The organism is Psychrobacter urativorans, assembly GCF_904846675.1.
Classification (GTDB): Bacteria; Pseudomonadota; Gammaproteobacteria; order Pseudomonadales; family Moraxellaceae; genus Psychrobacter; species Psychrobacter urativorans_B.
Window position 1 is genome coordinate 1 of record NZ_CAJHBT010000011.1, and the last position, 82,725, is coordinate 82,725.

General features: G+C 42.2%; 71 protein-coding genes, 1 tRNA gene and 1 pseudogene. 37 read left to right on the forward strand and 36 right to left on the reverse strand.

Annotated elements, in window-relative coordinates; all coding sequences use genetic code 11:
• Positions 1–231 (forward strand): annotated as a pseudogene (tuf, locus tag JMY06_RS06645) (elongation factor Tu); the annotation flags it as partial.
• Between the two features lie 166 nt (positions 232–397).
• Positions 398–901: a ribosomal protein S18-alanine N-acetyltransferase gene (rimI, locus tag JMY06_RS06650; RefSeq protein WP_201617368.1), complete on the forward strand. Its 504-nt coding sequence runs from the start codon at positions 398–400 to the stop codon at positions 899–901.
• Between the two features lie 97 nt (positions 902–998).
• On the opposite strand, the gene JMY06_RS06655 is transcribed toward rimI, so the two are convergent.
• The 3 genes from JMY06_RS06655 to trxB all read right to left on the reverse strand — a co-directional run bounded on the left by JMY06_RS06655 (position 999) and on the right by trxB (position 3,421).
• Positions 999–1,439 (reverse strand): MerR family transcriptional regulator, encoded by a 441-nt coding sequence (locus JMY06_RS06655; RefSeq protein ID WP_201617371.1) that lies wholly within the window; start codon positions 1,437–1,439, stop codon positions 999–1,001.
• Positions 1,440–1,537: 98 nt separating this feature from the next.
• A complete protein-coding gene (aat, locus tag JMY06_RS06660) occupies positions 1,538–2,386 on the reverse strand; it encodes a leucyl/phenylalanyl-tRNA--protein transferase (RefSeq protein WP_201617373.1) in 849 nt (282 codons plus the stop codon).
• A complete protein-coding gene (gene trxB / locus JMY06_RS06665; RefSeq protein WP_201617375.1) occupies positions 2,387–3,421 on the reverse strand; it encodes a thioredoxin-disulfide reductase in 1,035 nt (344 codons plus the stop codon). It abuts the gene before it with no gap.
• 545 nt (positions 3,422–3,966) lie between these two features.
• On the opposite strand from trxB, the gene JMY06_RS06670 reads away from it, so the two are divergent.
• Positions 3,967–7,317, forward strand: a complete 3,351-nt coding sequence (locus tag JMY06_RS06670) for a DNA translocase FtsK (RefSeq protein ID WP_201617382.1) — start codon at positions 3,967–3,969, stop codon at positions 7,315–7,317.
• A 169-nt stretch (positions 7,318–7,486) separates the two neighbouring features.
• Positions 7,487–8,980 (forward strand): amidase, encoded by a 1,494-nt coding sequence (locus JMY06_RS06675; RefSeq protein ID WP_201617384.1) that lies wholly within the window; start codon positions 7,487–7,489, stop codon positions 8,978–8,980.
• Positions 8,981–9,170: 190 nt separating this feature from the next.
• On the opposite strand, the gene JMY06_RS06680 is transcribed toward JMY06_RS06675, so the two are convergent.
• The 8 genes from JMY06_RS06680 to dapC form a co-directional block, all read right to left on the reverse strand.
• Positions 9,171–10,070, reverse strand: a complete 900-nt coding sequence (locus JMY06_RS06680; protein WP_201617386.1) for a DODA-type extradiol aromatic ring-opening family dioxygenase — start codon at positions 10,068–10,070, stop codon at positions 9,171–9,173.
• 107 nt (positions 10,071–10,177) lie between these two features.
• Entirely contained in the window at positions 10,178–10,666 is a 489-nt protein-coding gene (rlmH, locus tag JMY06_RS06685; protein ID WP_201527478.1) for a 23S rRNA (pseudouridine(1915)-N(3))-methyltransferase RlmH, read from the reverse strand.
• 83 nt (positions 10,667–10,749) lie between these two features.
• Entirely contained in the window at positions 10,750–11,277 is a 528-nt protein-coding gene (locus tag JMY06_RS06690; protein ID WP_201617388.1) for a DUF421 domain-containing protein, read from the reverse strand.
• Between the two features lie 154 nt (positions 11,278–11,431).
• Positions 11,432–11,920 (reverse strand): ABZJ_00895 family protein, encoded by a 489-nt coding sequence (locus JMY06_RS06695; protein WP_201617390.1) that lies wholly within the window; start codon positions 11,918–11,920, stop codon positions 11,432–11,434.
• Positions 11,921–12,023: 103 nt separating this feature from the next.
• Entirely contained in the window at positions 12,024–13,955 is a 1,932-nt protein-coding gene (gene dacB, locus JMY06_RS06700) for a D-alanyl-D-alanine carboxypeptidase/D-alanyl-D-alanine-endopeptidase (protein ID WP_227672221.1), read from the reverse strand.
• 127 nt (positions 13,956–14,082) lie between these two features.
• Entirely contained in the window at positions 14,083–14,688 is a 606-nt protein-coding gene (locus JMY06_RS06705; RefSeq protein ID WP_201617392.1) for a 3'-5' exonuclease, read from the reverse strand.
• Between the two features lie 52 nt (positions 14,689–14,740).
• On the reverse strand, positions 14,741–16,675 hold the full coding sequence (locus JMY06_RS06710; protein ID WP_201617400.1) for a DUF294 nucleotidyltransferase-like domain-containing protein: 1,935 nt from the start codon (positions 16,673–16,675) through the stop codon (positions 14,741–14,743).
• Positions 16,676–16,778: 103 nt separating this feature from the next.
• Entirely contained in the window at positions 16,779–18,008 is a 1,230-nt protein-coding gene (gene dapC / locus JMY06_RS06715; protein WP_201617402.1) for a succinyldiaminopimelate transaminase, read from the reverse strand.
• Between the two features lie 456 nt (positions 18,009–18,464).
• Between dapC and JMY06_RS06720 the strand changes: the two genes are divergently transcribed.
• Positions 18,465–19,091, forward strand: coding sequence for a hypothetical protein (locus JMY06_RS06720; RefSeq protein ID WP_201617404.1), 627 nt, complete (start codon positions 18,465–18,467; stop codon positions 19,089–19,091).
• A 25-nt stretch (positions 19,092–19,116) separates the two neighbouring features.
• On the opposite strand, the gene glnD is transcribed toward JMY06_RS06720, so the two are convergent.
• Both glnD and map read right to left on the reverse strand, forming a co-directional pair.
• Positions 19,117–21,864 carry a [protein-PII] uridylyltransferase gene (gene glnD, locus JMY06_RS06725; RefSeq protein WP_201617406.1) on the reverse strand — a complete coding sequence of 916 codons (2,748 nt, stop codon included), beginning with the start codon at positions 21,862–21,864 and terminating at the stop codon, positions 19,117–19,119.
• Positions 21,865–21,978: 114 nt separating this feature from the next.
• A complete protein-coding gene (map, locus tag JMY06_RS06730; RefSeq protein ID WP_201617408.1) occupies positions 21,979–22,770 on the reverse strand; it encodes a type I methionyl aminopeptidase in 792 nt (263 codons plus the stop codon).
• A 542-nt stretch (positions 22,771–23,312) separates the two neighbouring features.
• On the opposite strand from map, the gene JMY06_RS06735 reads away from it, so the two are divergent.
• The 9 genes from JMY06_RS06735 (at position 23,313) to JMY06_RS06775 (ending at position 30,853) form a co-directional block, all read left to right on the forward strand.
• Positions 23,313–23,801 (forward strand): META domain-containing protein, encoded by a 489-nt coding sequence (locus tag JMY06_RS06735; protein ID WP_201617410.1) that lies wholly within the window; start codon positions 23,313–23,315, stop codon positions 23,799–23,801.
• Between the two features lie 315 nt (positions 23,802–24,116).
• Entirely contained in the window at positions 24,117–25,004 is an 888-nt protein-coding gene (locus JMY06_RS06740) for a Xaa-Pro aminopeptidase (RefSeq protein WP_227672222.1), read from the forward strand.
• 77 nt (positions 25,005–25,081) lie between these two features.
• Positions 25,082–25,243 carry a DUF2256 domain-containing protein gene (locus JMY06_RS06745; protein ID WP_201527458.1) on the forward strand — a complete coding sequence of 54 codons (162 nt, stop codon included), beginning with the start codon at positions 25,082–25,084 and terminating at the stop codon, positions 25,241–25,243.
• A 36-nt stretch (positions 25,244–25,279) separates the two neighbouring features.
• Positions 25,280–25,390, forward strand: a complete 111-nt coding sequence (locus JMY06_RS06750; protein ID WP_201527498.1) for a DUF2256 domain-containing protein — start codon at positions 25,280–25,282, stop codon at positions 25,388–25,390.
• Between the two features lie 110 nt (positions 25,391–25,500).
• Complete coding sequence (locus JMY06_RS06755; protein WP_201527457.1) at positions 25,501–26,163, forward strand: class I SAM-dependent methyltransferase; 663 nt, start codon at positions 25,501–25,503, stop codon at positions 26,161–26,163.
• Between the two features lie 108 nt (positions 26,164–26,271).
• The gene (locus tag JMY06_RS06760; RefSeq protein WP_413786899.1) at positions 26,272–26,406 is read left to right on the forward strand and encodes a DUF2256 domain-containing protein; all 135 of its coding nucleotides are present in this window, start codon (positions 26,272–26,274) and stop codon (positions 26,404–26,406) included.
• A 307-nt stretch (positions 26,407–26,713) separates the two neighbouring features.
• Positions 26,714–28,621, forward strand: coding sequence for an N-6 DNA methylase (locus tag JMY06_RS06765; protein ID WP_413786898.1), 1,908 nt, complete (start codon positions 26,714–26,716; stop codon positions 28,619–28,621).
• A gap of 29 nt (positions 28,622–28,650) precedes the next feature.
• Positions 28,651–30,042 (forward strand): restriction endonuclease subunit S, encoded by a 1,392-nt coding sequence (locus JMY06_RS06770; RefSeq protein WP_201617416.1) that lies wholly within the window; start codon positions 28,651–28,653, stop codon positions 30,040–30,042.
• Positions 30,043–30,058: 16 nt separating this feature from the next.
• Complete coding sequence (locus JMY06_RS06775) at positions 30,059–30,853, forward strand: hypothetical protein (RefSeq protein WP_201617418.1); 795 nt, start codon at positions 30,059–30,061, stop codon at positions 30,851–30,853.
• A 178-nt stretch (positions 30,854–31,031) separates the two neighbouring features.
• Here the strand turns inward: JMY06_RS06775 and metH are convergent, their stop codons facing one another.
• Positions 31,032–34,829, reverse strand: a complete 3,798-nt coding sequence (metH, locus tag JMY06_RS06780; protein ID WP_201617425.1) for a methionine synthase — start codon at positions 34,827–34,829, stop codon at positions 31,032–31,034.
• 545 nt (positions 34,830–35,374) lie between these two features.
• Here metH and JMY06_RS06785 point away from each other — a divergent pair.
• Together JMY06_RS06785 and JMY06_RS06790 are read left to right on the forward strand one after the other, a co-directional pair.
• Positions 35,375–35,929 carry a fasciclin domain-containing protein gene (locus tag JMY06_RS06785; protein ID WP_201617427.1) on the forward strand — a complete coding sequence of 185 codons (555 nt, stop codon included), beginning with the start codon at positions 35,375–35,377 and terminating at the stop codon, positions 35,927–35,929.
• A 267-nt stretch (positions 35,930–36,196) separates the two neighbouring features.
• A complete protein-coding gene (locus JMY06_RS06790; protein WP_201527449.1) occupies positions 36,197–36,838 on the forward strand; it encodes a fasciclin domain-containing protein in 642 nt (213 codons plus the stop codon).
• 442 nt (positions 36,839–37,280) lie between these two features.
• Here the strand turns inward: JMY06_RS06790 and JMY06_RS06795 are convergent, their stop codons facing one another.
• Positions 37,281–38,828, reverse strand: a complete 1,548-nt coding sequence (locus JMY06_RS06795) for an alanine/glycine:cation symporter family protein (protein WP_201617429.1) — start codon at positions 38,826–38,828, stop codon at positions 37,281–37,283.
• Between the two features lie 899 nt (positions 38,829–39,727).
• On the opposite strand from JMY06_RS06795, the gene JMY06_RS06800 reads away from it, so the two are divergent.
• The 3 genes from JMY06_RS06800 (at position 39,728) to JMY06_RS06810 (ending at position 42,403) form a co-directional block, all read left to right on the forward strand.
• A complete protein-coding gene (locus tag JMY06_RS06800) occupies positions 39,728–40,360 on the forward strand; it encodes a LemA family protein (RefSeq protein ID WP_201527447.1) in 633 nt (210 codons plus the stop codon).
• 161 nt (positions 40,361–40,521) lie between these two features.
• A complete protein-coding gene (locus JMY06_RS06805; protein WP_201617437.1) occupies positions 40,522–41,745 on the forward strand; it encodes a TPM domain-containing protein in 1,224 nt (407 codons plus the stop codon).
• 127 nt (positions 41,746–41,872) lie between these two features.
• Complete coding sequence (locus JMY06_RS06810; RefSeq protein ID WP_201617439.1) at positions 41,873–42,403, forward strand: TPM domain-containing protein; 531 nt, start codon at positions 41,873–41,875, stop codon at positions 42,401–42,403.
• Here the strand turns inward: JMY06_RS06810 and JMY06_RS06815 are convergent.
• Positions 42,395–43,210, reverse strand: a complete 816-nt coding sequence (locus tag JMY06_RS06815; RefSeq protein ID WP_201617441.1) for an NAD-dependent deacylase — start codon at positions 43,208–43,210, stop codon at positions 42,395–42,397. The two genes, JMY06_RS06810 and JMY06_RS06815, sit on opposite strands and share 9 nt — an antisense overlap.
• A gap of 35 nt (positions 43,211–43,245) precedes the next feature.
• Here JMY06_RS06815 and JMY06_RS06820 point away from each other — a divergent pair, with 35 nt between their 5' ends.
• On the forward strand, positions 43,246–43,614 hold the full coding sequence (locus tag JMY06_RS06820) for a hypothetical protein (RefSeq protein ID WP_201617443.1): 369 nt from the start codon (positions 43,246–43,248) through the stop codon (positions 43,612–43,614).
• A gap of 424 nt (positions 43,615–44,038) precedes the next feature.
• Here JMY06_RS06820 and JMY06_RS06825 read toward each other — a convergent pair whose 3' ends face one another.
• The 9 genes from JMY06_RS06825 to JMY06_RS06865 all read right to left on the reverse strand — a co-directional run bounded on the left by JMY06_RS06825 (position 44,039) and on the right by JMY06_RS06865 (position 50,540).
• Positions 44,039–44,839: a hypothetical protein gene (locus tag JMY06_RS06825; RefSeq protein WP_201617445.1), complete on the reverse strand. Its 801-nt coding sequence runs from the start codon at positions 44,837–44,839 to the stop codon at positions 44,039–44,041.
• Positions 44,840–44,909: 70 nt separating this feature from the next.
• Complete coding sequence (locus JMY06_RS06830; protein ID WP_201617447.1) at positions 44,910–46,055, reverse strand: zonular occludens toxin domain-containing protein; 1,146 nt, start codon at positions 46,053–46,055, stop codon at positions 44,910–44,912.
• A gap of 62 nt (positions 46,056–46,117) precedes the next feature.
• Positions 46,118–46,414, reverse strand: coding sequence for a DUF2523 family protein (locus tag JMY06_RS06835; protein WP_201617449.1), 297 nt, complete (start codon positions 46,412–46,414; stop codon positions 46,118–46,120).
• Positions 46,415–46,424: 10 nt separating this feature from the next.
• Positions 46,425–48,020 (reverse strand): virulence factor TspB C-terminal domain-related protein, encoded by a 1,596-nt coding sequence (locus JMY06_RS06840; protein ID WP_201617451.1) that lies wholly within the window; start codon positions 48,018–48,020, stop codon positions 46,425–46,427.
• Between the two features lie 140 nt (positions 48,021–48,160).
• Positions 48,161–48,430, reverse strand: a complete 270-nt coding sequence (locus JMY06_RS06845) for a major capsid protein (protein WP_201617453.1) — start codon at positions 48,428–48,430, stop codon at positions 48,161–48,163.
• A gap of 11 nt (positions 48,431–48,441) precedes the next feature.
• Positions 48,442–48,636 carry a hypothetical protein gene (locus JMY06_RS06850; RefSeq protein ID WP_201617454.1) on the reverse strand — a complete coding sequence of 65 codons (195 nt, stop codon included), beginning with the start codon at positions 48,634–48,636 and terminating at the stop codon, positions 48,442–48,444.
• Between the two features lie 101 nt (positions 48,637–48,737).
• Complete coding sequence (locus JMY06_RS06855) at positions 48,738–49,052, reverse strand: hypothetical protein (RefSeq protein WP_201617455.1); 315 nt, start codon at positions 49,050–49,052, stop codon at positions 48,738–48,740.
• A complete protein-coding gene (locus JMY06_RS06860; RefSeq protein WP_201617469.1) occupies positions 49,027–50,289 on the reverse strand; it encodes a replication initiation factor domain-containing protein in 1,263 nt (420 codons plus the stop codon). Before JMY06_RS06860 ends, JMY06_RS06855 begins: the two co-directional genes overlap by 26 nt.
• Positions 50,286–50,540, reverse strand: coding sequence for a hypothetical protein (locus JMY06_RS06865; RefSeq protein WP_201617471.1), 255 nt, complete (start codon positions 50,538–50,540; stop codon positions 50,286–50,288). The genes JMY06_RS06860 and JMY06_RS06865 overlap by 4 nt, the downstream gene beginning before the upstream one ends.
• 510 nt (positions 50,541–51,050) lie before the next feature.
• On the opposite strand from JMY06_RS06865, the gene JMY06_RS06870 reads away from it, so the two are divergent.
• Positions 51,051–51,641 carry a DUF2726 domain-containing protein gene (locus JMY06_RS06870; RefSeq protein WP_201617473.1) on the forward strand — a complete coding sequence of 197 codons (591 nt, stop codon included), beginning with the start codon at positions 51,051–51,053 and terminating at the stop codon, positions 51,639–51,641.
• Positions 51,642–51,963: 322 nt separating this feature from the next.
• Here the strand turns inward: JMY06_RS06870 and JMY06_RS06875 are convergent.
• Positions 51,964–52,040, reverse strand: a tRNA-Arg gene (locus JMY06_RS06875).
• A gap of 433 nt (positions 52,041–52,473) precedes the next feature.
• On the opposite strand from JMY06_RS06875, the gene JMY06_RS06880 reads away from it, so the two are divergent.
• The 4 genes from JMY06_RS06880 (at position 52,474) to queF (ending at position 56,126) form a co-directional block, all read left to right on the forward strand.
• Positions 52,474–53,094, forward strand: a complete 621-nt coding sequence (locus tag JMY06_RS06880; RefSeq protein WP_413786259.1) for a c-type cytochrome — start codon at positions 52,474–52,476, stop codon at positions 53,092–53,094.
• A 268-nt stretch (positions 53,095–53,362) separates the two neighbouring features.
• The gene (locus JMY06_RS06885; RefSeq protein ID WP_201617475.1) at positions 53,363–54,325 is read left to right on the forward strand and encodes an ABC transporter ATP-binding protein; all 963 of its coding nucleotides are present in this window, start codon (positions 53,363–53,365) and stop codon (positions 54,323–54,325) included.
• 32 nt (positions 54,326–54,357) lie between these two features.
• Positions 54,358–55,131, forward strand: a complete 774-nt coding sequence (locus tag JMY06_RS06890; protein ID WP_201617535.1) for an ABC transporter permease — start codon at positions 54,358–54,360, stop codon at positions 55,129–55,131.
• A 98-nt stretch (positions 55,132–55,229) separates the two neighbouring features.
• On the forward strand, positions 55,230–56,126 hold the full coding sequence (queF, locus tag JMY06_RS06895) for an NADPH-dependent 7-cyano-7-deazaguanine reductase QueF (protein ID WP_201617477.1): 897 nt from the start codon (positions 55,230–55,232) through the stop codon (positions 56,124–56,126).
• A 110-nt stretch (positions 56,127–56,236) separates the two neighbouring features.
• Here queF and JMY06_RS06900 read toward each other — a convergent pair whose 3' ends face one another.
• A complete protein-coding gene (locus tag JMY06_RS06900) occupies positions 56,237–57,952 on the reverse strand; it encodes a proline--tRNA ligase (RefSeq protein ID WP_201617479.1) in 1,716 nt (571 codons plus the stop codon).
• Between the two features lie 516 nt (positions 57,953–58,468).
• Between JMY06_RS06900 and JMY06_RS06905 the strand changes: the two genes are divergently transcribed.
• Both JMY06_RS06905 and JMY06_RS06910 read left to right on the forward strand, forming a co-directional pair.
• Positions 58,469–59,188: a DUF4230 domain-containing protein gene (locus JMY06_RS06905; RefSeq protein ID WP_201617481.1), complete on the forward strand. Its 720-nt coding sequence runs from the start codon at positions 58,469–58,471 to the stop codon at positions 59,186–59,188.
• Between the two features lie 105 nt (positions 59,189–59,293).
• Positions 59,294–59,440 (forward strand): hypothetical protein, encoded by a 147-nt coding sequence (locus tag JMY06_RS06910; RefSeq protein ID WP_201617483.1) that lies wholly within the window; start codon positions 59,294–59,296, stop codon positions 59,438–59,440.
• Between the two features lie 74 nt (positions 59,441–59,514).
• On the opposite strand, the gene JMY06_RS06915 is transcribed toward JMY06_RS06910, so the two are convergent.
• The 5 genes from JMY06_RS06915 to JMY06_RS06935 form a co-directional block, all read right to left on the reverse strand.
• A complete protein-coding gene (locus JMY06_RS06915) occupies positions 59,515–60,177 on the reverse strand; it encodes a hypothetical protein (RefSeq protein ID WP_227672223.1) in 663 nt (220 codons plus the stop codon).
• Between the two features lie 86 nt (positions 60,178–60,263).
• Complete coding sequence (gene mnmD / locus JMY06_RS06920) at positions 60,264–62,492, reverse strand: tRNA (5-methylaminomethyl-2-thiouridine)(34)-methyltransferase MnmD (protein ID WP_201617485.1); 2,229 nt, start codon at positions 62,490–62,492, stop codon at positions 60,264–60,266.
• Between the two features lie 61 nt (positions 62,493–62,553).
• A complete protein-coding gene (locus JMY06_RS06925) occupies positions 62,554–63,057 on the reverse strand; it encodes a hypothetical protein (RefSeq protein ID WP_320157854.1) in 504 nt (167 codons plus the stop codon).
• The gene (locus tag JMY06_RS06930; protein ID WP_201617487.1) at positions 63,054–63,392 is read right to left on the reverse strand and encodes a YciI family protein; all 339 of its coding nucleotides are present in this window, start codon (positions 63,390–63,392) and stop codon (positions 63,054–63,056) included. The genes JMY06_RS06925 and JMY06_RS06930 overlap by 4 nt, the downstream gene beginning before the upstream one ends.
• A gap of 65 nt (positions 63,393–63,457) precedes the next feature.
• A complete protein-coding gene (locus JMY06_RS06935) occupies positions 63,458–64,009 on the reverse strand; it encodes an inner membrane-spanning protein YciB (RefSeq protein WP_201617489.1) in 552 nt (183 codons plus the stop codon).
• A gap of 214 nt (positions 64,010–64,223) precedes the next feature.
• Here JMY06_RS06935 and JMY06_RS06940 point away from each other — a divergent pair, with 214 nt between their 5' ends.
• Positions 64,224–65,093 carry a PHP domain-containing protein gene (locus tag JMY06_RS06940; protein ID WP_201617491.1) on the forward strand — a complete coding sequence of 290 codons (870 nt, stop codon included), beginning with the start codon at positions 64,224–64,226 and terminating at the stop codon, positions 65,091–65,093.
• A gap of 90 nt (positions 65,094–65,183) precedes the next feature.
• Here JMY06_RS06940 and truD read toward each other — a convergent pair whose 3' ends face one another.
• Complete coding sequence (gene truD, locus JMY06_RS06945) at positions 65,184–66,452, reverse strand: tRNA pseudouridine(13) synthase TruD (RefSeq protein WP_201617493.1); 1,269 nt, start codon at positions 66,450–66,452, stop codon at positions 65,184–65,186.
• A 273-nt stretch (positions 66,453–66,725) separates the two neighbouring features.
• On the opposite strand from truD, the gene JMY06_RS06950 reads away from it, so the two are divergent.
• Together JMY06_RS06950 and JMY06_RS06955 are read left to right on the forward strand one after the other, a co-directional pair.
• Entirely contained in the window at positions 66,726–68,366 is a 1,641-nt protein-coding gene (locus tag JMY06_RS06950) for an FAD-dependent oxidoreductase (protein ID WP_201617501.1), read from the forward strand.
• 46 nt (positions 68,367–68,412) lie between these two features.
• The gene (locus JMY06_RS06955; RefSeq protein ID WP_201617503.1) at positions 68,413–68,991 is read left to right on the forward strand and encodes a GNAT family N-acetyltransferase; all 579 of its coding nucleotides are present in this window, start codon (positions 68,413–68,415) and stop codon (positions 68,989–68,991) included.
• Between the two features lie 30 nt (positions 68,992–69,021).
• On the opposite strand, the gene JMY06_RS06960 is transcribed toward JMY06_RS06955, so the two are convergent.
• On the reverse strand, positions 69,022–69,228 hold the full coding sequence (locus JMY06_RS06960; RefSeq protein WP_227672224.1) for a hypothetical protein: 207 nt from the start codon (positions 69,226–69,228) through the stop codon (positions 69,022–69,024).
• Between the two features lie 120 nt (positions 69,229–69,348).
• Here JMY06_RS06960 and JMY06_RS06965 point away from each other — a divergent pair, with 120 nt between their 5' ends.
• The gene (locus JMY06_RS06965; protein WP_201617505.1) at positions 69,349–69,630 is read left to right on the forward strand and encodes a DUF503 domain-containing protein; all 282 of its coding nucleotides are present in this window, start codon (positions 69,349–69,351) and stop codon (positions 69,628–69,630) included.
• 148 nt (positions 69,631–69,778) lie between these two features.
• Here JMY06_RS06965 and JMY06_RS06970 read toward each other — a convergent pair whose 3' ends face one another.
• Together JMY06_RS06970 and uvrA are read right to left on the reverse strand one after the other, a co-directional pair.
• Positions 69,779–70,804 carry a hypothetical protein gene (locus tag JMY06_RS06970; protein WP_201617508.1) on the reverse strand — a complete coding sequence of 342 codons (1,026 nt, stop codon included), beginning with the start codon at positions 70,802–70,804 and terminating at the stop codon, positions 69,779–69,781.
• A gap of 209 nt (positions 70,805–71,013) precedes the next feature.
• A complete protein-coding gene (gene uvrA / locus JMY06_RS06975) occupies positions 71,014–73,908 on the reverse strand; it encodes an excinuclease ABC subunit UvrA (protein ID WP_201617516.1) in 2,895 nt (964 codons plus the stop codon).
• An 836-nt stretch (positions 73,909–74,744) separates the two neighbouring features.
• Between uvrA and JMY06_RS06980 the strand changes: the two genes are divergently transcribed.
• From JMY06_RS06980 to JMY06_RS07005, 6 genes are all read left to right on the forward strand, one after another.
• Positions 74,745–76,109, forward strand: a complete 1,365-nt coding sequence (locus JMY06_RS06980) for an MFS transporter (protein ID WP_201617518.1) — start codon at positions 74,745–74,747, stop codon at positions 76,107–76,109.
• Between the two features lie 149 nt (positions 76,110–76,258).
• Positions 76,259–76,897 carry a single-stranded DNA-binding protein gene (ssb, locus tag JMY06_RS06985; RefSeq protein ID WP_201527414.1) on the forward strand — a complete coding sequence of 213 codons (639 nt, stop codon included), beginning with the start codon at positions 76,259–76,261 and terminating at the stop codon, positions 76,895–76,897.
• Positions 76,898–77,046: 149 nt separating this feature from the next.
• Entirely contained in the window at positions 77,047–78,390 is a 1,344-nt protein-coding gene (locus tag JMY06_RS06990; protein WP_201617520.1) for a site-specific integrase, read from the forward strand.
• A 5-nt stretch (positions 78,391–78,395) separates the two neighbouring features.
• Positions 78,396–79,955 carry a site-specific integrase gene (locus JMY06_RS06995; RefSeq protein ID WP_201617522.1) on the forward strand — a complete coding sequence of 520 codons (1,560 nt, stop codon included), beginning with the start codon at positions 78,396–78,398 and terminating at the stop codon, positions 79,953–79,955.
• Position 79,956: 1 nt separating this feature from the next.
• Positions 79,957–82,122, forward strand: coding sequence for a hypothetical protein (locus JMY06_RS07000; protein WP_227672225.1), 2,166 nt, complete (start codon positions 79,957–79,959; stop codon positions 82,120–82,122).
• Positions 82,119–82,541, forward strand: coding sequence for a hypothetical protein (locus JMY06_RS07005; protein ID WP_201617524.1), 423 nt, complete (start codon positions 82,119–82,121; stop codon positions 82,539–82,541). Before JMY06_RS07000 ends, JMY06_RS07005 begins: the two co-directional genes overlap by 4 nt.
• Positions 82,542–82,725: the final 184 nt, after the last annotated feature.

An 82,725-nucleotide genomic window follows, 5' to 3' on the forward strand; every position in this document is an offset into this window, starting at 1 on the left:
CGTCATACACCATTCCTAAACGGCTATCGTCCACAGTTCTACTTCCGTACCACTGACGTCACTGGCGCAATCCAATTGCAAGACGGTACTGAAATGGTTATGCCTGGTGATAACGTTGAGATGGGTGTAGAGCTTATCCACCCAATCGCTATGGACAAAGGTCTTCGCTTCGCAATTCGTGAAGGCGGCCGTACAGTAGGCGCTGGTGTTGTTGCTAGCGTTAGCGTTTAATACTGAATGTAGTATTTAAACCGTTAGTTAAAAAGCTGCTCTCTTTATTGAGGGTGGCTTTTTTTATTGGCTGAAGAAAAGTGTTAGGGTAATTGCATTAAACTTACTATTAATAATTGACACTAAGATGAGCTATATTTAAAGAACAACAATAAAGGACAGCTAAATGTTAATTATAAAACAGCTATCAACTCATGCAACTGGATATAACCAAGCTCTGCAACAAGTCGCTGATATTGAAACTAGCGTTCAGCCGCATGATGTGTGGAATTATCAGGTACTGAGTGAATTACTTGCGCAAGATAGCATTCATCATTTGTCAGTTGTTTATAGTAATAGTGATGTGACAGGCCGCACTAATAATAAGATAGTCGGATATTGTTTATATCAGATAGTGTTTGAGCAAGCAGAAATCCTGCGGATTGGCACCCACCCACATTATCAGCGTCAAGGTACTGCCTCGCAGCTGTTCATAGCGTTAAATAAAGAAATGGAAGCTAACAAAGTTAATAGTTTGCTATTAGAAGTACGGGCAGACAATGTCCCGGCAATAGCACTATATGAGAAGCAAGGATTTGTCATTATTCATCGACGCAAAGGCTACTATCAGCAGCCACAACAACCAGCGATTGATGCTTTAATTATGCAGCGTAGCTATTCAATAGAATAATAAAAAGATTAACAGAATAATAAAAAGTACTCAGTTAGCGCGGTGCTAAAAAAGAATCAAGATTACTGCTGACGTAGTCTTACTGTCAATATAGTTTTTATGGTAGCAGGGGTGATATTTGATTTTTGCAGTCTTTAACAGTGTGCTTATAGCTACTGTCTGTTTTCATACGTTCGAGGGTAGCAACGCGCTCGGTGAGCAGCTCGACCATACGATTAATATTGGCCTGTTGTTTTTTGACTTGTTCTAACTTTTGCTGAGTTATAATGAGCTGTTCATTAAGGTCAAGGTGCCCATCGTAGTAGTCATTGAGGCTGTCTTTTATTTCGGTGAGGGTAAAGCCGATGGCCTGCGCGCTTTTTATCAGCTCAATACGTTCGATACATTCGGGATGGAATTCGGTATATAGGCGTGATCCCGCTTGGCGCTTACGCGATTTGAGTAGCCCTAACTGATCGTAATGGCGTACCGTATCCTTGGTGGTATTGGCCCGTGTTGCCAGCGTTCCAATCAGTAAAAACGATTTATCAGGCACCATAAAATAACTCCGTAAGAATAATGTCTATTTAAAGACCATCTAAAAAGTAATGGCAGAGCTTAATAAAACTAAGTAGCATTACCATATCAATTCTGACTCTATGTTATGAGCTGCCATGGCTGTGAGCTATCTAGCATGGCAACGGCTAATGGCTGATAAGAGTCAGGTTGCCACTTTACTGAACGACCGGTAATTAAGGTATCTAATTGAGCTAAAAAATCACTACGCGGCAAGGTTACTGCACCTAAGCTCATCAAATGCTCATTCGGCAGTTGACAATCTACCAGTGCGATACCGCTTTGATCACATAAGCGCATGAGACCCCAAAATGCCAGTTTTGAGGCATTTGCGGCACGATAAAACATGGACTCACCAAAATAGATGTTACCTATTTTTAGACCATATAAGCCCCCAATCAGCTGACCATCATTATCCCAAACTTCAACACTATGGGCAAAGCCGTAAGCATGCAGCTCGGTATAAGCGTCAATCATTTCCTCATGTATCCAAGTATGCTCACCCTCAGGCAAGCCATCGCTGCGCGGCAGACTACAAGCGTGTATGACCTCGTCAAACGCTTGGTTGAGCGTTAATTGCCAACGCTCACGCTTTGCTTGGCGGCGGAGTGATTTGCTTGGCTGATAATCAGACGGTACCATCACACAGCGCGGCTCAGGGCACCACCATGCAATAGGCTCATCTTCATTAAACCAGGGGAACAATCCTTGCGCATAAGCAGAAATTAGCGTGTAAGGTGCGAGGTCGCCACCTATCGCTACTATGCCAACGCCATCGGGATCAACATCAGTAGGATTGGGGAAGTTATAACGCCCAAGACTTTTTAAGGTCTCAGGCGTGATATGTATGGTGTCAAAAGAATGCGTATCAGTGCCGCTAGTAGCCGTTTGTGCGGCTGCATTGTGAGCGGCTTGAGCAGAATGGCTCATTTACACTTCTTTATCGGCAGTCAAAGTTGAAGCATAGGTATGGTCGCGAGCAGTTGTTTCGCCGATAGCGTCCAGATATTTTTCGGCGTCAAGCGCTGCCATACAACCGGTACCGGCTGAAGTAATTGCTTGACGATAAACATGATCGGCAACGTCACCAGCTGCAAATACACCTTCAATACTGGTTTGAGTAGCCTTGCCATTAAGGCCGCTATTAACGACGATATAACCATCATTCATATCTAATTGACCGTCAAATAGTGCAGTATTGGGTTTGTGACCAATGGCGACGAACATACCAAAGACGTCTAACTGCTTGGTGCTGCCATCGCCAGTAGATTTAATGACCACGCCATTGACGCCCATGTCATCACCGACCACTTCTTCGACGCTGTGATTCCATTCGATTTTAACGTTACCGTTTTTAGCTTTTTCAAACAGTTTATCTTGTAGGATCTTTTCAGAGCGTAAGCTATCGCGGCGATGTACTAAAGTCACTTCGGCAGCGATGTTAGACAAATACAAAGCTTCTTCAACGGCGGTATTACCACCGCCGATGACCGCTACTTTTTGATCTTTATAAAAGAAACCATCACAAGTAGCACAAGCGGATACACCTAGGCCTTTGAACCTTTCTTCTGATTCTAGTCCCAAATACTGGGCAGAGGCACCCGTTGAGATAATCAAGGCGTCGCAAGTATAGCTGCCATTGTTGCCTTCTAATTTAAAAGGACGCTCGCTAAGATCTACAGTGTTGACGTGGTCGTAGACCAATTCAGTACCAAAACGTTCAGCATGGGCTTTCATACGATCCATTAGTGCAGGACCGGTTAAGTCATGAGCGTCGCCCGGCCAGTTATCGACTTCGGTAGTGGTGGTGAGCTGTCCGCCCACTTCTAAACCGGTTACCATAACAGGCTTTAGGTTGGCACGCGCAGCATAAACGGCGGCGGCATAACCCGCAGGGCCTGAGCCTAGAATGATTAGTTTTTCGTGGCGTGGATTATTATCAAGGTTAGTAGATGCAGTGCTCATGGATATTCCTTATTAAGGTCAAAATTTAGTTAACTAAGACATTGTGTTAAAAATAAAATAAAATGAGTAGAAATTAAAGATATTCGAATTATTATAAATGCTGGATGATACTAACATATGGCTAGTGAGTAAAAAGTGCAAGTTTGCTAACATAAACATGGGTATCATTAGAACTAAAGTACGGCAAGCAGCACCTAAATGTACTCAAGTTGTCATATATCATTGGGGAGGCTAGTCCTATTTTCAAACCTATTATCTAATATTAGCGTTATTCTTAAAATTATTAATGGTTGTTTAATCACTGATGAGTGCTTATAGTCCTCTTTTACTGCTATTTTTATTAATAACAGGGTCGCCACTTAAGCTAGGTATTTGTTATTATAGGAGGTTATGCTGTACGCAACAGAGACAGCCGGCTATGTCATAATAGACACTTCGCTACCCAAATTTAAATGAGTAATTTATGTCAGTATGATTAGGCTTAATCATGCGTTGGCAACAACTTTGTATTGATAATTTAGTGTTAATAATGAGGCAGATCTTACGTGATATCAGCACCGCTTATTGAGTATTTAAAAAAAGGGATATTTACCATCCTAGGGCTAATGTTAGCAGTCTATTTGTTTGTGATATTGCTTACTTATACCGGTAATGATCCTAGCTGGTCACACATTAGCAGTGATATGACGACCGTTAATAATACTGGCGGTGCAATGGGTGCGTGGTTATCCGATTTACTTTACAGTTTTTTTGGTTTTGGCGCGTGGTGGCTGCTGATATTTTTGGTATACGAATCTATCTTAATATGGTGGGATAATAAGCCGACGTTCTGGATATTGCGGCTGGTCGCTTATGTGTTTTTGATACTGAGTGCCAGCGCCTTATTTGCGCAAATACTGGCTTTAATTCAGCATGTCACAGATCCAGTAACGACAGGGCTTACGGGCCTTGCTGGCGGTATTGTTGGTACTGAATTACAAGCACGTTTAGCGCACTTGTTAACGCAGTGGGGCAGTGTATTGTTTTTGACCGTATTCGCAATTATTACGGCAACTTTTGCCTTTAATATCCATTGGCTTGCGCTTTATAACAGATTAACTAACTTGGCGTGGCTCGGTTCTGGGTTGCAAGATGAGGGTAATTTAGATAAAGCATCTAGTAATGAGCAACAAAATATCAATAAACGCTCACACGCTAAAGAATCCATCATCAGTAAAATTACGGAAAAGAAACCCGATTATGGGCAATTACCACTCGAGTTACAACCTGCTGGCCATGCTCATAGCAATGAAGCCCCAGATAATAGTGGTCGATTTAGTGGCGTGTTATCAGATTTTTTAGTCAAGTCAGGATTGGGCGCTAGCGTTAAAGCCTCCTTGGCTGCGGAAGCGGCGAACAATACCGTTAATAGTACAATTAAAAATACGGCTAATAACAGTGCTATGAATGACCGCGTGCAGCCTGCACCAGTAACACCAAGCAATAATACGGTTGATACTGCCAATACTAACGCTATTAATACGAGCAATCACAATCTTACCTCTGAACCTACTGTTCATTCTAGCGCTACAACTGCACGTAAAGTTGAGCCGAGCTTTGCATGGAATGATGCAGATACTGTTCATGATTTATTGGCAAATGACTTAACCATTGAACAGAAAGCTGCTTATGATTACGCAAATATTGAGCCTGTACATACAGTGTCACCCACAGTTACGAATACGCAAACAGCTAAAACTACTGCTGCCCATAAAGAGAGTTTCAATAAAGAAAGTGCCAACTCGTCAACAGCAAACGTTGATGAATTAGCGGATGCGTGGTTAGCAGAACATGGCTCAGCTGCAGTATCAACACCAATATCAGAAGCGCCATCAGTATTGGTAGACAATGTGGCACATAACTCGACAGCTCAACCCGTGCAAGAAACGCCAATGGAGCCTATTGAGAGTTCATCTACTGAGAAAGATGAGCCGTTAGATATTTTCGAACAAATGGTGTCTGGAACATCTGTTTTTGAAACGATAAGAGCTCCCAAAGCGCTTACTCCTGAGACGTCTGTTCCTGAAAAATCTGCTTCTGCTACCGTCGCAGAAGTTGCAGCTATAGTAGACCCTGTGGCAGATATGTCTCCAACCAATACGCCGCCTACCAATCCAAAAGTAGCACCAACAGCGGTTGCCGGTACTACTACTGCTACTGATACTACAAATGCAACTATTGAAACGGTAGTAGCGCGTAAACCAACTATGAGTTTTGCCGTGCCAGAGGGCGACACCAGTAATCATATTGCTGATATGATGCCTGAGGACGATACCAGAGCTGACCATGGATTACACGCACCAACTATGCCTGAAATTCACGATGATGCTGCTTTTTCTCAGCGTTCACGCTCGATGCAAACCGCTGAATACCGCGCTCATCTAACGCCCGTTCCCGAAATATCTATTCTCGATAAGCCCGACCCTAATCGCCAGCCCAGCTATACCGTCGCTGAGCTTGAGCAATTATCAGAGCTGTTAGAGATTAAACTGCAAGAGTTCAATGTTAAGGCGCAAGTGGTCAATGCTATTCCGGGACCGGTAGTCACGCGTTTTGAAGTTGAGCTTGCGGCTGGCGTTAAAGCCAGCAAGGTGACCGGCATTTCACGTGATTTGGCGCGCTCCCTATCTATGGCGTCTTTACGGGTGGTCGAAGTCATTCCGGGTAAGCCTTATATAGGCATTGAAGTCCCTAATAAACAGCGAGAAATGGTGCGCTTAATTGAGCTACTAAATACCGAAAAATATAAAGATTCCGAATCTCAAATTAGCATGGCCATGGGTAAAGACATCGGTGGTAAGCCAATCATTACTGACCTTGCGCGCGCGCCGCATATGCTGGTTGCCGGAACTACTGGTTCTGGTAAATCAGTATTGGTCAACGCCATGCTGTTGTCGATGCTACTCAAATATACGCCTAATGAGTTGCGACTTATCTTGATTGATCCCAAGCAGCTGGAGCTTGCCAACTATAATGATATTCCGCATTTACTGACCCCAGTGGTCACGGATATGACTGAAGCAGCCAGCAGCCTGTCATGGTGCGTGGCAGAAATGGAGCGTCGTTATCAGCTGATGAGTTTACTCAAAGTACGGAAGCTCAGTGATTTCAATAAAAAAGTCATTGCTGCTGAAAAGTCCGGCACGCCGATGTTAGATCCACTATGGCGTCCTAATGACAATGTGAGTATCAGCCAAGCACCGAAGCTCAAAACGCTGCCGATGATTGTGATTGTTGCTGACGAATTTGCTGATATGATTATGCAAGTAGGCAAACAAGCCGAAGAGCTTATTACTCGTCTGGCACAAAAATCGCGGGCGGCAGGGATTCACTTAATTCTTGCGACCCAGCGTCCATCGGTCGATGTGATTACGGGTTTGATTAAAGCCAATATTCCAGTGCGCGCCGCCTTGCGGGTTAACTCAAAAGTCGACTCGCGCACGATTTTGGATAGTGGCGGTGCCGAAGATATGCTAGGTAATGGTGATATGCTATTCTTAGGCCCAGGACAGATTGAGCCAGATCGTGTCCACGGCGCTTATGTGAGTGATGAGGAGGTCAACAGCGTTTGTGACGCGTGGCGCGAGCGCGGTGCCCCTGATTATATTGATAATATGGCTGGCAACTTCGAATTATCTAGTCCCGGTGGTAGTACTGGCAGTCCCTCTGGTGAAGATGATGAGCTTTATAATGATGCGGTCGGCTTTATTATGGAGACACGCAAAGTCTCGGCCTCTAGTATCCAGCGTAAATTTAGTATCGGTTATAACCGAGCAGCGCGCATTGTGGATTCGATGGAGGACGCTGGACTGGTCAGCCCCATGGGTAAAAGTGGTAAGCGTGAGCTGTTAATGTAGGCGTTAATAAGTTTGATTAAGTAAAAAAAGACGAGCTACGAAAGTAGCTCGTCTTTTTTATTTGATTGCGCTATAAACCTCATATCAAGAATTATTTGTAAGATGTCTGGCAGTCAGTCTAGTAACTCAATATACTCAATAAAAGCTTAATTTTAAAGGAGGACGAATTATGTTTAAAGAATATACCCAATATGACGCGCTAGGATTGGCAGCGTTAGTAAACTCGGGACAAGTTAGCGCAAAAGAGTTGTTAGACGCTGCCGTTGATACCGCCAATCGACTCAACCCAAAACTTAACACCATTATTCATCGCTTTGATGAGCGTGCCTATCAAGCGGTGCAGGCAGGATTACCAACGGGGGCATTTACTGGTGTGCCGTACCTTTTAAAGGATCTATCATTTTATTTTGAGGGTGAGCCGCTAACGATGGGTAGTCGCAGCGTCAATGTTGTGAATACGTATGATAGTGAAATCGTCAAACGCATGAAAGCGACGGGGGTCAATACTTTTGGTAAGACCAATACTCCTGAGTTTGGATTAATTATTACCACTGAACCCAAAGCGCATGGCGCGGCACACAATCCGTTTAAAAAAGGCTATAGTACGGGTGGCTCATCCGGTGGTAGTGCGGCGGCAGTGGCAAGCGGTATCGTACCGATGGCGGGAGCAGGTGATGGTGGCGGCTCGATACGCTTTCCAGCAGCTTGGTGCGGCGCGTTTGGACTAAAACCAAGTCGTGGTCGCAATCCTTTAGGGCCAGCATTTGGCGAAGGCTGGGATGGCGCGATTGCAGATCATGTCATCACCCGTAGCGTGTGTGATAGTGCAGCCATGCTCGATGCGACTAGCGGCGCGGAAATCGGTGCACCTTATGTCATCGCACCGCCCGATGGAACCTTTTTGCAAGCAGCGATGCGCGCGCCACGGCCACTGACCATTGCGCTACATCAACAGCCGTTGGTCGCTAATACGGTAGTGGATAAAGAAGTCTTAGCCGTCCTTGAACAAACTGCCGCGCAATTAGAGGCGATGGGCCATCGCGTTATTCCCGCTGAGCCTAATATTAATATCGAGAAGTTCTGGCATGACTTTTTAGTTGTTATCTGCGCGCATACCGCCTTTACTATTGATAATGTTGAGCGCAGTTTTGGCTCAAAGCACATAAAAAACCTTGAACCGCAAACCTATAATATGGCGATGATTGGGCGGTCATTGTCTGCGGTAGATTTGGTATATGCCAAACAGGGCTGGCATGACAGCCAATATCAAACGGGCAAGCTGCTTGCGCAATATGATATGATTTTGTGCCCGACAGTACCTACCCCTGCGGTGAAACATGGCGTCTTGCCGCCGAGCCGAACGGAGGAGATGCTGATGCGTAGTGCTGGGGTGCTTAATAAAGGCTTTGATATGGGCAAGTATGCCTTTAGTTCAGGAACTATTGAAAAGCTTAGCGCACCTGTGTTCAGTAAAATGGCCTTTACGCTATTAGGGAATGTCACCGGACTACCCGCGATGTCAGTACCAGTAGGTATGAGTAAAAAAGGCTTGCCAATTGGTATGCAACTGATTGGGCGCATGAATGATGAGGCAACTTTGCTTAGCTTAGCAGGAGAGATGGAGCGCGCTGGATTGTTTACCAAACCAGCTTTTGATAAATAATAGAAGTCACAAGAGTGATTTAATTTTATGATTGTTAAATATAATTATTCTACTTTAAAAAGGATGTGGTGTGGCTAAGAGAAATTTCCGAAGCCTCTGGAGTGGCAACGCCGCACAGCAAGCAAGAAAATTACTCTTAGCCTTACGAGTTTAATTACTGTATCTATTTCCTTTAGTTTTAATTATAAGGCTAATCAAAACGATAAATATCCATCCCTAGGCTATGATGCGCCATACTTTCATGGACGACAGAGACTCGTTGACCGGCCCCCAAGGCAAAAAATAGCGGTAATAAGTGCTCATCGCTCGGATGGATATTTTGATAATCAGGATATTGCTGCCAATCTAAAGCGGCAGGAATATCTGTTTTGAGCTGTTGTAATAGCCACAATTTAAAGTCTTTTGCACTCTCATCAACACTATCTGCCTGCCAGCGCAAAGCTTTTAGGTTATGAGTAATATTTCCTGAGCCAATAATTAATATTTGCTGATCACGTAACTGCGCCAGCTGTGCGCCCAATTGGTAGCAGGCATTACTGTCATAATGCTGCGGCAAGGATACTTGCACAATAGGCACATCCGCTTGCGGATATAAATGCCGCAGTGGCGCCCAAACCCCATGATCACAGACGCGTAGTGGATTGACACTACAAGCAATACCACGTGCACTAAGTTGCTGCGCTAATGATTCAGCAAGCGCAGCGTGACCGTCTACTGGATATTGGATTCGATGTAGCTTGGCATCAAAGCCCGAAAAGTCATGCCAAGTTTTGGGCTTGGGATTACTACTGATTTCAAGCTTAGACGATAACCAATGGGCGGACATGATGATAATGGCGCGTGGCTTGGGTAGGTTATGACCTATTCGTGCCAAGGCGCTGGTGGTTGCAGACTGTTCAATAGCCAGCGTCGGCGCTCCATGTGAGATAAAAATTGCTGGCAAGCGTGCGGCATTGCTCTGTCCAGCAGGCGCGTCTGCCCAAGCCACTGCCGCCGTAATGGGCGTAGTAGGGTCAGTATCATCGCGGTGTTGTCCGTGATGGTTGGGATAATTAGCGGGGCTTTTTTTAACAGGTTTTGGATAGCTCATGTGCCATTCATTAGGGCGCGCCGCCGTTTTTCAATCTGTTGTATCAATCATATTTGACGCTTATCCGTTTTTTGATTGTCTGTCTAAGTATCATTGGTTTACTATTACTAATTACCACGGTGATAAGGATGGTTGTTATTAATACTCATCGCCCGATATAACTGCTCCATTAATACCACGCGTACTAATGGGTGCGGTAAGGTTAGCGCTGACAAGGACCATTTCATATCTGCATTATCGAGTACCTCTTTTGAGACCCCATCCGCACCGCCAATCACTAGCGCAATATCGTCCCCTTGCTGCATCGCATCTGCTAGCTTATCTGCCAAGCCTTCTGTCGATAGCATCTTACCTTTAACATCCAATACCCATAGCTGCTCGTGGCCAGCAGTAGCATGAGCGGCTAATATTGCCTGACCTTCTTGTTCGCGGTACTGCGCTAAATTAGCTTCAGAAGGGTTTTTAGCACGCTTAGCCGCAGCAAGTTCAACGATTTCGGTGCTAAGCATCGGTTGGATACGTTTGTAGTATTCATCAAAACCGCTCTGTACCCAATTAGGCATTTTATTACCAACGGTTAACAGTCGTGCTTTCATTGCTATTGATCCTTTGTCTTTGACGATTTTTAATATTTTTAATCTTTTAGCACTAGATGTATTTGGTTTGTCAGTTCCTCCGCTTAACGCATTAGCGGTAGTAGGGTTTCAGAGACCACATTAGCTTGGGCGTTATCATTTTTGGTAATAATAGTGAGTTTGGCATCGGACTCAAAAATAATCGCCTCAATCTCACTTAAACGGCTGATACCTTCGGAGCGCATTGCACATTCTAGCTCTTGATGCGTCAGACGCTCGGCGTGCATGGCATCCGGTAAATACTCACCTTGATAAAACACAATACGCGGCTCAGATAAGATGACACTATTAAATTGTGGGGAGATAGCAGCGTATTTGGTCACCAAGAACTGTAATAAGTACAGCACCACGATAGACGCACCGCCTTCGATGAAGGGGATGTCTTCGAGCAATATTATACTTGCGCCCAACGAGCCAATCATTACCGTCACAATCCAATCGAAGTTATTGAGCTGCGAGGTAGAGCGCTTGCCGGAAACTTTGGTAGTGACGACGACTAGGATATATACCATCGCTGCCGTTATTACAATCCGTCCAAGCTTGTCTATATTGTCAAAAAATAACATATCCATAGTACTGTTTCCCAATAATAAAGTTGCGCAATTGATAGATACCTTTGAAACTTACTGCCTAAAGTCAGCAGCGTAACGGATTTTGTGAACTAAGGATGCAAAAAGTTTGTAGTATGTTTTGGCTAGGGCTGAACATTGTGAGGCTATGAAGCTTTTATTTAGGGGCAAGCAAGCGGTTAAAGGCCCAAATGCCTATGCGCGAACTGACCAAAGTAAGCACCAATATCATGACCAGCGCACTGAGTAGCGGTAACGGCTGCTGCACTGTCATCTCAATTAATACCTCACGATCGATGGCATCAAAGAGCAATAACCAGAGACCCAAGAAGTAAGTGGCGGTCAGTAACCAGACGACAGCGACACTGCCTATCGTCAAACGGTTCATCTCGCTGCGGTTTAGGACCCGACGTTGACGCTTGATGAATTTATGTACCGCGATATAAGCACCGACCAAAATAGATAACACAGTCACCAACTGTGAGCTTAGTGCCACTTTGGTTTGAATCATCATAAATACGGCGCTGGCAAGAATATAACCGATCGCAAAAAAGCCTACGTACCGCGTTACGGTTGTTTTTAGCAGCGGTTTGGCACCTTTCAATGGCGCATTGTGTTTACTAAGTTTAGGTGTCGTACGTAGCATAATCTTACCTATAAAAGGGTGGGTCATCATTTAGCATATTGATTTATTTTATAAGCTTAAAATGGTTAATACAGTGAAATAAATCGATATTAAAAACGGTATATTATTGCTGCGCGGTCCAGTCCAGCATGGCGTCCAATACCGGTCTTGCAGTATAAGAGTTTAAGCTTTGCTCGGTATTAATCAGTCCGACCACGGTATAGTCTTGACCTGATTGGCCTTTGACATAACCTGCCATCGAGGTGACATTATCCAACGTACCGGTTTTTATCCATGCACGCCCAATAGCAGAGGATTCTGGCAAGCGCTTGCTATGAGCAGAAATTGTGCCACTCACCCCAGCGATACCCAGCGAGTCGACATAAGCGCCAAAGCTTGGGTGGCTATAAGCGTAAGTTAATAACTCGCTTAAGTTCGCTGCGCTAATGGTACAGTCACGGCACAGCCCTGAACCATTGGTCAAATACGGCGGCCGGGTAGTCAGATGCGTCTGCCACCACTGGTTAATACTTTGTAGTGCAGTTGGATAATCAGTCGATTTTGGTGTACCAAATTGATAAAGGCTGGTCGCGCCTTTTGTATTGGAATCTGCTATATTGGTTTTATTATAAGCACTTATTGATAATGCCACTTGCTCCGTCATCACATTGTTAGAGAAGTGGTTAATATCATAAATTTGTTGAGTCAAATTAAGAGACGGATAACTGACAATCGGTAGCGCCGACACAGACAATGCCGCTAAACCGAGCTTAGGGTATGTATTTTTGCCAGTTTTTTTATAAGAGTTATGAGGGTTATAAGGCGTCTCTTGTGCAATGACTTGACCGCTTAGCGTATTGCCCATCTGTTGCCATTTTGCGGCAACTGCACGCGCGGCAAAGTCTTTAGCGTCAGGATAAGCGATATAAAATACATGCTCCCCGCAGCCATCTGGTAGATTAGCATTGAGGACTAATTTATCCGTTTGCCACTGCGGCGAGAGGCTATATCTAGCTTGCGAACAAGGGGCTGCACGAGTATTCACCACACTAGGCAATTGATAATTTGCCAGCTGCGGGGTGTATGTCAGCTGCGCTTGTTCATTATCTAGTGGATAACTTTGAATGCCTATGCTACTAAAGTTGACCAAAAAACCATCTGGACTGGCGTTGTAAGGACGTAGTGGCGCGTTATCAAAAGCAGAAGGATCTTTGCTAACATTTTTAAAGACAGCACTATCGACGATAATATCACCATCAATATGACGGATGCCTGTTTTTTGTACTTGATAAAGCAATTGCTGCAGACGCTGATGAGTCATTTTTGGGTCGCCACTTCCCTGAATAATCAGATCACCATGCAGACGGTGACCAATGATAATGCCCGAATGATAGACCCGCGTGTGCCAAACAAAGTCAGCGCCTAAAGTATCAAGGGCAATAAAACTGGGCACAAGTTTCATGGTGCTGGCAGGTGTGCGCGCTACATTAGGTTGATGGTTAACTAGGGGCTGGTGGATTTTCAGAGGGCCTATCGTGGGTGTTATAGTTAGGGTATCAGTCGCGCCAAAACCATCATTCTTTTGAGCCTTATTTCGGCTATTATTTTCATTATTACTAACAGTGTCAGGCTTTGATACAGGTTTACTGGGTAATACGGTAGGGGTGTTCTCTAGGCTTTGGTAGGTATAAGCATCATCGGTATAATTATGTAGCGCCCGTTCTTGCTGGACGATTTCTTGCTTGCTGACAGTGATAGGAGCGGTTTGGTTGGCTACGCTTTTTTTATTAGCATCATCGCTGTCAATAACTTGTACTATCTGCGGTAGACGACTGGCATTTTTAGTACCGACTGGAGTAATAATAATACTGATATTAGCGGCGCTCAAATCGGCGCGATTAAGAGCAGTTTGAATTTCTTTCGGCAATGCGGCTTGTACACCGATTGGTATTACAATTTGTACTAAAAGTGCAGATGCAATCAGCAGCTTAAGTTTCAAGCGCTTGGGCAGTGGTCTATGAGAGTGACCTAATAGCCGCGCCTTTACAGAAAGCATTACTGTATTACCGCTTAACAAGCGATAGTGATGAGGTTTAAAAATGGGGGGCATGAGTAATATATTGTCAGGTGGCAAAAACCGCCTATAGTAACATGAGTTGCTATTTTCGCGTAGAAACTAAACATCAGCGCACATGCAAAAAAGCCATTGCCGTCATTACTGCGTCATTATAAGCATCATGAGTACCCAGTTCAGGGATATTGTAATGCGCTAAGATGTTGGTTAAATGCTGCGACTGGTTGAGAATACCTTGCGTGCGGTCGCCCATTCGCCGACTGTATAAATGGCGCACATCGATTACTTTATTAGGGAGCGATGTACCCATATAGCGCTTGACCAAAGGATTCAAAAACGCGGTATCAATCTGCGGACAGAACCCAACTATTGGACGATTATTAATAAAGGGCAGCAGTAACGCCAGCATCTCATCATAGCTGATACCGTGCTCAACATCGGCAGTACGCAGCCCATGAATGACAATCGTATCGCGGTCGGGCATCACCGGTGGCCTGCAAACTAAATGTAGACCATTACCAGTATCGATAGTATTGCCATTCACATGGATGGCTGCTACCGACAGTAGATGATGCTTGCGCGGATTCAGTCCGGTCATCTCACAATCGATCGCTACCCACTGTCCAGCCGTTGGCGGCTCAAACATGGATGCCAGCTCAGGACGCTGTAATTGCGTCTTTTGCCATGAGGAGGATAATTGTTTAAGCCAGCTCATGAGTCACTCCATAAGACGTGTTATAAAATATCCTAACCCACTTATGAGTCATCTACGGCACCTCTAACTGATAGTGTTGCCGCAACTGTGCTTTAAAGCTCTTGACCACTGCCAAGCATTCTTTTAAGACGTCACGCTCAAGCGCCGACAAGGTAGTAGGGTCAACTTGATGCGCATATTTGTCGGCTGTGGATAGAGCTACGGCCAAGCGCTGCGCCATAAAAAACTCTAACGCTTCACCTAAAGTATCGGCACGTTCTTGGGTTAAGACTTGTATTTGTACGAGGGCTTTTAGCCGGTCTTTGGTACTGGGAACTTGCAAAATATCATTCTCTAGCGCTAATGCGCGGATGCCGTGGACTAATGGAAAAAGCCCTGCTTTTTTGAGGTCGATATCATCTGAGCTGGGCTTACCTAACAGTGGTACAAACTTTTGCCACCACTGATTTACCTCACCGAACTGTAAGGCCGCCCGTGCAAACTGACGGACAAACATAGGATCCGAGCGCTGATGGGCGGTTTTTAAATGCTCACGGATATGGGTCAATAGTGTCTTATCACCGCAAACGTACTCACCGTCCAATATTGCCGATAGATAAATACTGTGCATGGGATCGGTGTTCCTAAACCATAAGCTAATTTGTGCTTTGAATGGCTTAAGCGGCTGCCGCCACATGGGATTGGTCATCATAATATTGCCATCACATAACGGATAGCCAAGGATTGCCAAATGGTTATTAAAAGTATCTGCAGACTCTGCCAAATCCGGATGCGAAAAGCCATCTCTGATAATAAGGGCATTATCTTGATCCGTACGCATAATTTGCTCGCCGCGACCTTCTGAGCCCATCACAATCACACAAGTGTTTTTCACTACCTCGTCTGGTACGATAAGTTGCCATAACTTGGTAAAAACTTGCGCGTTCAGTGTTTGCACCATGCGGCTAACAATACCAATCTTGACGCCATTTTGCTGTTGTGCGCGGATATAACGACCAATCAGCTCCACCGCTGTATGTAAGCTAGTGAGATCTTTTGCTTGCTCAATTTCGATACTAATCAGTTGCGAGTGATGACCGATATGGGCGAGCATATCGCTTTGCCCCAAGATACCTACGACTTTACCATCCGCATCGATAACGGGCAGCCGATGAATACGGTAGCGGGTCATAGTCAACATCGCATCACCGATTTCGTCATCCGCATCAATAGTATGTAAGTTAAAGCTGGCGTAGTGCTGGCAGGTGGTGGTGGCAGGGTCTTGCTGCTCGCTAACGGCGCGACAAATATCGGAATCGGTCAGAATACCCAGCGCGCGGTCTGAGCTTAGTGCTTCTGATAAATGACCTGTAGGACGCACCAAAACATGCTTAAGACCCGCCTCAGTCATAGTATGCGCCGCATGGTGTAAGCTGCTGTCAGCATCAATGATGTGTACTGGTAATAAGGTAGCATCAGTCACGGGCTGGAGCATAATTTGCTGTACTTCTTGCTGGGCGGTATAGCTCGTTGAACCCGGCCTCAATGCTTGAACTTGCCCGCTGCGCCGCTGTGCCAAAGCCTTTAAACGCTCCGGTAGCTTATCGGATAATAATTGCCGTATTAGATAATTTTGGGCGCTAATTTTATTCATCGCCGCGCCATCAACTTGTAATAATAACGTATCTTCGTCAGCGCGATATTGATAGCTAGACTGCTGGGTATTTGTTGAGTCATCATCTTGCGCTTCGGGCAGACGGCGACTGTCAAACCAATCATTACTATTGAGCTGGTCGGAATCCTTACCGCCTAGATAAAAGGCGACGAACTCACCATTGAGGGTTTGCTCAATTTGCCCTTTTAATACCACAAAAAAATATTGTAAATCATCAGTCGGCAAGGTTTCATTGGTAGCAAGATAGCGTACTTGGGTGTGTTTTTTGAGGCTTTGACGCTCAGCGAGACTTAAGACGTCGAATGGCGGCTGGGTAAAATCAAGATGGGGCATGGCATCATCCTTGATGGCTGTAGCAATATCCTTTTACTATAGCATTATTTAAGGGCTCATAGCATTAACGATGTCAGGGATATTTTTTATGCTTTGATTTCACCTAGCTATTTAGCAATTCACGGATACGGCTGATGGCTTCGCGGCTTTCTTCCACGCTAGCGACGAGAGCGATGCGTACATAGCCTTGTCCGGGATTGCGACCGTTAACTTCCCGTGATAAATAACGACCTGCTAACGCATGGATATTAGCCTGCTCATACAGCGCTTTGACAAAGATTTCATCATCACAGTCGAACTGCTCAGGAACTTTCACCCAAAAGTAAAATCCCGCCTCTGGCATTCGTAAACCTAACAATGTACCTAACTCAGCCATCCATAGCGTAAATTTCTCTTGATATAACGCTCGATTTTGTGCCACATGCTTCTCATCTTGCCACGCCGCAATAGAGGCAAGTTGATGTGGAATGGGCATCGCGCAGCCTTGATAGGTGCGGTATCGTAGGTATGATTGTAGGACAGAGGCGTCCCCCGCGATAAAGCCTGAGCGTAAGCCCGGTAGGTTTGAGCGTTTCGATAACGAATGAAACACCACGCAGTTCTTAAAGCTATCACGGCCAAGGGTAGCGCAGGCTTGTAATAAGCCAATCGGCGGCTCATCAAAATATAATTCGCTATAACACTCGTCGCTGGCAAGGATAAAACCATAGGTATCTGATAGGCGAATAAGAAATTCCCAATCATCCATTGTCATTACCGAACCGGTTGGATTGTTCGGACTACAGATAAATAACAGCTGCGTTTGCGCCCAAACGTCATGGGGCACAGCGCGGTAGTCGCCCTTAAAATCATTATCTAAAGTACAGGGCACAAAGTACGGCGTCGCCTGTGCTAGTATGGCTGCGCCTTCATAGATTTGATAAAACGGATTGGGCATCACCACTGTCGGCTTGTTATTCTGATGGGTCGTAGATAGTTGCTCAGTGGTTTTACCATGATTTACTACGGCTTGTACAAAGCTAAAAATGGCCTCACGGGTACCCATTACTGGCAATACTTCCTTATTGGCATCGACATGATGCAGAAAAAAGCGCCTCTCTAGCCAATGAGCGATGGTTTGGCGCAGCTCAAAAGTGCCATTAGTGGTGGGATAACGACATAATTTGTCCAAATTTTCTTGCAAGACGTCCAGCACAAAGGCGGGTGGCGCATGTTTTGGCTCACCAATGCCAAGCTTAATCTCAGAGTAGGTATGGGCTGGCGTACAATCGGCAAGTAAGGTTGCCATCTTAGCGAAAGGATAAGGGTGGAGCTGAGCTAGGTTGTGATTCATAATTAGGTTAACTATACTAAGTGAAAGTAAGGAGTGGTAACAATAAGTGACATTGCGTAATTATAATAAAACAGAATATAATACAGCAATAACGAAAAATTACATTTAAGCAGTGTAGCATTTCTCTTGTTTTTTGTCCTTTTCTTCTTACGCAGGTATTTATATTGAGGAATGCTCTTAATTTATACATATGGATATGCGGATATACGCTGCCATAAATCGAGTTAACCTTGGCTCAATTTTATCCGAAATAGCGTCAGTGGCTGTTTAACACAAGACGTCTAAAGCTAAATATTTAATACTAAATTCTCTGTGTATATGCGGCCAATATCATATCTGTAGTGTAGATTCGTGCCCACTTATTATTAACTATCAATAATTGCCTTATAACTGATAACCATAAATACAATGACCGTTGTGCATTACAGCGTTTTATTATGAGGATGACTGACTGATATGCCTATTTTCTCCAATGATAGTGAGCAGCGTACGGAATTTTATAAAGAGTTGCAACGTCGCGAGCAGCAATGGTGGCAAGCCCGTCAGCGTCTTATTATGCTCAAAGAGCGGCAGATTTTTTGGTTTGGGGATAACAGTCTCATTATGTGGCTGCTTTGGCAACTGGTCAGTTATGTGGTGGTAGCTATTGTGCTGATGTTAGTTAGCAAACTGATCGGTGTGCAGTGGTACCTATGGCAGTACATGGCGGTGTTTGGGATACAAACGCTGATTTTTATCGTATTGTTTGCTGCTAAAGGCCGGCTGGCCAATCATCTACAAAATAGTATTGTCAAAGCAGATTTGGCACGTGAACAAGCGCTGAACGAAATGGTTATCTTAGCTAATGACAGCATTTTTCCTGATATTCATTCGCATACCCCCATCTCGCTACAGCAAATTCATGAGCGTTATGAGGCGCAGTTACGTCTAGCAAGCTTGCAGTGTCTATTACAAAAAGAGATTGAGGCCGGACGACTGTTGTTAGCACAGCATGAAATAGAGGCGAGAGTTTTACCACCAGAGCTTGCTGACGATGAGCTGCTACCTCACGCCGGTCGTATGATATATAAAAGTGTGATTTAAATTTTTATAGTTTAAGCACAGCTATTTAACTATAACTGCTGTCTGTACGTATACTGAGACTGGTGGTGAGTGCCGCCTTCAGGGTCTCAAGCCTCAAAGTCGATAGCGGTTTATCCTGTTGGTCACTGATATAAAACATATCTTCTGCGCGCTCGCCTAAAGTGGTAATGCGCGCCGCATGAACTTCAATCTTCTGTTGCAAAAATACTTGACCGACTCGCGCTAATAACCCTGGTTGGTCAAGTGTTTGCAGGCTCATGATATGCTGATCTGAGGCTTCATTGAACTCAAAACTAATAATGGTAGGCACTTCAAAATGCCTGAGATGACGCGGAATGCGCTTATGCGTAAGCTTCGGCGTCGTTGGGTTTTTAAAGGCATCAACCAGCCGCTGTTTTAGCTCTTGTTGGCTGTCCTCATCGGCCAATAATGTGCCACTATGATCTAACAATACATAAGAATCTAGGGCAAAGTCGCGAGTTGCTGTGATGATACGCGCATCTAAAACGTCCAAATTCATTTGATCAAATACCGCCATCGTTACCGCAAATAAATTAGTCTGATTTTGAGTGTAAACAAAGACCTGTACTGCATCAAGTGCCAGCTCCCGATGCTCGCGCAGGACAATAAGTGGCGTACTCTCAGCGTTAGAGGCGTGGCCAATCGGCGGATGGTTTAGAATGGCTTCAGTATGCCACAAGACGTCTTCAGCAATCTCTTTTAAGAAGTATTCATCACCTAAATCATCCCACAATTGCAGCACCTCCTCGCGATCCATATGCTGATTGTCAACATTATCCAGCAGGGTCAATGCTTGTTTACGAGTGGCACTGATCATATCGTGGCGATTGGTTGGGGCATCAATATCCGCGCGTAAGATACGCCGCGTTTGCGCATACAACTGTTTCATTAGGGTTGCCCGCCAGCTGTTCCAAAGCTGTGGATTGGTAGCATTCATATCAGCAACGGTTAATACATACAAATGATTAAGATGGGTGACATTGCCTACTAAATTTGCAAAATGAGTCACAACCTCAGGGTCGGAGATGTCTTTTTTCTGCGCAGTCTTCGACATTAAAAGATGGTGGCGGGTCAGCCACCCGACTAACTGCGCATCGGCGCTACTCATACCATGAGTAAGACAAAACTCAATGGCTTCCGTCTCCCCAAGCTGATTATGATTGCCGCCGCGACCTTTGGCAATATCATGGAACATGGCAGCCAACACTAAAATTTCTTTGCGTTCAATACGCTGAAAAATAGCGCTGACTAATGGAAAATCTTCATAATATTGCGCATCAGTAAAGCGGTGCAATATTCGAATCAAAAATAGCGTATGTGCGTCGACAGTATAACGATGAAATAAGTCGAATTGCATAAGACCGGTGACTTGCGCAAAAGCAGGAATATAATTGCCCAATACCCCGTAGCGATTCATCGCACGCAGACGTTGAAACAAATAATTTTGTTCTTTTAAATTGGCCAAAAATAATGCTTGATGCTCAGGGTTATCACGATAAGTTTGATCAATACCGCGAGCCGCAACCTTTAGGGCGCGTAGCGTTCGGGTGCGTACTTTTTTGATGCCATATTGCCCCATTAATAAAAACATCTCTAAAATAGTCTCAGGATGCTGGGCAAAAACCCGATGATGAGCGATGGCAATCTGATCGCCAATTTGATTAAAGTGCGCATTCAGCGGCCGCTTGGTCGGACGCTCATTATCCGGCAGACTCGGCTCTATAATGGTTTCATAGTAATGGTTGGTCAGCATCTCAGACAGCGTCGATATCTGCATGGCGCAGCGATAATAATCACGCATAAAGCGCTCTACCGCCGCATTGGGTATATCATCTGGCTGAGTTTCGTAACCCATGCGTTGGGCTATTTCGCGCTGATAATCGAATAACAGCTTGTTTTCATTGCGTCCGGTTAGTTCATGTAAATAATGGCGTATTTGCCATAAGTAGCTTTCGGCGAAGTTTAGCTCATCGAATTCTTTTTCGGTCAAAAATCCTTGCTGTACCAAGTCATAAAGCTTTCCGACACGAAAATAACGCTTCGTCACCCAACCAATGATATGAATATCGCGCAGACCGCCAGGTGCCGTTTTAATATTAGGTTCAAGATTAAATTCTGTGGCATTGTGTTGAATATAACGTGCCTTGGCCTCAGCAATCTTAGCCTCAAAAAAGTCGCGCTGTGACCAGAGCTTATTGACGATTCCATCAGGAATGTTTTGTAATACTTCATTACCAATTAATAAGCGCGTCTCTAATAAGGTACTGGCAACCGTATGATTTTGGGCCGCTGCCAAGCAATCATCGATACTGCGCACTGCTAACGCCGGCTCCAAACCAATATCCCACAGCATCGCTACTAAGCTATCAATCTTGGCGCTAACTTCTACTGCAATATCATTTGGTGCCAGCAACAAAATATCGACATCTGAATATAGCGATAGTTCCCCGCGACCATAACCACCCGTCGCGAACAGCGCTAAATCCGTTTTGTCCAACTCAAACCAATTGAATAATGCGATAAGCAATTCATCAATTGCACAAGCACGTGCCGCTACCAATTGGCGAATATTGACCCCGCGCTCAAGCGCCCGACTGATATCGTCATTAATCTGTATCAGCCACTGCGGAAGCCCAAATAGTGATTTTTCCGTGGCGGAGGTGGCATCCAAATCCGTAGTGTTCGAACCCTGTCTTGCAGGTAAAGTCGGCAGCGGTGTAAGATAAATGGAGGCGACATCGCATGTGAACATGTGTGTTATCCGATTAAGAGTTTAAAATATGGGTAGTAAGAAACATGGCTACTAAAAAACACGAGTCATAAAACAAAGGCAATAAAAAGACCGCCTAAGCGATCTTTCATAATTTTACTGGGTTAAGAAGCTTAAGTCTTCTTCAGGACGAGTGGTAAATACCTCACAGCCATTGTCAGTCACGACCATCGTATGTTCCCACTGCGCCGACAGCTTACGGTCTTTAGTAATTGCCGTCCATTCATCCGGTAGAATTTTGGTCTGCCATTTGCCCTCATTAATCATCGGTTCAATAGTAAATGTCATTCCGGTCTTCAGCTCAAAGCCTGTACCTTTTTTGCCATAATGCATGACTTGGGGCTCATGATGGAACTCATTACTGATGCCATGACCACAGAACTCACGCACAATGCTAAAGCGCTCAGGCTCGACCACTTCTTGAATAGCTGCGCCGATATCGCCCAAGCGTACGCCATCTTTTACCACTTTCATGCCCGCATATAGGGCATCTTGCGCCACTTTACAGATACGCTTCGCCATGATGGAGCCATTACCGACGATCCACATTTTGGAGGTATCGCCGTAGTAGCCATCTTTAATTACCGTCACGTCAATATTGATAATATCACCATCTTTTAGGATTTTATTCTCAGTGGGGATACCGTGGCAGACTACGTGATTGACTGAGGTGCAGATGGATTTAGGAAAGCCGTTATAATTCAGTGGCGCGGGGATAGCGTCTTGCACATTGACGATATAATCATGGGCGATTTGGTTTAACGCTTCGGTGCTAATGCCTACTTTGACATGCTCATCTAACATGACCAGTAAATCGCTGGCAAGTTTACCGGCGACACGCATTTTTGCTATAGCTTCAGGGGACTGGATGAGGGCTTGTTTAATCATTATTATCTTACTTATAGTTATGAAATTAATGTGACTAAATTATATCATAAATGAGCCAGTGTCGGTTTTAAGGCATTTTGCTTGTTTGTAAAACTATCTTGCTAAAATAACATTCATTTTTAAATCACAATTGGCAGGTAACAATTAACAGGCAACAGCAAGCCAATAAACAGTTAGCAGTTAATGTCATAACTGGCAATAGATAGTAGCAAAAGGTCTATACGCTGGAACAATATTTTATTAAAGCTTATACATAATCCTGCATGACAGTCATAGTCTAACAAGCCATAATGGATTCACCGTTTAGGCAAAAATAATAAAAATAGCGACAACAAAAAAAATGATAATAATAAAAAATTAGCGGTAATGAGTAGAAGCGATAAAAAAAGAAATAAGAATAAAATAGAATAATAAATAAAAATACTCATGATCGTAATCATCATAGCAACATAACTCGTATACAATGAGCTGTGCGTGACTTTGAGTTAAGCATTTTGAGTAAACTAACATAATAATTTGATTTAACCCTTCTAGGAGTTTATATGAAAAACATGACTAAAGTAATGATGGCAGGCGTATTAGCAGTAGGTACATTAGCTGCCGGTTGCCAAACTACTCCAAGCGTTACCGCGCCAACCACTCAGCAAATCACTACTGATAAATTAGAAGCCTATAACTGGCAGCTCGTTGATGCTGAGCGCACCAATGGTCAGCAAGTCAGCCAACTGTTCTTTAATCCGTCAAAACCTTTAACTTTGAACTTCATGAGTGTTAATGGTGAACATCGCGTTTCTTATATGAACACTTGTAACAACATGGGTGCTCAATACCAAGTGGTTAATGGCAATGTCCAAATTCAGAACAGCCTTAGCACTATGATGGCCTGCCCTGAGCCACAAGCTAGCTTTGATACGGCTACCTTAGCTACCGTACAAGGTAAATATAGCTTGAGCAAAAACGCAAAAAATACGCCTATCTTGACGATTACTAATGCCAATCAAGTAGCGCATTTCCAAGCGGTTAACAAATAGTTGTTAAGTAGTTATCAATAACTAAAAGTAATTAACTGTAGATAAATTCTAACAATAATAAAAACAGTAGAATTTTCAAACTGTTATAAAAAAGCCTCACTATTATGTAGTGGGGCTTTTTTTAACAAGTTTTTATCAAATTTCCGTTAAAAAAATTGTCATAGATTAAGCTACACTAAAGCCATTATTATTGGACTTTATTTTATGCATCATTCAACGACTAACCTGTCTCCTATAAAAAGTATGAGAAACACAGCAGTGCTTGCCACATTGGCCACAATCATCAGCGTATTAACAGGCTGTCAAACGTTAACCATGGCTACCAACCAGACCGTCAATAATAGCCCTGCTATTAATCCGCTGACAGCGCAGATGCCAAGCAGTGACCGCCTTGGGCGCATTGCTTATGTAGAGGAACAAGGTTTTGGCGCGGCAAAAATATCCTCGCTATATACCATTCGCCCCGATGGTAACGATAGGCAACTGATTGAGCAGCTGAATGGTTATATCTATTCGCCAGCGTGGTCAGTGGATGGGAAATTATTGGCTTATAGTAAGCAAGCATTGCGTGAGCAACCAAAGATTTATATTTATGATCGGCGTAATCAAAGCCGTAATCTGGTCGTAAATACCAATGGCAGCAATTTATCAGCGACGTTTTCACCCGATGGACAAAAGCTACTCTATAGCTCAACGGTTGGCGGTAATGCTGATATCTATGAGCTACATTTAAACAAAGGCACCACCACTCAGTTAATTGAGCTACCGAGTACTGAGGTGCAGCCAAGTTACGCGCCGGATGGCAAAAGCTTCGTCTATGTCAGTGATAAAAATCGCGCGGGTCGTCCGCGCATCTATCGCTATAAATTTGCGACCAATAGCAACTCGCAAATTGCCACGGGCGGCTATGCTGCTAGCCCGCAACTGAGTCCCGATGGTAGGCGCATGGGCTATCTAAATGGTCGGCAAGCCGCAGTTATGACTTTAGGTAGCGGACAAGTGATAAACTTGGCAGAGACCGGACTTGATGAGCCAGCACGGTTATCCCCAAGTGGCAGCTATGCGCTATATCCTATGCAAAGTGGGCAAAGTAGCGGGCAAAAAAGCAGCAGTTTAGTAATACGTTCATTAGTAGGTGGAACCAGTTACACTATCAGCAATAAGACAGGTGGACTAGCGCGATCGCCAGTGTGGGGGCGTTAATCTTGAAGGTTTAAGACTAGTACTAAGTGACCCATTTATCAAATAACTTATGTTTTAAACAACGTAGTGAGAAAAGTATGGCGCACAAGAAAAAGAATGTACGGAAAAAAGAATGTCCTGTCTGCCAGCGAGAGTTTAGCTGGAGTAAAAAGTTGGATAAAAATTGGGAAAGCATGGTCTATTGCTCAGACCAGTGTCGCCGGATTAAGAAGTATGAGAGTGTAGAACATCAGCAATGAGAGGGAGAGGGTTAAAAGCAAACTTACCGCAAAAAAATCTGTCCCGTTTGCCAGCGCCCATTCAGTTGGCGTAAGAAGTGGGAAAAGGATTGGGATCAGGTCGTTTATTGTTCTGATAAGTGTCGGCGGGTAAAAACGGGCGAATAAAATACAAAGACGCTAATCTTCCTCAGGCTTAGATATTAGATATACAGCTACATGATAAATGCCGTCATTAACAAAGAGTCAATATCACAAATAATTATACAGGGACAATCATGAACTCAAGACCGACTTTAAAACTGACAAGTATCAAAAGAATCTATGAAAATAAGGTCTTGCCTGTATTAATAGATAAGGTCTGTGCATTAGAAACTGTTAGCAGACAAAGAGAGCTTATTGTACCAAAGGCCAGTGGCGTAGTTCTAGAGGTTGGTGTTGGCAGTGGGCTTAATGCTGAATTTTATAACAAACAGAGAGTCAAGCGAGTGATAGGGGTTGACCCGCACATACATCCATTGGCACAAGAACGGTTTGATACAGCAGGTATTGAGTTGGTTTCTAAGCCGTTGTCTGCCGAAACGCTACCCTTTGAGGATAATAGCGTTGATAGTGTCGTGATGACTTTTACCTTATGTTCTATACCTAATCCTATCCAAGCGTTAAGTGAAATTAAAAGAGTTCTGAAACCTTTTGGTAAGTTGTATTATGCTGAGCACGGCTTAGCGCCGAAGCCCAAATCAGTGGGTAAAATACAACAAATTATTACCCCTGTATGGAAGACTGTATCAGGAGGCTGTCATCTTGATAGGGATATTGAAAAGCTTATAGCACAAGCTGGTTTTGAGGTGTCGGGTAACCAAGGATTTACGCAGGGGGTAAATGTTGTTGGTTATCACTATTGGGGGGAGGCGACTGTTGCTGTTAGCAAGTCGTCATGAACTCGACTCTCTTTTTAGATTGAAACTATCCAAATCAAAGTTTGGCAGAGATGGCAGGTTGTCCAAACTTACTAGTCCACAGGCATCTAAACTATCAGAATAAATATTATAGGGCATAAAAAAATCTGCCCCGTCTGCCAGCGCCCATTCAGCTGGCGCAAGAAATGGGAAAAGGATTGGGAACAAGTGATTTATTGTTCTGAGAAGTGTCTGTGCAATAAGAGTGAGAGTAATGATAAGTAGTTAAATTAAGTATTTATCATAGTAAGGTAGAAAGCTAAGATATCCACATCAGAATGACTAAAATCAAAAGTAACATGGTAAAATATTAAAACTAACAGCATATATTTAATTTGGATAAATAATGAGTAATATAGCCACCATTTTAAAAGATTCGCAATACAATCTCACTCAATTTAAGCAAGAACAGATTGAAGAGCTTGAAAGTAGAATATTTGATAAAACACAAAGAAATGGTACTAAACCATATGTTGAATGCTTAGTTCGTAAAAAAGATATACGTATAACGCCAGAAGAGATCGTTCGACAGTTGTATCTATTGACGTTGAATCAAGAGTTCGGCTATCCATATGAGCGTATGCAGGTAGAGTACCCTGTAGCATTTGGACGACAAACAAAGCGTGCAGATATCGTTATCTTTGATAAAGACCATACTACCTCTGTTTATATTATGGTAGAGATGAAAAAGCCTAAGCTTAAAGATGGTAAAGATCAGCTTAAGTCTTATTGTCATGCAACCGGTGCGCCAATTGGAGTATGGACAAATGGTGAATCAATCTCGTTTTATAATCGCCGTGATCCAAACTACTTTAAAGACATCCCTCGCATTCCACAGGTTCATGAAACGTTACCAGATGTTTTAACAGAGCGCTGGACGATTGAGACTCTAATACAAGAGGATAAATTGGTCAATGAGCGTAAATCGCTCAAAGATATTATCTTAGAAATGGAAGATGAGGTGTTAGCGAACGCTGGGGTTGATGTCTTCGAAGAATTATTTCAACTTATTTTTACCAAGCTATACGATGAGATGGAAAGTACCCGCAATAAAATTCGTCATCTTGAATTCCGTAACTATGGTGAGACAGAGACTCAGCTCAAAGAAAAGATTCAAAATTTATTCGATGAAGCAAAAAGTAAATGGGAAGGGGTATTTAGTACCAGTGCTAAGATTACGCTGGCACCATCACATCTAGCGATTTGTATTTCTTCACTTGAGCAAGTTAAGTTATTCAATTCTAACCTTGATGTCGTTGATGAGGCTTTTGAATATTTAATCAATAAATCTAGTAAAGGGGAAAAGGGACAATACTTCACGCCTCGCTATGTCATTGATATGTGTGTCAAAATGCTTGATCCAAAACCTGAAGAGACGATAATTGATACGGCAGCTGGCAGCTGCGGCTTCCCTGTTCATTCTATATTCCATGTATGGGAAAAGCAGCTTAAAGCAAGAGGGCTAGAAGCTAGTCATCTCTTTACTGCTGAAGAGCGTTTCCCTGAGCAGTTAGACTATGTGACCGATAAGGTCTTTGCTATCGACTTCGATGAAAAAGCGGTTCGAGTGGCTCGTACCTTGAATCTCATCGCAGGAGATGGGCAGACTAACGTTCTACATCTTAATACGTTGGACTATGAACGTTGGAGCGATAAAACGGAAGATGAAGACTGGCGAGATATTTATCATGAAGGTTGGAAGCGACTAAGAAAGCTGAGAGCAACTAAAAATCAAGATCGAGATTTTATTTTTGATGTTTTGATGGCGAACCCTCCATTCGCAGGCGATATTAAAGAAAGTCGTATATTATCAAAGTATGAGCTAGGGCATAAAACAGATGGTAAGCAGCAATCTAAAGTTGGCCGAGATATCTTATTTATAGAACGTAATCTAGACTTTTTGAAGCCTGGCGGTCGTATGGCCGTCGTTTTACCTCAAGGTCGTTTTAATAACTCTAGTGATAAACATATTAGAGAGTTTATTGCAGGTCGTTGCCGAATATTGTCAGTAGTCGGATTACATGGCAATGTATTCAAGCCTCATACAGGCACTAAAACAAGTGTGCTCTTGGTACAAAAGTGGAATGATGATCCACAAAAGGGAGTGTTATGTCCCAAGATTGAGGATTACCCAATATTTTTCGCTACTATGCAGGAACCTAGTAAGGATAGTGGAGGTGAGAAAATATTCGTCAAAAAATCAGACTACCCTCAAGCTAATACAATCAATATGGACGCTAGTGAAGATGGCGTAGCTGAAGTTGTTAATACTTATAACAGTGGGGCAGAAGGTTTAGATGACTATTTACTAGACAACCACGGGCATTTAATTGTTAAACATGATTTGTTTAACCATGATGGACTAACTCAAGATGGCATCGCTGAAGCCTTCGTTGAGTTTGCTAAGAAGGAGAAACTGTCTTTTGTGGGAAAGAGCTAAGCCCTTTTGATGAAGCAAAATACCAAGCTTTGTTAGAGGGGTTAGAGATCAGTGAGATTGGTTTTTCAATAGTATCAGAAGGTATTTTAAGGTTAGAGTCTGAGTTCTATACTATAGAGACGTTTGAATCTAATAATTACTATTTAGGTGAAAATATTATTGATAATGCTGAGTATAATTCTATTTATGGTATGAATAGTGAAGGTAGGGGATACTTAGCATTAAGAATGAACGAGTTTGATACTATATTTACTGGACAGCCAGAACAGTTTGCGCATAATTTTACTGAAATTGACTTTGAGAAACATAGACTAAGAAAAAATGATATTTTAATATGTCGAACTAACGGCAACCCTAATTTAGTCGGGAAGTCTGCATTAGTGGCAAAAGATTATCCTTTCGTTTATGAGTCGCATCTGTTTAAAATACGTCCTATTCAAGATAAGATTAGCTCAGCAGCATTGATAGTATTCTTAAATTGCAAGTATGGAAAAGCTGAACTAAAAAAGTTTTCTATGCAGGGTAATCAATCTAATTTTAGTCTTGCTAAATTTAGAGAAATTAGAGTACCTAAGCTTGAAGGTTTTTTTAATAAAAAAATTGAGAATATAGTTTATACTGCTTTTAATAAACTAAATGACTCTCAAGATAAATATTTTAAATCTGAGGAGTTATTACTAATAGAATTAGGATTATCTGGTTTTAGTTCAAATCAACAAAGCATTAATATTAAGTCTATAAAAAATAGTTTTTTAAAAACAGGTAGATTAGATGCTGAGTATTACCAACCTAAATATGACGAGATAATTGAACAAGTTAAGTCAGCACCTCATGATAAATTAAAGAATTTGGCATACGTTCAAAAATCGATTGAGCCTGGTTCAGAGGCTTATCAAGAGACAGGAACACCTTTTTATAGAGTATCTAACTTAACTAAGTTTGGATTGATTCAACCTGATATACATCTCGACGAATATAAATATAGTGACACTATCCGTCCTAAGAAAGATACTATCCTATTGAGTAAAGATGGCACAGTAGGAATGGCATATAAAGTAGCTAAAGATATTGATGGTATTACTTCAGGAGCAGTATTACATCTTAATATTAAAGATGAAGCTAAAGTTTTGCCTGATTATCTTACTTTAGTTTTGAATTCTATAGTGGTGCAGCTACAGGCTGAGCGAGACGCTGGAGGTTCAATTATCCAGCATTGGAAACCATCGGAAATTGAAGAAGTAGTTATCCCTTTGTTAGATATTAATGTTCAGCAGAAAATTGCTGAATTAATCCAACAAAGCTTTCATCTCAAGGCAGAAAGTGAGCAGTTATTGGAAGATGCTAAAAAGCTAGTTGAGTATGCTATTGAAAATGGTGAAGGTAAGGCTCTAGTGAATTATAAGCTAGGTTTGATAGAGTAATAGGATATTAGATAGTATGGCTAATGGTTATGTGGAAAACGTTGAAAAGTGGAAAACTTTAACGGATATAGATTATTTTACTTATTTCATTAAGGCTTGGATATCATTTAATGCTTGGTATAAAAATCAGTATGTAGGTATCAATAGTGATAGAGAAGCTATTAATAAGATTAAAAATGAGAGTAATAGTATTAGAAACAAGGCTATCGGTCTTCTTGGTTCGGAAAACGAACAAGCTACATTATTCAAAGCTTCGTTTGCTTCGCTTCATAAAAGTCTAATGGAATTAGCCGTCCATAATGGAGGAGAGAGATTATATTTTGAAAAATTTATGTGCGAAGTGGATAGAAGTAATTTAATACAAAGCTTTCGAAATAATAAAATAGAATACTTCGTTAAAATTGAAATGACTAGAAATGACTTTGGTAGCATCCTAGTAACTATCAAAAACTCTAATAATTTAACTATTCTTAACTACACTAGCAGAACATATGATATTAATGACTTTTCTAGAAAAAGTGCTTACTTAAGCTTATCAAGTAAGCAAAAAGAACAAATTACCCATGCTTTTAATGAAGCAAATCCTTTTAAATATGAGTCTCTACTAACAAATGATATTGACAATTGCTTAGAGATAGGGTTATACAAATTTATCGACGATAAGGAAAAGGTCTTTAAATGCTTGATAGAAATAATATATGGTCTTAGAAATGCTCTTTTTCATGGCGAAATTGTACCCAATAAGGATCATAGAAAAGTGTACGAACATGCATACCATGTGTTAAAGATACTTTTAGATAGCTTAGATTAGAAGATAATCATATGTATTACCTTCTAAAAATATTATTTTGGTGAATTGCTGTTTTTATAGAAGAAGAGCTATCTACAATTAATAATATTCCGTAGATTTATATGTATGTTTTTTTAAAGTTAACATATTAAGAGTGCCGAGACTTATAATCTCAGCACCCTTTTTAAGTAAATATTTCCTACAAATTCGGATTCAACCACTTCTCAGCCGTTTTCATATCCCAGCCTTTACGCTCAGCATAGCTCTCTAACTGCTCCATGCTGATTTTACCGACGTTAAAGTAGACACTTTCAGGATGCGAGTAATAGAATCCGCTAACGGATGAGGCAGGCCACATCGCATAGCTTTCGGTCAAGATGGTACCGATAGCATCGCCGGTGCCAATCCATTCGAATAATTTGCCTTTTTCAGTATGTTCAGGACAGGCAGGGTAGCCAGGAGCAGGGCGGATACCGACGTATTTTTCTTTAATCAGCTCCTCATTACTCAAGCCTTCATCAGACAGATAGCCCCAATACTCAGTACGGATACGCTTATGCAGATGCTCAGCAAAGGCTTCCGCTAAGCGGTCAGACAAGGCTTGTACCATGATAGCGTTATAGTCATCACCGTTGTTTTTATACGCTTCAGCGACTGCTTCCGTACCTGCTATTGAGACGGTAAAGCCGCCAAGATAATCGGTATGGGTTTCCGATGGCGAGATAAAGTCCGCCAAGCTATAGTTGGGCTTGCCGCTGGCCTTATCGCTTTGTTGACGCAGATGCTCGAATTGATAGACTGGCGTACCGCCCTGTTGTGGGTCATTATCATAAACGGTAACCGTATCCGCGCCGGTACGTCTTGCTGGGGCGATTTTAAACACGCCTTTGGCAACAATTAATTTCTCATCAATCAGTTTTCTGAGCATGTCTTCGGCGTTCTGAAACAAGTCGCGTGCCGCTTCGCCAACCACGTCATCTTGTAAGATTTTGGGGTATTTGCCCGCCAGTCCCCAAGAGATAAAGAACGGTGTCCAGTCAATAAAAGGGATTAATTTATCTATTGGGTAATCATCAAATATCACTTGGCCTTGCTCGTTAGGAGTGGGCGGCACGTAGTTATCCCAATCATCCTTAAAGCCAATTTTGATAGATTGAGCATACGATAGCTGGGCGGCTTTGGGTTGGCGTTTGGCCAAGCGTTCACGTACCTTGATGTATTCTGCGCGAGTTTCATCAACCAAACCTTGACGATGCTCTTTGGATAATAATTTAGTGACCACGCCGACTGCGCGTGAGGCATCCGCCACATAGATGACGCCGTTGTTTTGATATTGTGGTTCGACTTTGACCGCGGTATGCGCTTTAGAAGTCGTTGCACCGCCGATCATCAGTGGTAAGGTTATGCCGCGCTCTTGCATTTGCTTGGCGACATAGACCATCTCATCAAGGCTGGGCGTGATTAACCCAGATAACCCAATGATATCGACCTTTTCGGCAAGTGCGGTATCAAGGATTTTTTCACAGGGTACCATCACGCCCATATCGACGATGTCATAACCGTTACAACCTAGTACCACCCCGACGATATTTTTACCAATGTCATGGACGTCGCCTTTGACCGTCGCCATCAGGATTTTACCTTTGGTTTCACCTTCTACTTTTTCCGCTTCAATGTACGGGTTAAGCCATGCGACCGATTGTTTCATAACGCGCGCGGACTTCACTACTTGCGGTAAGAACATTTTACCAGAACCAAATAAATCACCGACGATATTCATGCCATCCATCAGTGGCCCTTCGATAACTTCCAATGGACGCGGGTATTTCTCCCACGCTTCTTTGGTATCGGCTTCAATGAAGGTGGTAATACCTTTGACTAAGGCATGGGCAATACGTTCTTCAACCGTGCCTTCACGCCATGTTAAATCGACCGTGCTGTCTTTTTTCTTGCCGCCATTCTGATAATTCTCAGCGATGGTCATCAGGCGTTCAGTGGCATCTTGTCCGGTCTCGCCTTGATTACGGTTGAACATCACATCTTCGATGGCATCGCGTGCTTCTTTAGGGATGTCATCATACAGCTCAAGCATGGCGGGGTTGACGATACCCATGGTTAGGCCGTTTTGTATCGTGTGATAGAGGAAAACGGAGTTAATGGCTTCACGGATCGGGTTACCACGGAAGCTGAAGGAGACGTTAGAGATACCGCCCGATACCATCGCATTAGGCAGGTTATCGGTAATCCAGCGCGTGGCATTGATAAAGTCTGCGCCGTAGTTATTGTGTTCAGTGATACCAGTGGCGACCGCAAAAACGTTGGGGTCAAAGATAATGTCTTCCGATGGGAACCCCACGTCATTGACCAGTACGTCATAGCTACGCTTAGAGATTTGAGTTTTACGCTCGAAGGTGTCGGCCTGTCCGTCTTCATCAAAGGCCATAACGATAATGGCGGCACCGTAGCGCATACATAACTTGGCGCGCTCAACGAACTCATCGTGACCTTCTTTTAAGGAGATGGAGTTGACGATACATTTGCCTTGGGTACGCTTGAGGCCTTCTTCGATGATGTCCCATTTAGAGGAGTCCAGCATCAAAGGAACACGGCTGATATCAGGCTCACCGGATACCAAATTGACGAAGTGAATCATCGCCTGCTTGGAGTCCAGCATGCCCTCGTCCATATTGATATCGACGACTTGCGCGCCGCCTTCAACTTGGTCACGGGCAACATCAAGCGCTTCGGTATAGGCTTCAGTTTTGATTAAACGTAAGAATTTCTTAGAACCGGTCACGTTGGTACGTTCCCCGACGTTCACAAACAAGCTTTCAGGGGTGATAGTAAAAGGTTCAAGTCCAGACAAGCGGCAGGCAGGTGGAATCTCAGGAATCACCCGCGGTGGGAACTTGGCGACCATATTGGAGATTTGGCGGATGTGCTCAGGCGTAGTACCACAGCAACCACCGACGATATTTAAGATACCCGCTTTGGCAAAGCCTTCTAACAGCGCGGTGGTCTGTTCAGGAGTTTCGTCATATTCACCAAACTCATTGGGCAAACCAGCGTTAGGATGCGCGGACACATACATATTGGCAATGTTCGATAGGGTTTGAATGTGCGGTCTGAGCGCATCCGCGCCTAGCGCACAGTTAAAGCCCACAGAGAGTGGTTTGGCATGGCGAATGGAGTTATAAAACGCTTCAGCCGTTTGTCCTGAAAGGGTTCGGCCTGAGGCATCAGTAATGGTACCCGATATCATAATTGGCAGCTCAAAGCCGATATCATCAAACACCCCCGTCACTGCAAAAATCGCTGCTTTGGCATTGAGCGTATCAAAGATAGTCTCAATTAAGATGATATCAACGCCGCCTTCCATTAACGCTAATGTCGCCTCCCGGTAATTGAGCACCAATTCATCAAAGGTAATATTACGAAATGCAGGGTCATTGACATCTGGGGACAGGGAACAGGTGCGTGATGTTGGCCCCAAGACTCCAGCCACAAAGCGTGGCTTCTCAGGCATCTTAGCCGTAAACTCGTCAGCTACTTCACGGGCAATTCTCGCGGCTTCCCTATTCAGCTCAGGCACTAGATATTGCATATCGTAGTCTGACATCGACAAGCGTGTGCCATTAAAGCTGTTGGTCTCGATGATATCTGCACCAGCGGCAAGGTGGTCGGTATGAATCTCCTTCACCATATGCGGTTGCGACAGCACTAATAAGTCGTTATTACCGCGCACATCTTGGTTGATATCGGCAAAACGCTCGCCGCGATAGTCGGCCTCCTCCAACTTATAGTTCTGAATATGAGTTCCCATCGCCCCATCTAACATCAAAATTCGCGATGCCATCTGTTCGGTGATACGCGCGCGCGCGGTAAGCTGCTGTGCTTTATAGGGAAATAGCACTGGCGGCGTCAGTATAAAATCATCAGCGGCAGGGGAAGTTGCAGCAGGGGTATTATCATCTTGGGGAGAAGTTATCGAGGTCATAGGAACACTACTTATGTCGTCAGTTTTATAAAATAGGAAAAAAGGGGGAAGGATAAAAAGGAAAAGGTGCAAATTCTTAGTATTTTAGCATGAAAAATGCAGCACTCACGGGCATGGCTTTATTCAACTTTAGCAATATAAAATTTATGCTGTATCGGTATATAGAATGAATGGTTATATCATTAGGAAGTGACTCAAAATTTTTATGTGTGTGAATAAATATCAGTCAGCATAATAATTACTCAGAAATCCGACTTTTGAAATAAGAAGTGGTATTTTGTTCAAAAAATAGGCAAAAATTACACCATTATTACAAAAAGTAGCGTAAACGCAAAATGATAAAGCTGGTGAATATGTTAGTTTATATTCATAAAATTTGCATTTTAATAAGTATCGCTAATAAATATTTAATAAAACTTGCCTAGGCGCTGATTATAAACAGCTGTCATAATGTACTACCTTTAGGAAAAAGGTTAGCTCATAAAATTATAAGTATGTAAAACAACACTCTAGAAACACTTCATTATCAAGGATATTAAATTAATATGAAACTTACTAAAATTGCTACTATTGGCACACTTGCTATTTCGTTAGCCGGACTGAGTGCTTGTAATAATATGATGCCACAAAAGAATGCACCCGCAAAAGCGCCAACCCATAGCCAATCTATGCAAAAAATGAACGTGGTACAAGTGGCTCAAAGTAACGCCGAGTTTTCATTATTGGTTGAAGCGGTCCAAGCAGCAGGACTAGCGGGAATGTTGTCTGAACCTAATGCCAACTATACTATTTTTGCACCAACCAATGATGCCTTTATGCAATTGTTGAACGAAACAGGCATGTCCAAAGCACAGTTGTTTAGCAATAAGCCACTATTGACCAAAATTTTAGGATATCACGTCATTAATGGCTCGATGCCAATCTATGCCAGAGATGTGAAGCCAGGCAATGTCACGATGATTAGTAAAGATACATTGACAGTGACTTCAAACGGTAAGCTGAGGGATGAAATGGGTCGTACTGCTACTCTTCTTAAAACCGATCTTGCGGCCACTAATGGTGTGGTACACGTGATTGATAAAGTACTATTACCGAAATAATATTGATCCAGATTGTTGAATATAACGAATGTTTACAATATGCTGATTAATAGAGTGTCAATATTGGTTACTATATATCGATATTGGCATTATTCATTTGCAGCTATTTGTAAAGGTTCGTCAATAAAATAGCACTATTAACTACTAATCATTAACGGCCTGTTTTTATTAGTTGCCACTTTTGCTTATTTCCAAAGCAGTTTATTAGTCAAAAAAGACTATCACTCACTAAGTAAACCATTCACTTAATATCCATAAGGGTACCCTATGTTAAAAAAGACTTTATTACCGTTAACTATCGCGATGGCCGCGTTGTCACTAGCAGCCTGTAGTAACAATGACACTGCCGACACACCAGCTGATACTGATAATGTGGCTGTAGTAGCAACTGACGATGTGACTGTAGTTGATCCTATGGCTGAAACGGATCCTATGGTTGCTGACCCTATGGCCGAAACTGATCCTATGGCGGAAACAGTCGCCACGCAAAATATTGCTGAAATTGCCGCTGAAAACGACGATTTGAAAATATTAACAGCGGCATTAGAGGCGTCTGGACTTGATACTACCTTAATGTCAACAGACAGTCAGTTCACCGTATTTGCTCCGACCGATGAGGCATTTGCTAGTTTATTGGATAAACTTGGTTTGACTCAAGAAGAGCTATTAGCTGATAAAGAAATGCTAACCCAAGTACTCTCATATCATGTCATTCCTAATACGGCTGTGAAAGCGGCTGACATTCCTTATGGCGATAATATTGACACTGTGAATGGTCAAGCATTCTCTATCAGTGATGACAATGTTATTACCGACGCTAGTGGCGGTACTGCTAATATCGCTCAGACAGATATAATGGCAACTAACGGTGTCATTCATGTTATCGATACGGTATTGATGCCTGAGTAAGTAGATCTTAATATAAACACTTAGCTTATTAATTGTACCTAAAAGCCCAGCCAGTCGCGCTGGGCTTTTTTGTGGGCTGAGTTAAGGTGAGTAGGTAGGTTTTAACCTATATAGTCAAACCCCTATAACTTCGCTACAGTGTCAACCTCCCTTGATTTACTATCTATACTATATTCGCTATTCGCTCGGTTTCGCCATCCCATTAAAAGTAACGAAATTATTTAGCTTTGAATATATTCAGGATTCTTGCCTAAAAATCTTCTTCTTACTTAAAAACTTTCCGCTTAAAGGGTTTAAGGAGTCTCTGTTTTAACTATCAACAGCTGAATGTTCAATACTCTCTGCTTATTCTACAAAAAAGCCTGTGACTATCGCCACAGGCTTTTTTGATTTAACACATTTAATTAAGCACTATTGTTAATTGAACTCATCTTAAGACCTGTTATTTAGGGTCTTTATGTAGTGAGCTTTGCTTAAGCGCTTCTTGTTCTTTTAAATGACGCTCTTCCCAATATGGCGCGTTTTTGATACCGAATTTAGCAGGGTCAAAGCTATAGCGTTTTACTCCAGCTTTACGCTGCGCTTCGTAGTCTTTGAGCATCGTCAATGTTGGTTTTGCCACAAAGAAGATGACTAAGATACCAACAATGTTAAGCCAAGCCATGAGACCAACACCGATATCACCAATCGCCCAGATATAACCGGCTGAATTCAAGCCGCCATAAGCAACCATCAACATAATTAGGATTTTGACTAAGAATACACCTTTTTTATGAGCGCCGCGGCTGATAAAGCGGGTCAAATAAGCAACGTTGACTTCAGCAATATAGTAATAAGCCAAAATCGTGGTAAAGGCGAAAAAGAATACGGCGACGGCGATAAAGGTATTGCCGAATTGACCGTATACGGATTCCATCGCCATCTGCGTGAAGGCGGGCGAGTTAATCTCAACACCGGCTGCGACGTTTTGGACTACGAATTGACCGTCAGGTAGCGTACCTTGAATGTTATAAGTACCAATGGTTAAGATCATAAACGCGGTAGCAGAACAGACCAATATCGTATCGACATAAACTGAGAATGCCTGTACTAGACCTTGCTGTGATGGATGTTCAACTTCAGCAGCAGCAGCAGCGTGAGGACCTGTACCTTGACCGGCTTCATTGGAGTAAATACCACGTTTAACACCCCAACCGATTGCTGCACCAAAGCCAGCTTGAGCCGTGAATGCATCGCTGATAATTGAGCCAAATACTTGCGGAATCATCTGATAGTTAGTGACCATGATAATTAAAGCTAAGACAATATAGCCTAATGCCATAAAGGGTACTGCGTATTCGGTAAAGCTTGCAATACGTTTGATACCACCGAAGATGATGACGCCTAGCACCACTAGGATGATACCTAGCGCAATCAGACGCATAGAACCAACTTCTAGGCCCATGACATTCATTGCGGTGCCTTCACCCATGACTTGCGCGAAGGCGTTGATAACTCCATTCGCCTGAACACCTGGTAAGAACATACCACATGCCAAGATAGAGGCAACCGCAAAGAGGATGCCATACCAGCGTTGACCGAGTGCCCGTTCAAAGTAATAAGCAGGGCCACCGCGATATTCACCAGTAATCACGTCTTTTTCTTTATAAATCTGTGCGAGTGTCGCTTCAACATAGGCGGTAGAAGCACCTAAGAAGGCAACAACCCACATCCAAAACACCGCACCTGGGCCACCAAAGCCGATAGCCGCAGCTACCCCTGCGATGTTACCCATACCCACACGTCCCGCAAGCGAGACGGCAAGTGCCTGAAATGACGAGATACCGTCAGCACTGGACTTACCTGTAAATAGTAATTTTAACATTTCACCAAACAGACGCACTTGTACGAAGCGCGTCATGATGGAATAGAACAGACCAGCACCCAAGCATAAATAGATTAGCGCTGGGCTCCAAATAATTCCGTTTACTATCTCGACCAAACCTTCCATATGTATATTCCTTTAACTCTTTCAAAGCGCGATGCTGGGTGCTGATAGTTGTCCGTTAATGGTAATATATTAACGTCTACAAGCACCGAGCTGATCACTAAGTATGGATTGTAGTTGTCTGTGTTTATCCGCTTGGCATATTAACAACACTGCTAGCAATAATGATTGATTAATACTCATTTATACTAATAATATTGCTACTGAACTTAGCTGCGGTCGCAATTCCTTTTGCTTTATTGGTCGCTGCGGTATCATGACGTCACGCAGTAAGAGTAAATAAACAATGAATAGTCCAGCGGATAAAACAGGGAACTATATCGTTAAATATTAATCAACCTGCTATGAGCCGTGTCGGTTCTCTCTTCGGGGCGTCAAACTTCAATAGAGTATGTTCCTTTAATCCTAAATAAGTCATAAATCCATTACTAAATGTATGCAAACCGTACGGCTATGTAACTGCAATTTGCCATAGTTTAGGATGAATTACTAGGAAATTTTTGAATTGTCCCCTGTTTTTCTCTATTGCTAATCTCTATTAATCGTCTCACTATAATCGAATACCCAACCAATATAGTGTAACAGGTAAAATTTATTTTATGAATCAGTGGCTATAAACTAATTAAGTGGCTTTTAATCTGGCCAGTAATAAATACTGAAAACAATAGTAAGACTAGCTGTCGATGAGTAACAATAGGCGCTTTCAATAATATAAGGCGGGGGTCTGCTTGATTATAAGCCTGCTTTGCGGTTGTGTTTTGGTAACGGTCAATTGTAAAAGAGCAGTGATGACGCCATTATTAGCAGCATATAACCAGACTATATGTGTCTAAACCATTTAATATGTGTCTAAACCATTTAATATGTGTCTAAACCATTTAATATCATTAGGAAACCCCAGCATGACTCATAAATCTATCGTAAAACCCATGTTACTATCTGCGATATTAGCAACTTCAACTCTCAGCTTAAGCGGTTGTGGTTATAACAATCTGCAGTCGCAAGACGAGCAAGTCACCGCTTCATGGTCAGAAGTGGTTAACCAATACCAGCGCCGTACGGACTTGGTACCAAACTTAGTCAAAGTAGTGAAGCAGTTCGCGACCCAAGAGCAAACCGTCTTTACTCAAGTGGCAGAAGCGCGCTCACGTGCTGGCAGCATGAACATCACGCCAGAGGTGCTGAACGACCCGCAAGCAATGGAGCGTTACGCTGAAGCACAAGCACAGATGGGCGGCGCTTTATCGCGGTTGATGGCGGTCTCTGAGCGTTATCCTGAGCTCAAGTCTGATGCACTGTTCCAAGACTTGCAGGCGCAGTTAGAAGGCACAGAAAACCGTATCACGGTTGCGCGTAATCGTTATATCCAAGAAGTGCAAGGCTATAACACCACGGTACGCCAGTTCCCAACTAATATCACTGCGAAGGTATTTGGCATGCAAACGAAGCCAAACTTTACGGTAGCCAATGAAGCAGAAATATCTACTGCTCCGACCGTTGATTTCGGTGATGACAATGCTGCGATTGCTGAGTAACTAACGAATAGTTAAAGTAGGGATTAATAGTTAAAGTTAGGAAATTATGGAAATACTTTCCAACTTCCAATAAGAAGGTGTCTTTCTACAGGAAGGTATTCCCCCATAAAAAGATATTTTCGTATATCAGCACGGATAGCACTTGAGGTGGTAAAAATCAGATGAATAATTCAAAAGCAATCGTATCAGCATTACTCTTCACGCTCAGCGCTACTAGCGTCACAGCGTTGTATGCCGCGCCGAATGACGTTGCTGTCGCTGATGCTGATGGTACCGCTGCTAATAGTACCGCTGCCAATAGTACTATTAATGGTCAAAATCGTAGCGTTGAGGATCTAGTCGCTCTTACAAAGGCAGGCGAAGCCAATGAAGCCATCAACGACGCAGTGCTGGGTAATGAAGCCATTAATGAGACGGTGCTTGGCAACGATGCCTTGAACACCAATACGGCTGCTGATGCTGATGGCGCTAACAGTTCCGGCGCACAGACTAAAACTAACTTACCACCAGTACAGTCGAGTGCCGCTGCCGTTGATGCAGATAAGCTTATACTTAACAATCCTGTGGTTGATGAAGCTAATATTTTAAACCCACAACAAAAACAACGTCTTGAAGCGCAATTAAAAAGTATCTACTCTCAAGGTCTGGCACAAGCCGCAGTGGTGATTGTACCCACGACCAATGGGGTGCCTATATTTGACTACTCTTTACAAACTGCTGAAAAATGGCAGTTAGGAGAGGCTGATACCGATGATGGTTTGCTAATATTAGTAGCCGTGAATGATAGAGATATGTATATACAATCAGGCTATGGTCTCGAAGGAGTCTTGCCTGATTCCGCCCTAAACCGTATTATCCGTGAAAACATTACCCCTTATTTTAAACCTGAGAATGGGAGCAAATATTTTGAGGGGATATCAAATGGTATTAATAGTATTGAAGAGCGCCTTAAAGCTGACCCTGAAGTATTGGCACGTGCTGATGCACAGGCCGCTGAGCGTAGCGCGCAGCAAGGCTCAGATGAAATTCCCTCACCGATATTCCTCTTTATTATGGCAATGATATTCGGCAGCTTCATCACCAATATATTTGGCCGAGTATTAGGTTCTATCTTGACCGCAGGCGGATTTTTTGCCGGCTCATTGGCCTTAGGTGGTGGCTTCTTTATGACTCTCATCATGGCCATATTCTTATGGATGTTCCTCATTTCGCGCGGTCGTGGCGGCGGTGGTCGTGGCGGGCGCGGCGGCGGTGGCGGTATGGTCTTTATGCCGGGCTTAGGTGGCGGAAGTGGCGGCGGCTTCGGCGGTGGTGGACTTGGTGGCGGCGGCTTCGGTGGCGGCGGTGGTGGCTTCGGTGGCGGCGGCGCGGGTGGTTCATGGTAGACTATTTATCAGACTAAACGGTTATAAAATAAAACTTCTATAACCATTGCAGATAAAACTAATGACAGCAATAATTTAACGCTCGCAAGCTAACCCGTGGCAATAGCATATTTGAGGAAATAATATAATGGCACAAAACAACTTACCTTCATCACAGGCGAGTTTTGCCCGCTGGTGGCGTCAAGTCTTGTTTGTCCCGATGCTGCATAGCAAATGGGTGACAGCAGAAGTCAAAGCGCACCTAACCGCAAAAGTTACTGAGTCGGAGCGTGGTCATCGCGGTGAGATATTTTTAGTGATAGAGAACCATTTGCCTATCCAAGCGGCGTATCATCTTACCTGCCGTGAGCGTGCGCTTGATTTATTCAGTGAGTACCGAGTGTGGGACACCGAAGAAAATACAGGCGTCTTAGTTTACGTGAATATCTGTGAACAAAGCTTAGACATTGTCGCTGATCGTGGTATCAGCGCTCACGTTAGCCCCACAGTATGGCGGGCGATGTGTGATAAAGCGATAGCCGGTATCGCCAACCAAAAGACAGAAGACAGCTTAGCTGATTTATTAGACGATATTGGCCAGTTATTAAGTCAGTACTATCGTCTTGAGAATGATCCAGCTGGCAACGAGCTATTGGATACGGTGGTCTTTCTAAAGTAGCTTTATTTGTTCTAGCAATAATGGCATGACGACTCCAGCCTTCGCAGCCAATATGATATCGACCACAGTATTGAGCGTAGGATTGGGATTTATCTCAATAATGGTTGCGCCATTTTGCTTCGCCAATTGTGCCAATCCTGTAGCAGGATAGACCAGACTTGAAGTACCAACACTGATGAATACGTCACAATCGGCCGCTGCCTGTTCTGCCGTTTGCCACGCGCTAGCCGGCAGCGACTCACCAAACCAAACGATGTCTGGGCGAATATAACCTTCACAATGAGGGCAAGCTATCAATTCATCATCGAACTCAATGGCATCTTTGCTACTGTTTAAGTGTGTTGATTCGTGATTAGTTGACTCATAATTATAAGACGCATCACATTGGCTACAACGATTACGCCACAGATAACCATGTAAATGAGTGACCGTACTGCCCGCTTGTTCATGTAAGTCATCAACATTTTGGGTGATTAAAGTCAGTTGTCTCTTAGATGATTCAGCATTTTTTTGCCATTCTGCAAGAGCCTGATGCGCAGGATTGGGCATTTTATCATGCACTAATTGCCGGCGCCATTGATACCATGACCATACCAGCTTCGGATCCCGAGCAAAAGCCGCAGGACTGGCCAAATCTTCAGCGCGGTACTGCTCCCACAGGCCGGTTTGCTTGTCGCGAAAAGTAGGAATACCACTTTCTGCTGAAACCCCAGCCCCTGTCAAAACACAAATACGCGGCGCCGCTTGCAATAATGTCGCTGCACGCTGCATTTGAATGACTATTTCTGGTGTTAATTCTGCTAACATGGCTTAACCCTTGCTGATAATGGATGCATAACCCTATGATAGACGGAATTTGGTGGCTTGTCATATTTCTAGCGGTGGTTGCCGGTCTGTGGTTACTGGCACATAGGCGCGGAGCTAAGAAAGATAGTAAAAATAGAAATAAAAAGACATCTGGCAAAAAGATACCGGTTAATGATGCCTTGCAAAAAACAGCGGTACTGCTCAAAAAAGACTTTAAAAATTATCGCGTGACCCGCAAGGGCAACCATTTACTCATCCTTAAGCAGGGTAAAAAACTCGCGATGATTACTATTGATAAAAAACTTGCCGTCGGTCAGCGCCGCTTAGGTGATGTACCCATTATTAATTACCACCGCCCTCCCAGCCGCGCACAATTAAGTGCGAATCTGCAAGAGGCTGAATAAGTGGAGTGAACAAGATAATTGGATAAGACGATTGAGCGGGGTATAAATCAAAGTGGATGACTCAGCAGTATACAATAGCTATCATTGTGCTATCTATCACCTACTTATTAAAATTAACTAATCCCAAAAATATGCAGCTTTGTTTATTTGTTAATAGTTTGATATGCCATTTTAGAATGTAGAGCAATTAATGACTACTATAAAAATTGACTATTATAAAAGAGCTAATTTTAATTGGTAGCTAAGGACTAGTATTACTGAAGGTCAGTTATTGGCTAAAGATTAGATGTTCGGTAAAGCAGAGGTAATACGAGGAGAGGCTAAAGCAAAGAAGTGGTGCGCTCGGCGGGAATCGAACCCACGACCCTCGGCTTCGGAGACCCACATAGCGCAATTATTAGTTACATATAATTACATAATTAACCTAATGAATAAACATTATAGGCGAGCAAATCAAAACATGGGATATAGGCAAGAAATCATTACAGTTAGGGCATAACAAAAGTTTCTTTATATCCATTAAATAAGCACATTTCTTACAAAAAGTAGTGGTATCTTTTAAAGAATAGTATCTCTCACTATCTTGTATGGATTCAAGAATTGCTTGCTTTCCATGACTCTCTCTAATGGATTTTTCATCGAATTTAACACAAGCTTTGCTCCAAATATCTTGCTTAATCTTAGATATTTCTCTTTTTTGTTCAGGAGTTAACTCTTTTCTGACTGCAGGCTCTTTGAATAAGTTGCCACAAGTCACCTTACGATTATAGCCAGTAATGGTTTTACATGATTTCGTCCCACTACACTTCCATGCCTGACTCCCTTTTAAAAACTTTATACTTGTAGACTCGCACTTAGGGCAACACTCTCTATCCCCAATAACTATATTGTTTAATTTCTTACTATTTTTCTTAAGACTATCAATATACTGATTTCTTAAATCAGCATTAGCAGCAATCTTAGCTGTCGTTAACTGATCAAAAATAATAGCAAGCTTTCTTGGCTGCCACAAGTGCTGCAATACCATTGGCACTGACTCAGCACTTATACCGCATTGAAGGCATGAATCCTTAATTAAAATAGCACGCTCTTGCCTCCATTCTTTATACTGCCAAGGCTTTTTCTTTTTAGTAGCTTCTTGCAAACATTCAAGCGCCTCACGCCATGATATCTCATCAGCTAATAGCTGCTGACGAACTTCTTTGATATATGTAGGTAATTCCATTTTAGTTATAACCCTCTTTTAAATAGCAAAAATATTAGGTTTTTCGTGGCAAATATTAGACAAACAAAGACTAAGTAGGATTTTGCGGAATTGGAATTGGATTAGCAATAACCTCATTAGAACCCCTGTTTTTTTCAGGATCATCATTCTCTTCGGTTGCACCAGTCTGATTGGTAATACGTTGACCATTTCTATTAGCTTTTGGCATAGAACCGACTGTTTCAGTATAACCCACGCACTCAATCTGAGATATATTAATGAACTCACCATGACCGTTATAAGCCTTACAGTTACCACGCATCATAACAACGCCTGAGACCCGCAAATCATCGTTATTCACAGTAGCTCTATAGTTATCGGGCAAACGTTCCTTGTATAGCTCTAAGGAGCGCGTAGCATCATAATTATTCTGTTGTAAAGTAACATCACCATTTGTCTGAGTAGTAGGGTTAGCCCTGTCACTAAAATCTTTTGCCGTATCAGCAACTTTAGAATTAACTTTAGCATTTACCGATTCTGTATCAAATTGGTCATGCCTAACTTTTTTTATCAAAAAGAACATACCTATGAAAATAGGGATAGCAAGAATAAGGGATAATATAGCTATGCGCTGCATTAACACCGCTTTTTTATTCTTTACCGTTTTTTGGTCATGCTTAACCCCTTCATCAACAGACTTATACAAGGGGAAAATAGTAGGATCAAGCTTGTGATCAAATTCTTCAATAATAGTCTTTTTAGGTGAGGAGTCATTCACACCAGCAGTAATAAAGCATTTTGTTTCTGTCCTAGAGCTATAAGGATTAGAAAAATGAAAATGAAACTTTATTAAAGACCGTAGCCCAGAGTGGACGAGCTTGGCATCTTGGGTCACAAAGATAACCAAGACGTTTTTATGCCTACGCATCGTTAAAGTTTCAACATCTATGTGACTATTAATCTTAGTCTTAGTATTATTAAAACGTTCTATCGTTCCAGCTTCATCATAAATAACAATACTATTTTTAGGCGCATCATCGACCCAAGAAAACTCAGGTTGGACGACATGAAATTGAGCATCAACTAAAGCAACACCATCAACGTTAGCCAAATATATCTCATACTCATTATCTGGCATGTCCAATATTTGCTTGATCTGACTCATAACAAAATGTGATTTACCAGAGCCTTCAAGACCTGTAATAAGAATACTAGAACGACCCAATATACTAGACATAATACTATTCACTAAATGATAATAAAAGAATAAATTTTTCCCAAAAATTTATTCTTTTATTATCATTTAGTGCCTATTTTTCTGAAAGATAACGAGCCTTTACTAAGCATGGCTTTTAACACGTAAGAACCTATAATAATAGACATGGCTTTATCCATTCCAGCAATGCCAAAAATACCAATCACGCCATAACCAATATCACCGGAAACATCTACTATCTTCGACACAAAGTAATTAATAACAACAAGACTTACACCAGCCGACGCAAGCCCAATGCCAGCACCCAATAAGACAGTTTTTAACCCTGTCTTAGAAAATCCACTAAATAACTTAGAAAATAAACCAATTAAACCACCCATGATTAACCCCTTATGACAGACCAGTACCAATAATAGAAAGACCTTTAATATATGCAAATAATAAGATTAATGGCTTCATCATTGAAGCAAACTGACAAAATATATGCATGGGAAAAAATATTTTTACGTCCATAAATTCTAAAGGGACATCGGGAGGACATTCAGCAGGCATCGAGATATACATACGTTCTAAAATGCCTTCATGCATGGTTTCTGACGGTTCTTCTATGTCTATCATTCCGCTTCCTTCGGGTGGTTCTTCAGGCTCAGTTTTTACCCATTCTGTAAACTCACAGACAACACTAGCCCAAGTACAAAAGGCAGGAAGTGCAAAAGGTACAGCATCAGGCTTGGCAGCAGCAGCATCATCAGCCGCTTCTTTGGCTTTATCAGCAGCTTTAGTAGCAGCGTCAGATTTCGCTTGAGCATCAGCTAGAGCTTTTTCAGCCGCTTTAATCTTGGCAGCATCACCAGTAATTACAGCAACATCAAGCGCACCCTGAGCATCAGCTACGCCTTTTGTACCAGCCTTTGCAGCATCTTTTGCAGCTTTAGCAGAATCTTTAGCAGCTTTAGCAGACTCACCAAGCGCAGAATCAGCGACTTCTCTGGCATCAGCAGCAGATTTAGCAGCTTCGGCAGCAGCAGCAATAGCAGCATCTTTAATTGCTTGGTCAACACTAGAGCTTATCAAGTCTTTGGCTTCATCAGCAGCACGCCTAGCATCATCAGCAGCATCTTTAGCAGCATCAACGGCAGCACCAGCAGCACGAGCAGCAGATTCGGCAGCATCTCTAGCAGCATCAGCAGCAGCGCCAACTTCGCCACCAATCACACCAGCGCCAACGTCACCATCTTGACCGATAGGAACAGCAGGAATGACAGGCTTAGGATCATTAATAGGAATAGCACCAGACATTAAATCACGGTCAAAATCACCAGCCACAACAGACTCGACAGCAGCAGCTTTCAAAATATCTTTAGCTTTAGCATCACCAGCCATGCCATCACTAACAACAGCACTGGCAGCACTTTCGACTATAGAACTAGGCAAGTAATCAATAGGAACTACTTTTTCCTTGGCATCTTCGGCAGCTCTTATAGTCACTCTGTCAACTGTATCAGTCTTCCTAGGCTGGCCGTTATAAGAAAGATAGACACAAGCAGCTTGAGTACCCGAAGAATTAAATTCGAGATATTCAACCTTATATGGAGTACCAGAAAATCTAATAGCACAAGCTTCTTCGGGACTTTCTGCCCTAATATTAGCTCTGGGATATGTCCAATAATACTCGCCCTCAACCGCAGGTACTTTTAACTTAACGGTATTATTAGCGGGGTCCATAACATGATCAACAGCAGCAGAGATAAGCGCATAAGCTAAAAACGCACTATTACCCTTTTTAACTAAAATCTTACCAACACGACCAACATTAGGCGCGACATTAACAGCAGACTTATAACCACTATTAGTGGCAGATACAACGACACGAGCACCACGACTGACGGCATTGGTAACTTTCCAAGACGAAACAGCAGCATAAGAGCTAGTAACACTTGAAAATATTAGAAATATAGATAAAAATAAATAAATAATTTTACGCATTTTATAACCTGCTAAATAAGTCACGGATAGCCATACAAGATATGACGATAAATATTATATATAAGCCATCTTGAGCAGTCATAAAAAACCCCATCATAATGCGCTAACACCATGACAGGGCGTAACGCTAACTAATTAAATTAGAACGCGCTTTTAACATACTTGAACGATTTGACAGTCAATGCCAACGATAACGTAGCAAGACCTACAGAAGTAACAGCAGCAACGACGACACCAATCATAACTAGTACGCTTGCAATGTCCAAATCAAACTCAGCAGCATTAGCAGCACTGGCGAAAACCATTGCAGCGACAGCAGTAACAGGAGGTAAGTAACGCATCATTAAGATGCCTACTGGTGGATTGATTGCTTCTTCGATTACTTGTACTTCATTTTGGTTTTCTAGCATTGTAATATTCCTTAAATGACACGCCGAATAGCAACAAAAGCATATACGACGATATTAATGATAAACGCAAACATTATTATTTGCGCTGCTAACTCAGGCGTAATGAAGTTACCTGTTTGAACTTGTTGCCAAGCGTCACATAATGCCGGATTATCTGTATTTAATTTAATACAAAGATATTTAGCATCGAATACTTCACTTGGCATAATTGATTACTTATCTTTTTTAGGAATTATTAGCCAAACGACTAAGACAACAATCGCAGCAAAAACAAATGTGTACATAAACAAATTATAAGGATTCATGGTTAAGCCTTAACTGGTTGCACAGCAGGTTGCTTGAATTTTAATGACTTTAAGACTAAGACCATCTTTTTCCCTTTTTTAACCATTTCAACTTGGCAATCAGCAACGACAGGATTAGTAAAATCAATGTCTTTAAACTCTGATATATCAGTCGATGTTTTATATTTGAATATTTCAGCACCGCGACCTATACCGCCTTGTGTTTCGTCCAATGCGACCAAAGCAGAGACATTAACGCAATCTTCTATATAGTCATCAATCTGGAATTTAGACGGTACTGCGCCAGTAATTTCAAGCTGCATTGGTATGATTTGCATTATAAACCTCTCTATTTTCTGAAAATAAAACGTTGCCTAGTAATGCCTGTTGTATAGCAAACGCATAGGGTAAATGTAGACGTACAGGTACATCATCTGGATCATCACTTTTAATCATTTCAATTATTTCTTCTGGACTCATAAAAGTACTGTAAAAACTAAAATATTTGCCAGCCTGGGTCTTTAGCCAGTCAAAACTATGCTGTAATGTAATTTGTGCACTCTTTTGGATAATTTCTAACTTATTAATACGTTCATAATCAAATAGGTCAGCAAATACAGGGTAAGCACCCATAAAATAAGAACTTGGATCTAAGAGCACATCAAAGGGTATAACACGGTCATTGGCTTTGAACTCAACTTCTGCGCGCACCCAGCGCGAATACTTACCATCTTTATCGCCTGACTTTTTGCCCTTCTCATAAAACCGTGTGAACTTGCCAGACTCGCGAACCCCTAAATTAAGCGTTAAACCTTTATTATTAGGATCGCCATGCTTCCAATTACCTAACTGACCCACATCGTGACGAGCACCGCCACAGTGAAATAATTGGTCAGTTTCCATCTGGTCTAAAACGTGTATATCTAAATAATCGCCGTTTAAGTCATCATGTGCCAAGTCAATACGCGAGATTTTAGGTTTTTTTGCGATAGTCGTTAGAAACTCATGCATGTATTTTTCCCAGCCTACTGGAGCAAGGGAGCAGCCAGTACCGTTAAGCATTATTAGGACACTATCACGTTGACCACCTATACATATTTTTCCGTAGTTTTCCCCAAAATCAAAAGAATACTTATAAAAATTAGCACCATTCTGGCGTTGGTTAATTACACCGTACTTTTTACCAAAAATCTTAGTTAGCATCTCTGACATTTCAGCAACCGCAGCCTGACAAAGTGCCATATACTCATCATCATCTTCATTAGTACGTCTGAACTTTTCACCCAACGTTGCGACGTCAAAGGTCACGTTTAGCCAGTCGATCATTGCAACCTGTCCATTAATAGGCTGACGGATAGTTTGAACCTTTGGCTTACGACCGCTAATTACTATTGTTTCTGTAGTCGATAATGCTTCGCCGCGTACCTTCTGACGTTCCGCAATCCATTGAGCCTTCGCACGCGGGCAACGTTCCAAATTAACCCTCATGTTATTAATGAGGGTATCAACTTTCTTCCCTGCTAAATCTTTGAACTCTGACGGCTTGACTGTGGGGTAATCATTTTGAATACTCATTTGTTATCTTCCTCATACCCAACATTTTGCGCATTTTCAGTATCTAAAATATTGAAATACACGTTAATTGATGTGTTCGAATAACTAGCAAATACCGCAGCGTTAGACAATACACTTAAAGCCATAACACTATCGGTTACAGGATTACCATCAGACATTATTTCACTAGCCCTATCGAATATAAGCCGAGCAGCCAAATCAAGCGCAGTTTGCTCATACTCTCTATCTGTCATAAACGTATGTATAGCCATAAAGAGCACCTGATTAGCCTAATTACAAGCTTTGATAGATTGGGAAATTAACGACATTGTTTGTCGCTTGTGGGTCAGTCATTAATCATTAATAACAAAAGTGACGTTATCAATGATTAATAACTCGACCGTAAAAATCACGGTGAAGTTACTAATTTAATTTAAAATCTTGTGAAAACCATGCATAAGGCGAAAGCGCCACCAGATAGAGAAATAAATATAGTTAGAAATACAATAATAAAATCAATCATTAGCAATTACTTTACTATGCGCTGGATAGTTGCGCCTGGGTGCGCGTAGCAACTTTAGAGCGCTATGTATGGCTGTAGACGCAAAATAAATAGCTAAAATAGTAAGAAATAACAACAGAGCTATAGCAGGCTTTTGAGCTTGTAACTCACTAATAAGCTGCTCAGATAGTAAGATATGCATTTCAAAGAATGGCTGATAATTCATGGCAACTACTCCAAAATAAATCATAAATCATAAATAAAACATAAAGGTCAAAATATGAGCTTCTTAATTATCTTATTGATATTCGTAGCCATTGCAGGCTTCGTAATATTTGCAATGAACAGTCCAAGCAAACCAAGTAAAACGATTGAACCAAGTAAAACGATTGAATCAAGTAAAACGATTGAACCAAGTAAAACGATTGAACCAAGTAAAACGATTGAATCAAGTAAAACGATTGAATCAAGTAAAACGATTGAATCAAGTAAAACGATTGAATCAAAAAAGAATTATCAAACTCCAATAAAATCCAGCTATTTAATAACCAATCATGAAAAGATGATGTTCAATGAATTAAAACAAGCAGTCCCCGAATGTCATATATTCGTTCAAGTCGCATTGGGTGGAATACTATGGACAAGCAGCTATGCAACTCGAAACAGATTTAGCCAAAAAATTGCCGATTTTGTAATTGCCGACCAAAACTTTCAAATACTGGCAGTTATCGAACTGGACGATAAAAGCCACATAGGTAAAGAAGATAAAGACGCAGAACGTGACGCAATGGTTAGAGAAGCAGGATATAAAGCGCTTCGTTATCCAGTTATTCCACAAGTAGATCAGTTACGTTCAGACATACTTTCTTAATTTTAATAGTGTAATATGAGATTAATTCGAATATCTGGAACTCCGAAAAATGTAATTTATAACAATTTTCGGAACTAAGCAAGCATAGGAGAACACCATGAAACTAGAAATGCTCATAGCAAGGGCTAAATATTATGAAAAGTCACAGAAAATTATGGCTGAAAAGATGGAAGTACAAGAAAGCAGATTTAGCGACTGGAAGAGAGGAAGGACGAAACCATCACCCTTTGAAATCTACCGAATGGCAGAAATGGCAAGGCTTGAGCCTGAAAAGACGTTTTATGATGTGATGACAGAAATAGACAAAGACAATGCAGATTATTGGTGCGCTCGGCGGGAATCGAACCCACGACCCTCGGCTTCGGAGACCGATACTCTATCCAACTGAGCTACGAGCGCATAATACGACTGTTTAAGAAGTAGGACTGCATAAAAGTATAACGGTTTAAAGTGATTACGATTGAGCGCATTCGCGTTTAGTGACCGTCGTTTTAAGTATTATTAATAAGTAGTATTAATAAACAGTGTCGAAAAATAAAGACCGCTTAGTCTAACAAATAAATGCCCAAAAGCCAATGCGCGAAGCTGGCGATTGAAGTTTTTTAAGAAAAAACAAGATAGTCAGTAAACAGGCATGGCAATCTGACCGTCTTTTCCCTTATAATGATAAGGAGAATGACCATTGATGATCACCGATTACAATTGTGCCCGCTAATTTGAAGCCTGTTTGCCATTGATGACGATGTTATTAAATGAGGACAAGCAGCGCATTCACGTTGAGCCAGCCCCTTGTATACGCAATAAGAGAACGTGACGAATGAGAAAAGTAGTTATGTTATCGGCAGCTGCCCTTCTAGGAATCGCTAGTATCGCAGTGAGCCAAGCTGAAGATATCCCAGACACTCCTGTAACCATCTCTGATGTAGCAGAAGGTAAGGACGCTGTAGCAGATGTCCCTGAAGTGCTTGGTGACGAGACGCAGGCCGCCGCCGATACAACCGATGCCGACGACGCTCCGGCTGAAGACGCCGCGCCAGTCGTAGCCGCAGCTGACGAAGAGCCTATTCCAGAAGATACGCCACAAGTGCAAAAGTTAATCGCATTGTACCCTAACCTTATTGCGCGTATTCAGCCAGTGGGTCGTGTGTGCTTTGAAGAAGGTGAGATCTGCGATGTAACTGCGCGCTCTTCTGGTCCGTCGGCTGGTGATGGCCCCCGTGATGGTGCTGCAGTATATAATGCGGTATGTCATACTTGTCATGCAGCAGGCCTGCTCGGTGCACCGATTTTAGGTGATGCTGGCTCTTGGGCACCGCATATTGCTAAGGGTACGGATACCTTATATACCCATGCTATCAACGGTTTCAATGCCATGCCTGCTAAAGGTGGTGCTGATATCCCTGATGAAGAAGTACAGAACGCTGTTGATTACATGGTTGGTGAAGCCAGCTAATTTATCAGCTTGTTGTTTTGGTTGGTAATGTTTGCCGCACAGTTTATTAACTAAGCTTGCAAAGCGCCTATTTCATCTATTGAGATAGGCGCTTTTTTGTGATTGATGATTGGTTATACTCATATCGAGCTTATAGCAGAGCACAGTTGAAATCCATCAGTATTAGCCTCACATTAGAGCATAACGACTTTTGTCATATCAATTATGTTCTATAAACTAACTATGCTCCATACATCAACGCTCCATACATCAACAACACGAGGTATTCATGTCTGAAGTACCAGCGCTTTCTATTAAGCATTTATCCAAAACTTATGCTAATGGCTTTTCGGCATTAAAAGATGTCAGCTTAACGGTGCCCCAAGGTGGTTTTTTTGCATTACTTGGGCCGAACGGTGCCGGCAAGTCAACGATGATTGGCATTATCAGCTCGCTATTTCAACCCACGTCGGGCAGTGTGCATATTTTTGGTGCCGACCTGTTAGCCAATCCTTCAGTTGCCAAGCAGTATTTAGGCGTGGTACCGCAAGAGTTTAACTTTAACCAGTTTGAAAAAGTGGAAGATATTCTCGTTACGCAAGCGGGTTACTTCGGTATATCTGCTAAAGAATCAAAACCACGTGCCGAGCGCTTGCTAAAAGCATTGGGTCTGTGGGATAAACGCGGGAGTATGTCAAGGGAGCTATCAGGTGGCATGAAGCGACGCTTGATGATTGCGCGGGCGCTGATTCATAAGCCTAAGCTATTGATTCTTGATGAGCCCACTGCGGGGGTCGATATTGAGCTGCGCCGCTCAATGTGGGAATTCATGCAGCAAATTAACATCGAAGAAAATACCACTATTATTCTCACCACTCATTATCTTGAGGAAGCAGAACAGCTGTGTAAGCGCATTGCGATTTTGGATCATGGCGAGATTCGTATCAATACTGAAATGAAAGACTTGCTGGCCCAGTTGTCCGTTGAAACTTTTGTCTTGGATTTGACCCAGCCACTCACGCAGCCTTTAGTCATTGATAAGGTAACAGAGATTTCTCAGCCTGATGAGTTGACGGTGGAGGTGACGCTGAGTGAAGGCGAGTCGCTCAACTGTGTCTTTGAGCAGCTTACCAAGCTTGATATCGAGGTGGCCAGTATGCGTAACAAATCCAACCGCCTAGAGGAGCTGTTTATGAGTCTAGTAGACAAAAACGTTCAGAATGAGGACAGTATGAAGGAGGTAGGGCTATGAGACAGCAGATAGTTATAGATCCTAATGAGAAGATGTCTTGGGACAAAAAGTGGATTGCATTTCGCACTATATTAGTAAAAGAGATTCGTCGAATTCTTCGGATTTGGCCACAAACCCTGTTGCCACCGGTCATTACGATGGCTTTATACTTTGTCATCTTTGGTAAGATGATTGGCTCGCGGGTGGGCGAGATGGGCGGCGTACCGTACATGCAATTTATCGTTCCTGGTCTCATTATGATGGCAGTGATTACCAATAGTTATTCTAATGTGGTCTCGAGCTTTTTTAGTGCTAAATTTACCGCCAGTATTGAAGAGCTGTTAGTGTCTCCAGTCTCCAAGCACGCCATATTAATGGGTTACATCGGTGGCGGTATTTTTCGTGGTTTAATTATTGCCCTCATTGTCTCTATCGTCGCGTTATTCTTTACTAAGCTTGGTATTGAGCATCTGTTTGTTACTGTATTTACGGTGCTTGGAACGTCTATTCTGTTCTCGCTTGGCGGCTTTATCAATGCGGCATATGCACGCTCATTCGATGACATCACTATTATTCCAAGCTTTGTACTGACACCGCTGACCTTTCTTGGTGGGGTGTTTTATTCGATGGAAAACTTATCAACATTTTGGTACAACATCTCACTCCTGAATCCTATCGTCTATATGGTCAACGCATTCCGTTACGGTATTCTCGGTTATTCTGATGTCAACGTTTGGTATTCGATGCTAGCCATTTTTATATTTTGTGTGGTGTTCTATATTCTCTCTTATCGCCTACTGAGTAACGGCTCCCGTATTCGTTTGTAGATAAAAATTAAGCTCAATAAAAGTCATAGACAATAAATTTAGTAATAAATGAACACTGATAATCAACAATAGGTATCTGATTTTATGAGGAAACATAAATGAGTATTCACGGTATTTTAGGCGAGAAAACCACTGATTATCCAACCCAGTATAGTCCAGAAGCGTTATATCCCATAGCGCGGAGTATTGGGCGCGATGTGATTGACTGGCAGGACGATAAGCTGCAAGTTGGGGTAGATTGGTGGCATGCGTTTGAGATGTCGTGGCTCAATCCGAAAGGTATCTCGCAAGTGGCAATGGCGCGTTTTAGTATTCCGGCAAACTCGCCTTTTATCGTTGAATCCAAATCGTTGAAGTTGTATTTAAATAGTATTAACTTTACTGAGTTCAGTAGTTGGCAAGAAGTACAAACGCTGATTGCTAAAGACTTATCAGCTTGCGTACAAGCGGACGTAAAAGTCGAGTTAATTAGTCTAAATGATAGCGAGTCAAGGCTGTTGATTACGCAGCCTGATGGCGTCTGTATTGATAATGCATTAGCGGGTAGCCCGGATAAAGTGGCGTTAACTGTCCATCCGGACGTCTTGCTGCTTGCCGCATCTACGATAGAAACGAGCACTGCTACAACGGAAGAGTTGAGTACTGCTGAAATGGATAGCAAAGAAGGGCAATCCTATACTTTTTATTCTAATCTACTGCGCAGTAATTGTCCGGTGACCAATCAGCCAGATTGGGGTACTTTAGCGGTTACTATGACCAGTACTCAAACAGTTGATAATGCCAATATGCTGCGTTATATCCTAAGCTTTCGGCAGCACAATGGTTTTCATGAGCAATGCGTTGAGCAGATATTTGCTGACTTGAGCCGGTATTATCAGCCAAGCGCATTAATGGTGCGGGCATGGTATACGCGTCGTGGTGGTATTGATATCAACCCTTGCCGAGTCAGTGATTTAAGTCTGCTACCTGAACCAAGTCGTTTGATTCGCCAGTGAGTATTAGCATCCATAAAATGGACTGGTTTCAACGAAGTAAGGTTATGGCCACAAAAAAGCGCCCATAAATAGGGCGCTTTTTTGTGGCTAGGATTTTCTTTTTAAACTTATTAGCCATTAACCTTTGCCAGTACTTCTTCACGGCTTAACATTAGCTTTTCATCAGCACGGCGATTGACGTATTCGTACTTGTCTTCGGCAAGGTTGCGATCAGAGACCACGATACGATGAGGAATACCAATCAATTCAAGATCAGCAAACTTCACCCCTGGGCGCTCATTGCGATCATCGAGTAAGACGTTGATACCCAGTGCTTTTAGCTCATCATAAAGGGCAGTTGCCGTTTGCATGACGGTCTCTTCTTTGGATTTCATTGGTACGATAGCCACTTCGAATGGTGCCAGTGAATCACTAACGTCTGGCGTTGGCGGCCAAATAATGCCATTTTCATCATAATTTTGCTCGATAGCAGCGGCAATAATACGACTAACGCCAACACCGTAACAGCCCATCAATAAGGTAACTGGCTTACCGTCTTCGCCTGAAACTTTGCAGTTCATCGCTTGAGAGTACTTATCACCCAGCTGGAAGATATGGCCGACTTCGATACCGCGTTTGATTTGTAGCGAGCCTTTACCATCTGGGGACGGATCGCCCTCTTGAACATTACGGACATCGACAATGCGGGTGATTCGAGTATCACGCGCCCAGTTCATACCAGTGGTATGTTTATTGATCTCATTAGCGCCGCAGACAAAGTCAGACAATGCTGCTGCTGAACGATCAACAAAGACTGGCATATCTAAGTCAACACCAATGTAGCCTTTATGCAGACCCGCCGCTCTTAGCTCCTCATCTGATGCCATGGTAAGTGGAACGTTGGCTTCTTCTATTTTTTCAGCTTTAATAGTGTTGAGTTTGTGATCACCACGTAGGACAATAGCAATCAGCTGCGGCTTCTCGTCTTCCGTATGACCATGTACAATAAGCGTTTTAACAGTGGTTGATAGTGGAATATTCAAGTGTTCAGCAACCATTTTACAGGTTGTCATATCTTCTGTTAAGACGTTTTCGCGCGGTTTTTGTGGTGGTTGACGCTCAGCGGTACTGACCGATTCGGCAAGCTCAACGTTCGCGGCATAATCAGAAGAATCTGAGAAGGCAATATCATCTTCACCACTATCAGCTAAAACATGAAACTCATGCGAGGCAAAGCCACCAATCGAGCCGGTATCTGCTTGTACGGCACGGAAGTTCAGACCTAAGCGCGTAAATATGCGCGTGTAGGCGTCATACATCTCGTGATAAGTCTTGGCTAATGATGCTTGATCCACATGAAATGAATACGCATCTTTCATGGTAAATTCACGCGCGCGCATCACCCCAAAACGGGGACGAATCTCATCACGGAATTTACCTTGAATCTGAAAGAAGGTAATCGGCAACTGCTTATAACTGCGCAGCTCGCCTTGTGCTAAGTTAGTAATGACTTCTTCATGCGTCGGCCCTAACACAAAGTCGCGGTCATGGCGGTCTTTAAAACGCAGAAGCTCGGGACCATAATCATCAAAGCGACCGGTTATCTGCCAGAGCTCAGCAGGCTGGGTCATGGGCATCAGCACTTCTTGCGCGCCGACATTTTGCATCTCTTCGCGAACAATACGTTCGACCTTCTGCAAGACGCGCAGCCCCATAGGCAACCAAATATATAATCCAGAAGCGATTTTACGAATAAGACCGGCACGCACCATTAATTGGCTTGAGGCAATATCGGCGTCACTTGGGGTCTCTTTTAGCGTGGCAAACAAAAACTGACTGGCTTTCATAAATAAAGAATAACCTTATCAACGATAAAATAAAAATAAATAAGAAGTAGGGCGCTGAGCATTTGGCTGATAGCCGCTGCCAGCTTGCCTTTATAGCTACTGTTTATCTATAACTACAACAACAATGGGCAAAAATTTTATAGAGGTGTAAATAGCCAACATACTTAATGCTCTGCCAGCCTGAAATAACAATCTAATATATAGATATATGTCGATATTTTATCGATACCATCGGACTATGTTAGGTAAACTTCGGCTAAGACGCAATGACTTTTTTGTTTTCAGCTCGAACAAGGCATAAACCGTTAAAGAGGACAGAGAATCGTACCGTTATTGGATGGTTTTTAGCGCGACATACTATAGATAATGATTCCTTTTATAAGCGTGTTTATAAGCAATTGTGTAGAAAAGTAGTAGTTATTACTTGAAGTTACTGCAATAAGTAGTAGTTATAGGATTTATTTATTTTTTTGCCATATTTATAATTATTAACGCTAACACTTTAAGGTATCTTAAATGACCAATCCTGATAAACAGCCTAAAAAACAACCGAGTACAATGATGTGGTGGCTAACGGTAATTCTGATTGTGGTGATATTCGCAATGATTTTTTATATTGGTCAAAATCGCCCAGCAGAAGAGCCAATTGAGATTATTACCCGCGAAGGCGTGGTCACACAAATACAACAGCTCAATCGCCTGCAGACGGTCGCTTTCAGTGTCGATACGGTCATTACCAGTCAACGTCAAGGCAGTTGGACGAAGCTGTGGCAGGATGAACAAAAAGGCTTGTTTATTGTTCGTGGTCGCGTAGAGGCCGGTATTGATCTAAGCGTGCTAACGCCTGAAATGGTACAAATAGTTCAGCCCATCGAGCAGCTAGCTGATAATGATGTACAAGGTATTGATGCCAATGTACCGGTATCCATTATGCCGCAGATTAATATAACCTTACCGCCCTCAGAGATATTTTCGGTTTATTTGGATGATATTGAGATATATGATTGGCAGACGGGCGTTTTTGGCATGATGCAAGTTGATCCTGAAGTATTAAAACAGGCACAAAGCATGGCTAAAAAAGAAGTGTTGGAGCGCGCCTGTCGCGGCGATGTGATGAATATGGCGCTACAAAATGCCCAAAATCAGCTGCAGCAGCTATTTTCTTTGACAGGTGCTGTGGTCACAGTCACGACCCAAGGTGCGGGACCGTGCCAATTGCCTTCAGTAACGGCATAGCCAAAACTAAAACCAAAAGTGTTCTATTAGTATGAATGGCGTAACCAAGGGCTTGATAGATACCATGTTAAGTGGCGCTATGATTTAGAATTCACCGCTGCAGATATGGCGCGGCATTCCTTAAGTTCTGCTACTATGCCGAGTAGCACAGCGACTCCAGAAGCAGCCAATCAAATTGACAACCAGCCCACAGCTGCCAACCAAGCAAAACGTGGTTTATTATCACGATTACGACAAAAATTAGGCCTTTAATATCATTTTAGGATGATAAAAAGTAGTAGAAATAAAAGACCAGCAAAGTTTTTTAGCCTCACTATAGCCCAGTATTAGGGTCGAGTAACGACCTCAGCCTCAGCGCTGACAGCATCAAAACTGGTGACTTTATTATTTTGCATCAGATCTATTGAATTACCCCCACCGTGACTGACCAGCTCGATATTACCATCGGTTGAGCGATAGGTAGGATTATTGCCTTGTCCTTCTGGGGCACTTAAGGTCATTTTTTTGTTATTAGACAAGGTGACGATAGCATTGAGTACGCCTGTTGCTGAGGTTTCAAAGACAACTGTTAACGTTTCACCTGCAGCGTTGCGATAGCGTACATCAGTAACTTGCACCCCTTTTATTGCCTGTTCTGGGCTAGGAGTCGTGGTTTCAGCATTGGGGGTTACGCCTTCAGCGCCGATATTGTTTTCGAAATCAGCGAGATTACCCTCACGTTCGGTCTCTACTGTACTATCTTGTACATTGATTACTTCGACTTCTGTGGTTTCATTATTACCATCACTAGTGTTAGTAGTGATCGGCGTACTCTGTATATCAGTTTCGACTTGAGCGTCTGTCTCAGGCTCTGGCGTCTTTTGGCAGGCACTAACCATGACTGAAGTACCAATCACAGCACTGATGGCGACAGCACGGTGAACCATGTTACCTTTAATAATGGCGCTAGCAAATTTGCGAATAGGAATTGAAGGCAGATGATAAGACATAAGACCAGCTCCTTAGCTGATATAGTAGATAGTAAAATATTTAATAGCAAAATATTCAGCTGCTTTATTAAGTGATAATAATCAGTCTAACCTAAAGCCTTCTGCAAACGCGCTCGATTCGGTGATATTTTTGCTAACATAGCGGTAGATAAAGGCGGGAAGGCCCCTAACATCATGTCCGCTACTATCTCAGCACATATCGGTGCCAAGGCATAACCTTTTGCGCCCATTGCCGATAGCGTCCACAAGCGTTTGCTTTGCGCTAATAGACCAACTAGTGGATGATAATCAATCGTTTGTGTGCGAATACCGGCGCGCGCTTGCCATAAGCTGGTATCGGTTGGAATAATATTATCCAGCTCAGGGATATCACGAATCAACTTATCGCGGTTCTGCTGGTTTTCATCACTGCGGATAGAAATATTCTTGTCACCATCTACAAAGCTTGCGCCAAGTAAAAACTGCGGCTGATCTTCTAGCATATTATTCAAATTAGCATCACCGGTTTGTGCGATAAAAGGTGCACAATAACCGCTATATTTAAGCGGCAGTTTGGGCAAATCAGCCTGTTGCTCAGCTGTGGGAGTAAACCAAGACAGTTGCCCACGAATGGTGCGGCAAGCAACAATACGGCTATCCAGTTGGTGGCCCTCATAAGCCGCACAAATGACGACGCTATCCGCTTCGATAGTGACAGTACTATCGCTCTCATCTTCATTATCACTATAACTGCTACTTATGATGCCAATGTTTGTCTCTGTCTCATTTATCTGCGTAACTTCCAAGCGTCGAAAAGTAATCAGCGGATGCTTAAGTATTGCATTTTTTAATGCTTGGGGATTGACTAAGCCTGATTGCGGTAAATATAAGTTTTCGGTTAAATCTAAGGCTACTAAACCAGTAATATCTTCAGCTTGTGTAACTGGTAGAGTAATGGCCATTTCATCCGGATAGTCTGTAATTTCTTTTATACTGACATTGGACTTTACCAATAGGTCAACCGCTCCAGTGGGCTCAAGTATGGGCGGGGTATTGTTGATAGCCGCTTGCTCATTCAAATAGCGATAAAATCTACTGCTATAAAGATAACCGATAGTATGCAAATGGTCATCGGCATGATGAATCGGCGTCATTTTTGGTGCGAGTAAGGCACGAGGGTTGCCTGACGCGCCTGAAAGCGGTGCAGTTTTGTCCAATAACGTCACTTTAACACCACGGTTCGCAAGCGCCCAAGCAGTCATCAATCCCGAGACCCCAGCCCCAATGACCACGACGTGAGTGGGCTTGGCTGATAATATTTGCTCATCTTTAGACTTATCAGCGTTGCTCGAAACGGATGATCTATTTGAGTTACTATTATCAAAGCTATTTTCTCTATCAAAGCTATGCTTTTTATTAGAGCCAGCTCTCTTATCACGGCTAGCCCATTTGTCACTAATATCAGCCGACACTACGTTATCAATCATGACTGCCGTTAGCATTTCACGCTTACGCCCAAACCCTGGCACCTTTTTAATCTCAAAGCCACTATCTTGCAGCGCACGTTTGACGATACCGGCACAGCTATAGGTAGCTGCAGTAGTGCCTAAACTTGATAGGCGCTGTATCTGTGCAAAGATAGCATCCGCCCACAAGGACTCATTGCAAGAGGGTGCAAAACCATCTAAGAACCAAGCGTCAATATGAGGGGCTGGTTGACTAGATGCAGTTGTGTCCAACTTCGCTAAACTATCAGCAGCATCACCAAGCCAAATATCAACGGTCAAATTATCCTTGATAAAATCTAGGCGATGACAGCCAGTGATAAGGGGAGGATAAGCAGCTAACAGCTGCTCAATCAGTTCGGCCAATTCAGGAGCCCGTTGTCCCCATAAGGTCAGTATCTGGGTCAAATCTTCGAGTGGAATGGGATGTTTTTCGGTGGTAATGAGATGTAGACGAGACGTTGCTAACTCTGGATTTGCCGTGCGCAGTTGCCGCCAAAGTTGCCACAATGCCAGCAAATTAAGTCCCGTACCAAAGCCCAATTCAGCGACAGTAAAGCATTGCTGTGGGGCTAAATTTGCTAAGCGTTCTGGTAGCTGGTTGCAGTTAAGAAAAACATGACGCGACTCTGCTAAACCGTCTGCATGAGAAAAATACACATCGCCAAACTCTCCTGATACCGGAACCTGATTGCCCGTATCATCGCTTTGCCAGTCAATTTTGGCAGGCTTAACGATGTTCGAATACTTAGTACTATTTGAGTTTGATTGGTGAGCTGGCTGGCTGGAAGCGATATCAGTATTAATAGGTGCAGAAGAGGATTTAGACATAGAATTTCACGCAAGATAAATAAGAATGATTGGTACAGTACTATAAATATAGTGTTTTAACTTACCAGCGTTCATGGCGTAAAAACAACACCAGCCATGAAATAAAAGCACCGATTAATAAGCTGATCAGTACTGTAAAAACACCGTATAAAAACAACTGACCTTTGCTTTCATATATCAACACATTAACTTGCGTTTGCAAATCATTCACTTGTCTTTGCAACTGCGCATTATGGCTGAGGAGCTGTTGATTGGCAGTGGAGAGTGCTTGATTTGACGGTTTTCGCTGCGCAGATAGACTGTTGTTATTAACGGGCATTGTAGCTTCTATAGCTGTCTCACCATCTTTCTGGCTATTTGTATTGCTATTACTATCTTCTGCTACCAAGGGCGCTGTTGCTGAATCAGTAGCTGTTACCGTTGGTGCTGCTTGCGCACTTACTGTAGCAGCGAGGATTATCATGACTAAGCTGAAGCGACCACTTCGATGTGTCAATAAAGCGGCTAACTTTGACGGCATAGGTAGCTTATGTAAATTATGAGATAGATGTATTACTTTACTCACGATGCTGTCATTTTATCAGTGGGCGCGGGCAGGACATGGATAAATGGCTTAATATCGACATGACTATATACTCCATCACGCAGATAAGGCTCAGCGCTGGCCCATGCTTGCGCCGCCTCTAGCGATTTAAAATTAGCAATGACAATACTCCCTGACATTTCTATCACAGCATCTGTCATAGCGCCTTGTCCATGCTCAATAGGCGTGGGCCCCGCGATAAGTAAACGCTTCTCACTATCCAACACTTGCAGGCGCGCTAAATGCTCCGCACGGGTAATCTTTCGCTGTGCGCTGCTATGAGCAACGTCATGACCGATAATGGCAAATAAAGGCATTAGACTATCCTTGATAGACGATATTATTGATTGGTTTTATTTATATTAACAGCTATGAGTCATTCTCATTTGGCTGTTTTATCAGTTAATGCTGGGTTTAAATGATTTTTTAATAGCGCAAATTGGGCAATCACAAACACTAACATAATTGGAATCCAGCCATAAGTCTTAAAGTTAATCCACGCCTCATCAGACATAGTAAATGCCGTGATATAATGGAGTATACCCATCATCGCAAAGAACAGCGCCCAAGCGACGGTTAATTTTTTCCAGCCACCCATTGATAGCGCAAATACATCTTTCATTGCCAATCTCATAAGCGGTTTGTTAAGAGCGACGCTCACGAGTAGTGTTAAGGCAAAAACACCATTGATAATCGGTGACTTCCAACGCAAGTAAATGTCGTCACGCAGAAGTAATGTACCGCCACAGAATACGATGGTTAATAATAGTACCACCCATTGCTGTTTATCAAACTTACCTTTTTGACGCACAAAATGGATGGCATAAATGATTATGGTCGCAATCAATAGCGCCCCTGCGGCCGCTAAAATACCGTTGGTACGGGCAGCAATAAAAAAAGCAATCAGGGGAATGAAATCTAATAAGGCTTTCATGTTAGGTGGGATGTCCATCAAAAATGTTTGGGGTAGTTTACACGTCTGCCGCGCTAAAAAACAGCAGACAAACGACAATCGGCTGCCTCTATTTATCCTATATTCAATATTTATTACACTTAGTATTGGCTCCATTTAATATATATCACGCTCATATTTACCCCATCTAATTTATCAAACTGTTCTAATTTATCAAACTATTAAGGCCACCATTATGAAAATTGACTTACATTGTCACAGTACCTGCTCCGATGGTACCTATGCACCGACAGAAGTGGTCCAGCGCGCGCATTCGGCGGGTGTTGGGATATTAGCATTGACTGACCATGATACTTTAAAGGGTATCGATGAGGCAGCCGCTGCGGCTAAGATATGTGGTATGCAGCTGATTAATGGGGTGGAGATTAGTTGTGAACACACCCTTAATGGCGGTTATGGCAAAAATAAATCGACTAATAAAATCATTCATGTGCTGGGACTTAATTTTACTGACCGGCAAAAAATGCATGAAGCTTTGCAACAGCTGCAAGACAGTCGCGCTACGCGTGGTCAGCGTATTACCGAAAAACTTAGTGAGCTATTAACGCTTGATTATAATGAGTTATGGCAAGAAATTTGTACCAAGGCTGGTAATAATCCGCAAGCCGTTGGGCGCGCGCATATTGGGCAAGTATTATATGAGCGTGGATTGGTCAAAACGGTACAGAAAGCTTTTGATAAGTACTTAGCGGACAATAAACCTGCTTATGTAGCGATTGAGGCGCTGAGTATGGTAGAAGGTATTGAGCTGATTCACGCTTGTGGTGGTAAGGCCGTCTTAGCGCATCCGACGCGTTATCAGCTATCTGCTACTAGAATCCGCAAACTCATCGAAGAATTTGCCCAGCTCGGCGGTGATGGTTGTGAGCTACCGGCTAATAGTGAGCCACTTAGCACCCGTAGAATGGTGGATCGTAGTGTTGCTGAACACGGATTGACTGTTTCGATAGGCAGCGACTTTCATGGTAGCAATATGCCGTGGCGGCGCATTGGCGATGTACCGAACTTGAATCCTGAACAGCAGGGGGTTTGGCTTGATTTCTAAGAGTTTCCTCATTTAGCGTTTTTGTTATTTAGATATTTTATCATTTAACAACGACGCTAATTAAAAAAATCGCTTCACTCAAAAATCGCTTCACTTACAAGGTATTGGCTGTGCTGATTGCATTTGTAAGTTTTGCACCAAACTCGCCAATACACTGGTCGCAAAGCTACCGGTTGGCAAACTAAAACGCAATACCAGCGTCTGCTCATTGAGCCAGTCCCACGTCATCTCCTCGATAGGCAATCGTAATGCCCGTCGCTGTGCCTTGATATCGCGCTGCTCTAGGCCCGTTGCCAGCTGAGTTAATAACGGGCTTTGATGTACCATGTCAATCTCAAGTTTGGCTGCTGCGCCGCTTATTTTGTCATTATCAATACCCCATAACACGCCTGTTGGATGAATATCGCCTTCAGCAAGTCGAGCGCGTAAAGTGTCGTCGATCTGCTCACTGGCAAATATTGACCCTGAGCCTTCTAAATTAAATACTTCACCTGCCAGACCTTGGTTCCAACTGCCATCACGTACCCGCGCTGCCAGAATCTCATTAAAAATCAGACTGCGAGCGGCAGAAAGTGCCATGGTGTTTTGCTCTCGCGGTGCCCGTTTGCGCTTACCATTATCTTTATCTTTAATTCTCTGCGGGGGACGCGAAAATAATCTAAGTGCTTCTTTGATATTATTACCACCATGGCCAAAGCGCTGCGGGCCAAAGTAATTGGGCACGCCATTTTGGCTCATATGCTGCAAATGTTGTTCTAAAAGCTGCTGTTGCTCAGCTAATAAGCTGTCAGTATCAGACTCAAACTTGATATCTCGTAAAGTAATAATAAATTGATTGGCTCGGTGCGCACCGCGATTCAGTTTTTTATTATGCCAATGCTGGGCAAGTATCTGTACGCTTTCATTATCGCCAAGGTCTGTGGGCGCAAAATCAGTGGGCGGTAATTGCTTTTTAGGTATGCGCAGACTAAACCATTGCGTCGTCAGCGCATGTCTATCCTTGAGTCCTGAATAACCAACATCACGCAGTGGAATATCTGCCCATTCAGATAATAATTTAGCAAGAAAAGCAGTATTCATGCCCATTTTTTGTATATGCAGCCATAAATGCTCCCCTTCGCCAGTAAAGGTGTTAAGCAGTATTTCATTGACAATAAAGTCTTCTGCGTAGGACTTGTAAATAGCTTGTGTTAAAGGTGGTAGCGTCGGTTGCGGCAATTGCGAAGTGTCAGTCAGCGCGGCAAAATAAAAGCTTGAGTTATCGGATAATTCTTTAGCAAGTGGCTCTTTAGTAAGTGACGCTTTATCAATTAATGGTTGGGAAGTAGGGGCAGCAGTATCAGTCTCTTGAAAGGGCATAAAATAGTCGTCTATTATGGTTATAAGGTTTAAATCAGGATTAAAAAGATGAGGACGAAGTTAGAAATGTGGTATTAAAAGTTAGAGAGTTACGTTTCGCAACGCACCAGACATACAATAAAACATCTTGCCTGCAGCGTACTTGCTACTATCAATGGATATGATGTTTTTTATTGGGCAAAGTTTCCGTTTAGTATCATGGCTTATTAAAAAGCATAGTAAACCGTGCATAATAATTAATCAGGCAGCAATCGCCACCGTTAAGGATGACCTATGACTCACGTAACTATTAACAAAGCCGACATTCCAAGTGGCGGTATGAAATCGTATAAGCAAGATGATGATAGTATCATTTTAATCACTCGTGACGACAGCACGTTTTATGCGTTCGATGGCAAATGCCCTCATGCGGGTGCAGATTTAGGCGATGGGTTGCGGTGTGGTAATCGCGTGGTTTGTCCTTGGCATCATGGTACCTTTGATAGTCGTGATGGGTCATTACTAGAACCAGTGGCAACCGAAGGACTCACTCAATATGAAGTTACTGATAACGGCGATAACTTAACCGTTAATACGGCTGATAAAATAGACAATACGGTCGAAAATGATAAGCTGACTGCGACTCATACCGTTATCGTTGGTGGCGGTGCCGCTGGCTTTATGACTGCGCATCATCTACGGCAGATAGGCTATGGCGGCGAGATTACTTTAATTAGCAAAGATGATAAAGCCCCTTATAACCGTCCGCAATTGTCCAAGGCGTTCTTAGCAGGAAAGATCAATGAGGAAAATATCATGCTGGGCGGTACGGACTGGGCAGAAAAGCACAACGTTACCCTGCGCCTAAACCAGATTGTCAGCGAAGTATTACCTAATGAGCGTACCATCATTATTGACGATATTAGTGGCGATAATAAAAAGAGCGATAGCGAAAAACTTAGCGCCGACTTCTTAGTCGTTGCAACTGGTGCCGAGCCTATCATTCCGCCTATCAAGGGCGCTGATCTTGATGGTGTCTATACTTTGCGTCGTATGGATGATGCCAAATTGATTAAAGCGGCCAGTCATGATCAGCATGTAGTTATTATAGGTACTGGCTTTATCGGTATGGAAGTCGCTTCAGCGCTATCGCAAGCAGACACGACCGCATCCATTACGGTGATTGGTCAGGATAAGCGAGTGATGGGTAATATTGTTTCTGAGACCGTCAGTAACGCCTTAATCAAATTGCATGAGGACAATGGCATTAAGTTTGTATTGGATGCCACGGTTAATGAAATTACTGGTGTTAATAACAAGGATAACGATACCGACGACAAGACATTCTCACAAGTTAACAGCGTAAATTTAGCAAATGGTGAGAAAATAGCTGCCGATATCGTCATCTTAGGTACTGGCGTATCTCCGCGAACAGATCTAATAAGTGACGTAAACGATCCCGATGGCGTGCAGGTTGATAGTCATCTGCAGCTGCGCGATGGCGTTTATACACTTGGCGATATTGCCAAAGCTGAAGGCCAAATGGGTCGGCTGCGTATCGAGCACTGGCGCGTGGCCCTGCAACATGGCTTGGTTACTGCCGCTGCGATATTAGAGGATGACAGTGTGAATTCTCTTGATGAGCGCATACCGTTCTTTTGGACGATGCAGTATGGCAAGAGCTTACGTTACAGCGGTCATGCCATGACGCCTGACCATAATATCTTGCTTGGGTCGCCTGATACCCTTGATTATATCGAATATTACTTCGATGATGACGGTGAAGATACCCGCGCCAGTGCTGCTAGTACGCTTGGCCGTGATAAAGAGTTGGTCGCCTTTGCTGAGCTACTACGCCGAGGTCATGCGCCAACACGTGCGCAGATAAATGCAGGGTTTAATCTTATTGACCAAGCACACGCCTTATCGCGTTAGGATTGTTATAATAACGATTATTGTTATTTAAAAGATAAAGGTAGTTATGAGCCCAAACTCTGTATTTTTACGTCAAGCCGAACCTGACGATATTAGCGCCCTTAAGCAGCTGCTTGATCGCTGTTATCGTCAGTCTGAGGGCTGGACTAATGAGGCCGATTTAGTCGATGGTATTCGTATTACCGACTCCGAGCTTGCCAGCGTTATCGCTGACTTTAAGCACTATCTTTTTATCTATCCAAAGACTGATATGGGCAATCGTGACGGACAAGAAACCGGCGAGTTGCTTGGCTGTATTGGCGTTGATATGAAAGACAATGCCGATAAAAGCTATGCTTATATCGGCATGTTTGCGGTTCATCCCGAACGACAAGGGCAGGGTGTGGGGCATCAGATACTACAAGCGGCAGAAACCTTTGCTGGACGACATTTGCAATCTCGCAATCAGCCTAGCCGTTTTATTATGAGTATCCTAAGCCATCGCCCTGAGCTATTGGCTTATTATGAGCGTCGTGGTTATCAGCTGACGGGCGTGTCTATGCCATTTCCAGAGGATGGCAACAATGGTGAGCCTAAGCGGCAAGATTTACAACTATTAGAATTAGAAAAACTAATCAGTAACTAATGACTGGCAAATAACAATGGAGTGTTTAAGTTAACGCCAAAAGTTCCTAAAAGTCATAAATAGCCCAACGCTAAGCAATAGAAATGCCACCATAATTAAGCGCTTAAACCAGTTAAAGGCGGGCAGGCGTGTGGCATTATCATCGGACATCAGATAAGCGAATAAGCATATCAAGCTTGCCACCAAGGTCATAATACCTAGGCCAATCGGTAGAATAAAAAAATATACCTGCCACACAGTAATCTCTCAACGGCTCTTATTATTGGCATCATAGCAGTAACCTGATTGTGCTGTCTGTAAGTGGCTTGAAAACTCAAGCGAACCTAAATAACCGGATACTTTAGCAAGGAGAATAAAATGCATATCGGCATCCTGACTCTGAGTTTTTTCCTGCCTGGATGCAGCTCTTTGAAAGAAAAACGCCAGCGCATGGGCGGCCTACACGCGCGTTTTGGCCGTAATCCAGCAGTTGCGGTATGTGAGAGTGGCGAACGTAACAGGCATGACGCCAGTGAGTGGTCGTTCGTAGTGGTGGCGACTTCTAAACGTGAGATCGAGTCGTTGTGTAGTCAAATCGAAGACAAAGTACAACGTACCGTAGACGGACGCGTGATGAACGTCATGCGAGAGTTCATTTAGCCGAGTAGGGTGGACTTCATCGCACCATTGTTATGAAGTTAATTTCGATTAACTAGAGTTTTTATGAAACAACAAAAACAGTGATGAAAACCATTATGATCGATAGATGGATTCAATTATCGGTGCGTGAAAAGCACGCTACACCTATTTATAACTCCCTAGCCATTTTTATAAAATTAGATAAACTTACTCCTAAAATTGCCATTCCCGCATCATGCGGATTTTCCAACTTGAAGCGATTCTGTGCTGAACCATTTAGAGCGTAGTCAAATCTATCAATTGTAACGATACACCAATGACTTTGCCTACATTCGATAATTACTTCATCTGCATAAAAAGGCCAATCTCCATCATAATCTGATTTCAGAATTTTTTTTGATTTATATTCGTGATTTACTTTTCGCTGAAATGCGTCAAGAACTGTTCTTTTATGCACCTTTTTTGGTGTTTCTTTATATTTTGTAGTTTGATGCCTGTAATCTCTTTTCCCAAAATCCTTCTCATATAACTCTCCAAAGCTAAAAAAGTTCGAGACTGAAAGTTGTGTAGCTTGTTCACCTAAACATCTAAAAATAAACTGCCTCGAAATCGCGGAAATATACCTCTCAAAAACTATGATTATATAAGTTGATATCTTTTGATAAACTTCGTGATTTAAGTTTAAGTCCGTCAGTTTTTCATAGTCTTCTGAATCAAGAATTTTACTCTCAAACTCTTTCCACTGCTCTTTCGTATTGACTCCAATCTTTGTATTACCAGTAATTAAATCAAAATTGTAATATCTTGCTAATTTACCAAACTCAGAAAGTATAGAAAGTAACTCTTTTAAATCTGGGTCTGTTCGAATAAACTTGTTATCTAACTCAAATTGAGGTCTGTCATAATCGAAGTAATAGTTATCAACTATATCCTTTAGTAACTTTTCTAAATTATGATTTAAGCCTTTGATATAACTAAAATTTGGAAGTTCTTGGTATTTATGGAAGTGACCCAAACAAATATAGGCTTTCATAAACCTTTCAAACCCTTGCGATAAAAGTTGAAAAGGAAGAAAGTAAAAGTCGTTGCTAGGATTGATATTTTGAAGCTCACCAAAACCTAATGTAATCAACTTTTCAGAGGTTTCCAACTCATCTAAAAGTACAAAATATTTTATGTTCTCAATTTCTGACATATTGTTTCTCGGCATTAAACGAAATGGATGTATACCAAAGACCAAATTTTTAGATGATTTTATTGGTTTGTACTGCTTGTACCTATTTTACTAAACTTATCAGTCAGTTGCCAAAATGTAGGCAAAAAGTAATATTAGCTAAAAACACACCCAATAAAAAAGGTTATTCCATTAAGAATAACCTTTCAATAACTATCAATTTATAACTATTAACTAGCTTCCTGCAACATCGGCTTCAAGAACTCAGCAGTATGCGAGCCTTTAGTCTCAGCAACTTCTTCCGGTGTGCCTTCAGCGATAATCAGTCCACCACCTTTACCGCCTTCAGGGCCCAAATCAATCACCCAATCCGCAGTTTTGATGACGTCTAAGTTATGCTCAATGACGACGATAGTATTGCCTTTATCCCGTAGCGCATGCAAGATATTGAGCAGCTTCGCGATATCATGGAAATGCAAACCAGTCGTTGGCTCATCCAAGATATATAGCGTCTGTCCAGTATCACGCTTGGCAAGCTCACGTGCTAGTTTGACCCGCTGAGCTTCACCGCCAGATAGCGTTGGCGCTGATTGTCCGAGGCGAATATAACTGAGACCAACTTCCATCAAGGCTTCCAAACGACGATGAATCGCAGGAATAGCGGAGAAGAATTCAGTGGCATCTTCCACGGTCATCTCAAGCACATCTGCGATGTTTTTACCTTTATAGTAAATCTCTAACGTCTCGCGGTTATAGCGTTTGCCATCACAGCTATCACAGGGCACATACATGTCCGGTAAAAAGTGCATCTCAACTTTGATGAGACCGTCACCTTGGCACGTCTCACAGCGTCCACCTTTGACGTTGAAGCTAAAGCGGCCGGGTTTATAACCACGGGCGCGTGCTTCTTGGGTTTGGGCGAACATTTCCCGTACTGGCGTAAAGACACCGGTATAAGTTGCTGGGTTTGAGCGCGGGGTACGGCCAATTGGGCTTTGGTCAATATCAACCATTTTATCCAAATGCTCAAGACCGCTGATACTCTCGAATTTATCAGCGATAAGAGTCGAGGCGTTATTGAGCTGCGTCGCCGCCAATGGCATTAAAGTACGATTGATAAGGGTCGATTTACCCGAGCCTGACACCCCAGTAATACAAGTCATGATACCAATCGGTAAGGTCAAATCGACGTTTCGTAAGTTATTGCCAGTTGTGCCTTTAAGATTAATAGTCATCGGTACTTTGTTGGGTTTGGCCTTACCTTCTACTTCAACGTCAATCATTTTTGCTTGATGACGTATCTTAGGAATATCTATTTTCATTTTGCCCGATAGATATTGACCCGTGAGTGATTCCTCAGAATTCATGATGTCATCCACAGTTCCCTGTGCGATAACGTGACCACCATGGACACCAGCACCAACGCCGATATCAATCACGTGATCGGCTTTGCGAATGGCATCTTCATCATGCTCAACGACTAGCACCGTATTACCCAAATCACGCAGACGGGTTAAAGTGCTAAGCAGACGGTCATTATCACGCTGATGTAGACCGATTGATGGCTCATCAAGCACATACATCACGCCCATGAGACCAGCACCAATTTGGCTGGCAAGACGAATACGTTGTGCCTCACCACCAGATAGCGTTTCAGCGGAGCGGGCCAATGATAGATAATCAAGTCCGACACTGACTAAGAAATTCAGGCGCTCATTAATCTCTTTAAAGATTTTCTCAGCGACTTCGCCTTTATGACCACCAATCTTGAGGGTTTTATAATAGTCAGCAGCATCACCGATAGACAATTGAACGATTTCAGCGATGGTTTGGTCATCAACGCGTACATTACGCGAAATCTCATTAAGACGCGCGCCATCGCAGACGTTACAAGTGGTATCTGCTAGATATTTAGCCAACTCATCACGGACTAGATTGCTTTGGGTTTTTGCATAACGACGTTCTAAATAAGGCAGCACCCCTTCAAAAGGAATAGTTTTATTAGTTTTGCGACCGCGTTCATCGGTGAAGTTAAAGGTTAGCTTCTCTTTACCTGAGCCTTGCATGATTAAGTCTTGCTGCTCTTTTGGTAGCGCTTGCCACGGGGCATCCATATCAATTTTGAAATGATGGCAGACCGTAGATAGCAGACCAAAGTAATAAGCATGACGCTTATCCCAACCGTTGATTGCCCCTTGGTTCAGGCTTTTTTCATGATTGGTAATCAGCTTTTCAGCCGCAAAATACTGACGTTTTCCTAAGCCATCACAGGCCGGACAGGCGCCATACGGATTGTTAAAACTAAACATCCGTGGTTCAAGCTCAGATACCGCCCGATCACATACGGGACAGCTGTGTTTTGCGGATAGCAATTGATCCTCTTGGCCGCCATCTTTTGGATTGCCATCCATATGATGCAAGACGACTAAGCCTTGGCCTAAGCGTAGCGCGGTCTCCAGACTTTCAGCAACGCGGTTGCCCAGATCATCACGTACTTTAAAGCGGTCGACCACGACTTCGATAGTATGCTTTTTAGTTTTCTCAAGTGCCGGTAGTTCATCCATATCATAGACATGGCCGTCGACACGGACGCGGACGAAACCTTGCCCGACCAGTTGCTCAAGTAGAACGGTATGCTCGCCCTTACGTTCCCTAATCACCGGCGCTAAAATCATTAGCTTAGTATCAACCGGTAGCGACATGATCTGATCGACCATTTCGCTTACACTCTGCGCGACCATTGGCTCGCCATGTTCAGGGCAGTAGGGTGTACCGATACGTGCATACAGCAGGCGTAAGTAGTCATAAATCTCAGTAATCGTACCTACTGTTGAGCGTGGGTTATGGTTGGTTGATTTTTGTTCAATAGAAATCGCTGGTGACAACCCATCGATGCTATCAACGTCTGGTTTTTCCATTTGCGATAAAAACTGACGCGCATAAGCCGATAAACTTTCGACATAACGACGTTGTCCTTCAGCATAAAGGGTATCAAATGCTAGCGATGATTTACCTGAGCCCGATAGGCCGGTAATTACTACGAATTTATCTCGCGGAATATCTATGTTAATATTTTTTAGATTATGCGTGCGTGCGCCGCGTACTGCGATGTGGTCATGTGCCATCGGTGACAGGTTTCCTATTTGCTAAAAGATTTGTTAAAACCAACATGTGAAAGTGGCTTTAAAATATAAACAAGGGTCAGTAAGATTAATAGTTAAAAGAGTAAATTGTTTTTAATTAAGCTTGGGTAATCATACTTTGAAATATCTTTTAAATAAGCGCTAAGCTGGCCTAAATAAAGTAAGCTAGAGATAAGCGTAATAACTAGAGTCAGCTTAATAACAATCTGGGTAATAATGAGTAATAAATAATATTGATATTTCAAATAGTTATTTTTGGATAGGTTTGCTTTCATTACAAAAAAAGCAGTTAAGTTATAAAAGAATGAGCCGTTATTGTTATAAGGTTGAATAATATTTTGATATAAACGAAAGGTTTATCGCTAAACTATCCTTAAATGATCGATTTATTTTCTCGGTATCGTCCTACTTTATTGTTATGACAAGCGTATTATTCAAGGTATGAGATCGTACAGGATGCACTTGGTAACAAATTTGTGGCGTTAATACGTTTTGGTAGAACGGAAGCTGAATGGTCGCAGAATGGAGATGGGTAAAAAGACAAAAGTCTCGGCAACTCAGCGGCTAATGTTTTATACTGTTGGGCTTAATTTGTAGGTTAAGCTAATAAAGACAGTAATAAGCATCATAGCTGAGCCCGAGTTTTAGTAGCAATTTTGAACAGTATTTGATTAACAGTACTCTTTGTTAATAACAGTTTACTAACGACAGTCTCGACCAATAGACGTATGAAGATAACGCAGAGCTACACTCTAAAGGGCTATAGCGTAATAGAGAGTAGAACGTCAGTCGTCAAATGATAAATCAGTGAGGCAACTATGAATAGCGTAGAAAAACGGGCAATCTTAGGGGTCGGTGGCATTTTTGCCTTGCGAATGATTGGCCTATTTATGATTGTGCCAGTATTTTCTGTGTATGGGAGCGATTATGCCCATGCCACGCCATTTTTGATTGGCTTAGCAGTTGGTGTGTATGGGCTTGGACAGGCTATCTTTCAGATACCGATGAGTCTTGCCGCTGATAAATTCCCGCGTAAGCCTATTATCATGCTTGGGCTGGTATTATTTGCGCTGGGCGGTATTATCGCTGCCAATGCCACTGACATTTATGAAGTGATTATCGGTCGCGCGCTGGCGGGTAGTGGCGCGGTGTCCGCTGTGCTAATGGCACTCTTAGCAGATGTCACCCGTGAGGAGATGCGTACCAAGGCTATGGCAACCATGGGGCTGACCATTGCTACGTCCATCATGCTGGCCTTTGCTTTTGGGCCGTTGTTGGTAGGCTCGCTGGGTATCTCAGGACTGTTTTGGCTGACCGCAGGCTTTGCGGTTCTGGCAATGTTATTGCTGCTGGTCGTACCATCGCCTATGCGCGTGCTCAAGCACAATCTAGACAATAAATCGATTAAGCAGCAGCTATCGGATGTTCTCAAAATCGGCGATTTAAACCGTTTACATATTGGCATCTTTGCACTACATCTAACTATGACAGCGATATTTGTGATTTTACCGCATCAGCTCTCAGAGGTGATGGGCTTAACCGTTCGCCAGCAAGGTTTGGTTTATTTACCACTATTGTTTATTGGCTTTGCCGTAGCAATACCTTTTATTATTATTGCCGAAAAGAAACGTAAAATGCGCCAAGTATTCTTAGCGGCTATTGCATTAATGACGGTAGCTTTAGCGTTACTAGCGCTGGGTAGTCAGGTAGGTGTCGGCATTATTTTAGGCTTATTACTGTATTTTATGGGTTTTAATCTACTTGAGGCCACCATTCCCTCGTGGATATCTAAACGGGCACCAGTAGCTAATAAGGCGACGGCGATGGGTCTGAACTCATCCAGTCAATTCTTTGGTGCGTTCGTTGGCGGTGCCATGGGTGGTTTGCTGCTTACTCAGCCCAATCTGTTGGCATGGGGTCTACTGGCGATAATAATGGCTGCCGCCTTATTAATTATTATCCCTATTGCCGATCCACCGTATTTATCGAGCACCACGGTAACCATACCTAAAAATATCGATATTCAAGAGTGGTCGCGGCAGATGTCGGCGATCAACGGCGTTGACGAGTTGGTAGTGATGGCAAAAGAGCAAGTCGCTTATTTAAAACTGGATAAGACTCAGCTGACGGATACGTCACGACAAGAGCTGTCGCATCTTGCACAAAGCCCACTAGATATTTAATAAAGAATTGGTTAAAGTAAATATATTAATGATAATATCTATTAGATTAACTAAAGTTATAGTTTAATTAAAGTGAGTCATTAGATCTTTGATAAAGTTCTTGATAGTAAGAACATTTATATAGTTATTCATCAAAAAAGGACGGTACTATGCGCGGTGTTAATAAAGTTATCATCATCGGTAACCTCGGTGCAGACCCTGAGGCACGTCAATTTAATAATGGCGGTAGTGTAACCAATATTTCGGTTGCGACATCCGAGCAGTGGACAGACAAACAAAGCGGTGAAAAAAGAGAAGCGACCGAGTGGCATCGTATTTCGCTATTCAATCGTTTGGGTGAAGTTGCGGCGCAATACCTACGTAAAGGCAGCAAGGTCTATATCGAAGGCAGTCTGCGTACGCGTAAATATCAAGATCCAAATGGCCAAGATCGCTACATTACTGAGATTCGTGCTGAGCAAATGCAAATGTTAGATGGTGCGAGTGGCGGTGGTCAAGATAGCAACTTTGGTGGCCAAAATACAGGTAATCAAGGCGGTCGAAATAACTTTGGTGGCCAGCAGTCAAATAACCAGCCAGCCCAGCAAGGTGGCTACAACCAAGGCGGCGGTGCGTCAAACCAAGGTATGCCACAAGGCGGTAGCCAAAATAGCTACAACAATCAAAATACGCCTGCTCAACAGAATCAATTCAATGCACCGACACCAGCCCCTAATGCAGGGTCTGGCTCAACGAATAAACCTGCGGCTATGCCTGATGGTCCAGTCGATGACGATATTCCATTTTAACTTATATAATAACAAGATATTGTATTTATAAACCTTTAGCTCATTGATATTAATATCAATGAGCTATTTTTATATCTAAAATATATTGCATTTAAATCTAATAACTTTGTATAATAGTATTTATTGTATTTACTTAGAGTAGTAGCCTGATGCCAGTCCTAAAGAGAAAAGAGTTTATTGAATCAAGTGGAGAAAGATTCTCTCTTCTTGTTAATGAAAATGGAATTCCTGATTTTTGGATAACGTTATTCATGACTACTGTTGTACGATCTTATACACACTCAACTCAAAGAGCATATATTAATCACCTGTATCATCTTAGTCTTTGGGAAGCGAAAATAAAAGCTCGTCTGTCTGATAGGATAATTACAGCTTCACAAAATAAAGGTAATAATGATATTCGGTTTTTCTCACATTCTGAAGTTCAATCACTTGCTGAGCATTGTAAGCTTCAAACAAAGACTGCTCGAAAGCTAAACGATTCAAATAATAAAATAATTCAATTCAAGAAACCTACATCTAAAGCGCCATTATTAACTGTCTCAGTTGCTCAACAAAATCAAAGGATTAAAGTTATTGCTGAATACTTCGAATTCATAGCACACAACATTTTAAGAAATAAAGCAAGTTTTTCAAGCTATATTGAAATCATTAAAGAAACTAAAGAGCGTCTTTTAAGTGGAAAGTCAAAAGGCGGTAGTCGTAGAACAACGTTTGATCCTGATGCTAAAGCGCCACCTCCAGAAGTGTTTTTTAAGGTTATGGATTTGGTAGGGCCGCTCAATCCAAAAAACCCTTTCACCAAGTTGGTTAAAAATCGAAATTACCTTTTGTTCAGAATACTTTATGAGACAGGCCTTAGAAGTGGAGAAATTCTTCAGTTAAAAATAACTGACATTAAGTTTTCTCAAAACCTAATTGAAATTCGTCGTAGACATGATGATCCTGAGGATACCTATAGGTCAACCGAACCTAATGCTAAAACTCTTGAACGAAATATCTATATTACATCTGAATTGTCGGATGAGATCAGAGCGTATGTCATTCGAGAGCGTGCGCTCATAATTAATGCAAATAAACATAGTTTTTTATTTGTATCCAACAAAGGAAAAAGTGCAGGAAACCCTATCTCTCTTATACAGTTCTCAAAAATTGTTGAAAAAGTTGCAGAGGATGAAAATTTAGCTGATTTCATCAAAAAGAATGGATTTAAAGGCGCAAAGAAAATAACTGGGCATGGTTTTAGGCATGATTTTAACAATCGAATATCGATTAGTATTGATAAGAATAATGAGAAAGCAAGAGAAGAAGGACGCTTAGATGATGTTATCTCAGAAAAGAAAGAGCTTGAAGATAGAATGTATCTAATGGGTCATAAAAATGAAAGTTCTTCGAGTATTTATAACTTGAGGCATACTAAGAAACAGGCTGAATCACTATTGTTGCATGAAATGCAAAATATAGATTTTCTTATTAAACCTAAGGATGATTAGTTGAGATGAACACTGCACAAGTATTAAACGATTATGTAGAAGACCTTGAAGGGTTAGACGCCTTTATTATTAGATCCAAGTCAGGCTATGAATCAAATTTTCAAGATGATATTTGGAAATTAGATAATTCTGTTAGTATAAATTGGAATAATGTAGGTAATGTATCAGATAATGTTTTAAAAGGATTTAAGCTAACTATTGCAAGAATGGCCGAAGAAGTTTCCGCAAAGCATACTCAAAATTGTTGGCATTATTTTAAGCAGTATTTATTAGATCCTAAATTATACGTGGGTGGCAACATTAGCTCAGAGCTAATTTTAAAATACAAATCGACTTTAGATTCTGAAAATGAATATAAGTTAGGGACGATCCGCTCATTACTGAGAAACTGGATTGAGTGGAAACATCTAGGAGTTAATAGTGATATATCGGATACACTTGATCGGTTAGTCTTAAAAGGGGATGTAAAAGGTAAAGCTGTTTTACATCAATGTCCTCATACTGGCGCTTATACGCTCACTGAACAGCAGTCATTATTAATATGGGCGGGTAACGCTTTTCAAGAAAAACTCTTATCTTTAGAAGAGTTTGCATGGTTTTATTTAATATACGCGACAGCTAGAAGGCCAAGCCAAATCAGAGCGTTGAGATTATGTGATGTTACTCATAGAGTAGTCAACAATAGCAATATATATTATATCAATATTCCAAGAGCGAAACAAAGAGGTGGTAAATTCCGTTCTGAATGCAGATCTTTAACTATCACTGAAGACCTGTATTTGATTGTCGTAATTCAAATTAAGGAGGTTAAGTCCTTTGTTTCTTCTAAATTTCCTACACTTGACGAGACAGATATTGAACAGTTACCTGTTTTTTTAAATCGCGATTCATTGCGAGAGATGATAATAAGCGACTATAAAAGTGTTATCACAAATACCCCTGATTATTTACATCTATCTGCAACTAGTGTTCATTATATGGATAGACAAATATCTCGTAAATGTGATGCTATTTCTGAGCGCACAGGCGACTACATTCACTTTACACCTGTAAGGTGTAGGAGAACTAGAGCAACTAACCTTGTGAGAAATGGTATTACAGGAGTGCAGCTAGCTTACTTACTTGATCATTCAGATACTCAGCAATTATTTGTATACACTCAGCATACAGGTGAGTTAGCGCTAAGGATTTTTGACAAGATGAATGATGCAATGGAATTGCTATCTGCAAAGTTTGAAGGGCGTCTTATTCATTCCGAAGATCAAGCATTAAGAGGTGATGATCCTAACAGCCGCGTCTTCCAGTCTTCAAACAATCAGGTAGGTAACTGTGGAGGCTCTCCTGCCTGTAACAGTGGCTTGAAAGCCTGTCTTTTATGCAGTCAGTTTCAGCCTTTATTAGATGCTCCTTGGGAAGATGTTTTACTCGATCTAATGGAAGAAGTGGAACATAAGCAAGCCATGGGTGCTAGCGATTTTATTTTACAATCGTTTAATCTTCAACTAGCCAATGTCACAGCCATTATGAATGCGTGCGATAAAATAAAAATAAAAGAGGTTCTTTGATATGACAGAGGTTATTCCTTTTAAGCCAAAGCATAAAGTTGAGTGCGAAAAGAACCTTCTTGATTTTGTTGAGAGAGCCAAGCATGACCTAAGTATTTATGAAGATCAAGGTGGCTTCAATAGCGATAATTGGAAGGTTACATCTAAAAATGGTCGTACTTTATCTATGCATTTTACTGGGCCAAAACCGCAAGGTAAAAAGACGGGTGAGTTAATGCTACAACCATTTAAGGACTTTGCAAAAGCGTACATGAGAGACTTGCAGACATGGAAAGAAAGAAATCCTGCACAATATATGGTTGTACTGAAAACTATTTATGAAACACTAATCGAAACCAATGGAAAGGCCGATATTCTTGATTTTAACGGTACTTCACTACGAAAAACTACTGAAAGCTTAGAACGCCGTCTATCTAAAGATGCGTTATACCGTGCGGGTCAATTTCTTGAAAAATTATTGAATGATATTCGAGAGTATAAAATAAACTTAACCATACCAACATGGAAAAACCCTTGGAAACGCCCAAATGAAAAGGCTTCAGGAACTTCACACGAAGATAGAGCTTGGCAAGAAAATAGATTAATGACTAGTCATCAAATCAGTTGTTTAGCTGATGCTTTTTGTTTGGCTAAAACGCCTTATGAGCAGTTTTATTCATCTCAAGCTGTATTATTAATGGCTGCTCCAAGCAGAGGTGGAGAGTTGCATTTTTTGACTAAAGATTGTTTATTTGAAACAACAGCATTTAAAGAGGTGGTTGATGCCTCGGGTAAAGTCGTCAAAGAAGAGCATACTATTTTAAATATTCGTTGGGTCGCTGCTAAAGGTGGTGGATTTATACCAAAGCCTGTACACCCTCTAATTGAGCCAACAGTGAGAGAAGCGGTACGTAGACTAATCGATATTGGAGAGCCTGCTAGAAGAGCCGCACAGTGGTCAATTAAGCGTCCTAATGAGTTCTATCGACACGATGCATGTATTACCAAAGAAGATCATCATGAGGATGATCCACTGACGATTCTAGAGTTTGCAGCAGCTATGGGGCTTTCACAGGATAATTTACCGAATGATGTTTCTGAATCTATAGAAAAAAGTGTTTTCTTGAGGTTTTACAAGCAAAAATGGATTCAAAAGCTTTTTGAAATAAAAGACTATGTTACTTATCGAGATTTAGCTGCTTATACTGTGCAAAATTATAAGAAGCCGTTTCCTAAGTTTCCAAATCTTTCAGAGATCAATAAGCCTGTGTCAGACATGCTATGTATCGTTAGAGATAATGAGCTTCATAGTGGATTCCAACCTAAAGGTTATAGCTTTACTGCACCTACTATAAATCAACTCAATGATGCTTTAGGCAGTATTCATGACAGGATACAGAGCAAAACATCACAGTCATTATTTACATCTGTGGGATTAAAGGAAGAAAACGGAGACAACTTCGTAATTACTTCGCATCAAATTCGAGTGTGGCTATCTACAATGGCTGAGCGTGGCGAAATGGAGTCATTAGACTTAGCAATGTTTGCAGGACGTAGCCGTATTCAAGATAACAGAGCTTATGACTTACGTCCTATGGAGGAGTTGGCAAAAGAGTCAAGAAAGCTAATTAATCTTGGCTTAGAAGATTATGATGGCACTAAAGCTCTTCAAGCTGTAAAGGTTAATGTACCTGTTACTTTTGAAATGCTAGGTCATAAAAATCGGTATGGTGTAGTTCAAGCTTCTGGGTTCGGATACTGTGAGCATGATTGGACTATGTCACCATGTTCAAAAGCAGGTGAATGTGTAACTTGTAAAGAACACTCTTGCATTAAAGGTATGCCGAATACAAAAGAGCGATTGTTAGAATTAGAACAGGTTGTTAAACGTGAGCTTAATAGAGCAGTAGAGGCTGATAATAACGATTATTCAGGTGCTAATAGTTGGGTCATCTACCAAAGTAAGAAACTTGCAATAATCAAGACTTTATTGACATATTTGGATAACGATGAGTACCCTGAAGGACTTATTATTCGCGTTCCAGAAGAGCTAGATGTAAGCTTAACGCGAATAGCACTGAACGAGCTTGGATATTCTACAGGGGTCGCAGAGAACTCAACCTTAAGTGAAAGGATTACTATGACAACAGAGTCTAACTTTCTAGCGATTTTACAGGGTGGAATATGAAACCAAAACTTATAAGCGAAAATGAAATAGATTTAGTTGAAGATATCTTAAAGAAGTGGTCAGGTAAACTGACATGGGATAAGTTCGCTGTCCGAGTTGCTTCTGCTTTAGGGAAAGATTCAGTTTCTAAGTTTACTCTAATGGGCTACCCTGAGATTAAACAGGCATTTAATAGACGTAAGCAAACGCTTAAAGAGGCAAAGTCACAAGTCATTGAGACAATGGGCGATGTGACTATTGACATGCTTATAAACGAAAATGCTGAGCTAAGAAACCAGATTCATCACTTAGAAGAGGAAATTAAAGCAAAAGAAACGCTATGGGTAGAGAAGTACAGAAGGTGGGCATATAACCTTTCTATGATGCCAAATGTGGATTTATCTATACTTGATCAACCTCTTCCAGCGAAACAGAATTAAATTGCTGTAGTCAAACAATTTTAGATTGAGCACAAGGCAAGCGATAGCAGATATTCAAGCAAGTAAGCGAAAAAAAGCAGTTTTTTAAATCAAATTACTAATTAAAGAAGACTAGGGTCTGTATAGAATTCAAATCAGCGGCAGCCAAATAAAGACACAGGCTAGAATCACAGCAGCTTCATAA

Excerpts from the sequence above, each read along its gene's own strand:
- JMY06_RS06800 (WP_201527447.1), top strand. The coding sequence starts at position 39,728 with ATGACTCATAAATCTATCGTAAAACCCATGTTACTATCTGCGATATTA.
- JMY06_RS06705 (WP_201617392.1), bottom strand. The coding sequence starts at position 14,688 with ATGAGCTGGCTTAAACAATTATCCTCCTCATGGCAAAAGACGCAATTA.
- map (WP_201617408.1), bottom strand. The coding sequence starts at position 22,770 with ATGATTAAACAAGCCCTCATCCAGTCCCCTGAAGCTATAGCAAAAATG.
- JMY06_RS06810 (WP_201617439.1), top strand. The coding sequence starts at position 41,873 with ATGGCACAAAACAACTTACCTTCATCACAGGCGAGTTTTGCCCGCTGG.
- JMY06_RS06720 (WP_201617404.1), top strand. The coding sequence starts at position 18,465 with ATGCCTATTTTCTCCAATGATAGTGAGCAGCGTACGGAATTTTATAAA.
- aat (WP_201617373.1), bottom strand. The coding sequence starts at position 2,386 with ATGAGCCATTCTGCTCAAGCCGCTCACAATGCAGCCGCACAAACGGCT.
- JMY06_RS06835 (WP_201617449.1), bottom strand. The coding sequence starts at position 46,414 with ATGGGTGGTTTAATTGGTTTATTTTCTAAGTTATTTAGTGGATTTTCT.
- JMY06_RS06930 (WP_201617487.1), bottom strand. The coding sequence starts at position 63,392 with ATGCCTTTATTTGCCATTATCGGTCATGACGTTGCTCATAGCAGCGCA.
- JMY06_RS06880 (WP_413786259.1), top strand. The coding sequence starts at position 52,474 with ATGTTATCGGCAGCTGCCCTTCTAGGAATCGCTAGTATCGCAGTGAGC.
- queF (WP_201617477.1), top strand. The coding sequence starts at position 55,230 with ATGAGTATTCACGGTATTTTAGGCGAGAAAACCACTGATTATCCAACC.
- JMY06_RS06900 (WP_201617479.1), bottom strand. The coding sequence starts at position 57,952 with ATGAAAGCCAGTCAGTTTTTGTTTGCCACGCTAAAAGAGACCCCAAGT.
- JMY06_RS06785 (WP_201617427.1), top strand. The coding sequence starts at position 35,375 with ATGAAACTTACTAAAATTGCTACTATTGGCACACTTGCTATTTCGTTA.
- JMY06_RS06905 (WP_201617481.1), top strand. The coding sequence starts at position 58,469 with ATGACCAATCCTGATAAACAGCCTAAAAAACAACCGAGTACAATGATG.
- JMY06_RS06830 (WP_201617447.1), bottom strand. The coding sequence starts at position 46,055 with ATGTCTAGTATATTGGGTCGTTCTAGTATTCTTATTACAGGTCTTGAA.
- trxB (WP_201617375.1), bottom strand. The coding sequence starts at position 3,421 with ATGAGCACTGCATCTACTAACCTTGATAATAATCCACGCCACGAAAAA.
- JMY06_RS06990 (WP_201617520.1), top strand. The coding sequence starts at position 77,047 with ATGCCAGTCCTAAAGAGAAAAGAGTTTATTGAATCAAGTGGAGAAAGA.
- JMY06_RS06995 (WP_201617522.1), top strand. The coding sequence starts at position 78,396 with ATGAACACTGCACAAGTATTAAACGATTATGTAGAAGACCTTGAAGGG.
- JMY06_RS06965 (WP_201617505.1), top strand. The coding sequence starts at position 69,349 with ATGCATATCGGCATCCTGACTCTGAGTTTTTTCCTGCCTGGATGCAGC.
- truD (WP_201617493.1), bottom strand. The coding sequence starts at position 66,452 with ATGCCCTTTCAAGAGACTGATACTGCTGCCCCTACTTCCCAACCATTA.
- JMY06_RS06935 (WP_201617489.1), bottom strand. The coding sequence starts at position 64,009 with ATGAAAGCCTTATTAGATTTCATTCCCCTGATTGCTTTTTTTATTGCT.
- glnD (WP_201617406.1), bottom strand. The coding sequence starts at position 21,864 with ATGTTCACATGCGATGTCGCCTCCATTTATCTTACACCGCTGCCGACT.
- JMY06_RS06735 (WP_201617410.1), top strand. The coding sequence starts at position 23,313 with ATGAAAAACATGACTAAAGTAATGATGGCAGGCGTATTAGCAGTAGGT.
- JMY06_RS06805 (WP_201617437.1), top strand. The coding sequence starts at position 40,522 with ATGAATAATTCAAAAGCAATCGTATCAGCATTACTCTTCACGCTCAGC.
- JMY06_RS06860 (WP_201617469.1), bottom strand. The coding sequence starts at position 50,289 with ATGAGTATTCAAAATGATTACCCCACAGTCAAGCCGTCAGAGTTCAAA.
- JMY06_RS06850 (WP_201617454.1), bottom strand. The coding sequence starts at position 48,636 with ATGCCAAGTGAAGTATTCGATGCTAAATATCTTTGTATTAAATTAAAT.
- JMY06_RS06870 (WP_201617473.1), top strand. The coding sequence starts at position 51,051 with ATGAGCTTCTTAATTATCTTATTGATATTCGTAGCCATTGCAGGCTTC.
- JMY06_RS06940 (WP_201617491.1), top strand. The coding sequence starts at position 64,224 with ATGAAAATTGACTTACATTGTCACAGTACCTGCTCCGATGGTACCTAT.
- JMY06_RS06675 (WP_201617384.1), top strand. The coding sequence starts at position 7,487 with ATGTTTAAAGAATATACCCAATATGACGCGCTAGGATTGGCAGCGTTA.
- dapC (WP_201617402.1), bottom strand. The coding sequence starts at position 18,008 with ATGAATCACAACCTAGCTCAGCTCCACCCTTATCCTTTCGCTAAGATG.
- mnmD (WP_201617485.1), bottom strand. The coding sequence starts at position 62,492 with ATGTCTAAATCCTCTTCTGCACCTATTAATACTGATATCGCTTCCAGC.
- JMY06_RS06915 (WP_227672223.1), bottom strand. The coding sequence starts at position 60,177 with ATGTCTTATCATCTGCCTTCAATTCCTATTCGCAAATTTGCTAGCGCC.
- metH (WP_201617425.1), bottom strand. The coding sequence starts at position 34,829 with ATGACCTCGATAACTTCTCCCCAAGATGATAATACCCCTGCTGCAACT.
- JMY06_RS06855 (WP_201617455.1), bottom strand. The coding sequence starts at position 49,052 with ATGCAAATCATACCAATGCAGCTTGAAATTACTGGCGCAGTACCGTCT.
- JMY06_RS06815 (WP_201617441.1), bottom strand. The coding sequence starts at position 43,210 with ATGTTAGCAGAATTAACACCAGAAATAGTCATTCAAATGCAGCGTGCA.
- JMY06_RS06775 (WP_201617418.1), top strand. The coding sequence starts at position 30,059 with ATGGCTAATGGTTATGTGGAAAACGTTGAAAAGTGGAAAACTTTAACG.
- JMY06_RS06690 (WP_201617388.1), bottom strand. The coding sequence starts at position 11,277 with ATGGATATGTTATTTTTTGACAATATAGACAAGCTTGGACGGATTGTA.
- uvrA (WP_201617516.1), bottom strand. The coding sequence starts at position 73,908 with ATGGCACATGACCACATCGCAGTACGCGGCGCACGCACGCATAATCTA.
- JMY06_RS06840 (WP_201617451.1), bottom strand. The coding sequence starts at position 48,020 with ATGCGTAAAATTATTTATTTATTTTTATCTATATTTCTAATATTTTCA.
- JMY06_RS06710 (WP_201617400.1), bottom strand. The coding sequence starts at position 16,675 with ATGCCCCATCTTGATTTTACCCAGCCGCCATTCGACGTCTTAAGTCTC.
- rlmH (WP_201527478.1), bottom strand. The coding sequence starts at position 10,666 with ATGAAAGCACGACTGTTAACCGTTGGTAATAAAATGCCTAATTGGGTA.
- JMY06_RS06820 (WP_201617443.1), top strand. The coding sequence starts at position 43,246 with ATGATAGACGGAATTTGGTGGCTTGTCATATTTCTAGCGGTGGTTGCC.
- JMY06_RS06695 (WP_201617390.1), bottom strand. The coding sequence starts at position 11,920 with ATGCTACGTACGACACCTAAACTTAGTAAACACAATGCGCCATTGAAA.
- JMY06_RS06655 (WP_201617371.1), bottom strand. The coding sequence starts at position 1,439 with ATGGTGCCTGATAAATCGTTTTTACTGATTGGAACGCTGGCAACACGG.
- JMY06_RS06910 (WP_201617483.1), top strand. The coding sequence starts at position 59,294 with ATGGCGCGGCATTCCTTAAGTTCTGCTACTATGCCGAGTAGCACAGCG.
- JMY06_RS06755 (WP_201527457.1), top strand. The coding sequence starts at position 25,501 with ATGAACTCAAGACCGACTTTAAAACTGACAAGTATCAAAAGAATCTAT.
- JMY06_RS06950 (WP_201617501.1), top strand. The coding sequence starts at position 66,726 with ATGACTCACGTAACTATTAACAAAGCCGACATTCCAAGTGGCGGTATG.
- JMY06_RS06970 (WP_201617508.1), bottom strand. The coding sequence starts at position 70,804 with ATGTCAGAAATTGAGAACATAAAATATTTTGTACTTTTAGATGAGTTG.
- JMY06_RS06890 (WP_201617535.1), top strand. The coding sequence starts at position 54,358 with ATGTCTTGGGACAAAAAGTGGATTGCATTTCGCACTATATTAGTAAAA.
- dacB (WP_227672221.1), bottom strand. The coding sequence starts at position 13,955 with ATGCTTTCTGTAAAGGCGCGGCTATTAGGTCACTCTCATAGACCACTG.
- JMY06_RS06825 (WP_201617445.1), bottom strand. The coding sequence starts at position 44,839 with ATGGAATTACCTACATATATCAAAGAAGTTCGTCAGCAGCTATTAGCT.
- JMY06_RS06740 (WP_227672222.1), top strand. The coding sequence starts at position 24,117 with ATGGCTACCAACCAGACCGTCAATAATAGCCCTGCTATTAATCCGCTG.
- JMY06_RS06680 (WP_201617386.1), bottom strand. The coding sequence starts at position 10,070 with ATGAGCTATCCAAAACCTGTTAAAAAAAGCCCCGCTAATTATCCCAAC.
- JMY06_RS06955 (WP_201617503.1), top strand. The coding sequence starts at position 68,413 with ATGAGCCCAAACTCTGTATTTTTACGTCAAGCCGAACCTGACGATATT.
- JMY06_RS07005 (WP_201617524.1), top strand. The coding sequence starts at position 82,119 with ATGAAACCAAAACTTATAAGCGAAAATGAAATAGATTTAGTTGAAGAT.
- JMY06_RS06790 (WP_201527449.1), top strand. The coding sequence starts at position 36,197 with ATGTTAAAAAAGACTTTATTACCGTTAACTATCGCGATGGCCGCGTTG.
- rimI (WP_201617368.1), top strand. The coding sequence starts at position 398 with ATGTTAATTATAAAACAGCTATCAACTCATGCAACTGGATATAACCAA.
- JMY06_RS07000 (WP_227672225.1), top strand. The coding sequence starts at position 79,957 with ATGACAGAGGTTATTCCTTTTAAGCCAAAGCATAAAGTTGAGTGCGAA.
- JMY06_RS06980 (WP_201617518.1), top strand. The coding sequence starts at position 74,745 with ATGAATAGCGTAGAAAAACGGGCAATCTTAGGGGTCGGTGGCATTTTT.
- JMY06_RS06795 (WP_201617429.1), bottom strand. The coding sequence starts at position 38,828 with ATGGAAGGTTTGGTCGAGATAGTAAACGGAATTATTTGGAGCCCAGCG.
- JMY06_RS06845 (WP_201617453.1), bottom strand. The coding sequence starts at position 48,430 with ATGCTAGAAAACCAAAATGAAGTACAAGTAATCGAAGAAGCAATCAAT.
- JMY06_RS06865 (WP_201617471.1), bottom strand. The coding sequence starts at position 50,540 with ATGGCTATACATACGTTTATGACAGATAGAGAGTATGAGCAAACTGCG.
- ssb (WP_201527414.1), top strand. The coding sequence starts at position 76,259 with ATGCGCGGTGTTAATAAAGTTATCATCATCGGTAACCTCGGTGCAGAC.
- JMY06_RS06885 (WP_201617475.1), top strand. The coding sequence starts at position 53,363 with ATGTCTGAAGTACCAGCGCTTTCTATTAAGCATTTATCCAAAACTTAT.
- JMY06_RS06745 (WP_201527458.1), top strand. The coding sequence starts at position 25,082 with ATGGCGCACAAGAAAAAGAATGTACGGAAAAAAGAATGTCCTGTCTGC.